The sequence below is a fragment of the Calothrix sp. CCY 0018 genome (assembly GCF_963920925.1).
Lineage (GTDB): Bacteria > Cyanobacteriota > Cyanobacteriia > Cyanobacteriales > Nostocaceae > Rivularia.
Genome location: NZ_CAWUDI010000020.1, coordinates 1 through 115,343, shown reverse-complemented (window position 1 = coordinate 115,343; position 115,343 = coordinate 1). Strand labels below are relative to the sequence as shown.

Sequence of the window (115,343 nt, the reverse complement as noted above, 5' to 3'; positions counted from 1 at the left end):
CTGCATGACAAAAAGTCCTCCAGAAGCACCAGGAAATACCGAACGCGAAGGTGAAAGACGCGGTGCTGGACAAGCTTATCCATTCCAAATTGCGCTTCGAGCAATGATTCCTCAAAAAATTGATAACTTACTAGTAGCTGGTAAGAGTATCGCTACAAGCCACATTGCTGCTGCCGCTTATCGCGTACATTCCTTTGAATGGTCCGCCGGAGCAGCTGCGGGAACTACAGCAGCTTTTGCACTGAAAAATAATGTCGCACCTTACGAATTAGTGGATGAATTACCTAGACTTGAACCCCAGCTAATTGAATTACAACGGTTATTAAAACAAAACAACAACCCGACTGCTTTCCCCGATACTTCAATTTTCAATCAAAACTGGAATGATTGGAAATAAGTAAGCAGTTATCAGTTAACAGTTAACAGTGAACAGTGAACAGTGAACAGTTATCTGTTACCAATAGACATCTCCAGAAATGAAAAAGACCTCTCTCCTAGTAGGAGAGAGGCTTAAAAAACCACTTTCCCGCTTCTGGGAAGGGGGCAAGGGGCTCGCGGTCAAAGTGTAAATTTAAAACTATATAATCTTTTCCGGAGATGTCTAATTACTATTTTCGATCAAGATTGTTCCAAATTAAGGGGTATGCAGTGACTGATATGCTTATCAGTAGTGATTATCGGGAGCATGATAATTGATAATTGGTAACTGATAACCACTGATTGCGAACAATGCATTAAACTAATTATTTGGAATGCATTTTTTGACACTCTCCGGGATAAATCCATGGAGATTCTTGGTTCAACGAGTCCGCTTAGTTTAGATCCCTTGCAGTATCTAAACCAGAGGTGGTTCTCTCCTCAAGTTTTAACTTTCCGAGTGCCCCTCGGTAGTTGAGCCACTCGACACCGGGCACAGCCGGTGTCCAAGTGGCGTTGGATTGTTCCAAAATTTGTTTTGTTAAAAATTCTGTGTCGTCTAGTTTCCATGAAGATTTTACCTATTCCTGGTAAAAAACTAGAACTATGGAATAGAACCCACCAATCTTCAATTGTCAAGGTACAGATTGCCGCTAGGCATTTGGGTTTTTATACAGGTTAATTACCGTTCCTGTTAGGGTTATTGTATCATGAAAGGTTAAAACCTTTCCACTCGTTGAACATCTCCGGGATAAATCCACGGAGTTTTAGTCTAACGACTCACTTCGTGAACAACTTCATCTTTGTATAAAAATCTGTAGCGAATTTTTTATGGTTACTAAAGTATCGGCTAATTTTTATGGGATGGCTAACGCACCAACCATAGCACCCGAACGTTCAAGTCAAGTTACGCGCAAAACATATCCTAATTTTAAAGTTATTGTCCTTAATGATGACTTTAATACTTTTGCCCACGTTGCCGAATGTTTGATGAAATATATTCCGGGAATGAGTGGCGATCGCGCTTGGGAACTGACCAATCAGATACATCATGAGGGACAAGCGATTGTTTGGGTAGGGCCTCAAGAACCTGCCGAACTATATCACCAGCAACTCCGTAGGGCTGGTTTGACAATGGCTCCCCTTGAGGCTGCGTAAAAAATGGCTAAACCCACCTCTAAATCCGGTAGACTCGTTTGGAATCACTCTACTCACATCAACGGTCTTATCTCTATTCTCGAACGTCTCTGCAACCAAGATAGTATTCAAACCATAACGCCAGGGGAAATCCGTCGTGTAAGAGGTCACTCTCCTCATATGCAATTACGAGTATCGGTTCCAATTAGAGGTGGGTTTAAAATAATCGCACGTCACGGAAAAACCGTACAAGAGGTATTTATCCTCACTACTTTAGAACAAAATGAATTAAAAAATGCAATTTCTATTGCGATGAAGAAATAGTTGTTAGTGGTTAGTGGTTAATGGTTAGTTGTTAGCTACTATCTACTTCTAATCATGAATTCGTCGCATCGCAAATTTATGCAATGGTAAGCAGAGAACACAAGAGAATGTGAGAAAATATGATAAAGCTGTAGTCATTCTTAAACTCATCAGTACAGCTTCCCCCGATGGTAAAACTGCTTTCTCAATACCAAAAGCAACACAATAAACTAACCAGTACGAAAAGCTCATTCTAAACAGAATTTTTTCAGTTTGCTGCATTTCGGTTTCAAGCTGGTCTTTATCCCACAACAATACTAAACCCGCAATGCAAGCAAAGAATGAAAGCATTACAAAAAATTCATGGCAGACAAAATTTATTTGATGCATGGCGCGTTTGTTCAAAAACTTTTCTTTAAAAAATAAGTCTAAAGGAATAATTCTTTAGAAGTAATACATAGTTACAAAGCTCAATAAAACAATCGGATTTGTGTTAAGAAATACTATGAAACAATAATTTTTAAGTCAGGGAGCAGGAAACAGGGAGCAGGAAACAGGGAGCAGGGAATAGGGAATAGGCAGCAGGGAGCAATGAAGTGCGAAGTAAGTGATGGAATAAAAGTTATTTCCTCATCCCCTTGTCCCCTCATCCCCTTGTCCCCTTGTCCCCTTGTCCCCCAATCTCCCCCTCTCCTCACTCCTCCACTTCACAAGCACCAATACTTACCCAGTTACTGGAACCATCGCGATTATGTTCTTTTTTCCAAATAGGAGCATTATGCTTGAGAGTATCAATTGCGTAACGACAAGCATCAAAAGCTTCCGAACGATGGGGACAACCAACTGCAACTAAAACACTGATTTCACCGATTTTTAAATGTCCGGTGCGGTGATGAATTACTATACGGTTTGTATCCGTCCACTTTTTACGAATATCATCTGCAATTTGATAAAACACCCGCAGTGCCATTGGTTCGTAAGCTTGATACTCCAAAGAAATTACTGGTATTCCATCGGTTTGATTGCGAACTGTTCCACTCATTAACACAATTGCACCGTTGGCTGGGTGGTCGGCTAAGCTATAAACTTCACTGAGTGAAAGAGGTGCAAAAGTAATCGCGAAATTATCTTCCGAACTAGGTTTTAGTGCAGAATTAAAGCTGGTTGAAGTAAGGGAGTTCATTTCGTTTTCTATAATACTTAAGTGTATTGTCTTCTATTTAAGACACGAGATGAAGATGGGAGTTAGGAGTTAGGAGTTAGGAGTTAGGAGTTTATTAATATGTCTTCGCTACACCTTCGGTGAATAAAAGTTCTTAATTGATAACTGGTCACTGATAACTGATTTTTATTCTATGACAAAAAATACCAAAGTACACGTAAAACAGGTTATTATTGCGTAATAATACTTATGTAAGGCAATTCTTTTTTTATTAGCGATTAGGCATATTACTATAGTTGATGTGACGGAATTGTCTGCGGGCAGTTGTAGATAACCTATATAAAAATGTTTTTAGTTAGATGCCGACTTATAAATAAAGTTTCTTTGGCGGTAATTTATCCCAGTTGAAGTTTCTGTAATCAAGTGAGGATGTATTAATGCAATGCTGCTTGCTTTTGAATTTTCTGGCAGATAGCCGGAGCTAAGCTACAATCCGAGCGTTAATTTTTTCCTATTAATGAAGTTTATATAACAGTAAGATTCTCCGAATGCAAAGGAAATTCAGTAATAGTAGGAAAGATTTTATGGATATAACAATTTCTCAAGTTGAGAAGTTAAGGTTAAAAGCTTTATATCAGTATCAGATTCTTGATACTGCACCGGAAGAGGCTTTTAACGATCTGGTTTTGTTAGCGAGCCAAGTTGCGGGAACATCGATTGCTTTGATTAATTTTGTTGATGCTAAACGTCAATGGTTTAAAGCGAAGGTGGGATTAAGTGTTTCAGAAATGTCTAGGGATGTAGGCTTTGGTTCCTTGTGCGTCAGTCTTGGTAAAACTTTAATTATTCCCGATACTCTAGCATCGGAAAAATTTGCTACCAATCATGTGGTTGTTTCGGAACCAAACGTAAGATTTTATGTGGGTATCCCGTTGATTGCACCTGGAGGTGAGGCGGTAGGAACTTTATGTGCGATCGATACGGTAGCGCGTTCGATTACTCCGCAACAGATAGAGTCACTCAAAGCGATTAGTCGTTTAATAATCAAGCAATTAGAAATACGAACTGGTTTAAATCAATTAGAGGATATTAAAACAGAATACGAACAAGCAAAGCAAGCCTTGGATGAAAGCGAAGGTGTTATAAAAAGTTTTTTTGATAGTGCCCCAATGATGATGGGGATTGTTGAGGTTCGGGAAAATGATATTTTACACATTTCTGGTAATACTCACGCGGCGAATTTCTTGGGTTTGACGACTGAAGCAATGAGAAACCGCTTTGTAAGCGATATGGGTATTTCGTCACAGCTTATAAGTCAGTGGATTGATTATTATCATCAAACAGAAACTACTCAATCTTCTATAACTTTTGAGTATCCTTTTGATACTCAAAATGGTAGCAGATGGCTCAAAGCTAAAGTTTCACGGATTCAGAATTGCTCGTCCAATCTACCTAGTCGATTTGCTTATTTGGTTGATGATATCACCCAGCGTAAAGAAGCGGAAGAAAGACTACGGTGGAAACAAACACTTTTACGTTCGATGACAAGCGTGTCACCGCTAGCTTTTTATGTGGTAGAAAACCGCACTGGGAATATTTTGTATGCAAATCAACGTTTTTATGATATTTGGGGTATTGGTCATTTAAAAGAAATTGTTGCAGAAGGAATATTGCAGCACCAAGACATCGTAGAAGAATGCGGTAAATTAACTTCTCTTGTTCCTGCATTTATTAAATCTTGTCAACCCGATAATATTGAAAGATGCATTTGCGAGGATGAAATTTTATTACCAGATGGTCGTACTATTCGCCGTTTTTCCAGAGAAATACAGAATCAAGATAATCAAGATTTTGCGCGGCTATATATGTTTGAGAATATTACAAGCCGCAAGCATACCGAACATCAACTACGCGAACAAGCAGCATTATTAGATATTGCTTCGGATGCTATTATCATGCGAGATTTATCTCACATAATTTTACTGTGGAATAAAAGCGCCGAAACAATTTACGGTTGGACGGAAGAAGAAGCTATTAATAAAAATGCTTATGAACTTTTACAACCCGAACTTTTATCTGGGAAAAAAGAGGATATTTATAATAAAGTATTGCAGGATGGTTCGTGGCAAGGTGAATTAAAAAAAGTTAGTAAATTGGGTAAAGAAATTATTATTGAAAGTCGATGGACTTTGGTCAAAGACGAGCATCAAAAACCCAAATCTATCTTGACTGTTGATACCGATATTACGCAAAAGAAAGAATTAGAAAAGCAATTTTTACGCGCTCAGCGCATGGAAAGTATTGGTACTTTAGCTTCCGGTATCGCTCACGATTTGAATAATGTGCTGTCGCCGATTTTAATGTCAGTGCAGTTGCTTAGAAATAAAAGTCGCAGCGAACAAGAAAAATCCATGCTATCCATTGTGGAAAATAACGCCAAACGCGGAGCTAATCTGGTAAAGCAGGTGTTGTCATTTGCAAAAGGAATCGAAGGCGAACGCACTGTAATTTCGGTTCCAGAATTGGTTTGGGAGATGAAGCAAATTGTCGAACAAACTTTTCCTAAATCAATTATATTCAATGAGTCAATTCCACAGAATTTGTGGCAGATATGGGGCGATAGTACTCAATTACATCAAGTATTATTAAATTTATGTTTGAATGCTCGCGATGCGATGTTAGATGGGGGCAAATTAAAAATTTCTGCCGAAAATATTGTAATTGATAACAACTACTCTGGGATGCATCTTGATGCAGAAGTGGGTTCTTATGTTGTTCTCAGTGTTTCGGATACGGGTATTGGTATTCCTCAAGAATTGTTAGACAGGATTTTTGAACCATTTTTCACTACAAAAGAATTTGGTAAAGGCACTGGATTGGGTTTATCAACCGTAATCGGGATTATTAAAGGTCATAATGGATTTATCAATGTATCGAGTACTGTAGGCAAAGGAACAGAATTTGAAATATATTTACCAGCAGCTAATACCAATGTAGAACGGCAAACTGAATATTTTAAAACACATGCTGGAAACGGCGAATTAATTTTAGTTGTTGATGACGAGCCGTCAATTAGAGATATTACTTTGGCTACCTTGGAACAGTACAATTATCAAGTCATGACTGCTAACGATGGAATTGAAGCGATCGCACTTTACGCTCAACATAAAAATAAAATTAGTGCGGCAATAATTGACATGATGATGCCGAATATGGATGGCGCAACTACCATTGATACATTACATAAAATGAATCCTTATTTACGGATGATTGCCGTCAGCGGATTAGCAACCAGCGAACAAGTACCTTTTGATAAAACTTCTAAATCTACAGCTTTTTTACCCAAACCATATACCGCATCAGATTTATTAACAGCTTTGCATTCGGTTTTGAATTAGTTGTTAGTTTTTAGTTGTTAGTTGTTAATTGCTTGCTCCCGTTATCTTCTAACTTTAAACCTGAAGCGTAAAATTCAAAGTCTTAAAAAAATGTGTCCGTTTTTAAAATCTTATAATTCCTAACAGACGTAGCACTGCTACGTCTCTACACTCCCTACTCCCTACTACAAAAACTTTAAAATGAATAACCTAATCCTGGTTGTAGATGATGATGATTTAACGCGGATGCATTTGCGCGAATTACTCAAATCGGCGGGATATAGGGTGGCTGAAGCTGGTAATGGAGAGGAAGCGTTAGTCGCGTATACTCAGTTGCAACCGGAGATGGTTCTGCTGGATGCTTTGATGCCGAAAATGGATGGTTTTAGGTGTTGCGAGCGGTTGCGTCAGCTTGCTGGTGGGGACGATATACCGATATTAATGATTACCGCTCTTTACGAGCAAAGTTCAGTAGAAAAAGCTTTTAATGCTGGTGCTACAGATTATATAACTAAGCCGATTCAGTGGTTAGTATTGCGCTCTAGAGTTTCACGTTTGCTAGAAGCTAGTAGAGCTATGAAAAAATTACGGCAGCAAACCGAACAAGCACAGTGGCAAGAAGCGCAGTTAAGAATTGCATTGGAAGCTGCCCATATGGGTATTTGGGATTGGAATATTGTTAGTAATAAACTAATTTGGTCGGATACTATCAGAGCGTTATTTGGTAAAGCTAGTTCGAGCTTTAATGAAACTTATGAAAGCTTTGTTAGTTTTGTTCATCCTCAAGACAGAGATTTGGTTCATCGAGCCGTGCAAAGTGCCCTACAAGAAGGAGGAGAATATAACATTGAATATCGCTTGATTTTACCCGATGGTACTATTCGCTGGTTGGCTTCTCAAGGTTTAGTTTTTCGTAATTCATCTGGAAAAGCGATGCGGATGTCGGGTATTGATATGGATATTACCGTTCGCAAAAAGACGCAACAAGCTTTGGAAGTTCACGCCAATCAACAAGCATTGGTAGCGGAACTTTCTCAAGCAGCACTCACGGGGATGGATTTAGATAGTTTGATGCACCAAGCCGTTACCACCATTGCACAATGTCTGGAGGTGGAATACTGCAAGATTTTGGAATTATTGCCCAATCGTAATCAATTTCTGTTACGTTCGGGTGTAGGTTGGCATTCCGGGCTTGTGGGAACGGTAACAATCAATGCTGCCGAAAACTCACAAGCAGACTATACGATTACTTCGCTTTCCCCAGTAATTGTAGAAGATTTAATCAACGAAACGCGGTTTTATGGGCCACAATTCTTGCTAGAACACAATGTGGTTAGCGGATTATCGGTAATTATTCAGGGAAAATATTGCCCTTTCGGAATTTTAGGAGCGCATTCCACTAAACGACGGACATTTAGTCAAAATGACATCTACTTTTTGCAAGGAATTGCTGATGTTTTAGCTACAGCGATTGAACGTCAACGCATGGAAGATGCTCTTAGAGAAAGCGAGCTGCGTTGGCAATTGGCAGTAAAAGGTACTAATGATGGGATTTGGGATTGGAATATAAAAAATAAGCAGGTTTTTCATTCAATTCGTTCCAAAGAAATTCTTGGTTATCAAGACTCCGAAATTGGTAACAATGTCGATGAATGGTTTGCCTTAGTGCATCCAGAAGATATCGACTTGTTAATGCAAACTATTCAAACCCATTTTGACCAAAAAATTCCTTTTTACATAAGCGAGCATCGTCTCCGGTGTAAAGACGGAAGTTACAAATGGATTTTAGAGCGAGGCCAAGCATTATGGGACGATAGTGGGAATGTATTACGGATGGCAGGCTCCCATACGGATATTACTGAACGCAAATTAGCAGAAGAACAGCTACGACAAAGCGAACAGCGTTTCCAAATACTTGCTCGTGCTACAAATGATGCGGTTTGGGATTGGAACTTGCTTACAAATAAGTTGTGGTGGAATGATTCGGTGCAGACGTTGTTTGGTTACTCAGCAGAATCTATAGAAGGTAACATTGATTGGTGGCACGAGCGCGTACATCCGGAAGATAGACGTAGAATTGTTGCCGATATTCAGTCAGTTGTAGAAAGCGCTCAACCATTTTGGGCAAACGAATACCGTTTTCTAAAAGCAGATGGAACAAGCGCTGATATTTTGGATCGCGGTTACGTTGTTCGCGACGACGCAGAAGAACCAGTGCGGATGATTGGCGCGATGATGGACATTACCGAACGCAAGCGCGTACAGGAACAACTGGTTCGGCAAAACTTGCGTAGTCAATTATTCTCCGATATCACTCTCAAGATTCGCACTTCCCTACAAATTGACGAAATTCTTCAAACTACCGTTACCGAAGTACAAAAATTACTTAATGCCGACCGTGTATTAATTATCCGAATATTTGCCGATGGTTCGACAACAGCTCTCAAAGAAGCAGTAGTACCGGGTTTACCTGTAGTTTACGGACAGAATATTAATGACGATTGCTTTAGTAGAGAATACATAGAAAAATACCGCAAAGGTAGAATTAAGGCTATTACTAATATCTACCAAGCTGATATCCAACCTTGCCATGTAGAATTACTACAAAGGTTTAACGTAAAATCCAACTTAGTAGTTCCCATTATTGTCCAAAATCAACTTTGGGGATTGCTAATTGCTCATCAATGCGCTCGTCCCCGTGAATGGAACGAGTGGGAAACCGAGCTATTACAACAATTAGCCGACCAAATGGGTATAGCAGTTTCGCAAGCCAAATTATTAGAACAAGAAACTCATCAGCGAGAAGAATTAGCCCGTTCCAACGAAGAATTACAGCAATTTGCCTTTATTGCTTCCCACGACTTACAAGAACCATTACGTAAAATTACAGCATTTGGCGATCGCCTCAAAGCAACTTGCGAAAATGCCTTAACAGATAAGGGACAAGACTATCTGCAAAGAATGCAGAATGCAGCCGAAAGAATGCAAGTGTTGATTGAAGATTTACTTAACCTTTCGCGAATAACCACTAGGGCACAACCTTTTGTAAAGGTAAATCTGGCACGGATAACAAAAGAAGTATTATCTGACTTGGAAATACGGATAGCCCAAACCGAGGCAAGTGTAGAAATTGGCGAATTACCAACTATAAAAGCCGACCCGCTGCAAATGCGTCAATTACTACAAAACTTGATTAGTAATGCTCTGAAATTTCACTTAGATAACGAGCCACCAATAGTCAAAATACATAGTAAAAAATTCACCAATCAACAGCTTAATTCCGAATACTGTCAAATCATCGTAGAAGATAACGGCATTGGATTTGACGAAAAATACTTAGACCGCATATTCAACGTATTTCAAAGACTACACGGACGCACGGAATACGAAGGTACTGGCATGGGTTTAGCCATCTGCCGAAAAATAGTCGAACGACATCAAGGAAGCATTACAGCTAAAAGCGAACCAGGAAAAGGTGCGAGTTTTATGATTACGCTGAAAATAAAAAATTAGTTATTGGGCATATTGAGGCGCGGAGTTAGGAGGCGCGGAGTTAGGAGTAGCAAGTAAGTAGGTTGGTACGGAAAATCATCGTTGAGACAAGGCAGGGGGCAGGGGGCAGAAGGGAAAAGAGTTTGAAGCTGATTTACTTTTCTTTACATAGCATTATTTTTTTGCACCTACTTACTTAGTAAGTTTCTTATAAATTACCAACAATATTTTTATTGTCATTTATACTGCTTAATCTTCCATTTGGAACGAGTTACTCGCTACTCGCTACTTTTAGAATCTCTCCTTCTCCCCATCTCCCCCTGTCTCCCTGCCTCCATTTTCCTCGCTTTATCGCCCTATCCTTAATTTATCTTGCTTGAAAAAGGTTTATCATACCGGATATAAGTTCGGGTAATTATACAAAGATAAACGCACTTTTGTTGCAATTTAATAATTTATTAATTCCAAAACCAGCGTAAAGGAGAAAATGCAGAGTGGAGGCTGGGCAAACAAGCATCACGATATTGATGGCTGATGATGATGAAGATGACTGTATGTTAGCTAGCGAGGCATTAGCAGAAAGTCCTTTACAACACCAACTATACTTTGTTAAGGATGGGGAAGAATTAATGGATTATTTGTATCAGCGTGGAGAATATGCAAATGCGAACAACGCGCCACTTCCAGGTTTAATTTTATTGGATTTGAATATGCCTAAAAAAGATGGTCGTGAAGCACTTAGAGAAATCAAAACTAATCCCACTTTTAGACGGATTCCCGTCGTAATACTCACAACCTCAAAAGCAGAAGAAGATATTCAACTCTCCTATTATTTGGGTGCGAATTCTTTTATCATTAAACCAGTAACTTTTACTTCTTTAGTTGAAGTAATGAAAACTATAGGAAAATACTGGTTTAATATTGTAGAACTACCGTACTAAGCGGTGGGAGGTAAACTATGAATGATAATCCCATTAAAGTTCTGCTAGTTGATGATGATGAAGATGATTATATTTTAATTCGCGATTGGTTAAATGAATTTCAGTTAGGTAGCTGCGAACTAGAATGGTTAGATAATTATCAAATTGCCAAAGAGGTAATAGCGTCTTGTCGGCATAACATTTATCTATTAGATTACCGTTTGGGAGCAGAAAACGGATTAGAATTATTAAAATCTTCAATTGAATACGGATGTTCTTCCCCAATTATTTTGCTTACTGGTAGGGGAGACAGAGATATTGATATTGAAGCGATGGAAGCAGGTGCGGCGGATTATTTAGAAAAAAGTCAGTTAAATGCACCTTTATTAGAGCGTTCAATTCGCTACGCTTTAGGAAGAAAACAAACCGAACAAAAAATTCGCGAACAAGCAGCATTACTTGATGTTGCTACTGATGCAATTTTTGTCCGAGATTTAGATAACAAAATTTTATATTGGAATAAAGCAGCCGAACGTCTTTATGGTTGTCATAAGAATGAAGCTATTGGTAGAGAAATAGCACAACTTTGGCAAGAAAAGAAAATATCGGAAATACAAACGGCTTTTAATACTTTATTAAAAAACGGTTCGTGGGAAGGCGAACTTCATCAAACTACAAAATTTGGCAAAAAAATTATTGTCGAAAGTCGATGGACGCTATTAAAAGAATACGAAAATAAAGCACAAGCTATTCTTGTAGTAAATACTGATATAACGCAAAAAAAACAATTAGAATCGCAATTTTTTCGCGCTCAAAGATTAGAGAGTATCGGAACTTTGTCCTCCGGGATTGCTCACGACCTCAATAACGTCCTGGCACCGATTTTAATGACAGCACAATTATTAGAATTCCAACTGGATGATGAGCGAAGCAAACGACTTTTACCAATATTAATTAACAACGCCAAACGCGGCGCAAACTTAGTTAAGCAAGTGCTATCTTTTACCCGTGGAATGGAAGGCGATATAGACAGCGTAGCTGAACGCACTTTAGTACAGCCAAAGCATTTAATAAATGAAATCAAACAAGTTGTCAGAGAAACATTTCCGAAAACCATTGAAGTTTCAGAGGAAATAGCGCCGGATCTTTGGATGATTCAAGGAGATGCAACTCAACTCGATCAAGTGATAATGAACTTATGTGTTAATGCTCGCGATGCCATGCCAAACGGTGGTAAATTAACAATTTATGCTACAAACTTTATAGTAGATGAAAACTACGCTCAAATGCATCTTGATGCATCATCCGGCTCTTATGTGATGATTTCTGTAGCCGACACTGGTATTGGTATTTCTCCAGAATTTTTAGATCGAGTTTTTGAGCCATTTTTTACAACTAAAGAACTTGGGAAAGGTACGGGTTTAGGTCTTTCTACAGTACTTGGTATTGTTAAGAGTCACGGTGGATTTATTAACGTACAAAGTGATATTAACAAAGGAAGCAATTTTCAAGTATATTTACCAGCCCAAGAAATCAATGAACGATCAGAAGAAGTAGAAGTCGATTTACCCAAAGGTGAAGGAGAATTAATTTTAGTTGTAGATGACGAAGATTCTATTCGATATATAACAAAAAAGTCATTAGAAAGCTATAATTATAAAGCAATTACAGCCAGCGATGGAATTGAAGCAATCGCTTTATATGCAGAACGTAAAGATGAAATATCAGTTGTCTTAACAGATATTCTCATGCCAGTTATGGATGGATTAACAACTATTCGCACGTTACAAAAAATTAATCCTCAAGTCAAAATTATTGCAGTCAGCGGACTGATTTCTAACGAAAAAATCAACGCAATAACCGAAATTGGCATCAAAGCTTTTTTATCAAAACCCTACACCGCACAGCAATTGTTACAAACTATTGGTAATGTCAAAACAAACAGTTAACAGTTAACAGTTAACAATTATCAACTTCCTAACTCCTAACTCCTAACTCCTAACTCCTAATTCCCTACTATGACCGAACAGCGATCTGAAATATTAGCAGCAAACGAAGCCTTTTACCGGGCTTTCGAGAAAAAAGATATTGATGCAATGAGTGAAGTATGGTCCCAAGGAACTGGTAGCCTTTGCGTTCACCCTGGATGGAATATACTTCGTGGTTGGAAGCAAGTTAATAATTCCTGGGTCAAGATTTTTCAAAATACTCCTTACATCGAAATAAATACAGATATTATTTCGACAGAAATCCGAGGAAATATTGCCTACGTTGTGCTAGTTGAAAATGTGATGCAGGTGATCAAAGGTTCGAGAATGGAAGCACAATCTTTAGCCACCAATGTATTTGAACTACTCGGTGATAAATGGTATTTAATTCATCATCACGCAAGTCCGGTGATGGGAAATAGGTAAGAGGATTTTGGATTTTGGATTTTAGATTAAAAATTGTAGAGACGCAGCAGTGCTACGTCTTTACAGGAGTTAGGAGTTATAAATTACCAATTACCCATTACCAAATGTCAATCTTTAATCAACTCCACCCCATCTTTGCCGTCAGTTTCTTCTAAATAAACTTTAACAATTTCCTCAGCTGCGGTTGGTAGCTGTTTACCAATAAAATCTGGGTGAATTGGTACTTGACGATGACCTCTATCTACTAATACAGCAAGACGGATTACTTCTGGTCTGCCGTATTCGTTTACTGCATTCAAAGCGGCACGAGCGGTTCTTCCTTTGAATATCACATCATCAACAAGTACGACAGTTTTGCCTGTCAAATCAAAGGGTATGCTAGTTTTGGCTGGGGTTCTCAAACCAATTTGATCGAGATCATCGCGATAAAATGTAATATCTAAGGCACCTACTGACACCTTCACATTTTCTAATCCTTCAATCTGACTCGCTAATAAATTGGCCAAGGGTACTCCTCTTGTATGAATACCTATAAGCACTAATTGGGATAAATCGCGAGTTCTTTCTACTATTTCAGAAGCGAGTCTTCTTAAGGTACGACGAAGTTCTTCTGATGAAAGTATGTTTACTACTTTAACGGACACACTCATAAACCGATATCACGCTCGTCATTAAGTATACTATTTTTGAAAAACAAGGTAATAGGGAACACGTAAGATCAAGGTTTAAAGCTTAACCCTTTTTTAATCTCCGATAAATTGCAGAGAATCCGTTGCCAGCCCTAACCCAATCTTCTAATTTAATCATTACCTGATTGTCGTTAATAAGAGTAGAGATGCACTTCCCCCCAACCACAGCAAAAAGGAATATCGAGTTAGTTGTAAAGCAGTTTTAATAGAATTTGAAGTAATTGGATGAATCGCATCTCCAAGTAAAGGTTTTACTTTCGCTACCCCACGATACCAATTAGTACCTCCCATCTGTACCCCTAAAATTGCAGCATAAGCGCATTCGCTCCACCCAGAATTAGGACTTGAATCTTTGGGAGCATCTCGCTGACAAATTTTTATTACATGAAGGGGTTTACGAGATAGTAAAGCTAGAGTTATAACTGTTAGCCTACATGGAAACCAAGTTAAACAATCTTCCAAACGTGCGCTAAACCATCCTAAATAAATATAGGGAACTTCTCGATAACCAATCATCGAATCAAGAGTACTGCTGGCTTTATATGCTAAAGCAAAAGTTGAAGGACCAATAATAGGTAGAAAAGCACCAACTACTGCATAAAAAAGAGGAGCCATTACGCCATCAGTCGCGTTTTCTGTTACTGTTTCTAAAACTGCTCTAAAAATTTCTTCTGAAGTCAGATTTTGTGTATCTCGACCAACAAAATTACGTAGAAGAGAACGGGCTTCGGCAATGTTTCCTACTTTTAAACGGCTGATTACTGTTTCGGCAGCTATTCTTAAACTTTTAAAGGCAAAACAACTAGCTAATAAAACACTTTCTACCAAAATTCCCACTATTGGATTTACCCGCATAGCACATTGGACTATTAGCCAACCAATGACACCGCTACCTATTACCAAAATTGCAGCGATCGCTATTCCCGCTAAACGTTGTGTTAAGGAATTATGACAATACTTAAGAGCTAATTTAGATAAACGAGAAATAAACCAGCCCATTACTTGTACCGGATGAACCCAGTTCGACGGATCGCCGATCGAGTAATCTAAACTAGCAGCAAGAATCAAGATAGCAGAAGAAAAAGTCACCCGATTTTAGATTTTTATTGATTGTTTATTTGTTTCATTCCAGCCTATTACTAAGTTGCCTATTCTGTCTTTCAAACAACGATTGATTATGAATCTAGCTGCTTTATTAACCGCGTCTTTTACCTGCAAATTGCGTTTTGAGGTTAATTCATCTAAATATTCGTCCCAATACTTATCCGATTTACCTTTCTTATATTTAGCAACTTTATCTTGATACTGAAACAAAGAAGTTTTGAGCTGTGGTGCCTCAATGATCAATGATTTACCTTTTGTGGTAATGCAACTAAGCCAGAACTTAACACCGTGGTCGATAGCGAGAAATTGGCTGTAACTAAGGTCAGGGTTTGATCGTATTTCTTTTTTACCATCGTCGATAATCCAATCAACCCAAAAGTCACCACGACTCGGACGTATTCTAACTTCACGAATTGAGTCAAAATCAATATAATCAGGTATTTCTACTTTAGGCTCAAAGTACAAGTCGTTTTTAACCGATTGAGCTACGGGTAAAACCGCATATTCACAATCATATTTAATTGCTTGAGAGGGATAAGTTATTGAATACATTCCTCCTGACTTGCGGTATTTAGGAACGGAGGGACGATCTACCTCACCCTTAAAAAACAAATCAACGAGTACATTGTATGACGAAACCGATTCAGCTACACTTTTTATCGTTTGCTGAGCAACCTGAGAATATAGCGCACTATAATTTGAATCGTTTTTAAGATCGGAACACAATTGAGCGTAAGACGCTTTTACCTTACATAGTTTTCGACCGTTTCTTAATTCGTCTCCTTTCCAGTACATTGAAAAAGAATTGCTTTTATCTAATTGATTGAAATGACTTTGCCTAAAGTGATAGACCGCAACATTAAACAACGAATTAGATATCTGACATTGCTGAGTCCAGAAAGCTTTTTCTATTTCATCAAACTTAGTTCGTATCGTAATGGTTTTAAATATTTGACTCACCCACTTTTCTTTGCTAGCCTATAATTAGCTTATCATGATAACCTAAAATATGTCAACAAGAAAAGGTATTAAAGGTCAAAAAAATACACCATATCTATACGATGAAGTAAAAATGAAGAAAAGCATTATGATAACTCCTTCAGCATGGGAAAAACTTAGAAGTAAAGCCATAGCTCAAGGAATTAGTATAAGTGAAATGGCGGAAAGACTATTTAGAAGTCTGGACGATTAAAATCATCCGTTCCATTTTCATCTCAGGTTTAAAAACTCTGAGCTTTCAATGTCTCGCTAACTTTCTTGTAAAAAAAAGGATTTAATTATTTTTAGGTTTGAATTTCCCTCACAGCCCGGTGCGGATAATTAATGACTAAACCACAAAACTAGCTTCTTCTCCTAGAGTTGCTTGCCAGCTGCGAGCATCATAATAAAGATCCGCCAAAGTAATGCTGTATAATGCTTCTTTGAGTTTTTGAGAGAGTCTATGCCAAACACTAAAAGTTACCCAATCTTCAGCTGCTTGTGGGTAAGCCTTGTGATGAGGTAAGGGTTCAATTGTTTCGCCAACTGCTTCTAAAATTTCTCCTAAAGATATTTTGACAGGTTCTCGCGCTAATTGGTATCCGCCGTCTTTACCGCGTATTGATTTTACCAATCCAGCACGACGCATTTCTATTAGTAGTTTTTCCAGATAAGGAGCAGGAATATTTTGACGGCTTGCAATAACTTTAGTTGAAGAAGGGCCATTTTTTTGCTGCAAGCTTAAATCTAGTAACGCTTTTACACTATAGTGTCCTTTAGTGGTAAGTTTCATTCGGGTTAGATAAGGATTAATGTTTGAAAAGTAAAATATTTATATTTTGTGCTTGTCAAATTACTTATACTTCGTATCAACAGAGCGGCAAGCAAGCAATATAATAGACACTCCGAACTGCTTATAATTTTAATTTCAATCTTCTATAGTCTAGCAGCATCCGTTGAAATAACAGATTGAAAGCTGGAGTTAACACTGTCTATGCAAGGAAAAAATTTATTATCTAGTTATGGCGATTGCTTTCGTTTTTGCTTAAATTTTTTTGATGCTATCAACCAGCCTCAAGCAATGTGCATAGTTAAAATAGTAAGGTCAGAAGTGCAAGTTTTAGATCGTAACCTCAAAAAAAAATTAAAAATAATCATATAGGGTGTTCTTAATACCTCAATGTCAGTTAAAATGAAATCGATTCCACCACACCCATCGTTAGTTTTTGATTTAAGTTGATGGCTAAACAGAAAAAAATTGAACCTCTAGTCGGCGAAGATTTACTCAAGAAAGTTAAAGAGCTAGAAAGCGAAAGCAAGGAAGATAAAGCCAAACGATGCGGCTACTATACCGTTACGAAAAATGGTATAGAGCGCGTTAACATGATGAAATTCTTGAATGCCCTAATTGATGCTGAGGGTATTCAGTTAGATAGTTCTTCTGGTGCTAATGGCCGTGGAGGACGCAGTGCTAGTTATAGAATTAGCGTGCAGTCTAATGGTAATTTATTGATAGGTTCGGCTTACACAAAACAGATGGGTCTTAAATCAGGAGATGAGTTTATCATTACTTTAGGTAAAAAGCATATTCGTCTCAAACAAGTAGATCCAGAAGATTTACAAGAAGAAGAAGAAGATTAAGCGAACCAATTAGTCATTTAACGATTGTGATTGATGAATGTTGATTGTAAGATGGACTTTTTGACATCGCTTACTTAAAAAAAATGCAGTCTCCTCGGTTGAGGTGACTGACAACTAATGCAAGTGTTTGATTGCTTTTATATCTCTTGATAGAGATTAATCTATCTATTGCAAGAAAGCGCTTAGGTTGGCTTGAAAACTCATACAGGTTTTATGCCTACAAAGCTATCCATAATTTCGATTAACGATAATTTGGATCGGTTTGGTTTAAATAAAAAGTAGCAGGATATCAATTCATTGTTTCGTCAATTAACAATGAAAATACTGTTGACATTACCGAACAATTATTATATGTCAACCATTGATTGGTTGTAGCTGCCTCTCCAGCCTGTAATGGTTGCAGGCAGCTTTCTTATTATTTATATTTAGATATAGATTGAATAAGTAATCCTTTAGCCTTACTTGCTGTAATTTCTATAATCCCTACTTCTATAAAAACTAGGTTATGTAGCTAGCTTCTGTAGAGAATTTATGGGTAATTTCCATTGGAAGTCCGATTACTTTACAAAGCTTTGGTAAAAAAAGCTGTAAATACTCAGAATTTTTGTGGAGGAAGTGCTTAAATAGTAAACAGTAGACACCTGCTGATTGCTAAAAGCTTTACGAAATTAAGCGCGAGCAAGCTAACAGGAGCGGGTGGATGCACGTTAAATGTATAGTAAGCGACGAACGGTCATCGACTATCTCGTCAAGCAAGGTTATAAATATAAAGGTTATAAATATAAAGGTTATAAATATGTAGTGTTTCACACATTTAAATTGACTACAATCAAATTAATCGACAATTGCTTGATTCAATATTTGCGAGTCGGTAAGGTCAGAGTTATTTGAATATAGCTATAAGGAGTGTTGCAGCCACAAAATGTTCATTACCTAACGGACATTTGTATGTATCACGCATGGCTTATTTCCAACCGTGTTTCGGTTGTATAAGCACTTTTGAGATCAGTTATACCAATTGTTATACAGCGAGTAAATAGAATAGCGGACGAGGTAGATGAACACACACACCTTTGATAATCATTACGTTACTTGCCCCATTTGCCAAAAGAATGCTACGGCAAAAGCCTTAAAAACTTGTACTGGATTATACAACTGTCCTTACTGTCAGGAAAGGTTAGTGGTATGTCGTAGCGGTAATTACGTGCGCGATCCATTTCCTTTAAAACAAATTACTCTTTCATCTGTATTACGTCGTCAAAGCCGACCTTTTGCTCGAATTTTACGAGATTTTGTCTTTTTTAAGCATCCTTTGATAGCTTTTCTTTTGGGAAGTGCGATTATATGCGGTATGTTAACCGTTACTCAAACAAAAACTATCGAATCAAATACTCAAAAGCCTGAGAATACAGAGAATATTGAGAAAAATCCCGGTATGCCAAAAAAATAAACTATATTTTTTAGTTAAAGGGAATGGGGAAAGGGGAACGGGAAACGGCGAGGATTCTTAAGCAACAGAAAAATGTACCGTTTAGTTGTAGCTAGCTAGCTGCTTGTTTATATTTATATCTAAAATTAAAAAATTACCCGCCTTTTTTATACGAATGTTTGAAAATAGCCCCCTTAACTAATTTTTTAGTTAGAGGGCGATTTTTTTGTAACTAAAGTCCAACCTTCTTGCTCGGCTATTACTCGTACTGAATCAGGTGGAAAATCTTTTAATGCATTTTCGTTTAGTAAGAAATATGGTTGTTTATCATGCTGCCAATAATATTTCAAGTCATCTGGAGGAGCTGGTTTAATAGTACCTTCGCTATAAAAATCTAATGATGGTCGATTCTCAGTTGAAGAAATGTAAACTGTCTTTACTTTTAGATTTGCTTGAGCTACCATCTGCACAACTGGCTTAACTGGATAATCTTCATTGAGTTCCCACACCCAGTAATTCGATTTTACAAATAATAATAAAGATACATAGGTTCCCCACAGAAGAACTTTGAGGAATTGTCTGTCACCTCTTTGTGCCCTTAAAGCTGATAAAGCCATTGTGACGCTAAGTGAGGCAAATATCAGCTGCAATTGGGGTTCCGGTGTTCCACCCCAGCTATAGTAAGTGCTGCCAACTGCACTAATCAAAGCTAAAAAGCTTAACATTACTACCCAAAATTTCGGTAGTGGGGTTAATAATGGTAAATTTTCGACTTGTCCGAATTTTGCTCCAATCATTAAAGCAATGGCAGGGTAAATCGGGAAGACATACCAAGGAAGCTTGGTTCCCATCACAGAAATAGCTATTAAATAAACACTGAGCCAAACTATTACTAGTTTTGCCCAACTAAGATTGCGATTTTCCCAAGTAAAACGTAAAGAAGCTGGGACAAAAATTAACCAAGGCCACGTATATTTGCAAATTTCTAGTAAATAATACCAGGGTGGCCCGGAATGATTTTCAACGGAAGTCCAGATACGGCTAAAGGATTGATTCATCATCCCTTTATTGACAAAATTATGCCCGTAGTGTAACCATTGGGCTCCGTACCAAAAAGCTACTGGAGCAGCACCGATAAACATTCCCATCCACATATACTTACTGGTAAGCAATCGCGGCGTATCCCAAAATAGATATATCATCGCCACAGCAGCCAGCAATATACCCAAAATGCTCTTGGTTAAACATATCAGCGCAAAACCAATACCTACCCCCAAGCAATAACGTAAGTCGCGACGCGATCGCAACACGCACAGCAGCATAATCGTGAAAAAGCAAACTGCTGCACCATCTAACATCGCCAGTCTTCCGTGACGCACTACTGGCAACATTGTCAGATAAACTAAAGCGCTGTAGACAGCACAAATGCGGCAAGGAAATATTTCTCTGCCAATACTATAGAGAAAAGGCACTGAAATAGCTGTTAAAATTGCACCGGGTAAACGTGTAGTCCACTCGTTTACACCTCCTAAGCTATAAGCCCAAGCAATGATCAAATGTATTAATGGCGGCTTGTTGTGGTATGGCTCACCCCCTAAAGTTGGGAAAAGCCATCGCATCTCGCCTTCTCGGGCGCGTCCTAATTCGCGTGCAACTTGTGCAACAGTGCCTTCATCCCAGTCTCGTAGGGGCAAGTCACCTAGATTAATAGTAAAAAGTATTACTGCGGCTACCAGCAATATTACTAGCCAAATTCTATCTATACGTTTGTCCATCCGACGATACTGTTTTTCAACACGATCCCAAATAAAGCTCTCTTTTTGCATAAACTAGGACAATCGTTTTAAATAGCCGTTCAAATCATGGAGAAACCGGCGTTGTTAATCTCCAATATTAACATTCAATTAAATTGCTATCTTTTCATTATCTCGTTAAATCTAATTTATTTGTCTTTAATTTTGCTAAATTTGGAAATTTTTTCTCAAAAAAATGAATCGGATAAATTTTATAAAAATTAAAATAATGTTTGCCGAAGAAAAAAGAATACCGTTGAGTCACTAAAATTAATGATTAAATACTAGGAGAGAAAAAGAATATGAGTCTACCTTTTATCTTTGATATTGCTTTAGGTTTAGTATTTACTTACTTGATTCTAAGTTTATTAGCTTCCGAAATCCAAGAATTGATTGCCACATTATTACAATGGCGTGCCACGCACCTCAGAAAATCTATTGAAATTTTAATTGCAGGTGGTGTTGGTAATTCTGAAGAAGCAAAAATAATTCAATTAGTAAATCAAATTTATGGTAATCCTTTAGTTAGAAATATAAATCAAGAAGCGAAAGGATTTTTAGCGACTTTACCAAGAAAAGTAACCTGGGCTGTAGGTTCGTTGAGTCGTCCTTTTAACGGAAAAACTCAGAACCAAACAATTTTCGGTAATAATCAACACAGCGGGCCATCTTATATTCCTGCCGATATCTATGCAACCACATTAATGGAAACCTTGAAAATTCCCGATTTTTCTCGAAAACTTTCGGAATCAAGGTTAGAAAAGTTTAAAAATGAAAGACTCGGTGAAATACAAGATATTTTATTTAATTTAGAAGGTCAAATACAAGGAGATCAAAAGTTTACCAAGTTTTTGAGCGTTATTTATCAAGAATTCGCCCAAATGCAGGCTGATTTCGAGCAAATTATTTGGAATTACAACCAAAATAAAGCCGATTTGAATACTAGTATAAGTCGGATGTCGCAAAGTATAGATAGATATACAGATACTTTTCAATTAGAAATACCAGAAAGTGAATATACAACTGCCTCTGTGCGACGACTTAAGTTTTTAAAGGAAGATATGTTTTCTTCACACGAACAAACAATTACTTTAGGAGGTTTAGAACCGAATGTAACCGAAATTGTTGAATTAATGAAAAAAGGTAGTAAAGTTTACCAAGAATTTGAAGAGTCAATTAAAGATAAAGATAGTCAAACATATCAACATTTTCAGCAGCTAACTGGTGTTTTACCGCAATCTATCACCGAAAATCTGACTGTTTTAGCTCATCGTACCCGAACAAGAATTAATAAAACAGAATCCGGTATTAATGAATTGAGACACGAAATGGAAAACTCTTTTAATAGCTCTATGGAAAGAGCGACTGGAGTTTACAAGCGTAATTCTAAAGGAGTTGCCTTACTAATTGGTTTTGCTATTGCTGTAATCGCAAACGCCGATGCATTTCATATGATAAGTAGACTTTCTACAGATTCAGCTTTAAGAAGTACGATTGTGAATAATGCCGGACAAATAGTAGTCCAGAATCAAGACAATCTCAAGTATATAGATATTGGAACCCTTAGAAGTCAAACAGAAGAAGTTTTATCAGATATATCTTTACCGATTGGTTGGACTCAAGTCAATATCAAGCAGCAAGTAGGCTCCATACCATCAACTAACGCTGGCTTGCCGTCTTTTTTCAAATTTGCCCGTGCAATTCCCGGCTGGATTATTAGCGGTGTTGCGATCGCGATGGGTGCCCCTTTCTGGTTTGATTTAATTAGTAAAGTTGCCAGCGTGCGGAATACTGGGAAAAAGCCGTAATTTAGGGATGGGGAGAGGGGGAGACAAAGGGAAAATTAAATATTCCTAACAACTAACCACTAACAACTAAAATATAAATATAATTCGTAAATCCCAATCTTTGTCTTGACGAATAATCTCGATTTGACGAATAAATTCTCTAAAATAAAATCTTCTTTCTGTTTCAGATAAGTCAAACCAAAATTGCGGAATGGAAACGGCTTGAGCAACTGAACGTAAATTGACTGGTGGCAATATTGCTAGTTGTGCTTGAAGTTTTGAGATTTCGGTGCGGAGTTTATAAGTTCTGATTTTGGCAGTTTCTTCATCTAAAATTCCAGTTTCAATTAATGCTGGTATTTGTTCTAATATTTGTTGTTGGTGGATAATAGCTTCGGTTAAATTATTTTTTACCCGATCTAATTGAGGATAATTTATCTTTTCTACCGCTAATGGTAAATCACTACAAACTTTTTTAATCGTATTTTCTAATACTTTCTGGTAAGAAATAGCACGACATTTTTTATTTTTAGCACAGTTAATCGGACGTAAATAAATATACTCTTTATTTTGTCTGTGAAAAGTAACGCGAGTGACGCTCATACGAGATTGACATTCACCACATACAACCAAACCAGCTAAGGAACGCTTAGCACTTGCTGTACGAGACGGTAAACGACTGTTGCGACGTAAAATTCTATCAACTTGGGCTGCTTCTTCACGAGAAATTATTGCACTGTGAGTGTCGCCGATAATTTCCCCATTCCGATAAGCGGTATCGCCACGATACACGGGATTAGATAACCAACGCCTTCCAGTAGTAACGGATATTTTTTTTCCGTATTTTTTCGCTAAATTACGCACGGCTCCCCGTAACGAACCATACAATAAAAAGTTATCAAAAAATTCTTTTACTACCGGGGAAGTACTGCGGTCAATAGTATATTTTGCTTTACCGCGACGGTAGCCATAAGGTGCTTTTCCTGGTGGTGGTGCTGCCTCTAAACGATTGCGTGCGTGTCCTTGACGGATGCGACGACTGCGTTTTTGTTGCTGAATTTCGTGTAATAGTTTGAGTAAATTAGCGTGGGTATTAGCCGCTTTTGTTGCAGAATTATAATTTTGTTCTACAGCAACCAGATTTATTCCCATCTCTTCAAATTGGGAAAGATTTGATGTTACTTCCTCAACAGAATCTCCTAACTCTTCCAAGCGTCGGATAAAAACGCAATCTGGAGGATTTATTTGACAGTCTTTGAATAACTGCTGTAATTCCAACCGTTTTCCCACATCTTGATAAACTCTATCTACTTCCCATCCTAAACTTACAGGTTCGGGAACTTGTTCTAATAAAGGGTTGCTGTAAGTGTATGCGAACTTCATCCAAACAGTGAACAGTTATCAGTTAACAGTGAACAGTGATTTATAATTCCTAACTCTTAACTCCTAACTCTTGACTTCGCTTAATTCAATAATATTCCCGTCTGGATCTTGGGTGAATAATGCTCTACGACCGGAAGCGCTTGGTTGAATTGGGCAGTTATAATCTAATAACCGCTCTTTGGCGGCATCTAAGTCGGAAATTGAAAAAGCAATGTGAGGGTTGCGTCCCCATTTTTCGTTTTGATAATTATTAGCAAGAGAAGATGCAACGATTAAGTGTAATTGATATTCACCGACTTGATACCAGCTACCGGGAAAATTCCGCGAACGTTCTGTTTTAGGTAGTTTTAAGATTTCACCATAAAAGTGTTCGGCACGGTTTAAGTCAGTGACGAGAATGGCTACGTGCAAACATTGAGTGATTTGCATATCAGATGATTTTGGATTTTAGATTTTGACAACGGATGCGTTTCTTTTGGATTTTAGATTAGGAGTTATAAGTTAAAACTTCTACCCCCCTCTTCCCCCTCTTCCCCCTCTCTCCCTATATTCTCCCATGCCCAATTCCCTTTCATTCATAGTTTACAGAAAATCAACATCTACCGATGTAAGATGATTTTGATTTTTGTGAAAAATAATTGAGGTGTGAGATGAATACACAATTAGCAACTGCTGAAATTCATACGATGCGAGAGGTTTTGCACGATTTTCCGCCAGGAGTACGGGCATTAGATGAGTTGCAAAGACATAAAGGAAATATCCCTACAGCTTTTGAAGATTTATGGGTAGAAAAAAATGGGGTGGTAGCTTTACCGGAGAAAAAATCTTTATGGCAAACTACTTTAAATGTTTTGCGTAACGAACTTTGCGGTGATGATGGCTTTCGCACTCAAGTTAAAGAATACAGTAAAAATCCAGCTAGCACGCCTTTACTTACTGGGTTAATTGTTTATTTGGTGGGAATATCTGGATTACCAATCGATCCAGCTATAGCTACTGTTGTTGTTTTGTATATTCTTAAAATTGGACTGAATATTTTTTGCGAATATACGGAAATTAATTAGTAATTGTTGATGATAAAATACACAACAACAAATTACTATGAATAAATTTCAATTAAAGAAGCGATGGCTGAATTTTATTTTCATTGCTGTAGTATCTGCGCTATTGCTGGGTATTACCTCTACAGCTTTTAGTATTTATGTTTACGGTAACGAAAGTAACAATATTAAAGCTGATGCTGCAATTGTTTTAGGGGCTGCTGTTTGGGGTAACGAACCATCTCCTGTTTTTCGAGAACGAATTAATCATGCAGTTAATCTTTATCAAAATGGTAATATCCGCAATATTATTTTTACAGGTGGTGTTGGTGAAAGTAACGAACCATCTGAAGCTGTTGTTGGCAAACGTTATGCTGTAGAACGAGGAGTAAAAGAAACAGATATTTTTGTTGAAACTGAATCTAAAACTACGCGACAAAATTTAATCAATGCGCGAAAAGTTGCTGTTGAAAATAAATTAATTAAAAGTAAATTTCTAATTGTTAGCGACCCTTTACACCTCAAACGCGCTGTATTAATGGCGCAAGATTTAGGAATTGATGCTTATCCTGCCGCGACACCAACCACCCGCTACCGCACTTTTAAAAGAAAATGTGAATTTCTAACCCGAGAAACTTATTTTTATTTAATTTACTCCTTATTCAAAATCTGAATTAATCGGGACTTTCGCATCTTGCATTAATTGATAATTGATAACTGTTCACTGATTAAAACCCTTCCATTTCTACTAACTCTATACATAAATCGTTAATTTGTTCTAAATCTGGTTTGTGAGGTAAGGTTGATTCTTCATAAACTGTTTCCATTTCAGCTACTAAATCTTCTGCCATTTTCATCAGTTGTTCGTAGGAATATTCGCCATTCAGAATAGCTTTCAAATCGGGAGCATCGCCTACTTTATTTCTGTCTACAATTACTTCTTGATTGCGTAATATTTCTAAGCCGCTACGTAACAACCTAACGCAGTGCATTCCATGTTTGAGGTCGTAACCGGATAATTTTTCTGTTTCCGCTCTTTGAGGGTTTCGATTTTTTTTCCACGATTGATAAGCTTGCCATTCTCTCAATGCATTATGATATCTTTGGCTTCTTTGCAGCAACCGAATAAAATCTTTACGGCTATTAGTAAATTGCTGTGTTTTTTCTATTGTTTCATCTGGTAAAGGATGCTGTTTCAACATTCCTTTAAAGTCTATATCCGCTGTCAATAATTTATAAAGTTGTTCTGCTTCTTCTAAAAATTCAATTTTACCTCTAATTAATAAATATAGATATTCTAGAAAAGCGTTTAATTCTTCTTTAATTAAAGGTGTTTCGTTTTCTATTTCAAAATCAGATGGGATTGGTTTGGATTGCGGGGGATTTAATAACCACTTGCGATGAGTTTCTATTTTTTTAATTTGAGCAAAGGCATAACCGGAATAAGTATGTTTAACTTTTTTACTTAAAAATAGTTTTCGATTATTAATTAAATGCTGTCCGACTGGGGTTAAAACCGGATATTCATTTAACCATAATAATTCTAAAACATTGGGGTTTGCTCCTGCTAATAACTGAATAATTTTTCTTAATTCATAGATTACAGTATCTTCGCTATTATCTAGAAAAGAATATATTCCCGGTTCGTTCCAACCATCATCTTTTTGTTCGATTCCTTTGTTAAATCCCAGGTAATACTGTTTGGGTGCGATAAATACACCCCTCCAGTCGTAATCGGAATCGGGGCGATTCAATCCGTAACCGTGGCTTCCGGCTAATCCGACAAAAATCGTTCTAGCTTCTACTTCTATTCTTTTCATATTGGATTGCTGAAAATAGGTTGTAATTAATCGTTTTTTAGTTATATCTCTGAAAGTCAAAGTTAGAATGAAGGCAAAATTGGGAATCCTTTGATTGTAACTGCTTTTATTTGCATACTACTAATATCAAAGGATACCGAGATATGCCAGTTAAAAATTTTGTCCATACTACAGAATCGTTACAAGATTTATTGCAGAGTGTTAAAAAAGGTAAAACTCAGCTACCTGATTTCCAACGTGCTTGGGTTTGGAGTGACGAGCAAATATGTAGTATTTTAGCTAGTATTTCGCTTTCATATCCGGTTGGTGTAGTAATGATGCTGCAAACTGGGAATGTAATGGTTCGTTTTCAGGAGCGTTTAATTGAAGGTGTGACATTAAAAGATTTTATCAAACCCGAACGACTTATTTTAGATGGACAGCAACGTATTACTTCTCTTTTCCAAGCATTACTTTTAAAACAGCCAGCAAAAACTAAAGATACACGAGGTAAAGAAATTGAACGTTGGTACTATATTGATATAGAAAAAGCATTAAATCCGAGTTTTGACCGAGAGTCAGCAGTCATTAGTTTACCAAAAGATAAAATTATTCGTAATTTTAGAAAAGAAGTTGTAGCAGATTATTCAACACCGGAAAAAGAATATCAAAACAGTTTATTTCCAGTTGCACAAATCTTTAACTATTCTGACTGGATGACGAATTACAACGAATTTTGGGATTACGATCGAGACAAAATTAAGCTTTTTAATCAATTTAATCAGAAAGTAATCAAGCCGTTTGAGCAATATCAAGTACCAGTAATATCGTTGCGTCAAGAAACTCCTAGAGAAGCTGTTTGTCAGGTTTTTGAGAAAGTTAATACGGGTGGTGTATCCCTTACGGTATTTGAATTACTTACCGCTACCTTTGCTGTAGATAAATTCCAATTACGAGAAGATTGGGAAACCCGCAAACAGCGATTGCAGCAATTACCAGTATTATCAGGTATTGCTAGCACCGATTTTTTACAAGCCGTTACCTTACTTGCTACACGCGATCGCCGCAATAAGCAAATTTTTGGTGGTTATGAAATACATAAGGCTCCGGCAATTAGCTGTACTCGTAAAGATATATTAAAACTAACGCTTACTGAATATAAAGACTGGGCAGATAAAGTTACCGAAGGATTTGAAAAGGCTGCAAAATTACTGCATACACAAAAAATATTCACTGCAATCGATTTGCCCTACCAGCCTCAACTTACCGTTTTAGCGGCCATTTTCGCGGTTTTAGAGGAAAATAGCGATCTAATGCGTGCGAAATTAGTGCGCTGGTACTGGTGCGGGGTTTTTGGCGAAATTTACAGTGGTGCAATTGAAAGCCAAATGGCTAAAGATTTACCGCAGGTGTTGCAGTGGATTCAAGCTGATGATGATTCCGAACCTGATACAATCACAGATGCTAATTTTTCACCCAATCGTTTACTGGGACTTAAAACTCGCAGAAGTGCTGCTTACAAAGGTTTATCCGCTTTACTGCTACGAGATAAAGGATGCGATTTTCTCACTGGTTATGAAATCGATACTTTAATGAGTTTTGGGGATGCAATTGATATCCATCATATATTTCCGCGAAAATGGTGCGAAGAAAACGGAATCGAAGCCAAACTTTTCGACAGTATTATTAACAAAGCACCTTTATCATCTAGAACAAATAAAATTATTGGCTCGAAGGCACCTAGTATTTACTTATCTAAACTTCAGGAAAAAGCAAAAATTACAGAGCAACGGATGGATGACATCTTGCAATCCCACGCGATAAATCCAGGTACTTTACGTTCGGATAACTTTCAATATTTCTTCTCTTTGCGTCAAGAAGCATTACTCAATCGAATTGAGACAGCTATGGGTAAAACTATTTTAAGGTCTGAATCTATGGAATTAGCTTGAGACTCATAAATAATAATCATAAATAAGATTTGATATATTATCGCTACTTAGGTAATTATCTACTATCATCCTTAAGGAATACAAAACCATAGTAATATCAACCCCAAGATAGTGGAACGACCAACTATTTTTCGCAATCATTAATGATAGTAAACAACATTCATAGATCGAGAATTACAAAGTTTTACAAATAATTAGCCGATCGCCAGGTTATTTGTTACAAAGTAGATATTTGAATGGCTTTTTTATTTTTGGAGAGATAATTATGAGTGCTTTAAATGGTTCTACTTCAAGCTGTAGGTGCTGCAAATATTTTACGCCGTTAGGTCAGCGTGGTGGTACTTGCGGGCTATTAAATAATTGTTTAGTCAAAGGTGACTGGAGAGCTTGTTCTTTTTCAAGTCCGGTATTTAATGTTTCTAGAAGAGAAAATACTTCTAGTTACGCTTTATTAAGTCGCTAAAACTTTTTTGTAATACCTGCTTTCATATTTTCTGCGATAATTATTTGCATTAATATCTTGAATTTTAATCTTCTCCAAAAATTACGCACAAATAACGAAATTACCTTGAAATTAGCTTTTTATAATAAGATTGCTTCTTTAGACTACGTTAGAGTGGCAATAAAATCTTTTGTCGCCTAAATATCACTATTTTTTAATTAAGGCAAGCAAAAACTTGCATTAGCAGCCGCCATGATAGTAATATTGTCTGTCGGCTGTCTAATTCCTGCTCGGATCAGGTAGGCACGTTGTAAAAGCTGGATATAACGATTTTAAAAGTTTTAAGCCAGCTACCTGTACGGCAATTTTAAGGATAAATAAATGAGTTACGCAATTATTGAAACTGGCGGAAAGCAACTTAAAGTTGAGCCAGGTCGCTTTTACGATATAGAATTACTGCACAACGAACCGGATGAAAAAATTACTATAGATTCAGTTTTATTCGTGCAGCACGACGGTGAAATTAGTATTGGACAGCCGTTAGTGTCGGGAGCAACGGTAGAAGGAACGGTGATGCGCCACTTCAGAGGGCGCAAAGTCTTGGTATACAAGATGCAGCCGAAAAAGAAAACCCGTAAAAAACGCGGTCATCGTCAAGAAATCACTCGTTTAATGATTGATTCAATCAGTATGAATGGTTCGGCGATCGCCACAAAACCTGAAAGTACTACTAGCGATGATACTGAAGATGCACCTGCTGAAGCTGTCACTGCTGAAGTTGTTGCAGAATAATTAATAATGGGGAATTGGGAAGCCACTGCGTTGCGGAGGTTTCCTCCGTTGTAGCAAGTGGCGGCATAGGGCATAGGGCATAAGGTAGAATAAAAATTCCTTAACTCATAACTCCTAAGTCCTAATTCTCAACTCATAATTTCTAACGTTTTGATCGCCAATTATTAAAAGGAGAAAAATATGGCTCATAAGAAAGGTACGGGTAGTACTCGGAACGGACGCGACTCAAATGCTCAACGGCTTGGCGTAAAGCGCTACGGTGGTCAAAATGTTCGCGCTGGAAATATTTTGATACGTCAGCGCGGTACTAAGTATCACCCCGGAAACAACGTTGGTATCGGTAAAGATGATACTTTGTTTGCTTTGATAGACGGCATTGTAACTTTTGAAAGAAAAGGCAAGAGCCGCAAGAAAGTTAGCGTTTACACTGGTGCTACTGAGGCTGAACCTGCTGCTGTTGCTTCTTAAGTTAAAAGTCCCATAAGATAGATTTTCAATGATTATAAGACGGGTGTATTGCTCGTCTTATTTTTTATTTAAAAAGTGTTGATTTTTATGCCCAATGCCCAATGCCCAATGCCCAATGCCCTATTCCCTATTGCCAATTCCCATTCGATCAAATCAACAGATTCAATAAAAATCCCAACATCAAGCCTGATATGGAAAATAGGGAAGTAAGGAAAAAGGCTTGTGTTTCTTTTATCCCAGCCATTTGAAAATCTAGTCTTACTAAGATAGTTGCGCTAATAATTAGCATAATATCAAGAAATATTCGGAACTCAGCAAAAATAAGAAAGAATAAGAAAGCACCTAAAACCGCGAACCCAAAAGATTTAAGCTTTGTGTTAAATAAAACGCGAACATATTTAACGGTTTTTGTATAAGGGGTAGTGATGCCTGCAACAAGAATTACCACACTAATTACAACTAGTAACCATGCAAATGTTGGTAGATTTTCTTGAGATAATATCCAGCCAAATACGCTGTATGTAAGAAATACAAGTGTAAGGGAACGATAAGGAAGTTTTTTAATGATAGATAGCATAATTGGTTGCGCCTCACCTGCAATAATAGTAAATTTATTTGATATTCAAGGTAATAGAGCAGACGTAGTTAAGTTAGTAATTGCACATAAAGCCGTACTCTTTTTTCTGCAATGCCGTAGACTATAATCCTATCTTTGATATTTTAAAGAAGGCTTGTTCAGATATTTTGGGGACTTTATGGGTAAAATAAGATTTTGTTAAAATTTATTTCAATAATACTTAAACATTTGTAAACTGAGATCGGTTAAGTTGCGGTCTATCATATCTTGTTAAGGGATTATCATGAGACAATCTGTTATTGCGGAGCGCGTCTGCCTTATAAGTCATATTTTGGCTAAGGTTTTTGGGCTTATAGGTATTATGTTGGTCATACCTAACGCCAAAATGATTTTGAATTTTGGAGACGTTGGACAAACAGCCATGCAGTTGAGTATGGCTAATGGTGGTGTGGTGGATATTATTTTCGGAATAATAGCTGTCTCTATTTATACTTGTAGGGTTTTGGGATGGAAGACTTGGCTGGGTTTTCTGGTTCCTTCTGTTTTGGTATCGGTAGGAAGTGAATTACTAGGAACTAGTACTGGGTTTCCTTTTGGCGATTACAGCTATCTTAGCGGCTTGGGTTATAAAATTGGCGGTTTAGTTCCGTTTACAATACCTTTGTCCTGGTTTTATGTCGGTTTGTCAGCTTACTTAATTGCCAGAAGTGGTTTAAAGGTAGCCGAAAAGCCAACTTTGATTCGCCATATTGGTGCGATCGCGATTGGTGCTTTACTCTTCACAAGTTGGGATTTTGCTCTCGAACCAGCTATGAGTCAAACTGCTTTTCCTTTCTGGTACTGGGAAACTCCGGGAGATTTCTTTGGAACACCTTACCGTAACTATGCTGGTTGGTTTGGTACTAGCGCTCTATTTATGAGTTTAGCGGCTTTGATATGGAGTCCGAAGCCGATTAAATTATGGCGCAGTCAACTAGTTTTACCTCTGGTTGTTTATTTAAGTAACTTTACTTTCGCTGCCGGACTAAGTTTGGGAGATGGTTATATTGTCCCAGTTTCTTTCGGTTTAATTTTAGGTGTTATTCCAGCTTTAGTTTTATGGTGGAAAAGTTCATCACCACCAACGTCTTATGCTGATGATGGTGCAGAAAATGCAGCGAATGAAGTTGCAGTTGCTTCTCTCAAAGTTGCTGTAAAGTAACGATTCAATTCAGTGGTTAATAATGCAGGAGCTTTTAAGCGGTATCTCGCTTTTTGTTTTACTTATTCAGGTACCAGCAGTTTTTGTTCTGCTGTCGCGTCTACTAAAAGGGCCATTTCGTCAACCTCCAATTCAACCCCAAATTCCAACACCGGATCTTTTAGGCAATGTTAGCGTAGTGGTTCCGACTCTCAATGAAGCCGAGCGTATTAGCCCTTTATTAACTGGTTTAAGCCGCGCAAGTTATGAAGTGCGGGAAGTCATTGTTGTAGATAGCAATTCCCAAGATGGTACTCGCGACTTAGTAAAAGCAACGGCTGAAAAAGATCCGCGTTTCCGCTTGATAACAGATGACCCTTTACCTAAAGGTTGGGTAGGTCGTCCTTGGGCTTTACACAATGGCTTTTTGCATATTTCTCCTAAGAGTGAATGGTTTTTGGGAATGGATGCAGATACTCAGCCCCACCCCGGTTTAGTTGCTGGTTTAGTAAAAGCTGCTTCTAAGGAAAATTACGATTTAGTTTCCCTTTCTCCTCAGTTTATTCTTAAATATCCCGGTGAATCTTTACTTCAACCTGCGCTGTTAATGACGCTACTTTATAGGTTTGACCCCGCCGGGGTAAACACTCACTCAGCAGAGCGCGTAATGGCGAACGGGCAGTGTTTTCTCTGCCGTCGTTCTGTTTTAGAAAGCGTAAATGGTTACACCACTGCTAAAAGTTCATTTTGCGATGATGTCACCTTAGCAAGACAGATAGCTGCATCTGGGTTTAAAGTTGGTTTCTTGGATGGAGCAAAAGTCCTGAAAGTAAGGATGTACGAAGGGGCTGCGGAAACTTGGAAAGAATGGGGAAGAAGCCTCGATCTCAAAGACGCATCCTCTCGCGCTCAAACTTGGGGAGACTTATGGTTACTAGCATCAGTACAAGGTTTACCTTTAATAATAGTGCTTGTATTATCACTTCTTTCTCCCCATCTCCTCATCCCCCCCTACCCCCATTTCCTTACCTCTCCCCCTCTCCTCCTACTGTCACTAAACCTATTTTTACTATTGATTCGTTGCTTAATGCTCTTAGCAATAGCAGCCTCTTACGATCTAACCCAAACTAAAGGGGGCTGGTTATTTTGGCTTTCACCAATAGCAGACCCCTTAGCAGTTTTAAGAATTTTCCTATCAGCCGGACGCACCCCGCGACAGTGGCGAGGAAGGGAGTATGGTTGAGGGAGATGGGGGAGAGAGGGGCAAGGGACAAGGGGGCAAGGAGATGGGGAAATGGGGAGATGGGGAGTAAATAGCTCCTAACTCCTAACTCCTAGCTCCTAACTCCTAATTCCTAACTCCTAACTCTTTTTACTCTCCTTCTTCGTCGTCAAGTTTATCGGCACGTTCGAGTTCCCAAAGTATTTGGTTGCCTTCACGACGTACTCGTGAAACTATCCAGTTTCTCCAGCGCCATTGGTCGCCGCGACTGGTAACAGCACTAGCGTGGACGTTCATTAAGTCCGCTAGTTCCGAACTAGTGATTAAGTAACCTTTTTCGGCTATTTCGTCAGCAATGCGAAGAGTTTCAACTAAACTGCGGAGTTGCGATACTCTTGTTTCGCGTGGTAAGTCTTCGTTTTGCAAAGTAGCAGAAGCGCTAGATGATTCCATAGTGTTCGTATTGTTTGTGTCCGATTCAAGACTACTATTATGTATCTTTTTGTTAATAACGGGTGGCGAAATGTGTGAGTTAGATGTAGATGATACCTCAACTTCGGGTTTTTGTGCGAAATTAGCATCACTGATATTTATATCCAGTATTCGCTTTAGTGATGGTATTTTCCCTGAAGCAAAACCACGGGCGATTGTGTCGCAACGTTCGTTACCTATATTACCAGCGTGACCGCGAACGTGTTGCCATTTAATTTGTTGATTATTAAGATTATCTAGAATTTCTAATAAATCTTGGTTAAGTACAGGTTTTCCGTCGGATTTCTTCCAACCTTTACGCTTCCATCCTTTTACCCACTTAGTGACGCAATTAATTAGATATTCGCTGTCGGTGTAAAGAGTGACGGGTTTGTTTTGTGCAGAAGATTGTAGAAAATTTAAACCGGCGATCGCGGCTTGCATTTCCATTCTGTTATTAGTGGTTTTTTTTGATGCATCACCTAGTTCGTGGACTGAGCCATCATCGAAGTAAACAACAACACCCCAACCGCCGGGACCTGGATTGCCGGTACAAGCGCCATCGGTATATATACTTTGAATTGTAGGTTGAGAAGACATAGTTAATAATTTAACTCGTGCAAATACGAGGACATAACTACGACACGGTTAATGATGTTGTAGCAAATATCCGTTGCAAAAAGAGGAAAAACCCTTAAGTTGCAACGAGTTATAAACGTTATCACGTTTGGGCGCAAGGTTGTAAAAATAAAATAATATTTAATGATTTATTAATTTTGTTGTTGGTTTATTTTTGATTTATTTTTGATTTATTTTTTGATTATTTTTGGTTTGCTTGCATCGGAAATTGTGAAATTGAGATGATGGATTGCTAAAAAAGTTTTGTTCGTAGTAAGGTTTTAGCCCTCTTTAGGATTAAAATTCTTACTACAAACTTAAAGTTTTGATTATAAAATAAAAATGCTATTAAGAATTAGACATTATCAATCCTTTCTCACATTATGAATAAATTGCTGCCAAGTTTCATTCGGAATCCAAATTTGATGTAAATCTTTTTTCGCTACCTCATCACCGATATCCTGAGAGCGGCGATAAAGATATATAAAAGCAGATACGCGCTTATTTGCTGCACAATGAACAAAGATTTTTTGATCGACGTTTGTTTTCATTACTTGAATGAATTCATGTAACTTATCTTCCGTAGGATTTTCCCAAATTACGGGTATATGAATGTATTGCATCCCCTCAGCTTCAACAATCTCTTTTTCGTTACGTAAAGCGTTAGCAGAATCTTTTAACGCAAGATTTACAACAACTTGATATCCAGCTTGTTTTATATGAGCAAATTGTTCTATAGATGGTTGTCCCGCAGTAGCAATTTTATCTGATATTTTTAAGTAGTTGTAAATATTTTCTAGACAATTATGAGACATTTGAATTTATGCTTAATCGATGAGCGACTATTTTACAATAAAGTCCAAGTTTGCAGCACGATTAACAATTTGGGGGAGAGTAATTAAACTTATCATGGCAGATTGGCAGTTTTAATTGATTATAAAATTGAATAATAATGTTCTACCACGGGAAAGGGTTCGTAGAAATGATGTAAAAGTTGTTTCCATTCTTGATATTCTTTTGATTGTCGGAATCCGACGGTATGAGCTTCTAAAGTTTCCCAACGAGCAAGCAGAATATAACGATTTGGAACTTCGATGCATTTTTGTAATTCATGAGAGATGTATCCCGGCATTGAAGAGATAATTTTTGAAGCTTGTTTGAATGCTGCTTCAAATTCATCAGACATTCCTTCTTTTACGTTTAATATTGCAACTTCGAGAATCATTTGATTAGTTTGTGTATATTTTCTTAAATCAACAATCCGCTAGGGGTTGCAAACCCCTAGCTAATAGCTGAAGTCATCTTAAGATGACTGAAAAATAGTAAGTTTATAAACCCGGTTTTTTGAAACAACCGGGTTTCTCATCATCTGAAATTATTACAAACGATATAGGGTTACTGTATAGGCTGTTGACTTTGATAGAATTTCTCGGTTTTTCATTCATACAATTTTTATGTCGGTAATAATCGCAACACAAATCCCTCACCCCGCCCTGGCGGGCACCCCTCTCCCAAGCTTGGGAGAGGGGAAGGGGGAGAGGGCGCACTTTAAGGGGCGAACACGTTTTTTGCATGATTTTTTACCCCCTCAAAATGCACAAAGTCAACACTCTAGTTACTGTATCTTAATCATCTTCTTCATCATCTTTAACTTGTTGAAGTAGTGAAATACAGTTGTTAATCATCAAGATAAAAACTTCTACTTGTGATTCTCCATCTTGAATGCCATTTTTAGCTTGAATACCCATGAGCATGATTTGCAGGGTTAGTAATAGAGCGATAAATTTGCCGGTTAAATTTTTCATTTATCTATCTCAGTTCGTTGATGGATACAGTATCCGTTTGGGGTAGTACCCCGAATCAAACTGTTAAATTACTAATCCACTAGGGAATGCAATTCCCTAGCTCATAGCTCAAGTCATCTAAAGATGACTGAAGTATGGTAAGATTTTCAGTTTATGCTGTGAATTCGCTACAATCCGGAAGAGATTAATTTGGGGTAGTAGTCAGTTTGGGGTTAACCCAAACTTTTTTGAAGTTTTTTCTGTTCTCATGCCGAATTATTCTTATGGAGAAAAAATTCAAAATCGGGTGAAGCGTCTTTTGGAAGCGCTACTTGATTATGTCAATAATAAATTTGAACAAAATTTACGTATTCAAAATTTACGTATTACATATAAGTGGGAACCAGAAGATAGCAATAATTTAAATATCACAACTACCTTACGGGAATTGCTAGCGCTGACAGGGAAGGATAAATACGATGAAACAGCAAAAACGCAAACTGGCGAAGCGCTAAATCATTATTTAAAAGAATATTTGAAAATACTTGAAGACAATCGCACTCAAACTAAAGGTTCTGATGTGTGGATTTTTACGCTGAAGTTATGGGGAAGAAATAAAGAAGAAAATCTGACAAAGTTTGATGAATTATGGGAAGAGAAAAGACAAGGTAAATCGGAGAAATTAGCGTCAAAAGAGCAGCAAGAAGAAGATTTATGGCGCGAAATTTTCCACAACAAGCTAGAAAACCAACTCGAATTCATCCGACACAAAGCCACGGAAAGAGGATTTGAAATTAATGTTCATGTTCCCTTGGGTTTATTAGAGCGCAAACAGCAGCAGCGACGTGATAAATTTGCTTCACCAGAAAATCCCTATGAATTAGAAAAGGAAGTTATTGTCAAAACTTACGAGCATGATGCTTTTCTACAGGAAGTAATTAGCGTACAGTCTGCTGAAAAGAAGCATATTGCAATTATTGGGGAAGCGGGAGCGGGTAAAACAACTTTATTGAGTAAGGTTGCTGAATATCTCAAAGATGAAACCGAATATTTACCAATTTGGATTTCTCTTGCTAGTTTGCAAGGAGAGACTTTAGAAAATTATTTGTTAGAAACATGGTTTGCTAGTGTTGAATGTTCAAAAACCATAGAGCAGTTAAAACAACGCTTTTCTCAAGGAGATATTTGGCTGCTGCTGGATGGTGCGGATGAAATGGCGGAAAACTCACCTCTTGATGCTTTAAAAATCGAAAAATTACCAGATTGGTTGAGAAAAGCGCGGTTTGTGTTGACTTGTCGGCTAAATGTTTGGGATGAAAGAATCAATAATCCCCTCACGGGTTTTGAAACATATAAAACTCAAGAGTTTAAACCCGAACAAGTTGATGAATTTATTCAAGATTGGTTTGAATATGCAGAAAGTATAGAAAAAGGTTCAGCGCTACAGACGAAGTTAAAAGAAAGTAGACACGATAAAATCCGTTCTTTGGTAACAAATCCCCTGCGCTTATCCCTGTTGTGTCAAACCTTTTATTTGGATCAGCAAGGAGAATTACCAGAAACCAAAGCGGGATTATATGAGAGATTTACAACCTATTTTTATGAGTGGAAACCAAAAAATATTCCGGAAGAGTTAAGGGATTCCGATGAGAAAAAAGATGAATTACACCAAGCATTAAGTAAATTAGCACTTGCAGGAATTGATAGTAAAGCAAGATTTCGTTTGCAGGGGAAACTTGCACGCCAGGAAATGGGTGAAGAACTATTTCAATTAGCTTGTGATGTTGGTGTTGGTTGGTTGAACTTGGTTGATAGAGATTCAAGAAGTGAGAAAGAAGTTTATGCTTTCTCTCACGCTAATTTTCAGGAGTATTTTGCAGCGTTAGCAATTGATGATTGGGATTATTTTTTACCCCGCGAGCATATTAATAAACCAGTTGCACATAGGTATCGTATTTTTGAACCGCAGTGGAAGGAAGTTATTTTGCTGTGGTTGGGGAGAGATGAAGATGATGTTTTAGATGTGGAGAAAGAAGAGTTTATTAAAGCGTTGGTGGGATTTGATGATGGTTGCTGGGATAACAACTTACCCCATATTCTTAAGTTTAAACATTTTGAAATAGATATAGTAAACAAGGGTTTTCATCGATATCCTGTTTACTTTCTAGCTGCTAAGGGTATCGCTGAATTTAAAAAGTGTAATTTAGCTGATGAAATTGTGGAACAAATAGTTGAATGGGGGTTTGGTAAATTTGATTTAGAAACGAAAGAGTGGGAGACATTTATTGACAACATTAATCAGCCAGCAAACAAAATACTGCAAGAAACGAATAGGGAAAATGCGATTAATGCTTTGGTTAAATTAATCCGCAATCAAGATATTCATAATCGTACCAAATACTATGCTGCGGAAAGCTTAGGGAAAATAGACGTTGGAAATGAAAATGCGATTAATGCTTTGGTTGATTTAATCCGTAATCAAGATGTTGATTATATTACCAAATACCAAGCTGCCCAAAGCTTAGGGAAAATAGGCATTGCAAATGAAAATGTGATTGATGCTTTGGTTGATTTAATCCGCAATCAAGATGTTGATCCTATTACCAAATTAGATGCTACACAAAGCTTAGGGGAAATAGCCGTTGGCAACGAAAATGCGATTAATGCTTTGGTTGAATTAATCCGTAATCAAGATGTTGATAATGGTACCAAATACCAAGCTGCCCAAAGCTTAGGGAAAATAGGCATTGCAAATGAAAATGCGATTAATGCTTTGGATTTAATCCGCAATCAAGATATTCATAATCGTACCAAATACTATGCTGCCCAAAGCTTAAGGAAAATAGACGTTGGAAATGAAAATGCGATTAATGCTTTGGTTGATTTAATCGGCAATCAAAATGTTGATTATATTACCAAATACCATGCTGCCCAAAGCTTAGGGAAAATAGGCATTGCAAATGAAAATGTGATTGATGCTTTGGTTGATTTAATCGGCAATCAAAATGTTAATGATGATACCAAATTATATGCTGCGAGAATCTTAGGGAAAATAGGCATTGCAAATGAAAATCTGATTAATGCTTTGGTTGATTTAATCCACAATCAAGATGTTGATTATATTACCAAATACTATGCTGCGATAAGCTTAAGGGAAATAGGCATTGGAAATGAAAATGCGATTAATGCTTTGGTTGATTTAATCGGCAATCAAGATGTTGATAATAGTACCAAATTATATGCTGCGAGAAGCTTAGGAAAAATAGGCATTGCAAATGAAAATGCGATTAATGCTTTGGTTGATTTAATCGGCAATCAAGATGTTGATAATAGTACCAAATTATATGCTGCCCAAAGCTTAAGTGAAATTTTAGAAAATAAACATATGACCAAAGTAGTCACAACTTTAACCCCTTACTTATCGGTAGAAATTTATAACAATAATCCCAGTCAATTCGAGAACTGTTATACAATCATCTGGAAATGCGCTGAAAATATGACATACCCCGAATTCTATCAAGCATGGCATCAGAAAGCATAAACTAAAAAATTCTGCTATCAATTAATACTTTATAGAACCATAATTCGGTGCGTTACGGCATTATCAAAAATCTAACCTTCAGTGATAAATTATAAAGCCGTAACAGCACCCTACAATTAATCATTTTTTACAGGAATTTTCGCTTTTTGAAACACCCCTTCAACGCTGAATTCTAAACCTACAAATAAAGAATCAGTAATTACTTCATCACCTCTATAAGTCTTCGGTGCTGCATCTGGATAGAAAACGGTAATACTTCTGTCTTTGCTATCTACTACCCAAACTCTTAATACTCCAGCATTCAAATAATCTTGCGCTTTACCTGCCATTTGTCCAAAAGTTTGCCCTGGTGAGATAATTTCAATTGCTAATTCTGGCGGTACTGGACAAGCTTCATTTTCATTCCAATTTTCTGGTAAACGTTCGTAGGAAACGTATAGTAAATCTGGAGTTGGTACCCAATCGCGTCCATGACGAGTTAATTTAATTGACCATTCTGGACATATTTCTCCTTTATCTTCGCACCATGCATCAATTAAAAAAAGAAAAGCGCGAGTAAGTGAGGAATGAAATTTTTTTGGTGACATTTTAGGAATTGCTTGTCCATCAATGAGTTCGTAGGTGATGTCTCCCTCTCCTGGAGGAAGATTGAAAAACTCTTCGAGGGTTAGCTGCTGGTTGAGTTGGAGTACCATAATTCAAAAGTTAGGAGTTGTTGTAGAGACGTAGCATTGCTACGTCTTCGCTACGTCTATGCTAAGTCTAAAAGTTAATAATAATTTTGCAATCATAAGTTGGTAGGTTTAATTAAAAGTAAAACGTCATTGCGTTCACGTTCACGAAGTATGCCCGAAGGGCTTAGTGTTCCCTCTTAGGGAATGGAACGAAGCAATCCCAGTTATTGCGATTGCCTCGTCGTTCCTCCTCGCAATGACAGAGCGTATCATAGTTATTTGTACCCACCTACTTAATTCCTATAATATTTCACTCAACGGAGTTGCTAAACCATCAATGCTAACCATATTTTTCTGTTGATGATATTCCTTAATTCCTGATTCCCCTTTTTTAACTGCCCATTTAACTAAACTTTCTCGCTGCCCTTGGAATTCATATAAAGGTACGCCTATACCACAAGATGTTTGCACTCTCTCAATATCGGCTACTATTATTTGACGAGTTCCCGGTATTTCGGAAAACTGCGAGTATAAAGATTCCCATTCTGAATTGTTAGGTAAAATAGTTTTTCCGCTACCATAAAGACGCAAAATAAACGGCGCTCCTTCAAAGGCGCAAAACATAAAAGTAATGCGTCCGTTTTCTTGTAAATGCGCTGATGTTTCGTTGCCGCTGCCGGTTAAATCTAAATAAGCAACTTTATGTGGTGAAAGTACTCGAAAACTTTCCAATCCTTTAGGAGAAAGGTTTACGTGTCCGTTGGAATCTAAAGGTGCAGTACCAACAAAGAATATATGCTGGTTTGCAATAAATTTTTGCAATTCTTCGGTGATTGATTCAAATATTTTAGCCATTTTCAGTTATCAGTTATCAGTTATCAATTATCAATTATCAAAATCACTCTAAAATCACATCTTGCAACATTGTCGTTAAGTCCGAATCCCCGCCTTAAAATCAATTTTAAGGCTGATATACAAAGTACGTTGAAACGCACTAAAAGCCTTTGCTAGTCTGATTTATCAGACTTTACTTATGAGCCTGGGAATTGATTCCAAGGCGGTGTTGATAATGGTGCAAGATGTCAGTATAAACAAAATGAACCGCTACTAAAAGTAACAGTTCATTTTGCTTAATATGGGAGAAAATAAAGAATGTAAAAGGTAAAGGGAATTTGAGCTTTAAGTTATTCCAATGCCCAATGCCCAATTACCAATTCTCTATTATTAATGATGATGATGGTGATGAGCAACTGCTTGTGAAGGATTAACTGCTGTTGCTTCTTCTGACAATAACTCTTCGATATGAGAGTCTGCCCATTCAGCAGCCATAATCATAAATTCATGATGATCGTTGACGCAATCCATCTGAATGCAGTTTAAATCCTTATGCTTTTTCTCAAGCTTATGAATAATGTGATGTACGTCTAAGAGAGTTTCGTGATTTTCTGTTGCAAAGCCGATGGGCATAAATACTATGGCTTTTGCACCTATTTGAATCAGGTTTTTAGCTGCTTGCTCGGCGTTGGGTTGAGTCCATTCAATCAAAGGAGTATCGTGGTTGAGCCAACCTACAGAAATTAAGGGATAACGATTGATTAATTCTTCGCGTGTCAAATCATAAAGTATTTGAGACTCGGTAATTCCGGAAGTGAATCCTTTGGCTTTGTGGGGACAACCGTGATTCATCAACACGATACCAATTTCCGAGGGCAGGTAAGCGTTACCTAATTCTGCTGCGATCTTTTCTTCTACAAGTTTTGCCATCAACTTGATGTATTTAGGTTCGTTGTAGAAAGTAGGAATGTAACGCTGTGATTTTAGCCAATGCTCTTCACCATCAGCCATCTGGGATAAACCCTTATTAACTTGTTCTAGAGCGATACCGCTGGTAAAGATAGAATCGACTACTAATAATGGATAAATGAGGAGTTTATCAAAGCCTTGATTATGGATTTCGGCTAAGACTTGATGGGGAAGATGGGGAGCGCAGAAGTTGAAAGCTTTGAAAACCTCAACTTTATCGCCCCATTTTTCTTGCAATTGTTGTTCAATTCCAGCGCGTTGTTTTTCAAAGATGGCGTTGTGGGGTGAAATGAAATTATCGTGTGTATGTCCCCACTCATGAAGATCGAATATCGCCAGCATTTTTGCTAGAGGTGGGTAAATCCAGGTTGGTACTGGTGCAAACTTTGCTGTAAGTAGATTCAAAGCTTGCTCGTTATAGTTGGCAAAATCTTCGTAGCTTTCTACTTCACCGTAGCCCATAAGTAGGACGGCAACTCGATTTTGCTTTGGTAGATGCTCGTGAGTAAGTTCGATTTTTTCTGGTGTAGCAACCACAATTAATTCCTCTTGTGCAACCTTGGTAGAGCCTTTTATTACTTCAGTATAGATAATTATCCTATGCTGGGGGATAGCATATCCCAAAATGATACATTTTTTTTATTACATACCTGTTTATCTTTCGATAAAAAAATTTACGATTTTGTATTTAACCTTAATATTTAACGATCGCTGTAGACTAATTATTCTCTGAATAGATTTAAAATAAAAGATAATCATAAATTATATATATCAAAAATCATTATTTTTCTAAGTAATTTTTCAAATAAAGGTTATATTTATGACTGTCTAAGCTGTCAAGCGGCCAACTTGTAAATCTGTTAGTTAAAATTGATGAACGTAATTATTTGTCCTGGAATTCACGAATCTAGCTTGACTAAAAGCTTTATCAGAAGTTTAACTGACGCAATTTCTAATAGCTCTTTAAATCAAGCGAGCGTGAATATACTGGAATTTCCGGCAAACAATCTATCTGCTTTATCGGGATTTCATATCTGGCAGTTTTTGCGCGACAGTTTAGCTCCGGAGCTAAAATCACCTGTTATATTTATAAGCTTCAGTGCTGGTGTCGTTGGAGCGATTGCTGCTGCTAGTTTATGGCAGAATACGGTCGGTAATGTTAAGGCTTTTATTGCTATAGATGGATGGATGGTACCTTTAACTGGTAATTTCCCTATCCATCGCGCTTCTCACGATTACTTCACGCATTGGAGTTCTTGCTTGCTTGGTAGCGGCGATAATAACTTTTACGCACAACCTGCTGTAGAGCATTTAGAATTATGGCGATCGCCTTCAACAGTTGACGGTTATCTAGTAGATTCACCATCAGAAGAATTACCAATATCCTTGACTGCGGCTGAATTTGTGAACATATTATTAAAACGTTATCAAGTAATTTAATCCGGAAAAGCTTGAAGATAAACAGGAGGAGAATTTATAAGTTAAGTGATAAAAGATCGGAGTTATGAGTTATGAGTTAAAAGTTAAAAGTTAAAAGTTAAAAATAGAATTTATAGCTCTTGTCTTTATAATTTATGGTTATTTCAATGAACCGTAGTGGGAGTTTTATTGCTTCCTTCAAGCGAGGGTTCGAGACGCTCCCACTACCATAAGAAGTACAAACTAAGACTCGATCAAAAATGTACAAATGTCAATATAAATCACAACTCCTAACTCCTAACTTACTCCCCCTCCCGACAACGCAGTCATTAACCCCCACCTAAGAATGTTTCCAACTGAACCTGCTGCTGTTAATAAAGGATTTGGTGCGGTACTTAGAAACCGTAATTTCATGCTGGTATGGATAGGACAAATCATATGTCAGCTAGCAGACAAAATCTTTTTCGTGTTGACAATTGCACTGCTTGAAAAGTACCCACTTGCAGTAGGTGTAGTTGAAGATGGTAGACGTGCGGATTTGTTTCTAGCGTTTACTTTACCAGCTATTCTACTTGGCTCGCTAGGCGGTATAATTGTTGACCGATTCCCCAAAAAGCCGATTATGATTGGCTCGGATTTGCTACGAGGACTTTTGACGATAGCAATTCCATTTTTACCAAGAGAATTTTTGATTTTATTCGCAATCACTTTTGCTAACTCCGTAATTGTGCAATTTTTTGCCCCAGCAGAGCAAGCCGCCATACCAATTTTGGTCAAGCGAGACAGCTTGATGGCTGCCAATGCGCTGTTTACCAGCACCATGATGGGTGCTATAATTATAGGTTTTGCTGTAGGCGAACCCCTATTAAGTCTGGGTAAAAGTTGGCTGGGGGAAAGATACGGACAAGAGTTTATTGTGGGTGGGCTATATCTGATTTCCTCACTGATCAAAATACCCGTAAAGTTAAAGAGCAATAAACCTGACTTAAAAGCTGAAAAAGTTAATCCTATAGCGGAATTTAAAGACTGCCTGCGCTATCTGAAGAAAAAGCGTTTGATTATGAACGCAATGGTGCAGTTAACTGCTTTGTATTGTGTTTTTGCTTCCTTGGTTGCATTATCGATTAGATTGGCGCAAAAATTCGGGTTACAAGAAAAACAATTCGGCTTCTTCCTAGCAGCAGCAGGGGTAGGAATGGTTTTAGGAGCCGGTATTTTAGGTCATTGGGGCGAAAAATTCCATCACAAACCTTTGCCTTTATTCGGATTTTTGAGCATGGCATTTGTGTTAGCCGTGTTCACATTCATTCATAATCTGCCCTTAGCTTTAGCGCTTAGTACTCTATTAGGTTTGGGTGCAGCATTAATCGCGGTACCGATGCAAACATTAATCCAGCAGCAAACACCCCCAGATATGCACGGTAAGATATTTGGCTTCCAAAATCATGCGGTAAACATTGCTTTAACAGCACCATTATTAATTACCGAAAGACTGACAAATTATTTCGGCTTAAGAATCGTACTTTTAGGAATCAGTTTTATAGTTGCCACTATTGGTATTTGGGCTTGGCACAATACCCGTAAAGTTTTGAAAGATGTGATTTAGAAGATGGGGAATAGTTAGGAGTTAGGAGTTAAGTCCTTTAAATCTGATATATTGCATCATTCTCAGTCAGCTTTCACAACCACCTTGGAATAAATTCCCAGGCTCACATACAAAGTCTGATAAATCAGACTAGTTAAGGTTTAGATCGGTGATTGTAGTGCGTTTTAACGTACTTCGTATATTAGCCTTGAAATTTATTTCAAGGCGGAATTCGGATTTAACGAGAATGGTGCAAGATATCAGCTAAATCCCGCTTTTAGGTACTAACTTGATAATTAAAAGAATACCGAAAAAATACGTAAGATAAAAATACGGGAACTCTCCGATTACAATCATTAGAAAGTTCCTCCATCTTGGAAAGAGTTGGTTCGTCTACCGCTCAAACCATGAAAAATTTAATTATAGTTTTATGGCTGATAGCCATGTCATTTGCTTTTTGGATATGCTACATAACTACTCAAGCGCACAACCAAACGCCACGATGGTTGCTCTCTAGAAGATATAAGCGCGGTACAAAGTATCCTAAAGGTTACAGAAAGACATATCGGAAGCAATCTTCACACATCCCCAAAAGCTCAAAGGATTGGCAAGAAATACTTATGTTGGTGCGCTATGACGAAGCAACAGCACAGCGACTTTTCCAGTATGCCCTCTTACTCTAACCCCGGTAAATCCGATAAATGGGTTTTGGAAAAAGCTTTGTGGGATTTACAGCGCGATCGCAAGTAAAACCATCCGGCTCGTACTACAAGAAGTATGGTAATTAATATATCTAAGAGGATGTTTTAAAAGTATCCGGCGGTTAAAAACGCTACTACACAGGCAAAGTCCACCTGCGTGGACTAATAGATTTTTAACCCAGGTCGCCGGGTTTTGCTTGTATAGCCGCGTTAGCGGAGCGTGCCCGTTAGGGCATATTCAATCACCAGGTGAAGTATTAAATTAGACCTTTAAAACATCCTCTAAGTAAAAACAATAATACTTAGTCTAATTAATTAAAGTTATAGGAATCAATTAAAAGTAATGTCGGAAACAACTCAAACTCCAGAAAACATCTGGATTATCACCGAAGAAACTTCCTCGATTATCGCTCAAGAAGATAACCAGGGTAGCCGCGATGCTACTCGCGATATTGGAGGAAGAATTGGGGCTTCAGTACCCACTGACGAAGATAGCCGTGGTAGCCGTAATGGAAGCCGCGATATTGGAGGAATTATTGATGGAGATACCAAAGAAATAATTATCAAGAGAGACAAAGAAGGAATCGCTATTTTCAAAAGAAAAGCCGTACAGGTAACAAAACTCAAAGAAGAAATGAAGAGTTTTATGCAGGCTATGAGAGAGATGCTGGATGAAGCAGAGGAGCCGAATTCTAAAATGCAGCTTGATGAAGTAGAGTTATCGGTAGAAATTAATGGTGAAGGGCAAATTAGCTTGTTGGGAATTGGTGGTGGTAAAGCTGGAGGTAAAGGTGCAATGACTTTTAAGTTTAAGCGGAAATAATAAACGGTAATTACAGGGAACTTGATGGGACAAAATTGGGCAATTACCATTGGCATTAACAACTACGATAATCTTTCACCGCTCAAATATGCTCGGCGAGATGCTGAGGTAATGCAGCATTGGTTTGAGCAAGCAGGATTTGACGAAGTTTTTCTATTTACCGAAAATTCTCCCAAAATTCCCGCTAATCCACCAATAGCAACTCAACCTACCCATGCTCGTTTTCTACGATTTTTAAATGTCCAGTTTGAAAATACTTTATTACAACCAGAAGATAATCTCTGGTTTTTCTTTGCTGGACATGGTACAAGATTTAAAGACCAAGATTATTTAATGTTCCTTGATAGCGACCCTCAAGCGGTGGATAGAACTGCAATCTTGGTTGATTATGTAGTGCAAAGGTTACGTCGCTGCGGTGCTGGTAATGTAGTGCTACTTTTAGATGCTTGTCGTGACGAAGGTAGTCGCGGTGGATTGGGAATCGGGGAAGAACATAAGGGTGTAATTACCTTTTATTCCTGCACTGCGAATCAAAAGTCTTGGGAAATTGATGAATTACAGCATGGTGCGTTTACCCATACGCTATTAGAAGGTTTGCGGTTAAGTGGTGAATCTAATTGCGCTACGGTTGAGCGTCTTGACCAATATTTACGTTATAACGTCCCGAAAATAAACTCTAGATATGGGAAAGAGCCACAAAATCCTTATTTAGAAGCAGATCCACCTAACAAAATTCACTGGATTTTACTAGAGCAAGCTGCCACACTCAAAGATGTAGAACCATTAAGATATCAAGCATCTTCAGCTGAGAATAAAGGCGATTTGGAGCTAGCAAAGCAGCTTTGGGTGAGGGTTTTGGCTGCTTCTCGTGCAGATTGGGATGCAATTGAAGCGATTGGAAGAATTGCTGTACGTCAAGCTCAATCTCCTATATACCCATCACCTCAGCTAGATATTGCGATTTCTGAGCCAGTAACTTCTTCAAGGGGAGATACAACTCCTGAAAACCCCTCTCCAAACCTCTCCCCTGCGAGGGGAGAGGCTTTAAATTCTCCCCATCCCCTAAATTCTCCCCCTTCCCTAGCAGGGAAGGGGGCTGGGGGGTTAGGTTCTTTTCAATTTGAGGTAATAACGGTAAACATTCAAGGTGAGGAAATCAACCGAGAAAAACGCCAAGCCGAGTACTTTTCTGAAGACTTAGGAGATGGTGTGAATTTAGATATGGTGTATATCCCTGCTGGTAAATTTATGATGGGTTCGCCAGAAGGGGAAGGGTATGACGACGAAAAACCACAACATGAAGTAACCGTTCCAGAATTCTTCATGGGTAAATACCCTGTCACTCAAGCACAATGGGAAGTAGTAGCGGCTCTACCTGGAATTAAACGCAACTTAGAAGCAAAACCATCTAATTTTAAAGGAAGTAACTTACCTGTAGAAAGCGTTTCCTGGCACGATGCAGTTGAATTTTGCGCCAGATTATCAAAATATACGGATAAACAATATCGTCTTCCCAGCGAAGCAGAATGGGAATATGCTTGTCGTGCTGGCACAACTACACCTTTTCATTTTGGCGAAACTATTACTGATAAGTTCGCAAATTACAACGCAAGAAAAAATTTTGCTAATGAACCATTAGGAAAACATCTTCAAAAAACAACCGCAGTAGGACAATTTCCGCCTAACACTTTTGGTTTATACGATATGCACGGAAATGTTTGGGAATGGTGTCTTGATAATTGGCATAATAACTATGATAAAGCGCCTACAGATGGTAGTACTTGGATAAATAATAATAATCGCGATCGCAAAGTGGTGCGTGGTGGTTCATGGGACTACAAATCTGACTTTTGCCGCTCTGCTAACCGCGACAACAACCCTCCCGGATTCAATATTAACCCTGTCGGACTGCGGGTGGTGTGTGGTGGTTCCTCCAGTATTTTTAGCCCTTGACACGTTTACCTTTTATTCTCTCCCCTCATACCAAATCAAATTTTTCCAACCAAAAAATATTAAGATTGCTAAACTTCCCTTCCTTCGCTACAAAAATCAATAACCAAAACCCAGCTTAAGATTAAAAATGCTCCCCTACAACTTCTCGTAAATTGTCATCATGTAAGCCGCAACTCTTCTAGATCGGATATTCTGACGGATGAACAGTTCGATCGCGGTTTGGGCACCCCTTGACAATAGACTTATTTATAAAATTGTGCATAGGGTATTAAAATAAAGTTTCAACTACATAAAGATTTTTACGTTTTTACGTTTTTAAGTTAAGTAGCTAATCACTGAGGTTTGCCGTGTCATCGTCTTCCCAAATCCGCGTTCAGCTTGAATCTACCTCTTCTCAAACAACTCTTACCGAATCAAATACTTTTCCACAACGTGCTAGTGGTGGTTTTGCTTTAATTGATAGCTTGAAGCGTCATGGGGTTGAACATATTTTTGGCTATCCCGGTGGTGCTATTTTACCGATTTATGACGATTTATATAGAGATGAAGCTCAAGGTGGCATCAAGCACATTTTAGTTAGACACGAGCAAGGTGCTTCCCATGCTGCCGATGGTTACGCTCGCGCTACTGGTAAAGTTGGCGTTTGTTTTGGTACTTCTGGCCCTGGTGCAACTAATTTAGTTACCGGCATTGCTACCGCTCATATGGATTCGGTACCGATGATTGTAATTACGGGACAGGTGTCGCGAGCGTCGATTGGTACTGATGCGTTTCAAGAAACCGATATTTACGGAATTACACTACCAATTGTCAAGCATTCCTACGTAGTCCGCGACCCTAAAGATATGGCGCGGATTGTGGCAGAAGCTTTTCATATTGCTCTTACTGGTCGTCCGGGGCCTGTTTTGATTGACGTTCCCAAAGATGTAGCTCTAGAAGAATTTGATTACACTCCTGTAGAACCCGGTTCAGTAAAATTACCCGGTTATCGTCCGACGGTGAAGGGAAATCCCCGACAAATCAATGCAGCTATTCAACTGATTCGCGAAAGCCGTCGTCCTCTTTTATATGTCGGAGGTGGTGCGATTACTTCCGGCGCTCATGAGGAAGTTAAACAGTTAGCAGAATTATTTTCGATTCCCGTCACCACTACATTGATGGGTATCGGTTCTTTTGACGAACATCATCCGCTTGCCTTGTCAATGTTGGGGATGCACGGTACCGCCTATGCAAACTTTGCCGTTACCGATTGCGATTTATTGATTTGCGTTGGTGCCAGATTCGATGACAGGGTAACGGGTAAGTTAGATGAATTTGCTTCCCGCGCTAAGGTAATTCACATTGATATAGATCCGGCGGAAGTTGGTAAAAACCGCATTCCGGAAGTGCCGATTGTTGGGGATGTCAAAAGAGTTTTAACAGAATTGCTGCGTCGGTGTAAAGAAAGAAATATTAAAGGGGCACCACAGCAAACTCAAGAGTGGTTGAATTTAATTAACCGCTGGAAAGAAGATTATCCTTTGGTGGTACCGCACCATGCCGATAGTATTTCTCCGCAAGAAGTAATCAGCGAAATTGCCCGTCAAGCACCCTACGCTTACTACACCACAGATGTGGGACAGCATCAAATGTGGGCAGCGCAATTCCTCAAAAATGGGCCACGTCGCTGGATTTCCAGCGCTGGTTTGGGAACGATGGGTTTTGGAGTTCCCGCTGCAATGGGTGTAAAAGTCGCGTTTCCCGATGAAGAAGTTATCTGTATTAGCGGTGATGCTAGTTTCCAAATGAATCTGCAAGAATTGGGAACCCTTGCACAATACGGCATAAATGTCAAAACCGTAATTATCAACAACGGCTGGCAAGGAATGGTGCGTCAGTGGCAGCAAGCATTTTTCGGCGAGCGTTATTCTAACTCCAACATGGAAGTAGGAATGCCAGATATCGAATTGCTGTGTAAGGCTTACGGCATCAAAGGTATGGTAATCGAGAAGCGAGAACAACTTGAAGGTGCGATCGCCGAAATCATCGCCCATGATGGCCCCGTTGTAGTCAACGCTCGCGTTACCAAAGATGAAAACTGCTACCCAATGGTAGGCCCCGGAAAAACAAACGCTCAAATGGTTGGTTTAGCTAAACAGCCACCGAAAGCAGCCCAAGAGCCAGTTTATTGCGGTAATTGCGGTGCAAAAAACCAGAGTGCGAATAATTTCTGTCCCGAATGCGGTACGAAGTTGTAATAAATAGGTTCGTAGTAAGGACTTTAGTCCTTGTTTTTGAGGACTAAAGTCCTTACTACGAACGGGAGATGTAAGTGAAAAATTGACTTTTAACCTAAATCATGCTATGAAAGTCCCGATAAACCTTCTTATTTATTAATATTTATTGATAATTAAAAGCATGAATATATCTCCACCGAAGGAAAAACTGCGTATCGGATGGCAGGGGGTTTTCTCGCTGTTTATGTATGTTTTGATGTATTTACCGATCGCAGTACTCGCTTTTTATAGTTTCAATAAGTCACCTTATAGCGGAGCTTGGGAAGGATTTACTTGGGAATGGTATGAAAAGTTATTCGGGGATGAGCGGATTTTATCGGCTTTACAAAATAGTTTGATAGTTGCTTTTAGTGCTGTCAGTATTTCTGCGGTGCTGGGAACATTGATGGCGGTGGGTTTGGCGCGTTATCGCTTTCTGGGGAAGGGTTTATATCGAGGAATATCTTATTTACCGTTGATTATCCCCGACATTGCGATCGCGGTGGCTACTTTAGTTTTTTTGGCGGCGTTTGCAATTCGTCTGAGCGTATGGACTATCATTGCGGCTCATGTAGTATTTTGTTTAGCATATATAGCTGTTGTAGTTTCTTCTCGATTAACTAATTTAGATCCTCATTTAGAAGAAGCTGCATTAGATTTAGGCGCTACACCTTTTCAAGCTTTTGTTAAAGTATTGTTGCCGCAATTAATGCCGGGAATTATTGCTGGTTGCTTGTTAGCTTTTGTGCTTAGTTTGGATGACTTTCTAATTGCAAGTTTTACAGCTGGTAGCGGTTCAAATACTTTACCAATGGAAATTTTTAGCCGCATTAGAACAGGTGTAAAACCAGATATCAATGCTTTAAGTGTAATTTTAATAATAGTATCTGCAATTGTTGCTTTCGTTGCAGAATCAATTCGTGCTTCGGCTGCGGTTGAGAATCGGAATTAGTTAGGAGTTAGAAGTTAGAAGTTAGGAGTTAGGAGTTAGGAGTTAGGAGTTGAGGTGTATATTATTAGCCCACGCAGGTGGGCTTTGTTTGTTTAGCCCCAGACTTCTAGTCTGAGGGTATTATTATGACCATTATTAATTATTAGTAAATATCAATATTTTTTTGAGTTTTTGAAAACATCCCCTATTCCCTGTTCCCTATTCCCCGTTCCCTTTTTTAAACGTAATTTTACTGTAATACTTACAATTAATCCAAAAGGCTAAGTTTATATATAAAAATTACTATCAGCAAAGGCACCGATGGCGATTAGGCAATAATACTAATAAACTGGCAATAATCTTATTCTCTCTTAATGTTAGAGAAAATGAGGGAATAAAAGCTTTTTTAACAACCTTATAATCGCCTAGCGCATTTTTTATGGCTAAGATAAATAAATCTCTTTTCAAATACTTCGTTTTGGCAATCGGTTGTGTGTTTAGTTTGTCTCTGGTTTCTGTATGGATAACTCCCGTGCAAGCAGGGATGACTTTTACACCACCAGGAAGACAAGCACCTAGAACAAATACAGTTGCAGGAGGTTCTCGTGGAGATACTTGTGCAATTGGTAAAAACAACAACAAGACTGGAGCAATAGTAAAAGTGTTGCCTAAATCGAATATCGGTTTAACAACACAACAGCATCCATCAATAATGTTTTATGTTCCTGCAAGTACTGCACAAAAAGCATTTTTTAGTATCCAGGATGAGGATTTCAACCATTATTATCAAACAACTTTACAGTTACCACAAAAAGCAGGAGTAATGGAAATTAAAATTCCAGCTTCAGTTCCAGAATTAGCTACGGGTAAAAATTATCAATATTCTTTGGCAATGATTTGTGGTGTAGATTTAGAACCGGACGATCCGCTAACTAGTGGTTGGATTCAGCGAGTTCAACCGCAAGGTAATGTATTAAACGAAAAAGCTTCTGTGGAGTTAGCATCTCGGTTTGCATCTGATGGTATATGGTTGGATGCGGTTTCTACTCTTGCAGAATTGAGAAAGTCACAGCCGTCGAACCAATCTATTGTTAATTCTTGGCAGCAACTTTTGAATTCTGCTGGCTTAAGTGAAATTGCCCAAGAACCAATAGTTAATTAACATAAATATGTGGTCAAAGTTTAAAACGTTTTTATGGCAATGGCGTTTTGTTGCAATAACAACTCCTGCTATAGCGTTAACTGTAATTGCTGCAAGTACGGCAGGATGGTTTCAGCTTCTAGAGTGGGCAACTCTAGAGCATTTTTTTGCAATGCGCCCTTATGAAAAGCCAGAAAAGCGAATTTTAATTGTCACTATTGACGAAAAAGACATCACTAAAGTTGGTAAATGGCCAATTCCCGATGCTGTTTTGGCTGATGCTTTGCAAAAAATCAACAAGCACCAGCCAACAGTCATTGGTATAGATATTTTCCGAGATTTACCAGTGGAACCCGGCCATCAGGAACTGGTTAAGGTGATGCAACAAACACCGAATTTGATTGGAATCAAGAAAATGTTAGGGGATGAAGGGGATAAAGTTGCACAACCCCTTAATTTATCTAAACTGAACCAAGTTGCTCTTGCCGATCTGCTTTCGGATACAGATGGTAAGATTCGACGAGGGTTGCTATCTGCTAATGATGAGAATGACGGCAATGTTTTTTTGGGTTTAGCGGCAAATTTAAGCTTAAAATACTTAGAAGATAAGGGTATTGAGTTAGCGAGTAACGAACGGTCAGGAAAATCTTTGCGGTTGGGTAAAGCGGTATTTTATCCTTTGACAGGAAAACAATTTGCTTATCGCGATGCAGATACGGGCATATACCAAATTTTACTTAGCTATCGTCATTTAGAAAAAGGTTTTGATACAGTAAGTTTGCGAGACGTGTTATCGGGTAATTTATCTAGAGAACAAGTGCGATCGCGCATCGTGTTGATCGGTACGACAGCCAGAAGTGTTAATGACTTTCATAATGTTGGCTACAGTCGTAATTTCAAAAATGAAAATGTTCCTATGGCTGGTGTGGTAATTCACGCTCATCTAGTTAGCCAGATTTTAAGTGCAGCATTAGATGGAAGACCGATGATAAATGTTCTATCTTATCAAGGAGAATGTCTGTGGATTTTATGTTGGACTTTTACAGGTAGTTGCGTTAGTTGGCAATTGCTGCAAATTAATGAGCGGGGGAAGCGAGGGTTTTGGGGATTAACCATATTAGGTATATCAATTGCTGTAGGAACTTTAATTGTTAGCAGCTATGGAAGCTTTCTTGCAGGTTGGTGGATTCCTGCGGTTTCACCTTTTATTGCTCTTATTAGTTCGGCAATTATAGCTAGTAACTTTCACAAACAGTGGCAATTGAAACAAGCTAATGAAAAGTTACAGGAATATTCTCGTACTTTAGAAGTAAAAGTAGAAGAAAGAACTAAAGAATTAGTTGAAGCTAAAGAAGCAGCAGATGTGGCTTCTCAAGCTAAAAGTGAGTTTTTAGCAAATATGAGTCATGAATTGCGAACTCCTTTGAATGGAATTTTAGGTTACGCACAAATATTGCAACGTTCGGATAATATCGCTAAATCTGAACAAAAAGGTGTGGAGATTATCTATCAATGTGGTTCGCATTTATTGACTTTAATTAATGATATTTTAGATTTATCCAAGATTGAAGCTCGCAAATTAGAATTGGATAATGGCGATATCAATTTCTCTTCATTTTTGATTGGAGTTGCCGAAATATGCCGCATTCGTGCCGAAAAGAAAGGTATTGAGTTTAATTATCAGCCAGATGCACAGCTTCCAGTCACAATTAAAGCTGATGAAAAACGGTTGCGTCAAGTTCTGATTAATTTATTAGGAAATGCGATTAAGTTTACAGAAGAAGGTGGGGTAATATTTTCTATTCGAGTAATAGAAAAGAATAAATTAGATGCAGTTAATAGCCAAGATAATTATAAAATTCGCTTTGAAATTATTGATAGCGGTGTAGGAATGACACCGGAACAACTAAATCAAATATTTTTACCTTTTGAACAAGTAGGAGATAAAAATAAACAAACAGAAGGTACGGGATTGGGATTAGCAATTAGCCGTAAGATTACTGATTTGATGGGAAGTAAAATTAAGGTAGAAAGTAATTTAGGCTCTGGTAGTAAATTTTGGTTCGATGCCGATTTAGAAGTTAGTAAGGAGAATATACAGCAAAGTTCGGATTTATTAAACACCCAGATTATCGGTTTTAAAGGCGATAAACCCAATATTTTGATTATAGATGATCGGTGGGAAAATCGCTCAATTATTGTCAATTTTTTGCAAACAATTGGTTTTTCCTGTTTTGAAGCAAGTAATGGCAAAGAGGGTTTAAAAAAAGTAGAAGAGATAAAACCGGACTTAATTGTAACTGATATATCTATGCCAGAAATGGATGGTTTGGAAATGATGCAAATTCTCAGAAATAATCAAGAATTTAGTCACGTACCAATTGTAGTTTCATCAGCGAGCGTTTATGAAAAAGATATTGAGCAAAGTTTAGCTGCTGGTGCGAATGAATTTTTACCAAAGCCCATACAAATAGAAGATATGTTAAAAATATTACATACCTATTTACAATTGGAGTGGATTTATGCCAAAACTGAACAAAAACCAGAAATATCTTTAAATGAAGAAATAATCCTTCCGAATGTAGCAGAAATGGATAAATTATTTGATTTAGCAATGCGAGGAAATGTTAATGGAATAGAAAATTTTTTGAATGAGTTAGAAAGTTCGGATAATAGTTTTAAACCTTTCGTAGCGGAAGTTCGACAACTTGCAGATAATTTTCAATTTAAACAAATTAGGCAATATATAAAATCTTTTCAAGTTGAAAAAATATAGTTATGCACATTCTAATTTTAGAACGAAAACAGGCTCCTATTTTTCAAGGACAGAAATTATTTTTTATAGCTAATTAAAGTTCGCACTCAGGGCTGTCTTCCCTCCAATTTAGGGCTAAAGCCCTTACTACAAACTTGATAAATCTAAAATCTAAAATCTAAAATCTAAAATCTAAAATAGAAATGACTTATTCAGAACAGCCAATAATTTTAATTATTGATGACAATCCCACAAATCTTAAAGTTTTATCCGGAGCCATAGCTGATTCTGGATGGGAAATATTAGTCGCTACCGATGGTGAAAGCGCTATCGAACAAGCCGAATATGCTAAACCAGATTTAATTTTATTAGATGTAATGATGCCGGGAATCGATGGATTTGAAACTTGCAACCAACTTAAACAAAATCCCGCAACTCATGAAATCCCGATAGTTTTTATGACAGCGCTTGCCGATACGGTAGATAAGGTGAAGGGGCTTTCTTTAGGAGCTGTAGACTATATTACCAAACCTTTTCAGACAGAAGAAGTGTTGGCGCGGGTGGAAGTACATTTAAGAATGCGCCTTTTAAACAAGCAATTAGCAGAACAAAAAGATGAATTAGAAAAACGAGTACAAGAGCGTACAAGTGAATTACAAACGGCTTTGTCGGAGTTACAAGAATCTCAATTACAGCTTGTACAAACAGAAAAAATGTCTGCTTTAGGTGAATTAGTCGCTGGAGTTGCTCACGAAATTAATAATCCCGTGAGCTTTATTGATGGGAATTTAGAATTTTTAGAAGAAAACACGTCCGATATAATTAAGCATTTACGACTTTATCAAAAATATTATCCTAATCCACAAATAGAAATTATAAAAAACGCGGAAGAGATTGAATTAGATATATTAATTGAAGATATACCTCAAATAATTTATTCTATGAAAATAGGAGTTGAGCGGATTGGAAATATCAGTACCAGTCTGCGAACTTTTTCTCGTTCTGATAGTTCATCGAAAGTAGCTTGCGATATTCACGAAGGAATTGACAGCACTTTAATGATTCTCAAGCATCGCTTGAAAGCGAACAACAAACGACCGGAAATTAAAGTACTCAAAGATTATGATGAATTACCTTTAGTGAAGTGCTATTCGGGTCAATTAAATCAAGTTTTTATGAATATTATTTCAAATTCTATAGACGCTTTAGATGATTATAATAGTCATTTTTCTTATGAAGAAAAAAATAAACATCCTCACAATATTTTAATTACAACCGAATTTTATTCTGATAGCGATAAAGTCAGTATATCTTTTAAAGATAATGGCCCCGGAATACCAGATGATATCTTAAAAAGTATATTTGAACAATTTTTCACTACTAAAAGCGTTGGCAAAGGAACTGGATTAGGATTATCTATCAGCAGACAAATAGTAGAAGAAAAGCATCAAGGTAAGTTAACTTGTAATTCCTTACCTGGAGAAGGAACTAAATTTACTATTGAACTTCCAGTGGAATGAATTAAAATATCAGATTAGTGAGGTACATTCGGACGGGCAAGGATGCCCCGCAGTCGCTACGTACTGCGGGAAAATCAAATTAGTAAGCAAATAATATAAAATTCTTCAAAATTGTAACAAATGCCCGATTATGCGGTAACGGCGGAAGCGTGACGGTTAATGCTGTAAATAAAGTTGAAGTTACCGGAAACCATTTATTACTTCCTAGCCGATTATTCTCTTGAGCAAACCCGTTTCCCGAAAACCTTCAACAGCTTTATCCTTTACCACCTATCCCCAGCGGAAATGCTGGAAACATCAATATCAATACACCAGAATTAAAAGTTGAAGGTAATTCGATAGTAGCGGCTATCAATCAAGGATTTGGAAATGCCGGAATAATTAATATTGATGCAAATTCTATACTTATTAACAATCAAGGTTCCATTGCAGCAGCTACTGAATCTGGTGAAGGTGGCGATATTTTCTTAAAAACGCGGAATTTAACGCTACGCAATAATAGTAATATCACCGCTACTGCTTCAGGTGAAGGCAAAGGTGGCAATATTACGATTGATACCGATACTCTCGTAGCATTGGAAAACAGCGATATTACTGCAAATGCCGAAAATAGTTTCGGTGGAAGCGTAACTATCAATGCTCAAGGTATTTTCGGTACGCAGCAGCGAGAGAAACTTACACCTCAAAGTGATATTACTGCAACTTCTGAGTTAGGTGCTTCTTTCAGCGGTACAGTAGAACTTAATACGACCGGAATCGATCCAAATTCTGGTGTGAATGAGTTACCTATGAATGTTATCGATCCAAGCAATCAAATCGCTTCCGGATGCACCGCTCAAACGGGTAACAAACTTATAGTAACTGGGCGTGGTGGAATACCGCAAAATCCCAGTCAAAAGTTAATTTCAAATTCTAACTGGTACCATCTTCGCGATTTATCAGCACGTCGTCAGCAACCTGATAATATTACTCAAACAACAAAAGTATCAAACCAACGAATAATTGTAGAAGCTACGGGATTTGTCAAAAATGCTCGCGGTGAAGTGGAATTAGTCGCGCAGTTACCAGAAAGCTTTGAAAATTCGCAACAAATTCCTAATTGTGGGGAAGTGTAAGCACGTAATAAGTTACTTAAATATGCACAAAAATTAGAGAAATTACTGATTTGATATTTTGATTAGTTGTTTTCAATAGTTTAAGTGTTTTTATTAGATGAATAATCGGTGAAGTGAGGTTATGCTAGTGGCGCAAACATCTACTTTTGATTTTAGATTAAGCAAAATTGAATAGCCGATAGTTATAAGTGCATCTAAATATAAGAAGCAATGAATATAAAAAAAAAGCTTTTAAAATCAATTAGTTTAAGTCTGTCATTAGCAATAATCACGGCTTTATTAATTACAATATTTTATCCCGTATCGGCACAAGAGAATATAGGGATTTTTACTCCTAAACAATACAGTGAAAAACCTCTCTCCAAACCTCTCTCCTGCAAGGAGAGAGGCTTTAATTCTTGCCCCCCTTACCTAGTAGGGAAGGGGCTGGGGGTTAGGTTTGGATCTAAAAAATCTACCCCAAACTCTTCTCAAACTTCTTTAATTTCCGAAAATAAACGGGATCTTCCTCAAATACAATTTGAACAAGGTAAAATCTTATTTGAAAAAGCAGAATTTGCTTCTTCGGCTGAAGTTTGGCAAGATGCTGCTGCTGGTTTTGAACGTCAAGGAGATAAAATCAATCAAGCTTGGAGTCTCAGTTTTGCTTCCTTAGCTTGGCAAAACCTGGGAGAATTACAACAAGCGCAAACAGCCATAGATAAAAGTTTAAATCTGCTGCAAAACCAAAAACGCAATACTGAAGCTTTAGCAGTAGCTCTCAATACTCAAGGAAGTTTAAAACTTAAAATGGGGCAAGCCAACGAAGCCCTAGAAGCTTGGAAACAAGCCGAAAGCATTTACACCAAACTCAACGATAATGGAGGTAAACTAGGTAGTCAAATTAACCAAGCCCAAGCATTACAAGCAATGGGTTTTTATCGGCGATCGCAAAAGTTGTTAGAGTCGGTAAATCAGACTTTGCTTCCCCAACCAGATTCTCAATTAAAAGTACAAGGTTTGCAAAGTTTGGGAGTAGCTTTACAACTGGTGGGAGATTTGAGTAAATCTCAGGAAGTTTTACAGCAAAGTTTGGCTATCTCTCAACGTCTTTCTCTCGATACCAGCGATATTTTATTTAGTTTGGGAAACACTGCTAGGGATTTAAAGCAAACTGAAGCAGCTTTTAATTACTATCAACAAGCAGCAGCTAACCCAAAAAATTATTTAATACAGGTTGAAGCCAGACTGAATCAACTTAGTTTACATCTCGAACAGTCGCAATGGCAGCAAGCTTTTAATTTACTACCACAAATTCAATCTCAATTAGATACCCTTCCCTACAGTCGCACTTCGATTTATGCCAGCGTCAACTTAGCTAAAAGTCTTGCCAAATTAATGCAATCGGGCAATGCTAAACCCAGTCATTTTCAAGATGCAGCGAGAATTTTAGCCCGTGCAATAAAACAAGCAGAAACTCTCAAAGACTTACGCGCTCAAGCATATGCTTTAACTCAACTAGGAAGCTTATACGAACAAACAAATCAATTCAATGAAGGCTTAAAACTTTCCCGTCAAGCTTTACAAATATCGCAAAATGCCAACGCTTCCGACATCACTTATCAAGCAGCTTGGCAAGTTGGAAGAATTCTTAAAATTCAAGGAAAAAATCAAGAAGCAATTTCTGCTTATGATTCCTCTGTGAAAATTCTTAAAACTCTACGCAGCGACTTAGTAGCAATCAACCGAGACGTACAATTCGACTTCCAAGAAAGCGTAGAACCAGTTTATCGCGAATTCGTAGACATATTATTACAGCCAGAATCTTCCCTTAATAAACAAGAAAATCTCAAACTCGCACGCAAAACCATCGAAGCACTACAGCTAGCCGAATTAGATAACTTCTTCCGCGAAGCTTGTCTTGATGCAAAACCAGAACAAATCGATCAAATCGACAAAACAGCAGCAGTAATTTACCCAATTATTTTAGATAACCGTTTGGAAGTTATTGCATCACTTCCCGGTAAACCTCTAACCAGCTACAAAACTGATTTACCAAAATCAAATATAGAAGCAATAATTAGGGAGTTACGAGTTTCCTTAAACCCTGCTTACTCGCAACAACAAAGATTAAAAGTATATCAACAAGCATACGACTGGTTAATTAAACCCATAGAAACAGACTTAGCAGCCAGTAACATTCAAACCTTAGCATTTGTATTAGATGGTTCCATGCGAAACATCCCAATGGCTGCTTTACACGATGGTAAACAATACCTTGTAGAAAAATATAGCGTTGCTTTATCACCGGGATTGCAGCTAATGCAAGCCCGACAATTGAAAGACGATAACTTAAACGTAATTGCAGCAGGATTAAGCGAAGCCCGTCAAGGATTCAAAGCCTTACCCGGCGTAAAATTAGAAGTAAAAGAAATCTCGAATCAGGTAAAATCAACTTTACTTATCAACGAAAATTTTACCGATAAAAACTTAGCAAAAAGCATTAAAACAACACCATTTTCAGTTTTACATTTAGCCACCCACGGACAATTTAGCAGCAACTCAGAAGAGACTTTTATACTTACCTGGGATGGAAAAATCAACGTCAAACAACTCAGCGAATTTCTCCGCTTCCGAGACGTGTCCGATTCCCAACCAGTAGAATTAATGGTACTCAGCGCTTGTCAAACAGCAAAAGGCGATAAACGAGCCATACTAGGATTAGCAGGAGTAGCAGTACGCTCCGGCGCACGCAGCACATTAGCTACATTGTGGGCAGTAAAAGACGAATCCACTGCTAAATTTATGGTTGAATTTTACAAACAGCTAAATAAACGGATAAGTAAAGCCGAAGCCTTACGACAAGCCCAAATAACCTTTTTAAAAGACAAAAGCTTACAGCATCCCTTTTACTGGGCACCGTTTATATTAGTTGGGAATTGGATTTGATGGATTTTAGATTTTGGATTTTGGATTTTGGATTTTGGATTTTGGATTGGGGGTTAGGAGTTACCAATTACCAATTACCAATTACCAATTATGATAGTAGGAATGTAATGCAAAGTCTATCCTTAATCCATGCAGGAAAGAAATGGAATCAGTCAACGCGAGCTTTGTGACTTGTTAGGGCTTGACTATAAAGCCGTTGCAGCTTCAGCCAAAGAGCAGGGAATAAGTACCCATGCTTATCTCCAACAAGAAACTGGCTGGATTCTTAAAGATGAACTTTATTATCCACCGGATACGGAAACCGAAACCGAAACCGCTCAAAACAAAGCAAAATCCCCATCCCGACGCAAAAAATGGGTTGAAATTTTAGGATTTGTTTGTGTGGGTATTGCTCTGGTTGCAGCCATAACCTTTGTAAATAAAGTTGGTATTGAGCAAATTCGCGCCAATGTTGATAAATTAGGAATTTGGGCACCGATTGCTTTATTATTGCTACGAACGGTAAGCGTTGTGATTCCGGCAATTCCCAGTACGGCTTATTCTGTTTTATCCGGTACTTTGTTTGGCTTTTGGAAAGGAATCATTGTAATTTTCATCGCTGATTTTGCTGCTTGCTGTTTAAATTTTTATATTGCTAAACGTTTTGGACGTAAAATTGTCCAAAGGTTTGTTGGAGAAAGGTTTATAGATAAGGTTGATAATCTTGCCTCGAAGCATCTTGAAGATAATATCTTTTTAGTTGCTGGGTTTTTGATGACAGGATTATTTGATTTTGTTTGCTATGCTGTTGGGCTTACGGAAATGCCTTGGCGTAAATTTATTCCAGCTTTGATTTTGGGTATAGTAGTTTCTACACCTCCGATTGTTGCTTTGGGCGCGGGTGTATTTACTCAAGGAAAGTGGATGCTCGTGCTTGCTATGTTGGGGATGTTTGGTTTGGCTATTGTTACGGGATGGTTGAATAAGAAACGGAGTCAGAATTAAGAATTTAATTGTTAATGCGGTATAGCTACGCTTACCGCACTAATAAAATTATTTGTTGTCGAGGAAATTATCTACACTGTTTGATTTGCTTGCAACCAATTAAGTAAATCATCAATCGTTGTAAAATCTAACAAAGCTTCACCAAGGTTTTCTATCTGCTCTAGAGAAAGAGTTTGAATTTCTTCTATAACCTCTTGTGGCAATTCTCCAACCCGTTTTTGTAGTTGTCGTAGCACGAGAGTTTGTCCTTGTTCTTCTTTCCCCCGTTCGTAACCAATACGCTCGCCCGTGGTAATATAACTCATACTCCGCTCCTCTTCAAACTCCTTAAATTCTTGCCAAAATTCTGCTTCTAAATCTTTTGGTAAAATCATCACCCAATCTATAAATCGATACAGGTTACGAATGTCTGTTTCTTGAAATCCTAATTCATATAATCTACGAATCAAGCTAAATTTCCAAGTTTTACGCTCACCTAATTTTTTATTCGTCTCCTGAGTTTTCAAATGCGCCATTATCACTGTTGCAAACGGATTATCGCTATTCTCTAATTCCGTCCACCGACTTCGATAATCCAACAGCTTGACGGTTCCAAATTCAAAAAGATGTCTGGTATCGGGATAATTATAACTGAATTGGTTTGGTCGCCAATTTGGATCTGTATCGCACAAAATTGCTAAACTAATAGCGGGTTTGGCAAATTTATCAAAAATTCGCAGATTATAGGTAAACATTCTTTGAGGAAAGATGTCTTCTGGTATAGCTTGGATTTCAATATGAATTAACAGCCACATTTCTTTCCCGTCAATGTGCCAAACTTTGACTAATTTATCTGCATATCTTCTTCCTTGTTCAGATTCGCGAGCAATTTGTTGAAATTCTTTATCAAGGAATTCGTAGGGACGTTCCCAGTCGATTAATGCTGCTGTTCGAGGAAAGAAAAATTGCATTGCTTGGGGAAAGTATGCTTCTAAAATTTCCTTCCACGGACTATCATTGTCTGCTCTTATCTTATCTTGATTCATGATTACATAAGTAGATGCTGTACCTTTTTAATCTATATTTTCAGATATCAGATACTCTAATTTTACTTGATTAATAATAATTATTATTTTGTATTTTAATCAATTACCGAGAACAAACAAAGCGCGTTTATCGGTGATTCTGCGTATAAAAAAATGAACTGTAAATGCTGGCTAATTTTGATACAAATGTCACTATTAAAAAGTAATAAATTTGATAAATAATAAAACCTAAATCTTTTAAGATTGTAGAATATTTGCCTTTAATCGCTCGTTCGGCATAGATTACAGTGCTTACTTCTACAATAAAATAATTAGTAAATATAAAAGTTACATTTCTTTTTTGATATCGACTCGAATTCTAGGGTTGCTGCACAGCTTTTTGTTGAGCTAACCTGCGCTCTTATTATATCTATAAAAAACCTATTACCTAATTACCTATTGCCCATTACCCATTACCTACTCCCCAATCATTTATCGTGTTAATTTGCCAAGTTCCTAATTGTTCAAATCCCTTCAATGTCGAAGGAAGTAAACATTGTATCGGTTGCGGAAGTAGCAATTTCGGTAAGTTTTTGAGGAACCGTTATCGGGTATTAAAGTTGTTGGGAGAAGGCGGTTTTAGTAAAACTTATGCTGCTGTTGATGCGGATAGATTGGATGCACCTTGCGTTATCAAGCAGTTTTTCCCTCAAGTGCAAGGAACGAAATCACGGGCTAAAGCGGCTCAGTTATTCCGAGAAGAAGCATTTCGTTTATACGATTTGGGCGAAAATCATTGGCAAATACCGAGATTATTGGCTTTCTTTGAACAAGGTTCGAGTTTGTATTTGGTGCAGGAGCTAATCGAAGGACAAACTCTTTTAGATGAGCTTTATGATTCTGCTTTTGATGAAGATAAAATTAGAGGAATTCTGACAGATTTATTGCCAGTTTTAGATTTTATTCATTCTAATAAAGTAATTCACCGCGATATCAAACCAGAAAACATTATTCGTCGCAAAAGTGACGGGAAACTGGTATTAATTGACTTTGGTGGAGCAAAACAAGTTACGCAAACAAGTTTAGCAAGACAAGCTACAGTAATTTACACAATTGGTTACGCACCCGCCGAACAAATGGCTGGTTTTGTGTTTCCCGCAAGCGATTTATATGCTTTGGGGGTAACTTGCGTGCGGCTTTTAACTAAATGTTTACCCTTTCCAGATGATAGCGGACAATTTGATGACCGTATTTATGATGCCATGAATGGTAAATGGTTGTGGCAAAATATTTTACAAGAAAAAGGTATTCATATTAGCGAGCAATTAGGAAATATTTTAGATAAATTGCTGCAACATCTAGTTAGAGATAGATATCAATCGGCAGCAGAAGTAATTGAAGATTTAACGGAAAACCTAACCCCCCAGCCCCCTTCCCTACCAGGGAAGGGGGAGAATCAAAAGCCTCTCTCCTTGCAGGAGAGAGGTTTGGAGAGAGGTTTTTCACCACCAACACAACCAACATCACCCAGCTTGGAAACTTTTGAATTTAATGTGGTAAAAGTAGACGAAACGGGTAGTCTAATTAAACGCTGGCGTAAAAAAGCTGACTTATTTATCCAAAATTTGAACGGTGAAATAAACTTAGAAATGGTATTAATCCCTGGCGGTAGCTTTATCATGGGTTCCCCCAGCAATGAAGGAGATACAGACGAACGTCCGCAACATATCGTCACTTTAAAACCTTTTTTTATGGGTAAATACCCGGTCACTCAAGCTCAATGGAAAGCCGTCGCATCATTACCACAAGTTAATCGTCTCATAAATCCCAACCCATCAAAATTTAAAGGTGCGATTTTACCTGTTGAAAACGTGTCTTGGTATGAAGCACAGGAATTTTGTGCCAGACTGCGAGAAAAAACTGGACGAGAATATCGTTTACCCAGCGAAGCCGAATGGGAATATGCTTGTCGCTCTGGTACTAGCACCCCCTTCAATTTCGGTAAAGGCATTAATCACCAATTGATCAACTGCAAGATCGATAAATATCATCCGATACAAGCGATCGCGAAACACTATAAACAACCAAAACCCGTAGGTAGTTCCGGTGTAGCTAACGACTTTGGATTATACGATATGCACGGACAAGTATGGGAATGGTGCGCCGATCCTTGGCATAAAAATTACAATGGGGCACCCACAGACGGAACAGTTTGGCATTCTGCTGGAGACTTGCATCGTCGAGTACTTCGCGGCGGCTCGTGGAATTTTAGCTCTTCTTGTTGTCGTAGCGCCAGTCGTAGCTGGAATGAAACCGAAGAAGGGTTGAGGGTATGTGGGTTTCGGGTAGTCAGCGAGCAGTGAGCAGTTATCAATTATCAATTATCAGCAAAATCAAAACAAAACCAGCCACTAAAAGGACTGGTTTCTTTATGAGATGGAGGATGGAAGGAGAGGGGACAAGGGGACAAGGGGAATTTTAACCTTTAACCTTTAACCTTTAACCTGACTAACTTCTAACTGTTCGCTGTTCACTGCTAAGTGTTAAACAAGTTTCAAGTCGGGATACTCGGCTAATAAATCATCGCTGGTTAAGGTATCGCCTTCTGCTTGAGGTGTCCACAATATCTCGAATGCAAGCAGTTTGTCGCTGGGAATACCGCCAAATAAACTTAGTGCTTGACGCAAATCGTCGGAACCGTTGATATTCGGAATTTCGGTTTTACCTAAAGTTGCTGCGAGTAAGGTGACAATTATATATTCTCCGGGACCTTGATTAATTAAATCGGTGGGATTGTCTAATTCTCCGGTGGATGATAAAGCTTTGTTGGCTGTAGCGGCTTTCAACTGGTTGTTGACGTTGGTTAATGTTTCTTCACTAAACTTGCTACGCTCTGCTAGGGATAAACGGTTAAATTCTGATTCTGCGGAATTCAAACGTGCTTGATTTGTACCACCACCTGCATAAACCCAGTATTCTGGATGACGCATTAACGCTAAGCTGGCTTCTTGTAATACTTGCGCTCTACCTTGTGAGGACTCGGTATCGGCAGTTTCGGCAAGGTTATTTAGCTCGGTTTGTAGTTCGCGGGCTTGAGCTAATAAGCCTACCTGCAAGCGGGTTACGGAAATTTTAGGGTTGCTGCTGTAGCCGACTTCTTCTTCTCCACCACCAGCAACGCTGCGGAAGGTTCGTACTGCAAAGTTAGCTAAAGCAAAGAAAATTAAGATGCCGAATAAGCCGCCGAATCCTCCACCTATACCTATAAAGGGGAATAAGAAAGGAAAACCAAATCCACCTCCGGGATAACCACGATATCCACCTCCGGGAGGAGCATATGTGCGAGGAGATGAGTAACCACCGCTTGAAGGCATTCTGAATGAACCGCCACCAATTCTTCCTCCGCTACCACGGGCTAAGGCTGCCGGTGCTTGGCTAAATACCAATGTAAACACCAGGAACATTACTAGAACAGGCTTGAAAAGCGGTTTGAGGGCACTTTGTAGTTTTTTACGCATGATACAGTCAGTTAAAAACAATTTTATCTTTATCTATAGTTGATGTTGATGCCAATTCGATTCATAACTAAGATATATTCTTTAATTTTGCTTGCACAATAGCTGTTAATAGCTAGCAACCAATTGGCATTTTTACTTTTACTTTCTTATTTATCTTTTGGCTACATACCCAATTTATCGCTTCTGACTATGGTTAGACAGTGACCTTTGGAGGGAAATCCGCTGTAGATAACCGTACCTTACAACTTCAGCAAAAAGAGCATCAATTCATTTTTTTTAGCCGATCGCTTGCTTTTAATCAATTCAAGAGTAGCAATAGTCACTTTTTGTGTTCTTTACGATGTGATTCAGTATTTATCTATATTGATATTTTCGATCAGAGCAGCACAATAGCAACAAGAGTATCTTTTTTGACAATACTTAATAGAACTGTCAATGTATAGAAAATGTCGAGTATATTTAAACTTTAAATGAAGTAAACTGAATTGACTTATAGTCAATTGTAAGAGGATTTACGCAGCAACAAGGGTAAATATACTATTATAGACATTAATATTTTTCCTAAACTCGCCTTTTTGAAGGGGACTTTTGCTAAGTACTGTATCAGCAATATTACCCATAGCATTAAATTGGTATAAAGTTAGCTTGTTATGCAAGTGACGAACGCTCTTTTTTTTGCGCGTGAGTATACTGATGCGGTCAATAAACATTTTTTTTTCGGCATTACGTATCTAGAGTATTTTTAAGTTAATATCAAGCAAGTATATCTTTGGGGTAAATTATGCTCATAATCATTCGTAAGTAATAATTCTTATTGATATTGATTTTACGATACTAACTGGAAGTGTAGTATTGCTTACCAGATGATAAATCTACTTTTATTTAAGGTTGGCATCCAATGGCTTTGGGCAGACAAGCCTTAGACAGGAAAAGCACTTTCCTGGATTAAAGCGCGATCGTTCGTAAATACAGTGTCTGTCAAGTATCAAAAGGGTGAAAAAAATGAAGTTAATGCTGGTATGTACTTCCGGAGGTCATTTTTCAACTATGAGGAGATTGGAATCGTTTTGGTTAAATCACGAGCGGGTATGGGTGACTGACTGGAAAAAAGATACACAATCATTGGAGAAGGAAGAAAAAGTTCACTGGTTGCCTTATCAAGCTCCTAGAGACATTTTGGCTTTCTTACGTAATATTCCTCGGGTATTTCAGACAGTTCACTTAGAACAACCGGATATAGTAATTTCAACGGGAGCTAGTATCGCTGTTGGTTTTGCTTTTGCAGCTAAATTACTTGGAAAACGGTTTGTGTATGTGGAAAGTATTTCTCGATGTGAAGAACTAAGTTTATCTGGAAGATTGGTTTATAAATTGAGCGATGAATTTTACGTACAGTGGCCGAATTTATGCCGTAAGTATCCAAAAGCAATTTTTAAAGGGTATGCTTAAAGGCTTTTATTCAGGTGCAAATATCAATTTTATTTGAAAAAAAATGATTACGGTAACATTAGGAACGATTCCCTTTTCTTTCGATCGAGCTATCAATTGGCTCGATAGTCTTTTAGATGCTGGGGTGATTTCGGAAAGTGTTTTTGTGCAGCATGGAACAACTGATGTATCTAAGCTGGCAAAATATCCTTTTGTAAAAACTACACCAATAGTTGAAACCAGCTTTTTAATGAAGACAATACAAGAGTCTCGGTTAACTATATCTCATGCTGGGCAGGGGCTAACGCAGGGATTAGCAGATAAGGGAGCAAGTTTTATTTTAGTACCGCGTTTATCTCGTTACAACGAACATATAGATGACCATCAATTATGGTTTGCTCGTGGAGTCGAGAAAATGGGGATACCTTACTGTACTAGTTTAGATAATTTAGAGCAGGCAATAAAATGTCCGCCACCCAGTTTTAAAGGACAAATATTCGAGGGGCCTAAATTAGCAGAACATTTAATGCAGATATATCCGGGATGATCTGCGATAATGCAGCGCCGTAATATTTATTGATAAACAGACTATAACTTTAACTTAAAAAAAAAATTAGAGATTTGGAGCAAGAGTTCGTATGAATAGAATTGCCAAAATAGCAATACATCACTGGAAACTTCTCTTGGCTTGGAATGTTTTGGTGCTGGGAATAACTGCGATTAATATCACGATAACGCCCAAGGTTTGGAATAGCCAAGCACAATTAATATTACCTAACATTACTAGCGATAGTGACGCAGATTTAGGTAAATTGGGTAGTGTTCGTGATGGCGGAGTCGTTTTTTCTCAACAGATAAACCCGTTAAATATCCTCTCTTCCATCGCCATGAGCGACGATGTTGTTAATGAAGTATGGCAAAACGATCCCGAAAAAGATGAATTTTCTCGATTGAGCAATTTCAAGAAACTGTTTGAAGTTTCCCCCGAAAAGGAATCTACAGTTATATCTCTTTCTGCTGAAGGTTCTAGCCCCGAATTAGCCAGAAAGCGAGCAACTGCATTAATTAGCGCCTTTCGCTCGCGCGTCCAAGAATTGCGTTTGGATGAAGCACAACAGCGATCGCTGTTTATGCAGCCAGAAGTAAAGCTTGCTGCCCAGAAGTTACTTAAAGCACAAAATATATTAAGTGAATTCAAGCAAAAAACTAATTTAGTTAGCTCCGATGAGCAGACAAAAGAGATTATTTCAGCTATCAATACTTTGAAAACGGAACAAGCTCAAGCATTAGCCCAAGCCAAAGCCGCTGAAGCTACGGTAAATACGCTATCGGCTCGGGTAAATCTGAGTCCGGGGGCAGCAGTAAATTCTGTCAGACTCAAAGAATATAAGGAGTATCAATTAGTTCGGGACGAGTTAAGTAAAGTTGAAGTTGAGTTGGTAGAAGCATTAGGAAAGTTAACCAGCAATCATCCCCAAGTGCAGAATTTACAGTATCAGCGGGCTGTTTTACGCAACCAACTCGATCGGTTTATTGGTGCCAAATCCGATCCGGCAGCGATTAACAAAATAATGGGGGAAAACACCGCTAATTTAGCTGAAAAACTGATTGTAGCAGAAAGTGAAGCTGTAGGAATGCTGGAAAAAGTGGGACAACTGCAACCCCAGATCGATCAATTGAGTGCAAGTTTAAATTCCTTACCCCAAAAACAAGCCAAATTACTCGAATTGCAACGAGAATATGATATTGCTGAAGGCGTTTACAACGGAGTAGTTGCACAAGCCGAACAAGCAAAACTCGGTGCTTTCAGCGCTTATCCCAGCACTCAAATATTAGCTAAACCTTTACTAAATACTAAATCAGTCGGCCCCAAATTAAGATTAATGATACTTGGAGCATTGCTAGCTTCCGGTTTTGGTAGTGCTGCGATCGCTTTATCTTTAGAAAATCGCAACCCTTTACTCAGCCCTAAAGATATTGTGCAAACCAACATTCCGGTACTTGCGAGCATTCCTTACATCAGAAACATCAATGTAAAATCCGAGCAAAAATTGGGAGGAGAAATCGAGTTTCAACGCTTGGCTTCCGCAGTTAGCTTGATGCAGCTAAATTCTGGAAGGTTAATGATTGCTAGCGCTACCACTTCAGAAGGTAAAACTACAACTAGTTTGGGATTAGCGAATGCGCTGCTCAATTTGGGTTTTAAAGTATTACTTGTTGATGGAGATTTCCGCAGAAGCGAACTTTCGCAATCTTTAGGTTATCAACTACAACAAACAAAATTAGACTCGCGATTTGTACACAATACAATACGTCCCAATCTAGATTTATTATCAGTTAAGATTGCCGAAGATAAAATTTCTGAATTCGTTGCTCGTGGAGAATTTGAGCAACATTTGAATTTCGTACAAACGAATAATAATTACGATTATGTATTAGTAGATAGTTCTCCAGTTACTTTGACACCGGAAGCAGCATTAATCGCCAAAATAATTACAAAAGTCCTGTTTGTAGTGCGTTCAACAAGCAGCCATCGTAACTATTTTTGCGACAGTATCGAACAATTAACCAGACATAAAGCAGAAATTGCAGGGTTAGTAGTTAACGGTGTAGAAACAAGAGCGCAAGGCTATATGTACGGACAAAATATTGTTCAAGTAGACTAGGCAAGTAGTTAATTAAATAAATTAATGAACCAGCAATTGGGGTTAAAACCTATTTCTAAAAAGACACCGGAGGATAGTGATTTATTCTCCGGAATTTGGATTCATTGGGCAAAATTAACCCTTGCAGAAAAAGTTGTTTGCGCCAACATAATTTTAATTCCTTTATGGTGGATGTGGGGTTGGAGACTTTATTTTGTCTTTTTAGTCGCGGGTATTGTTATTTATGAATGGTATAACAATAAAGAAATCCGCCTTTCTCGTCCGAGTACTGCTGCTATTGGAATTATCGGGTACGGTTTATCTGTTTTAATCGTGCGATATTTTTATGCAGAAATGGAGGGTTTACCACTAAATTTTCATACTATAATATCACCGATAAATAACGTAATTTTCTTTGGTTTATCGCTATGGTACGTTCAAGATAGAAAAATACGTATTCGTCTTTCTGCTGTATGTTGGGCTTTTACAGTTCTAATCGCCACGATGTTGTTGACATGGGTGGTAATTTATTTTGGGTTAAATCAAGCAAACTATGCAGCTCCTCATTCAATTTATGGTGTTTTAACTGGTAAATCAGGAGAGTTTACACCTGGAGATGGTAATAGTAATTATTTAATGCCTTATTTTCCTACAGATGAATCTATAGGGGGAATGGTTCGTTACGTATACTTTTTTACAGGGCCAGAAGCATTAGCTTTAGTAATGGGTTTTGTTTGCTTGTTATCGTTAGATATAAAAAATCGTTTTTGGTCAATATTTTTATTATTAGGTTCGGTTTTTTTATTACTTACAAGTGGAACTCGTTCGGTTTGGGTTAGTTTACCAATTGTTTTAGGTTTGCGGTACTTATTTACTGCGGGTAAGATTTTTGGCCCTGCATTTGTTTGTGGATTATTAGCAATTATCAGCTTGAGTATGTCGGTTCCTGTTATTACTAATGCGGTAGCAGATAATCTGATCAATACCGCTGAGAAAACAGCAAATCAGAGGGCAGATTCTACAGAAGTTCGTGGCGAAATTTATAGATTGACAATTAAAGGTATAGAAGATGCCGATAATTCAAAAATTATTTTTGGTCATGTATTTAATGGAGAAGGTGTTTTACCGGGATATAAACCAGCACAAGTAGGCACTCATAGTTTTATTTTAGGAACCTTACTTTATAGAGGAGGTTTGTTAGGAACTATCCCTTTTGTAATTTTTTGGATCTCACTACTTAGATGGTTATATAAAACGCGATATGACAGACCTTCATGTCTTTTTGTGTTTGTACTTTTTAGCTTAACATTTGTCACAATGGAATTAGAAATGCCAGTTTTACCGATTACTCTGCTCTGTATTATGCTTCGTAAAAAAGAAGGGAATGGGGAATGGGGAATAGGGAATAAAAAACCGCAGAGTACGCAGAGGGAAGAAGTAGAGAGAGATAGCTGATTTTCTCATATGAGTAAAAACTCTGCGTTCCTCCGCGCTTACCTTTGCATTCCTCTGCGTTAAAAAAGATATAATTCCGATGCCAACGGATTTAATATATATAATGCAACAAATTGAATTACAAAATAATTTAATAAATCCTGATTCAGAAAATCCTTTAGTTAGCGTAATTATTGGCAACTATAACTACGGTAACTTTATCGCTGAAGCAATAGAAAGTGTTTTGAACCAAACATATAGAAATTTTGAATTAATAGTTGTAGATGATGGTTCAACAGATAATTCGCGAGATATTATCAGAAGTTATCAAGATAAATTAACGGCAATATTTCAGGAAAATGGAGGGCAAGGTGCGGCATTTAATGCTGGATTTGCAGCTTCAAGAGGTGAGATTATTTGTTTTTTAGATTCAGATGATTATTATTACAAAAAAAAATTAGCAAAAGTTGTAGAAGTGTTTAATGAAAATCCCGATTGGGTGCAACTTTCTCACGGTAGAACTTCAGTTAAAGCAGATGGAACAATTATCGGACGCGATCCAACTTTTTGTAATCAAGGTGATGTTACTCCTCTATTATTAAAATGGGGTAGATATGCTTGGGCGGTGACTTCAGCTTTAGCATATAGACGTTCGGTGTTAGAGAAAGTTTTACCTTTTCCGAAACGTCCCCGTGGAGGAGATACTTATTTAACTGCAACGGTACCTTTTTATGGAAATATAGGATATGTCAAAGAACCTTTAATGTTTTATCGACATCACGGCAATAATATGAATGCAGGAACCAGCAATTTACAACATTTGATCGAACAGCGGGAAGATACAGCAAAATGTATTAATCAAGCTGCTCGTAAAATAGGACTAAGAGAGACTTTTGATATTGCGCTAGATGCCGATTATCGCAGTTTAAAAGTCATAGAAAAAGGTGTGATGTCTCCGAAAGAAGCTATTAAAATATTTTGGATAACCTGTCTCGAAAGTAGAGCTATAGGTCATAGTACTAAAGATACTATAGAAAGATTTGTGAGAAGGGGTATATGTAGTTTATTTCCTCAAGAGGCAGATTTATATTTACGTTTGAAATTACGGCGTTATCTACGATTTAAGGTAAAAGGGATATTTAATAGGTTCGTAGTAGCGCTTTAGCGCATCCAAATTCAGTAATATGAGGCGAAGACGGCGCTACTACAAACGTTTTTTATTCTTAAGATTATTTAAGGGCTATCTATGACTACTTCACTTTCTAAAAATAGAAGATTTGAGAAAAAGCAATCTCTAACACAGAAACTGTTAATAATACCGGGATATTGCGATGTTTTGGGAGGTACAACTGTTAGTCTTTTAATGCTGGCTAAAGGGTTTGCACTCTGCGGATTATCGGAAAATTTATGCGTTTTAATCCATAAAGATTCATTTATGGAAAAGTATTTCCGAGATGCAGGTTTGGATAATAGTGTAAAACTGATTGAAGCAGTTAATCCCAATCAATTTTTAAAGAAAGCACTGCGATGGGTAGGAAAACAACCGCAGGAATTTCCTCTACTGTTAGATAATTGTGTTTGGCGGAATTACTTACCAATACTGACATTGTTCTCACCATATCTTCGTTTGAGCGGGCGTAAACTTTATCATTTTTGTCACGATTTGGCGTTGTCTTACAATAAACTTGGATATTTAGCCAGAAAGATAACTTTTGCCAGTCTTTCTCCCGGTGCCATTTGTAATTCACAATTTACAGCAGAACATATCCGTGGTTTCATGCCGGATATTCGAGGAATTCTTTATCAACCTGTAGATTTGGAAAAGTTTAATATCCAAAGTGTAAGTAGCGCTCCTCCCGATAATTTGAAATCTATAATAAATTCTGGTGCGAGGATAATGCTTACTCCTTCCCGGATTAACAAACCTAAAATTGTCAACGATAAAAATCTTAGAGCGCTGATTCCAGTATTGGCGCATTTAAAAGCAATGGGGGAAAATTATCATGCAGTTGCGATCGGTGAAGATCAATCCCCCCAAAACATTTACAGCCAGGATTTAAGAGAAAGCGCCATCAATGCAGGAGTTGCAGACAGATTCACAATTTTACCCCCTGCTTTAAATATTGAAGATTATTATAAATGTGCAGATATAGTAGTTACCCTTGCCCCGCGAGAACCCTTTGGGCGCACGGTTGTAGAAGCAATTGCTTGTGATGTGCCGGTAGTTGGTAGTAATACGGGTGGGATTAACGAGATTTTGCAAAATTTTGCTCCTGAATGGACTGTCAACCCCGATGATTCTGTAGAAGTTGCAAAAACCATTATTGATGTCATGAAAAGTTCTCATAAACAAGAGCTGCTAATAAAAGGTCAAAATTGGGTTGAAAATCAATGCAGCTTGGAAAATTATGCTAGAGGTATGATACAAATGACGGGTTTAAATTAGTTTTCGTTGACAAAATAGAATTGAATATTAAAAATTATCCCTATGAATAAAGTTATTTTTTTTTCGGGTGCAAATCCTCCTCAAACAGGAGGAGAACTCTACAATTTTAAACTTTCACAATATCTAGAGCAACAAGGATGGCAGCAAGAGTATGTCAGCCTGCATGAAAAAAAACATTATTTGAGACTTAGCAAAATACCATTTTTTGGAGATATTTTAGCATCTTTAATATTCGCGATAATTTTGTTTAAATATAGAGGTAGAGGTATTTTAGTTGAAGACCATTATTTCAGTAAATATCTATTTTTAACAAATATTGTTCACCATGTTTTTTTTCAAAGTAAAATTGTAGTTGTAGTGCATCTGTTTTACAATTATGACAGTAGCGATACATTTTATCTGAGAAGGTTTATCAACAGAACAATAGAAAAAATTAAATTATCTTTCGCCGATTTAATTATCACTAGTAGCGAGTACTCCAAAAGCGAAATAGTTTCCGTAGGAATTAACCCCGACTTAGTTCATGTTTTATCCCCAGGATTAGATCGAGAAAAATATAATATTTTATCTTCATCTCTTAAATCGGATAGTAAAAAAATCTTATGTGTAGGTAATTACGTTTCCAGGAAAGGTATAATCTATTTGATCGAAGCTTTTTCGCAAATAGAACGTCAAAATTTCACCTTACATTTAGTCGGAAATCGTAAAAATAATTCTAGCTACTACAATAAATTAAAGAATGCCGTAGAAAAACTTAAGTTAACAGAATGCGTTGTATTTCACGATGGTTCAAATCAAGAAAATATTAAACATTTGTATGCTTCTGCCGATATTTTTGTTTTACCATCTTTAAAAGAAACCTTTGGCATTGTCTTTTTAGAAGCGATGCACTACGGATTACCAATAATTACAACTAATGTTTCTGCAATGCCAGAATTAATCGAAGAAGGTAAAAATGGTTTTTTAGTTCCACCCGGTGATTCTCAAGCTTTAGCCAAAGCTATATCAACATTAATTGAAAACCCCGATTTAATCGAAAAAATGGGAGAAACAGGACGTAAAAAGGTTGCAATTTCTTATTATTGGGAGCAGACTGGTTCTAAGTTTTTGTCGATTCTTGAAAGTTTAAAGGGAGAGGAGGGGGAAGAGGGGGAAGAGGGGGAAGAAGAATAATTACCAATTACCAATTACCAATTCGTTAAACAAAATGCAAAATCTTTCGTCATTTAAGAATACTGCAATTAAAGAAAAAACATCTTCGCCAGATATTTTGGTTGTTTCGCGTACTTTTTTTCCGAAGGAAGGTGGAATTGAAGAGTATGTATATAACCGCTGTCTGCAAAACCCGGAAAGAACGATTTTGTTAACAGCTACTTTTGCAGGTTATCAAGATTTCGATCTAAATCAAGAGTTTCCGGTGCATCGTTGGTATCTACCAAAAATACCTCGTTTGTTTGGTTTGGGAGCGATAATCAAACAAATTTGGAATATGTTTTGGTCATTTTTTTTAGCAATTAAACTTTATTTTCGCTATCGCTATAACTATATAGAATGGGGACACGGTTACGATTTTCCTGCTATTTTACTGTTAAGTTATATTTTACCGATTAAATTTTTTATCTACGTACATGGCAATGATATTCTTTGTCCTTTGCGTAATCCGATATTAAAAAAATTATTTGAATTCACTTTGCAACGCAGTACGGGTATTATTTGCAATAGTTCTTTTACGAGAGATTACCTCAGCGAAAAGTTTAATTTTAATTCTCCTACTTATGTTATTAATCCTGTAGTTAGAGCGGAAAAATTCGGCAATAATGCAAAAAATCAACAGTATCTTGAAAATGCGCGGTTAAATATCCGTAAAAAATACAATATTCCTGAAAATGCAATCGTAATTCTTTCAGTAGGAAGATTGGTAAAACGTAAAGGTTTCGGAAAAGTAATTGATAATATCAACCAACTTTTAGATTTAGGTTTGGATATCCACTATATAATTTGTGGCAGAGGAAAAATGCAGTCCGAATTAGAACAAAAAGCTTCTCAATTACAGCTTACACAGCGAGTACATTTTGCTGGATTTGTTACCGATGCAGACTTAACAGATTATTATGCAGCCTGTGACATCTTCGCCATGCTGACATTTTTCGATGCCCAAAGCGCCAGTATCGAAGGATTTGGCATAGTATACGCCGAAGCTGGTTACTTTGGCAAACCCGTAATCGCTTCTCGCATCGGTGGTGTAGAAGATGCAGTACACCATGAAGAAAACGGTTTATTAGTAAATCCAGATTCCCCCGAAGAAATTTCCCAAGCATTGATTCGCTTATGTGAAGACAAGCAACTACGCGAAAAATTAGGAAGCAAAGGAATGGAATTAGCAGTTAGGAGTTAGGAGTTGGGAGTTAGGAGTTGGGAATTATTCGACTGCGCTTATAATTGCTGAGAAATTACATTCTTGTTAAGCCTCGTAAACCGCCTTGGAATAAATTCCAAGGCTCAAATACAAAGTCTGATAAATCAGACTGGGTAAGGAATAAGAGTGCGTTTTAAGTGATATCTTGCACCAATGTCGTTAAGCCTTCACAACCGCCTAGAAATAAATTTCAAGTAATATACAAAGTACGTTAAAACTTACTAAAAGCCTTGCTCAGTCTGATTTATCAGACTATGGCTTACGCCACGCTGCTAACGTGTATTAGCCTGAGAATTTATTCTAAGGCGGTTGTTAAGAATGGTGCAAGATGTAAGTTTTAACGTACTTTGTGTATGAGCCGCATCAATTAATTTCCGTCGAATTTGGAATTAACGACAATAGTGCATTCCGATGAATTAAAATTGACTGCAATTTCTCACAATTTATACAGTAATTTTTTTAATTATTAACTCCTAACTCCTAAAAATGACGCATATCACTACAAAAAAAATAGCTTCCAGCGGCTTATGGCTGACTGCTAGTTTCGGTTTTGCTAAAGTTTCTCAATTGGTTGCTCAGATATTTCTGGCGCGTCTTTTGTCACCTGAAGATTTTGGTGTGTGGGGAATGGTGTCGATTGTGACAACTCTTTCGGCACTGTTTAAAGATGCTGCGATCGCGATGGTTTTGGTGCAGCGTGGTTTGGATGACAAAAAGCTGGTGAATGCAGTTTATAGCTTGGGTGTAAATATCTCTGTGGTGATGTTTATTGTCCAAGCTTTGGCTGGTTTCCCCTTGGCTAAATTTTTTGATCGTCCTTTAGTTTTTCCGCTGACTTTAACTGTAGCCTGTATATTTTTAATCGGCGCGGGTGCGGGTTCTCACGGTGCTGTACTGCAACGACAAATGAAGTTTCGCGAGTTAGCGATTACTGATAGCTGTGCGGGATTTGCACGTTTTGCTGGTGCGGTGGTTTGTGCGTTTTTCGGTGGTGGAGTTTGGTGTTTTGCGGTTGCCGAAGTAACTATGTCTATAGTTGATGCTTTATTGAAGCGTTATTTTAGTGGATATAGTTTTCAATATCATTTCAAACCAGATAAGCAAGCAATTCGCGAGGTGCGTGCTTATATTAGCAGCTTGATAGGCATCAATTTAGCTGTTTACGTTAATACTAATGCGGATAATTTAATTATTGGTAGATTAATTGGAGCTACGTCTTTAGGTTATTACAATCTGGCTTATCAATTGGCTATGTTACCAACATTTGCTCTGTCGCAAATTAACCGAATTAACTTGTCGGTAATGTCGCAGCGAGATGATGATGGTAGAAAAATATACCTTTGTCAGATGTTGGAAATGTATGCTGTATTGTATGCTGCGGTTTACGGTGTGGGGTTTGTTGTCGCACCGTGGATTATTCCTTTAGTATACGGCGAGCAATGGAAGGCTGCGGTAAGCATCTTTCAAATAGTGATGATATTTGCTTATGCCAGAGGTTTTATGTCAATTCTCGGCACGGCTTTGAATGCTATAGATAAACCAAATATCAATGCTGCAATTAACTGGATTTTGGTACCGCTTTCTATCCCAGCTTTCTTTGTGGGAGCTAATTTGGGAGGAGTTAGGGGAGTGGCTTGCGCCGTTGCTTTAGTAATGGGTATTGGTGCAAGCGTTTGGTTTTGGTTGGCAGTAAGTCATGCTGCAAAATGGAATATTATGGACTTGTTAAAACCAGTAATATTACCAACTTTAACTATTACAATAGCACTGTTAACTGTAATTAATCTTCCTTTATCTGCATCTTTAGATTTTCTTCAAGCACTTTTACTAATTGCAATTTATGTAGTGATATTATCAATATTTTCTATGGGTAGAATTCCTAGATTATGCGTTAATTTAGTTAAACGTTTTTTGAGTAAACAAGCAAGTGGCGAAAAATCATAATAAGTTATCGGTTAACAATTAAAAATTTTTGACAGTCATACAATAAGTTTATAAATTTAATTCATAAATAACTTTTACAAACTCAACAGTATTTATTATAGGATTACTATTTGAAGAAAAAAGACGAACGTACATTTTCTCTTCTCTGTTTCCTATTCCCCGTTCCCTAATCCCTAACAGTTAACAGAACCATAAATTCCATTTCAATGGTTCAAATTTTATATGTATTGCCAGATATAACCATTATTTTCTATTTACCTACATGAAAGAACAGCCCATAGTTCAGCTACCTTCTCAAGAAAAGGATAGACTTTTTTTCTTAGATTTTCTTAAAGCCATAAGTATTGTTGCAGTAGTATCATTTCATGCAATTTTTCTTCCTCGCTCTAGTTTTATAACAAGTGATGGAATTATAGAAACTTTGTTTGCTCCCTTAAGATTCTGCGTTCCAGTTTTTCTAACTATTTCGATGTTCCTTTTTGAAAGACAAATTGCCAATTCTCCGAAAGAACCAAAGTTACTATTTAAAACACGTTTTAATCGTCTGGGAATTCCCATTTTATTTTGGTTTAGTATTGCAGCAGGATTAAAGCTTATCAATGGAAATTCTATTATAGAAATTATCGTAGCAATTTTCCAAGGAGAAATATTTACGGGTGCTTATTATTTTTTAATCATCTTGCAGCTACTATGGAATTTTGTATTAGTTAGAGATTGGATAATTCAAGAAAAAAATATTGTCACCACATTGATTGCTCAAGCAGTATGTTTATTGTTTGTTTATGCTACAATTAGCGGTTTTTTTGTAGATGAAGTGTTAAAGGTTTTAATATTTCTGGAACGTCCTTTAATTATTTATTGGCTTGCTTACATAGCTTTAGGTGTATATATTTATCAAAATTTTGACTCGATAGAGAGGGTATCCCGTTCTTTAAGTAAAACCAATAAAATTCTGCTTTTATGCTTTACTGCTGCAACAATGATGGCTGAATATAGAGTATTAACTTTCTTTTTAGCAGATTCCTTACGTCCTTTCGATTATGCAGCATTTTCCTGTATTTTAAGCGTACCGACGATGTTTATATGTTTTGCATCAGTCAACGAAAAAAGTTTACCGTCACCAATTGTTAAACTAACAAAAATATTATCAAAATACAGCTTAGGAATATTTTGTATAAACGGTATTTTAGCGCAAATATTTTTATCTATTGGTACAAGATTATTTAGTCAAGCTAGCTTCAATCTTGTCGAAATACTTGGAATCAAAATTATCGGTTGGATCGGATTACTTTTATTATCATTACTGTTATCAATTGTCTTGAAACGATTGGGATTGAAAAGAATGGTTTGTTAGGGGAGAGGGGGAGAGGGGAGAGATGGGGAGATAGGGAGACAAGGGGATAAGATACATCACCCCATTATTACCCATTACCTACTCCCTACTCCCTACTCCCTCTTACTTTTCTGCCTCTGCAAGTTCCTCTAAATGAAAGGCAACGTTTTTGAGGGACATTTCTATTTCGTTACTGTAAGAAAGCTTTCTCCACATTCGAGTTGTAGCATTATCTAAAGCGGTTGAATCCAAATATTTTGCAACAATTACTAACCTTTGTGAATCTGTTTTTGCTTGTGCTAAACTTTCTAAAAATTCTTGAGGTGCCATCGTTTACAACTCCATTGATGTTTGCTTTTTGAGTCTTTATATTATTGCCACACCTGGATTTAATTTTCTGGTATCAGTTTAGCTAGATTAAATAATTTTGGATGCAAAAAGTAAATCCCTCACCCCGCCCTTACGGGCACCCCTCTCCAGGAGAAGGGCAGAGGGGAAGGGGGAGAGGGACTAATGTTGCGATTATTATTAGCATAAAAATTGTATGAACGTTCATATGCAAAAATTTGATCGGAATCAACACCCTAATATGTTAAAGCACTCATAAGTTAAATGCTTAACTGCAAATTAGATCGTGCCGTAACGCACCATCAATTATTAGACATCTCCGGGAATGAAAAAGATTAATTCATAAACATTGCATTCAAAAACTTACCACAAAGATAACTGAACTATTTGCGCGGCAATATTATCAAGATTTGACAGTGAAAGACCTAATAATCGAATACTGCGGTTGTTTAATTCGATAGTTTTAAATAATATTTTTGCTTCGATTAAAATCGCATTAAAATCGCTAATTGGAGTATTCAAAGTTCTGCTGCGGGTAATCTGCTGGTAGTCGGAAAATTTCACTTTCAGCGTTATTGTTCTGCCGCTAGCTTGATGTTTATCGATACGCTCTTTCAAGGTAGTTGCAATTTTTTCAAGTTCTTTTAATATTAATGCTGTATCGTTTAAATCAACTGCAAAAGAGTTTTCGGCCCCAATTGATTTACGAATGCGATTCGCTTCAACCGCTCTTTCATCCCTTGCCCTGGCAATATTGTAATAATAATAACCAGCTTTCCCAAACTGCCGTACCAGAAATTCAAGCGAACGCCCTTTTAAATCTGCCCCGGTGCGAATACCCAAATCATTCATCTTAGCCGCTGTAACTTTACCAATGCCGTGAAACTTTTCGATCGGTAAACCTTGCACAAATTCTTGCGCTTGTTCTGGTAAAATCACTGTCATTCCATTAGGCTTATTTTTACCAGATGCCATTTTCGCTAGAAACTTATTGATCGAAACCCCAGCAGATGCAGTCAAATTAGTTTCTTGGAATATTTCATTTCTAATCAACCGAGCAATAGTAGAAGCATAGGGAATATTTTGCTTGTTAATCGTCACATCGAGGTAAGCTTCATCTAAGGCAATGGGTTCAAGTAAATCGGTGTAACGTCTGAAAATATGGTGAATTTGCGATGATATGCTTCTGTATACTTCAAATCGAGCTTTCACAAATATCAAATTCGGACATCTTGCAACTGCTATTTTTGACGGCATAGCAGAATGGATACCATATTTTCTCGCTTCATAACTCGCTGCTGCAACGACACCGCGTTGATTGGGTGAGCCACCGACTACCAATGGTTTACCTATATATTTAGGATTATCCCGCTGCTCTACTGAAGCGTAGAAAGCATCCATATCAATGTGAATGATTTTTCGAGTTTGATTCGCCATTACGCGAAAATAAAAATTGAATATCTTGTGTACTAATACGGTATTTATAAGCTTGATTATATACCATTACTACAATAATTTTTATAAATTTGTAGTAGCGTTTTAAAGCCTCCGAATCCTGAATCATCAGCGGTAGGGATAGTGCGATCGCTCAGGATTGATGTTAATTATTCTGAAAATAAAGGAAAGCTATATGTAAAGATATCAATTTTTATTTTATTACTTACCATCACCGTATAAAGGAGATTTAATCAAGGAAAATGATATATTACATTAAAGAATGTCAATGATTTAGATAGCAGTGGCAATCAGGCTTTTCAATTGTAGATTGGGCAATGGCATTTAAGGCAGTTGCCGCTAATAAACCACCGCCAAAAGTTCCCGAAATAGTAATAAAAGGTACGCTAGAATCTATCAGCAGACGTTTGGCAGCAGGGGCATGACTAAAGCCAATGGGCATTCCAATTACCAAGGCAGGTTGCAACTGACTATTTTTAACTGCTTTACAAATACTTACCAATACAGAAGGAGCATATCCTACAATCGCAATGCAGCCAGGTTTTAACTGAAGTAATTTTTCTTGCCAGGGTTTACCATGCCAAAATTCTTGCTCTGCTTCGGCAACACTGGTAATGTGCGGATTATCAATTAAGGTATCAATATCACATCCGAGATGGGCAAGTCGAGGAATATCTAAAGCCGCAGCGATAGCGGGAATATCTCCAACTATCTGACAGCCAGATTTTAGTGCCGAGCGAGCAGCAGCAATGGCAGAGTGACTAATTCTGAGAAAATGTACTAAACTTACATCTCCACAAGCTAGTACCAATTGAGAAATTAAATCGACTTCAATTTCGGATTTCCCTGATAAATCGGGTAAAAGATATGTCAGGGATTCTGCAAATGTTTCTGGATGAGCTAGCGTCGAAGCGTCAAGAGCCTTCCATAAAGAATCTATTTGCTCGAAATCATCTTCTAACGATTTAACTCCTTGTGCATTCAACAGCTTTATTTGAGCGATGGTTTCTGCTCGAACAGTTTGACAAGAGCGATCGCCACCTAACAATCTTTCTAAAGAGTAAGCAGTTTGCCGCAGTCGAGTTAGCTGTTGGATTATCGAATCATAATGCTGCTGTAGTTGATTAATCAGGGTAACATCTGCCCCTGGCTCTAATTGATTTTCTAGTAATTTATGGATATGTTCTAATTGAAATCCTTGTTGTTTGAGTGCCAAAATATGCCGCAGATATTGGACGTGATTTTCGTTATAGAGACGGTAGTTACTCGGCGATCTAATTGCTTCGGGTAGTAAGCCAATTTGATGATAGTGGCGTACCATGCGCGGCGTGATTCCCCCTCCTACTGTTTCCGTAAGCTTTTTGATGGTTAAGTATTGAGTAGACATTTAAGATATCTTTACTATTTTCTTGACCTTAACATTAATGTCAAGGTTTATGTTAAGGATGTAATTAGATTTTCTAAGTTAATGGCTCAAACATATTTATCTCAATTTTCTTTCAAACGACTTGTGCAAACGCATCCAGACGCTTTAGCCGCTGCTGCCTGTGCAATTCTCCTAACCTTGGGCTGGTTATGTCTTAGTTTGGGTTGGATTGGTATTGCTTTGTTAATTTTTCCAGCTGCTTACGTCATCGGCGGTTACGAAAGCACCAAAGAAGGATTGATGACTCTATTTATAGAAAAAGAATTAGATGTCGATTTACTCATGATAGTAGCTGCTTTGGGAGCGGCTATCTTAGGTTTATGGCAACAGGATTATTATTTAATAGTCGATGGGGGAATGCTGATTCTGATTTTTGCTGTCAGCGGTGCTTTAGAAAGCATTGCCATGCAGCGCACAGAGCAAAATATTCGTTCTCTGATGGCAACTGCACCGAATACTGCTATAGTCCTTAACGAACAACAACAACAAGAAATTGATATCGCTAAATTGCAAGTAGGGGATTTAGTATTAGTTAAGCCAGGAGAACTGATTCCGGTTGATGGTGTTATTATAGAAGGCTGGAGTACTGTTAATCAAGCATCAATTACTGGTGAGTCTGTTCCTGTAGATAAAAAGGTTGGTTCGGAAGTCTTTGCTGGTACGCTCAACGGTAATGGAGCTTTGAAAGTAGAAGTAGATCGATCGCCCCTAAGTAGTCTGATTCAACGAGTAATTAGATTAGTAAAAGAAGCCCAAACTGAAGCTCCCCCTTCTCAGCAGTTTATCGAACGATTCGAGCGAAGCTATGCGCGAATTATCGTCTTAATCGGATTATTATTGGCAATTTTACCGCCATTTTTATTGGGTTGGGATTGGGAAACAACTATTTATCGAGCATTAATATTTTTAGTTGTAGCTTCTCCCTGCGCGTTAATGGCTGCAATTATGCCTACCCTACTATCGGGAATTGCTCGCGGTGCGAAGGCAGGGATCTTATTTAAGAATGGCAGGCAATTAGAGAAAATTGGCAAAATAAAGGCGATCGCTTTCGATAAAACTGGTACTCTAACTGAAGGGAAATTAGAGGTAGCAGAGATTATTCCCATAGAAGGGCATTGCGATCGGGTTTTAGAGTTAGCCGCCGCCATCGAATCTCGTTCGGAACATCCTATCGGCGAGGCAATTACCCAAGCTGCTTTACAGAAAAATCTGCAATGGCAAAATGCTAGTCAAGTACAGGCACAAACTGGTTTTGGAATTGTAGGTGAAGTCGGAGGTAAAACAGTTAAGGTAGGAAAAACTGCTTTTGTGCGTCAAGAAATTGCCCATCTAAACCCCGAATTAATTCAGATAAATAATCGTTTAGAAAAACAAGGTAAAACTGTTGTCTGGGTGCTTGAAGATGCAAAGGTTATAGGCTTGATAGCTGTTGCTGACACTATTCGTAAAGAAGCAGCAGCATTGGTTAAAGAATTGAAGCAATTAGGTATTAAACAAGTAGTTTTACTCACCGGAGACAATCAAGTTACTGCCGATAGTGTTGCTAAATCCCTTGGTATAGAAACAGTTTATGCCGAACTTCTGCCAGAAGATAAATTAACGGTTATTCGACAGCTACAGCAAAAATATAAAAATGTGGCAATGGTGGGTGATGGAATTAACGATGCTCCTGCACTGGCTATGGCAACAGTAGGTATAGCTATGGGTGCTGCGGGAAATGATGTTGCCTTAGAAACTGCCGATGTAATTTTGATGAGCAATCGTCTAGAAAAATTATCTCAGGCAATTAACCTCGCTCGTCGTGCCAATCGTATTATCAAGCAAAATATTACTTTTGCGCTTTCATTTATTTTCCTGTTATTAATAGCCAATTTTACAGGTAATATCAATATGCCTTTAGGGGTAATCGGGCATGAAGGTTCTACAGTTTTGGTAATTTTAAGCGGTCTGCGTTTATTGTTCTAAGATATTTACTACTCCTAGTTTTCTCATTATTACCTAATAGTTCAAAAATGAAAAATAAATGAATAAAAAATGAACCTAATATGATAGTTGCAAGTATTTACAATCAGTTAAACTTGAATATACAATGAGTTAGTTTATAGTTTGAATAAATTAATAAATTTATGGAAACAGTTTTCATGGGATTGGGCTTGGCTGCTGATGCTTGTGCTGTTTCTCTAAGTAGTGGAATGGTAATTAAGCATATCAAACTCAATAAAGCTTTAAAAATATCCCTATTTTTTGGTTGTTTTCAAGGCTTGATGCTTTTAATCGGCTGGTTGATTGGACTGAGTTTTAGGGATTTGCTATCAAGAGTAGACCATTGGATTGCTTTTGGGTTGTTGTGTTTCTTGGGTGGGAAACTAATTTATGAATCATTACACATAGAAAACAATGAAAAAGCCTTCAATCCGCTAGATTTTTACATTCTTTTAGGATTAGCCATTGCTACAAGTATTGATGCTTTGGCTGTAGGTATTAGCTTCTCAGTGTTAAAAATTTCGATTTTATCAGCAGCTAGTTTAGTTGGTATGATTACATTTGGCATCTGTTTCGTTGCTGTTTATATCGGTCATAGTTTTGGTGATTTATTTAAAAACAAAATTGAAGTAATTGGTGGTTTGGTATTGATTTTTATGGGAATAAAAATTTTATTCGAGCATCTGAGTCAAGAGATTGTTTGAGGATTTATGCAGTGACAAGCTTAGCGTAGCGTGTCCCGTAAGAAACATAAAATTAAGCTTTTCACACGTTTAGATCCCCCCAACCCCCCTTTTTTAAGGGGAGCTTTTCGTAAGTTTTATATATATTGCACTACGCTTTCTTACAACGGGCATTTTTCTATTCCCTATTCCCTACCCTGTAATTAAGGCGCGGTAATCACAGCTACCGGGCAGTGAGCTTTCTTCAAAATTGCGTCAACTCGATGCCCGAAGAAAACCCGTCCAGTTACCATGCGGATATTGCTACCAAGAATAATCAGGTCAAAGTTTTGATTTGCAGCAAAGTTGAGAATTTCCATTTCTGGGCTGGTTCCTTTGAGAATGCGGGTTTGGACATCAGCGCCGAAACTGCGACTAATTACAGCTTGTTGTTCGAGTAAATCGCTGGCAATATCCTTCATCGGATGTAGCGTTCGTCTTTCATAAAGGATATACTCTATCGGTGGCAAGTTAATCACGTTGACAATTGTAACTATTGCCCCCGTCTGAGCAGCAATTGTACTTGCTACCTCTACGGCATTTTTGCTGTATTCCGTTCCTACCGTGGGCACGAGAATGCTTTTTAACGGTTGTTGAGCGGTTGTAGAACTTTCTGCCTCGGCTTCACTCAAGTGCGACTTGACCACCATTGTTGCACAAGGGGCTTCTTGAATTACCCGGTCAACTATTAAATTAAATAGTGAATCTTTGGAGCGAGTTTTTTCGGATGCTCCCAGCACAATTAAGTCATACCCTTTATTAGCTTCATTTATAATTGCTTCTACTTTATTAGATCCCGACTCTATTTTTTTCTGGAGAGTGGAATCATCGGGTAGCTGCATCACTTGAGAAGCAGCAGTAAAAGCTGCAACAGCAATAGTATCTTTTTCCGCAGTTGCTGCTTGACTTGCTTCAGCTCTAGACTTGTCATCAGCATACAAAAGTGTTACTTCTGTATGATTTTGATGCGCCATATAGCCGACTAATTGGGCTGCAAGCTGGATATTTGCACCACCGCGAGTGGGTATCAAAACGCGATGTATCTGCTTGATAAAACTGCGGCTGGCGAGTTCCTCTTGTTCCAAACGTTGAGCCTCTTCTTCACCGATAGTCACCTTCGATAAAGACCAGCGCAACAGGGGTGGAGCCATCAGCGAAGTAATAATTGCCACCATTAAGATAATGGAATACATTTGGGAATTGAGAACACCCAAAGATAAACCAATTGTAGCTACGACAATTTCCATTGCTCCACGAGCATTCATCCCCGAACCCATCGCCATTCCTTCCCAGTGGCTCAAACCACCGGCGCGAGAACCGAGATAGGCTCCTGTAAACTTTCCTACACAGGCCACGGCGAGAACAAGCAAACCAAATATCAACGTTTGCGGTTCTAAAAGAGCCAGCAAATTGACTTTCAAACCTGCCGAAGCGAAGAAAATCGGCGCAAGAAACCCAGCCGTGAAAACTTCTAATATGTGTCCGGCTTCCCTGCTGAAACGGCGGGATTGACCGGCGAGAATCCCTACAACAAAAGCGCCCAATGCCGCTTCTATACCTAAATATTGAGTAAAAGCTGCCGCCAAAAAAGATAGAACCAGCAGCACCGACAAACTCGCAGTAACTCCGCCAACTTTGTCATCTACCCAGCGCAATATTTGGTCTACAATCGTCCTTCCGATGGTGAAGGCGATCGCCAAAAATAAAATAGCAGCACTTACGGAACGAAAAACAGTACCGAAGTCAAATTTACCACTGCTAGCTAGCCCGGAAACTACGGAAAGTAAAATCCAGCCGATGGTATCGTCGGTCATCCCAGCTGCTAAGGTAACTTGACCGATATCGCGGCGAATCAAATTCAAGTCCATCAGCACTTTGGCAATCACCGGCACCGCCGAAATACTCATTGCCGTAGCAATAAACAAGCTGAAAACCAGTCGTTTGTTGGGGTCAGCTAAAAAAGTCTCTGGTAAAAACCAACCGAGTCCGAATCCGGTAACAAAGGGGATCACAATTCCGCCGAGGGAAATCAGCAAAGCCGTTTTACCCTTGCGAATAATCAACTTTAGATCGGTTTCTAACCCGGTGACAATCAGCAAACACAGTACGCCCAACCAAGAAACTACTGATAACAAATCAGACTGTTGTTGGCTTTGGGGAAAAACCTCAGCGTATAAATTTGGAAACAACAAGCCAAATAACGAAGGGCCAAGCAGCACACCTGCGAGTAATTCCCCCACAACGGGTGGAAAATTAATTCGCCGCATCACCTCACCCAGTCCCCGCGACATCAGCAGCAACAGCGATAGTTCCAGCAGCACTAATAGCAACTGATGATGACCTAGCGGTTGAATTAAATGTTCGCCTGCTCCTTCAAGCGTTGTAAGTAACCGAAGCATCAAGGAATTGTTTTCCATATAGTCGAAGAGAAGTAGCAAGACGAATTTTGTCAAGCCAATGGCTTAATTAAATATGGTGAACTTTAATTAAACATCAGTCGCAGGTCTTGATTTAATATTTATAAATATAGATTTTATAGCTTAGCTTTTTAGTAGCATATGTTCCGAAGTCGCTACACGCACAAGTCCAACGAAAGCAAACAAGTATTTTGGTTGTGCAATAGTGCCTAATCGCTAGCTATTCTTTGTTTTATATCCTGCAAATCACTCATTGCGTATTCTCTGCTAATTCATGAATACTATTTCTAATTTTACTTAAATTGTATTTTCGTTTTTAGATATTTAACAAGACTTACGCAACCGCAACGATAAATTAACTATTTAAGCCGTTTAGATCCCCCCAACCCCCCGCTGTATTGGGGGGCTTTGCGTAAGCCCTTATTTCAATAAAATTGTTCTCATAAATGAAAACTTGTAGTAATTCATAAAAAAATGCTGTTGCTACTATAGAATAATTAAGATATACCACCTTAAAATTTAGAGCTAATGACACTCAACCAAATACTCGATGAATTAGAATCCCTTAAACCAGAAGAATTACAGCAGCTTCATCAAGCGATACAAGAGCGTCTTGAAGTTAAACCTACTCAAAAAACAACGCTTCACCAAGCATTGTTAACATCTGGTTTAGTCAAAGAAATTAAACAACCATTTAATAATCAACAAAACCAGCGAAAACTTATTCAAGTACAAGGTAAACCTGTTTCTGAGACTATTATTGAGGAACGTCGCTAGATAATGGCTGTTTACTTTATTGATAGCAGTGCTTTAGTCAAACGTTATATCAGCGAAACTGGTTCCACATGGATTTTAAATTTATTTAATCCCAGCTTGAATCATGAAGTATTAGTTGCAGCAATTACAGGTGTTGAAATTGTAGCTGCAATTACGAGGAGAGCAAGGGGTGGCAGTATTAACGTTACAGATGCAACTACAGCGTGCGATCAGTTTAAACATGATTTCGTATCTGAATATCAAGTTATTGAAATCGCAGAGAATATTATAAATTTAGCAATAGCATTAGCTCAATCGCGGGGATTAAGAGGTTATGATGCAGTTCAATTAGCAGCAGGAAGTACGGTAAATGACCTCTGTATAGCTAATAATCTACCTCCCATAATATTTGTATCTGCCGATAATGAGTTGAATACAGCAGCTACAAACGAAGGGTTAACAGTCGAAAATCCTAACAATTATTCGTAAAAAATTTGATTTAATTATATTCCCTAAGAACAAATAAAGACGCTGCAACAGGTTTGGGTGGGAATTGAAGGGGGACATAAAGGGCTGGTTTGGTGAAGTTTCTTACGAGATTTTGCCTCTAAGTTGTTTCGGTAGTGAGAATTAGTGACTTCGGCTTTATTTTTGGTTTTTACATTGATGAATTAGACTTTAATATCGTGCAAATCACTTATTGCTTATTATCTGCTAGTTCATGAATACCATGATATCCTTTAAATTATATTTTCGTTTCTAAGTAAAAATAAAGAGAAAGGGATAAAATCTCCTAAAATTATGATGTTAGATTTTAGCTAATATCATAAATTAAAAAACTTCTGATTCAACTAATTTCTGCCAGCAAAAGACTCCAAAACCAATAAAAACAAAACCAAGTAAAAATAAAGCTGTATCCAGATTATAGGTTTCTGTTATCCATCCAACCACTGGTGCGATTGCAATAAAACCTAAGTTGAACATAAAGCTATTTATAGAAAGTACTGTAGCTCTGATTGATGAAGGGAGATTTTGGTTAATGCAATTTAATACTAAAGGACTACGCACGCCTCTGCTAAAGTAAATTAAAGCAATAAATATAATTCCCCATACTTGATTAATCAAACCAAGACAAATATAAGATAAACCTAAGAATATAACTAAACCCAAAAATACTTTTTTTGTACCCCAAAAATTCTCAATCGATGTTGCTTTAAAAGAAGCAAAGCTCATTATCAAGTGAAATGCAGCCCAAGCAAATCCAAAGCTAGAAACTTCTAAACCGCGACTTTGCATATCTGCTTGAGATAACCAAACAGCAAGAAAAGTTGCAATTCCAAAGTTTGCTGAAAATAAAATTAACCATTTGACTTTTTTATTTACTAGCAATGAGAAACGGATTGCTTCCCATATTTCCCGGTGATTATCTGGTTGAGAGGCATTAGTTGAGGATTGATCTAAATTTGGTTCAACTAAAGTTAAAGCAATTAAGAAATATACGAATATACAAATCGTTTGTAAATAAAAAGGATAAACCAAATTGCGAGCAGCTACTAAACCCCCTACCAAACCACAAATTGCTTCTGCAACTCCGGCAATAGCTCCAAGTCTTCCTTCTACATGACGGTAATTTTGCTCTTGGTTCATTTTTACTAAACTGTCGAATCCCAAAGCTGTATTTGCACCAGATATAAGACTCATAGCCAAACCCGATAAAATTTCTGCGATCGCAAATGCACTAAAACTAGTTTGAAAGCAGTAAAATAATAATCCCAACGTCCAAACTAATCCCCCTGAAACTAAGCAAGCTTTTCTACCAAAAATATCGGCAAAGTAACCAGAAGGTATTTCAAATATAAATATTGATAGTGATAAAATTGTTTTTAAAAGCAGGGATTGCTCAAACGATAAACCATTATTTTCATAAAAAAGGATAATAACAGGAATTGGGAACCAAGCAAACTCTAATCCTTTTAATATATAAAGCTTCCATATATTAGACTTGATTGAACTAACGGTTTGGAGATTGACACCCATATTTTTCTCGATCGCTTCTCATCTCTACCAACAACGGAATAGTTACCACCTAAAAAATAAAGACGTAGCACTGCTACGTCTCTACATTAGTTATTCAATGTTACCGTACTATCGAATCATTATTTCACAGTCCCTAAAACCGGCGCAACTTCGGCTTTGGCAATTTTAGGTGTCACATTTCCTCTTGCATAAACACCGGGATTACTTTGGGCTATTTGCGTATAGGATTGCCTCACCTGAGCATTCACTGCTACTGTCTTGACATCATATATCTGCATTACAGCTTTGGGATAAAACCCAATTCCGATAATCAACACTAAGAAACAAGCTGCGATAAATACTTCACGGGCACTTGCATCTCTGTAAACCGATTCACCTGGTAAAACGCAATCGGTACCAAAACAAGCCGTACCTTCTGCTTCTAAATTCTCGAATTTGGCATTACCAATATCGCAAATAACTTTCCCTTCTCCGTAAAATACCTGTTTCAATAAATCAAGTAAATAAATCGGAGTCAGAATAATCCCTACTGAAGCTAGAAAAACCGTCACCGTACAGAAAGTTGAACTGTAAATATCGCTTGTGGAAACACCAATTAATACCGAAAGTTCGCTGATAAATCCGCTCATTCCGGGAAGCGCTAAGGAAGCCATTGCTGCCATCGTACACAATGCGAATACTTTGGGCATCACTTGTCCGATTCCACCCATATCATCCATTTTCATGGTATGAGTTCTATCGTATGTCACCCCAGCTAAGAAGAATAATACCGATGCAATCAAACCGTGAGAAATCATCTGCAACATTGCACCGTTGATTCCCAAGTCGGTAAACGAAGCAATTCCCAACAATACAAATCCCATATGAGAAACTGACGAATAAGCCAAACGTCGCTTCATATGAGTTTGAGCAAAGGAATTTAAAGCACCGTAAATAATATTAATTACCCCAAGGGTTGCTAAAACTGGTGCAAAGTAAATATGCGCTTCGGTAAGTAACTCTAAATTAAGTCTAATTAATCCATATCCGCCCATTTTCAACAACACACCAGCCAGAATCATCGATACGGGAGTGCTTGCTTCACCGTGTGCATCTGGCAACCATGTATGTAAGGGGAAGATAGCCAACTTTACGCCGAATGCAATCAATAATCCCGCGTAAAGCAACAACTCAAAACCAAGAGAATAATCCTTCGTCGCCAAAGCTGCCATATCAAAAGTTACATTCTCGCCACCATATAAAGCCATTGCGATCGCGGCGACTAAAATAAATATGGAAGCGGCTGCGGTATAGAGTATGAACTTGGTTGCTGCATAACGTCTATTCTTACCACCCCAAATGTTAATCAGTAAATATACGGGAACTAACTCGACTTCCCACATAATAAAGAACAACATTAAATCTTGAGCTACAAATACCCCAATCTGTGCCGAATACAGCACCAACATTAAAAAGTAGAATAAATGCGATCTGCGATCGACTTGCCATGCCGAAAACATCGCCAGCGTAGTTACAAAACCCGCCAACAAAACCAAAGGCACAGACAAACCATCGACGGAAACAGCCCAGTTAAAACCCAACTGAGGCACCCAAGCATAACTTTCCGCTAGTTGAAAACTTGCACTGCTTGCATCGTAATTCCGCCAAAAGGCAAAGCACATTAATATAAAGTCTGCCATCCCCACCCCGGTGGCATACCATCGCACGGCATTACCACTCTTACTCGGTATCAATGGAATGAATGCAGCAGCTACAAGTGGAAATAAGACTATCGCGGTGAGCCAAGGAAAATGTTCCGCCATGATATCAATAGGAAGAAATACTTATTTTATTATTAGTGCCATTTTACTAAACTTTGTAACATTTATTTAATAATTTTTTGTCGAGGGTAATCATAGAGAAGCACAGGAAAGAAAAGTTTTTAATAATCCGCTTCATTTTTCTTCATAATTTGTCACAATATTAATATCATTCATATACACAACTTATATAAATTAACGATAATGTCTTCCTCAACCAGCACGCTCAACAATTCCAATCAAACCCTTAACCAAGCTTGGGAAATCAAACTACTTTACGATGGTGAATGTCCCTTATGCTTGCGCGAAGTTAACTTTTTGCAAAAACGCGACGCTGGCAGAGGTAAAGTTGCATTTGTAGATATTGCAGCTGATGATTACAATCCAGAAGAAAATGCTGGGATTGACTTTGAGACAGCGATGGGAAGAATTCATGGAATATTGCCCGACGGTACCGTAATTAAAAATGTCGAAGTGTTTCGTCGAGTGTACGAAGCTTTAGGAATGGGTTGGGTTTATGCGATTACGAAGTTGCCGATACTAGGTGCGATCGCCAACTTTATTTACGGTATTTGGGCAGATTTGCGTTTGCGTTTAACTGGAAGGCCAGATTTAGAAACTGTTATTAAAGAGCGTCAGGAAAGAATTGGTTGTGATGATGAAGGGCGCTGTCGGGTGGATTGAATCAAAGGTAGCAATACAGAAACGAAGCCCACTGTAAGGTGCGGTAATAAATAATTTAGCCCTAGGCTTCGAGCCTGCGGGCGTTTTTTTTGCTAATTCATATCTTTAAACTGCATAACTCAATATAGTTCGCTTCTATATATAGATATAGCAAACGACGATTAATTTTCATTCCTTGAGTTTTTAAAAAGGTAAACAAATTTAATTAAAAATTAAGTCAAATTGCTATCAATTCAATCCCTGACTTTTCTATATAGTGTTGGATAGCTCTAAATTCTATATTGAAATTGTTGCAGGAATTTGAAATCAAGCAAGTAGCTAAAACAATCACGTTTATTAAGGATTAAAAAATGAAATTAACTTATCGCGGTGTATCTTACAATCGTAATTCTTCTGAAGTAAAAATGTCGGAAACTAATATATTTGCAATCTATCGCGGCATACCTTATTGCATTCGCCGTCCTATTTATCAAAATAACGAATCATCTAAAAATCTTAACTATCGCGGTGTCTCTTACTCTATCGACTAAACAGCATAAATAAAAATTAAATGAAAATATTGCATAAATAATTACTGTGAATTGAGTAAATGGGTACGATAAATAAAGCTATGTAAAGCTAAGTAAATTTGTCTAGAAACCTCTGTCTGAAACAATAATTTACCTAGTCTCAACGATCAAAGACTATGTAACGTTTTATTGACAGCGAGAGAAAAGTACAAATATTAACAAATGTTTCAAACCATAAAGATTGATTGATTTGAACGAATTTTGTTTTGAATTTTACGCTAACAGACCTAAATTAAGTAATTGTAAATAAGGAGCAATGAGTCATGGCTAAAAATACTTTTGTGACACTTAAAGAAGGCTCAACCGGAGATGCCGTAGTTAATTTACAAGAGTGTTTAAAGACTGTTGGTGTTTACTCTTGCAAAAGTAATGGTGTTTTTGATGAGAGAACAAAAACTGCTGTGATTAAATTTCAGAAAAATAATGCGATGACTGCTGACGGAATAGTAAGACGCGCTACCATGTCTGCCTTAGTTAGATGTTGGTGGTATTAATAGCGCGATCGAAGCTTGAACTGTATTCTCCTACCGCTAATATATTAAAAGCTCCGATGCAGCAGGGTACGGTATTCAAATGTAGCAATTCTATATGAATTTTAATAATTTTAGTTGTTGGAAACCCGGTTTGATGAACAAGCCGGGTTTTTAATTGCAAAAAGGCAGCAGCGTCAAACTTTTACAACTTTTTTCATCATCAATCCAGTGGCGATCGCAACTCAAGAGGAAGATTTCCTTTATTGATTCTCAAACGTTTACTTTAGATAATATTGTTGAAGCAGAAGGGGAAATATTGGCGCGATAGCAAAGCCATGCCGCGTGCGGCTTATCGCAAAGTAATATCTTATTAATTTAGGTTCCAAAAAACTCTGTGTTCCTCTGCGCTTCCCTTTGCGCTCCTCTGCGTTAAAAAAAAATAAATTATGATGACTAAAGCCCTTACTACAAACCTATTCAAAGCGCTAAAATAATTGTGTAATTAACCCACATTCTTAAAATGAATACTCAACCATCAAACATCAAAAAATTTTCCATAGGTTTACTAATTGGACTTTTCATCGCAGCGATATCGTGGCTGTGTTCAATTTATTTTCATGTTTCTATTCCTCTACTTCAAGGAATTCTTGGCAGTTTATTATTATCAATCTCTTTTGGTATCCTAGCTACCGTTAGCGGAATAGATAAATTATTAAATAATCTGCCGGAATTTTAAGGAACTTTCAACCCTAAATGTAAATCTTATTTAGGTGGTGCTTCCTGTGGCAGAATATGACATTTATATTAAAAACCAAAGCAATTCTAATTAGCTTACTCTTAGTTGGAATTGCTTCTCCTGTAAAATCCCAATCCCAGCCACGACAACAAGAAATAAAACCTCCAGCAGTTACCAGAGAGTTTCGTGCTGCTTGGATTGCTACCGTTGCCAATATTGATTTTCCGTCAAAACCCGGATTAACTACTGAAGAACAAAAGGCTGAATTGATTGCCCTGCTGGATAAAGCGGCGGAAATGAACTTGAACGCTGTAGTTTTTCAAATTCGTCCAATAAGTGACGCTTTATACGCATCTTCCTACGAACCTTGGTCGGAATTCCTTACCGGAGAAATGGGAAAACCACCACAACCATTTTACGATCCTTTGGCATTTGCAGTTAAAGAAGCGCACAAACGGAATTTAGAATTACACGCTTGGTTTAATCCCTATCGCGCTCATCATCCCGAAACAATATCCCCTATTTCTGCAAATCATATCAGTAAAACAAGACCGGAATTTGTCAAAAAATACGGTAAATATCTCTGGTTAGATCCTGGTGAAAAGCAAGTTCAAGATTATTCATTAAAAGTAATTTTAGATGTTGTTAATCGTTACGATATTGATGGTGTTCATATCGACGATTATTTTTATCCCTATCCGCAACGCGACGAAGCAGGTAAAAAAATAGATTTCCCCGATGAAATAAGCTGGGAAAAATATTTAGCTGCGGGAGGAAAGTTAAATCGTGCTGATTGGAGAAGAGAGAATATCAATACTTTTGTTAAGAGGATGTATGAGAGCGTTAAGAAAGAGAAACCTTGGGTAAAAGTTGGTATTAGTCCTTTTGGAGTTTGGCAACCTGGTTATCCAGCCAGAATTACTAATATAGATAGTAGTGGCAAAGGTTTCAATGCTTACGAGCAAATTTACGCTGATTCTCGTAAGTGGTTACAACAAGGTTGGTTAGATTATCTTTCACCGCAGCTTTATTGGAAAATTGAACAAACAGCACAAAGTTATCCGGTATTATTAAACTGGTGGTTGAGTCAAAATACCAAAAATAGAAGTATTTTTCCCGGAATTTATACGAGTCGGATTAGTAACGAAAAAGGTAAAGGTTGGGATGCCAGCGAAATAGCTTATCAAATCAGAACAACCCGAGGATTTACAAAAACTAGCGGTAATATTCACTTTAGTATGAAAGCTTTGATGCAAAACCGCGATGGAATTGCCGATGTTTTAAAAGATGAAGTTTACAATAAACCCGCATTAGTTCCCGCAACACCTTGGTTGAATGATACTGAACCAAATAAACCCGAATTACAGATTATTCAAGATAAAAAGTCAGGACAAATTCGACTTTATTGGCAACCTAAGAATAAACAAAAAATTAAATCTTGGGTAGTGCAATTAAAAAAGGGCGATGAATGGACGACAAAGATTTTACCTGGGAATAAAAATTCGTATTTTGTAGATGATATTGATATTGAAAATATTGCGGTTTCCGGTGTGAGTCGCTATGGAATTGAAGGGAAAACTGCGGTGGTGGGTGTTGAAGAATGAATTTAGTAATCATACTCTAGTAATTGTAGGTTGGGTTAGACGCTTTTATAATTTAAAGTTTAATTGCCAAACTGATATAGCGTCGTAACCCAACATCTTGCTACAAACTGGTTGATTTTTTTAACGCAGAGGAGCGCTAAGGTAAGCGCAGAGGGACATAGAGTAAATTTTGACAAGTTTATTTACAAGAAGCAATAAAAATAATCGAAGCAGGTTTCTGAGTAATTGGATTTATTGGTTCTCGACATTCTAATATAGAAAAACCGGCAGATTTCAATAAATTTATCCAAGTTGACAATTTACGAAAATACCAAGGTGCTGCTTGTTTAAATTCAGAATTAAAACCGTTCCATAATTCTTCTCTCCAACCATCAATATAGGGTGATTCCCCACAACCGATCGCAGGATGCAAAGTTTGAATAAATAATAATTTCTTATTTTTAAGTAAACCAGGAATCGAATTAATTAAATTATCTACAGTTTCTTTTCCCAGAAGAGAAAAATTACAAACAGCAGCATCAAAATTAATATCTATCTTATTACTATTTACAATATCTTCGTAGCTTGCAACTAAAAATTTACCACAATTCATCAACTGTGCTTTTTCAATTAATCGATCAACTCCATCAACACCCCAAGCTTCGATTCTTTTAATAGTTAATTCGCGAGTTAACCAACCTTCACCACATCCGATATCAAGAATATTTGCAGGAGAATAACTTGTAACTGCATCGAGAATCGCTTTATTAGTAACTAATTTTCGACTTGCAATTTCTTCATTTTCTATAGCAGTGATCCAAGCCGATGCATTTTGATTCCAACTATCTATAACTGATTTATCGTTGAGATTTGACATGATAGCTTGATTATTAAAAAAAACGCACCCTAATAATTCTAGCTTTGAGACAGTTAGATCCCCCCAACCCCCCGCTAATTTGGGGGGCTTTGCTTAAAAAATGTCTCTAACCTAAGCCTCTGGTAACGGAGGTGTAGGCTGATTGTTGAAAAATGCATAGGGTACAAGTTTGTCATCACCGGGTAGTCCCTTTTCCTGAAGTACTACCATCAACACGGAGCGGTAAACTGCTGCGTGCTGTGCTTCCACTGGTAAAATTGTCGCGATTACATTAACTGCGGCATTAGTTGTTAACTTGTCTTGAATGTAATCCATATAAGCGGTGCCAGCTAAAAGTTCCAATGTTAAAGCGTAGCGAATTACTTCTGCTTCTCCTCCCGTAAGCACATTCTGAGGAATCGGAAAAGTACCGACATTGGAAGTATCTGCGGGAGTACCTTTTAGTACATCTTTGGTAATCTTTTGAATGCGATCGTGATGTTGGGCGTGATCTGATGCAAACTGTAGTGCAACATCTAAAAAGGCTTTTGTGGGTAAAAGATTGTTTTCCGCAGCAGCTTTATAGGTATTAACTGCCTTTTGCTCTAAAATCGCGGCTCCGTTAAAAAGTTCGGCATCCTTTTTCTTACTTCTACGTGGGCGAGCGTCAGCTTTATTACCTGTAGCCAAAGCAAATACACTAGCAGCACCAGTCAGCGCTCCTAATTGCAGCAGCTTGCGACGCTCTGGGGAAATAATTCGAGATTGATTGTTGTTGTCGCTCATAATTCTCTTACTTAAAAGTAAAATGTTAGGTATTGTTCTTTACTTAAGTACGAACGAGCAGTTAATTTGGATTGCATAATCTCAAAGTAATTTTTATAGCCGGGTAAATAAACATCCAATTGGCATTCTCAGCCGTATTCTTTAATGAACCTGAATTAGATGTGATATTATCCGAACCATGCTATGAAACAAAGAATACATTTTAATCCGCTCTTACCTGACTCTTTTTCATGCATCCTGCAAAAGGCAAACACAACTCTGATTCGCCTAAATTAACTGATGCAGCGTTGTTTCAGGCTCTAAAAGCCGGAGATTCGTCTGCGATCGCAACTCTTTATGATTGCTATGCTGCTTTAGTTTATGGGTTAGCGCTGAAAATATTGAAAGAGCCGCAAGCCGCAGAGGACTTGACTCAGGAAATATTCTTAGAACTGTGGCATAAAAAGAACTACAATCCTAACCGTAGTTCTCTCAGTAGCTTCCTTGTCGTGCTGACTCGTTCGAGGGCGATCGACAAACTGCGTTCTCACAAAACAAAACTAAAATATTTAGATAAATTGTCTCAACAAATCCCTGCCGATCGCAACATTCCTTTTGAGCAAGCCTCAATTGCAGAACGTTCCCAGAAAATTCACAGTGCATTAGCCTTAATTCCGGACTTGCAGCGGCAAGTGTTAGAAATGGCTTACTATGAAGGATTAAGCCAATCAGAAATTGCTAAAGCCTTAGATATGCCCTTGGGAACCGTGAAAACGCGGGCTAGACAAGGTTTACTCAAGCTCAAAACAATATTAAAAGACTGGATTAACTAGCTAACATCCTTTCATGACTGATTCTAAATCATCTGAATATATAGAAGAATTAATTGCTCTTTATGTCCTTGACATTCTCAGTTCCGAAGAAGCTGAAGAATTAGAACGTTTATCATCACAAAACCCGGAAATTGTCAAGCAAATTACTCAATTACAGGAAGTTACAACACTTTTAGCTTACGAAGTTTCCCAACAACCTCCAGCGCAACTTCGCACCGCAGTTTTAGCAGCAGTCGAACAAACCGCAAGCAGCCAACAATCATTTAATTGGATTTCCTTGCCTTGGGGTAAAATAGTTGCTGCAATCGTAATTTTAGCTCTGGCAGTTGACAGCTATTTTTTACGACAACGGTTGCAACGTACCCAGCTTCAAGTCAATCGTCAGACAGAAATTATCGCCATTTTACAGCAGCCGAATTCGCGTTTAGTGGCGCTTAAAGGAGTTGAGACTAATAACGCTTCGGGAAGTATTGTATTAGATTCGAGCCAAAGAAAGATAGCGATCGCCATTACCAATCTCTCTCGTCTCCCCGACAATCAAATTTATCGACTGTGGGCTGTAGTTAATGATAAAAAGACTGCTTGCGGACAGTTTAATGCTAGTTTATCGGGAACAGTTATAGATAATTTGACCATTTCTGAAAATGATTGCAGCTTAAAAACAGCAACATTAGTTGTCACAAAAGAACCATTTCCTTCACCTCCCCAGCCCGTTGGAGATGCGGTGTTAATTGGTAAACCGAAATCATGAATATAAGCAACGTAAGCGTAATAAGGAAAGCCTAAAAGCTTAATATCTGCTCCTTGATGTTTAACTACGAATGTTAAATTATTTACGAATGTTATAAAATGCTGACAAATTTCATCTGAAGCTAAATTTATATCAACATTTTGTTTTGTAAATAGCATCAATCTATCAGCCTATTGCATTAAGTTAGCAAGAAATAAAATAACTTCTCGCCAGTTTTTCTCAAATATACTTCTAATGAATCTTTGTTCTGTCTTTTTGATTTCAAAACTAGCATAAAATACCTTAGCAGTAAAATATTCTTGAAAAGTTAAATGAGAGAATGAGTAAATTCCTCGCGCTCGTTCCACGAATAATCCATGTTGTATTTTAATTGACTTTAATACCGATTTGCTGTCACTCTGTGATTTTATTTGGTCAGTTTCAGCATTTGGTAAAGTTTGTAAATAGTCAAAAATATATTTTTCTAACTCGCTCTGCTTAAAAAAATAACTGTTTTTGTCAAAAGTTATCGCTGCTATTTGGTTAAGAAGTTCTATCTTATGCTCGAAAGACAAATTTCGGTAAACTTCATCACAATGAACTCCTCTGGATTCATCCCACTTGACTAACATAATTTCCAATGCTTGCTCATATTAATTCAACTTATCAGATGGAAAATCACTTTTTGCTTTAAAAAGTAAACAAGTCAAATTTAGTAATATTGGTGTAACTACCAATTCTCTTATACCCTCGTTTAATGCCAGGTTTGGGGTAGGAGCATCATTGGAACAGAAAACCGGGTTAAGCTTAAAAGTCTTATTATCTAAGGATTTGATTGGGAGTTGTGGTGGCTTACTCAATAAATGGCCGAGCAACCTCTTAACGACAAATCAAGGGTTTCAGCGCTTAATTACTTCTGTAGCATTAATGTATTACAGCGATTACCCGGTTTTCTGTTCCGATGCTACTAGAGAGCCTATTATGGTTCCACTGACATACGGCATCGTTACAATGCTAAAGTACTGGCTGAGTTATTAAATAGAGAACAGAGAACAGAATTGCTTATAAATTATTTAGGATTGCTACCTTCATTTGAAATGAACCACAATGCGTGAATAATAGCAGTGCCAGGAATCGGTACGATCATTAGAGCAAAGTTTATCCAGAAATTATGTGAAAAAGGATTTTTACCTTTATTAGCAAGTGTTAGGGCTACACTGGAGGGAGAAAGGATGATAGCAAGGATTAAACGGAGAGTGAGATTTGACATTGATTTTGCCTCCTTTGAGTTTATTTTCTTATTCCGGTTCTTTGTTTAGTTGCTATGGAGCGCGTCGAAACTTTTCAAGAGAGAGGGGTTGGGAAGAGGTTTTGAACATCATGTGGAAGTCAGTAAATTGTTACTAATACATGATGTTCAAATTTTTTCACTAAACCTCTTGTAAGCGATCTCGTTGTTGATAGGCTTGTTCGCAGTAACTAATCCAAAGCGCCGCAAAGACCCCATTTACGGTAGTTGTCAAAGCGCTCCCTACACCCCAAAAAACATCACTCACAACTGCTGAGGCTAAATTTGAGAAAACATAAGCTGCTCCTACAGCTGTAACTGTTACAACTCCCATATCTATGAGCATACTAAATAGCTTTTTTGACGAAAGATCTTCTTTGTGATATATTCTCCAGACTTTTAGACACATGCTGATATCAGCAGCAGTCATGACAAACTGCGTCGGAATTCCTGTTCCAGGTAGTGCGACCCCTACTGTAGTTCCAGACCCAAGAGCGTAGATACAAGCTGTCCCAATAGCTTTCGTTCTCTTCCTAATTAAATTTTGCATCGATTTCGATTTATAACCTCTGTTAGTACTTTCATCTTCCCTTATAGATAAAGCCTTGTCAGTTGGATATTGTAGGCAATTCTGAGGCGCTATGTTTGTAGGTAAATGTAGTTTAAAGTAGGTTTTGTATGGTAAAGTATGGTGAAATAATCTGTATAAGATAAGCATGTAGTCTTAATGAGGTTAGATGGAACTAGATGAAGCTTTGACGTTTATTAACAATTTGCTACATCAAAAAACCAAAAAAAAATTAGCAGATTTGGAGAAAGAAATAATTAGCGGTTGCTGGTCACGTCAAACATACGCCGAAATATCTAAAACATCTAATCGCTCACAAGAACATGTTAGAGATACAGGCGCAAAATTATTTAAGAAATTAACATCATTACTAGATACTACAATCAAGAAAGATAACTTAAAAAATGCTATTGAAGATGAATATAAAAAAAATCGCTTATCAACTACAGAGATAACAACTCAAACTTCATCACCTGTTACTACAACAAGCCAAAATGAAATAAGTAGTACCCCAAATACAAATCCCTTTATACCTCTACTTGGTAAAATTGAAGATGAAAAATTATTCTTTCCACGCCCAATAGAATTCAAGCGAATATTTGAATGTTTAAATAGTGGTGCTAACGTTGCCTTAGTTGGAGAAGAAGGAGTAGGTAAATCCTCATTATTATGGGCAATTGGTCATTATTCCCTTACCGAGCTTGTTAAGTCTCGCCGAGCTGTACTTTTAGATTTGAACGGAATCAATGATTCGGAAGATGAATTTTATGACGCATTATGTTATGCAATCGGTATTCCTCATTGTTCAGGAAATAAACTAAATCGTGAATTAAAAGATAAAAGGATATTATTGGCAATAGATAACGTAGGTAAACTTGCTAAGAAAGGATTTACAAGGGGAGTAAGAGATTGGTTACGCTCAAAAGCAGAAGGGATATCGGCACCTATACGATTAGTAGTAGTAGCAAACTCACCTCTTGAAGATTTATTTCAAGATAGCCAAAGTACATCAACTTTAGCAGGTATATTTCAAACCGAAAACATCGGTGCCTGGTCTGAAGACACTATTAGAAGCTTTATCACCGAGCGTTTACAAAACACCAACGTGAAAAATTTTAAAGAGTCAGATATTCTTAGAATAATAGAATCAAGTAACGGACATCCCAAACTATTAATGAAGTTATGTAACCAAACTTATGAACAATATTATCAAAGATTGAGATAACTGATTGTATGAACCAACAACAGCCTGTACCTCGCTTAGATTTGGCGCCGAAATTAACGCGCCCGCTGTCATTATGGAACCCACTTGATTATTTGCGTCTGTTGTACTGGTCTTTTTTCTTTCCTCAAGCCTTGCGATGGTATGTAAAGACATTTGGTGATGGTTATATCCCTCTAATAGAAATGAATTGGCGTAACGGATTGGAAAAATTACATAAAAATGTAAAACGGCGAGAATTACTTTTTCAAGGAGTGGTATTGACAGTTATAACTCCCGTTGCTGTCTGTCTACTTTTACAAAACATTGGCTTACCTATTAGTTGGGCAAGCGTGGCGTTTGGCGTGGCGGTGGGCGTGACGTTTGGCGTGACGTTTGGCGTGGCGGGGGGCGTGGCGTTTAGCGTAGCGGGGGGCGTGGCGGGGGGCGTGACGTTTGGCATAGCGGGGGGTGTGGCGTTAGGCGTGGCGTTAGGTATGGCAGATCCCGTGGCGTTAGGCGTGGCAGGGGGCGCGGCGTTAGGCGTAGCGGGGGGCGCGGCGTTAGGCGTGGCGTTAGGCGTGGCGGGGGTCGTGGCGTTAGGCGTGGCTGGGTGGTTGGCATTAGGCGTGGCTGGGGGCGTGGCTGGGGGCTTGGCGTTTGGCGTGGCGTTTGGCGTGGCTATATTACGTCCAGAAAGTTGGTTAATATTGCTATACTTCAATCTACGCTCGCTTCAAAATAGTTGCCTGCTTCCTCGCATTACTCCGTTACCGTTGCCCAATCTATCTTCTCGTTTGCAAACTTGGTTGTTAAATGATTGGGAGGGTGGTCTATATAATTCAAACGAACTGCTAGAATATACGTTGCAATTTAGCTCTGTAATAACAGCTATTAATAAAGTTATTAATAAGATTCCAGAAAACCAACTAATTTGGTATATTTCTCGTTTAGCTTCAAATCCTTACGATTGGAGAATAGTATTTTTCGCCTCTGCATCATTAACAGCCAATATTAAAAAAGAATTTATTCGAGGTATTTTTGCCGTCCCTTTATCTATTTTGTTAAATAATTTTTTGTTAAATAATTTCAGAGACAAATTATTATCATATTTAGAAATAGACCCTCGCACTGACAATCATAAACGCAGGATCGCTGCTGGTTTCTGGTATTTACATGAAAAAAACCCCAATAAAGCAACGGATGCTTTTGCGTTAGTTCGTTCGCTTCTCTACGGTGAGGAGATGTATACCCTCGCTTTCACTTTAACCCTTTTCAAAAAAACAAAAGATATAAAAACTATCGCATCTATCCAACTCCCTACTTTCCCCCAAGAAAATTTATTACGTCCTACTACTTGGGAAACTCTCACATTTCTAAGTCAAGTTGTAGAAAATACCCGTGTATTAGAAAAAAGTCGTTCTAAATACCAGCGTTCTTCAGCCCTCAACCGCGCGTTAGGGTCACTTACCAACATCCTCAACCACCCCGACATCCTACCAGAAGCGGAACGTGGCTTAATATTAGATATTGCCCAAACTTGGAAAGAAGCGCTCCTACAAATAGCAAGTGAGGTAGGAGAAATTACCATCACCGAACCAGTACGCAATCCTTATTTTGTTGGATCTCCGGTAGAGGGTCATCTTTTCGTGGGGCGAGAAGATATTATGAGAGAATTAAAGGAACTGTGGGTCAAGGGAAACCAGTTACAATCTGTAGTTATATATGGGCACAGGCGCATGGGTAAAAGTTCTATTCTCCGCAACGCTGCTAATTGTATAGGAGAAGGAGTGCGGCTTGCTTATATTAACCTACAGGAGTTAGCTGATGCTGATGGTTTAGGTGATGTGTTAATTGGTATTAGTGATGTTGTATCCCAAGAGGTAAAAATACAGGCACCATCCGATAATGAATATATTAACTTTCCGCAGCGAACTTTTAAACGTTACCTGCAACAGGTCGCAAATAACCTTGGTGACTTTGGCTTAATTATTGGTTTAGATGAGTTTGAAAAAATTGAAGACTTAATAGAAGCAGGTAAAATTCCTAAAAACTTTATGGAGTACCTGCGGGCTTTGGTACAAAAGAGTCCTAAAATAGCCTTTGCTTTGGCTGGTTTGCATACATTGGAAGAAATGACCGCAGATTACTTCAAACCTTTCTTTGCTAGCGTTGTTCCTCCAATTAAAGTATCTTTTATGACAGAAGAAGCTACAGCACAGATTCTTGAAAACCCTGGTTTTGAGGATTTTCAGTTAGGTTACGCTCCAGAAGCCTTGAGCAAAATTTATACATTAACTTACGGACAGCCTTATTTAGTTCAGTTATTAGGGTTTCAATTAGTTCGCCTTTATAACGACTCGGTATTTGAAATGAAACACAAGCGCGACCATATTTTTACAGTATCAGATGTAGAAGCAGTGGTTAACAACCCTGCTTTCTTCCAAGGTGGACGCGGTTATTTTGATGGAGTGTGGGGTCAAGCATCAGATGGCGTCGCATTTCAACAAGATATATTAAAAGTAATCGCACCCTACCCAGAAGGATTAAATTTTTCAGAGATAGCGCAACAATACAATGCAACACCGGACGCAGTAGAAACTTTAAAACAACATGATGTAATCGAAGTTAGAGAAGGGCACCTGCGAATTATTGTAGAATTATTCCGCCTGTGGGTTCGCCAAGAGTGGGGGTATTAGAATCAGTAGACCTCCTTTGGGCAGACCTCCATTAAATATTAGTAAAGATAATATAAAATAAGCCGCTTATGATGAGAGGATTCGTAGTTCTATCGAAGGAAAATTTGGACAAGCTAAAAGAAGATTTAATCTCAATCGTATGATGGCTAAACTTCCTCATACTTCTCAAAATTCAATTGCAATTACTTTTTTAGTGATGAATCTTTGTACTCATCTTTCACGTTTAGTTAGGGCTTTTTAATGTCTATTTTTCCGAAAAATACCTTTTTTGCAGCTTGATATTATCGTAAGTTATAGCTTACTAATTTTCGGTCAACAAAAACTTATGTTTCATCTTCCCAAAAATAACTAATAAATCTCCACCTCACTTTTTCATTACTTTTTCAGCAAACCCTATTTATCACGAAACTGTTGTAGAGACGTTATATATAACGTCTCCAATAATGTGAAAACATAATCAGTTACATGAAGCGATAAAAATAATTGAAGCAGGCTTTTGAGTCAGTGGATTAATTGGTTCGCGACATTCTAAAATCGAAAATCCGCAAGATTTAAGCAAGTTTATCCACGTCTCCAGCTTGCGGAAGTACCAAGGTGCTGCTTGTTTAAACTGAGAATTAAAACCATGCCAAAGTTCTTGTCTCCATCCATCAATATAAGCAGATTCCCCATAACCTATCAACGGATGCAGCGTTTGGATAAATAACAATTGATGATTCTTAAGTAAACGAGGAATCGAACGAATTAAATTATCTATAGTTTCTTTTCCTAAAAGAGAGAAATTACAAACAGCAGCATCAAATTGAATATCTATCTTATTACTGTTGACAATATCTTCATAGGATGAAAAAAAGAAATTACCACAATTCATCAATCGTGCTTTTTGAATTAATTGAGAAACTCCATCAACACCCCAAGCATTTATTCCTTTAATAGTTAATTCGCGAGTTAACCAACCTTCACCACACCCGATATCGAGAATAGATACGGGAGAATAATCTGTAATTGCATCGATAATTGCTTGATTTGTGATTTTTCTACTTGCGATTTCTTCATTTTCAATAGTAGTTATCCAGGCTGACGCATTTTGATTCCAGCTATCAAGAACTAATTTGTCACTAGGGTTTGATATCATAAATAAACGGGCAAGATGCCCGTACCACAAGAGTTTATTTTGTGACTAAATTATTTCTGCCATCTTTGAGTACAATAAGCAACCCTTTCACCATATCTTTCTGCTGTCAGAGCATCTCCTGGATCGACTTCTGGTGGTTTACCGCTCATATCGAGTGCAGATTGTCCCATTACTCCCATAAATCCACCCAAGCGGTTGACACCATCATTCTTACCTTGATAACTACTTGGTAAATCGCCAACATTTACCCAAATCATACTTTGTTGGGCTGCATGAGTTGCTAAATAAAGCAAAGTCCCCTGCTTATCACCGCTAGGGGAACTTGAATGAGTGAAACCTCCCGCAATTTTATCTTTCCACTTCTGCTCAAACCAAACCCCCGCACCATCAATAAAACATTTAAACTGCCCTGCAACACCACCCATATAAGTAGGTGAACCAAATATAATCGCATCAGCTTGATTCAGCGTTTCTATCGTGGCATCATCTTGCCAACGCCCATCAGTAATTTGCTCTCCAGTAATACGTAATAAATCCACCGTAGATGTTACCTTCTTAGCCCCAGCGGCAACAGCTTCAGCCATCAAATGCGTGTGCCCCATACCAGAAAAATAAACAATCGCAATCTTAGCCATAAATATTTTTATTTGTTATTCAATGAGTATTTCCACGCTCATGACTGTAATAAAAATGTTTACCGATGTAAAGTAGTTACCTAAAAGTAAGTATGAGGGAACAGGTAACAGTTAGGAGTTAGGGATTAGGTGTTAGGAGTAGGTTATTCTTCTCCTTGTCTCCCCATCCCCCCATCTCCCCCCTCTACCCCATCTTTACCACTTCTCCCCAAAAGGACGTAAATCCAATTCAAACGTCCAAGCCGAATCCGGTTGTTGAGTTAAAAAGAATACTGATTCGGCAATATCATCGGATTTCATAAAGTAATCTTCCGGCTTATCCGACATTGCTTTACGAGTGCGTTCGGAATTAATCACGCCATCAAGAATAATATAAGAAACGTGAATCTTTTGTGGATCTAAATATCTCGCCATCGATTGCGCTAAACTACGTTGTGCGGCTTTCGCTGAAGCAAACGGAGTGAAATTTGCGCCACCTTTAATAGATGCAGTGGCTCCAATAATAACAATATTACCTTTATTAATCTTACGCATTTGGGGAATAACTTGCTTAGCTACAGCAAATAATCCTCTACTATTAACTTCCCAAGCACGTTGAAAATCTTCGACGCTCGCATCTTCGATATTCGCAAAAGCACCAGCACCGGCATTGTAAACTAAGACGGATATTGTACCCATTTCCGATTCAATTTTATTAAATAATTCTGCTGCTTTATCAATTTTGGTAACGTCGTATTGATAAGCTTTAGCAGAAGGGATTTCTTTGGTTAATTTTTGCAGATAATCTATATTCCTAGCTAACATTGCTACTTGATAACCCGACTCTGCAAATTTACGGCAAAAAGATTCACCGTTACCCGCACCAACACCAATTACTACACAAACTGGTTTACTCATGATATTTCTTCCTTTAATTTTTCGCTAGGAGATATTATGAGCAGATTATCGTTATTCCGCAATCGGAATAGTTTATATAGACGCTCAACCTCACCCCCTCTTCAGCTTCTCCCTTCAAACTACCAAGTCCCCAAAAATAATATATTAGTTAATAGAGTATTTCCAACGCTTTTGTTTTATCCCCAGACAATATAGGCTATCAAGCATAGAGTGTAATCCTGAGTTTTATTTATATAGAAAATTCCATGCAGCAGTCTAATAGTAATTCTGGAGATACCCTACGGCAACTTATCACCTTTGCTGCTGTAGTAATTGCTTTTATCGTCAACGTCTTATCAAACATTTTCCCGCTTAACGGACTTACGATTGGTGGGATATCCAATACTTTATTCAAAGACGTTTTAATAATTCCCGCTAATTATGCTTTTGCAATCTGGGGGCTTATCTATTTGGGACTATTTGCTTTTGCAATTTATCAAGTTTTACCATCCCAACGAGAAAATCCCCATTTACGCAAAACTGGATATTTATTAACAATTGCATCAATTGCTCAAAGTATTTGGGTGTATCTATTTTTATCTCGGCTGTTCGTGCTTTCAGTTATTGCAATGCTGTTAATTTTACTCCCGTTAACAACCGTGTACTTACGTTTAGAAAGTGGTACACCTGTATCTCGCCCTGAAAAATGGTTTATTCGTTACCCAATTAGCATTTATCTTGGTTGGATAAGCGTTGCGACTATCGTTAACATAGCAAGTGCTTTATATATTAATGATTGGAACGGTTTCGGCATTTCCGCTGAAGTCTGGACTGTAACTATGGTAGTTATTGCAACTTTCGTAGCGGCGATCGCACTTCTTCAACGTCAAGACATTGCTTACAGTGGCGTTACAGTTTGGGCGTTAATTGCAATTGCAATTAAACACTGGGAAAATCCAACTTTGAAAATAGTCGCTTTGTCATGCACGTTCGTAATAATTGCGATCGGCTTATTTTCAAAGTTCAAAAGCCAAAGGTTAAAAGTTAACAATTCTTAACTATTAACTCCTAACTCCTACCTCTTAACTCTTAACTGCCGTCCCCATGACCCAATTCCTAAAGCGATTCTAAGTAACTCAATAAATCCGCCATTTCCTCAACGTTAGGCTGGAATTTCGGCATTGGGGGTGTATCTCCGCTGATTACTTGGTGAATTAGCCCATAACGAGATTTACGTTTAGATACCGTTTCTAGCGAAGGACCTATACTTCCCGTTGCTTCTAAGCCATGACAGCCAGCGCAGTTAATCTGGAAAATTGCGTGTCCTTGAGTGGGATTTCCTGTTTTAGAGAGTACATTTTTAATATAGGGGTCGGAACTTCTTACCATATTTACAGCAAAAATGCCTAATAGGATTGCTAGCAAAATCGCTAACGAGAAGAACGCGATTCGCCCTATTAGAGTGTCCGGTTTGATAATCTGGTTATCCAAAAGGTTTGCTGTCAAAGTCGGTGTCTACAAAAAATATTTCATTTCCTACACATAGCTTAAAAGTTCTTGACTGTCTCTGCAAGCACCAATCGTCTTTTCTGAACTCAAAATAAGGCTCTAATTCTTTACAGGAGCGCTGGAAGGCCAACTCTTAATGGTAAAATGATTTTAGTAAACAAATATGAAAAATTGTAATAAAGAGGCTCCAATGGTTGAACCTTTACTTGATGGAATGGTTCTAGGTTTAGTTTTCGTTACTTTAGCTGGTTTATTTTATAAAGCTTACGAACAATACAAGCGTGGTAACGAACTCGGACTTTAACAGTCAACAATTACCAGTTATCAGTAACCAGTTCCTGGTAATTGGTAAGTATAATTTCTGAAAAGGGACTGAAACAAAATCTTCATTTAGTCCTCTTCTAGAGGACTTTTGCTAAAACGGCAATTTTCAACCGTCAATGGGATAGGTACAATAGGTATTTATCAATGAAGTACATGAGCGACTGATAACTGATAACTGCTCACTGATAACTGTAAAAACTCACGGTAGTATTACCATAAACTTTTTGACGGCATATTTCCAAATCCGGAATTTGTGATGGTGTCCATAATTTGGGATTATGTTCTACTGCAATTTCTCCATTCATATCTAGAAGCTCGTAGCGAGTAATGGCTTCTAAAACAGGTTTATATAAATCGCTTGCATAAGGTGGATCAAAATAAATTCTGTCAAACTGTTGTTCGCTCAGTTTGGGCAACTGCTGTAATATATCTCCCTGCAAAAGTTTCCAAACTTGATCGGAAGCTGCGACCTGTTGCCAATTTTGTTTTATAATACCGCAAGCACTTTTAGATTTTTCTACACCAACTACAAGGCTAGCTCCTCGACACAAAGCTTCCGCACCCATAGAACCCGTTCCAGTGCATAAATCTAACCAGCGACAATCTGCAATTCTTCCCTGCCAAATATTAAATATGGCTTCTCTTACCCGTGCTAGAGTCGGTCTGGTTTGCTTCCCTGGTAATGTTTTTAACTGACGATTCCCGTAAATTCTTAGCAAAATGATTTTCGTGTCGTTAGGATTTTAGCGACAATAGTACCCTTGACTGCCAAACATTGAATATAGCAGAAAACACTAGTTTAGTTGTTGGATTAAATTTGAATTGCTTGCATTGGCAATTAAATGTAAGATACGGAGACAATTAATTAAACAGTTTAAACACTTTAAACGGTAATTTTCTCGCGCACCTGGGAGACAAAATTAGAAAGTATTTGAAGTCCAACATTCGAGGATTTCTCAGGGTGAAACTGAACTGCGGTGACATTCTCGTAAGCAACAGCAGCAGTTACAGTTTGACTACCGTGAGTTACGGTTGCTGCATTTACTTTTTTTTCTACCGGATCGACGTAGAAAGAATGAACAAAGTATACCCAAGGTTGGGGGGGTAAATGTTCCCATAAAAGACTTCTTGCTTGAGTTATTTCTAATTGATTCCAACCCATATGAGGAATCCTTATTTCTTGAGAAGGACGAAAACGTCTTACTTTTCCCGGAATGATTCCTAATCCATTTTCAACGCCTTCCTCGGACGAATCAAAAAGAATTTGCATTCCCAGACATATTCCTAAGAAAGGTTTACCTTGCGCGATGATATTTTTGATTGGTTCAATCAAACCTCGCGATCGCAAAGAAAGCATTGCTGGATCGAATGCACCAACCCCAGGTAATACAACTGCCATAGCTGTTTCCAAATCGGAAGGATCTTTTGTAACTTTAGGAGTTGCACCAGCTTTTTCTAAAGCCTTACAAACTGAGTGCAAATTTCCCATGTCATAATCAATTACTGCAATTACCGCCATAACCTACTCCCGATAAATTTATAGATGGAGGGTGTTCCTATCTTAAATAATAAATTTCCTGCCGCAACGATTGGTATTAACTTTTGAACAAATTTTGGCTTATCTGTTACAAATCAATTTGTTCTGAAGACTTACTCCTTAAAATTGCTTTACATTGCTGTCTGCATGGTTGATTTTATTTTTTGTGTTGATCTTACCTATAAATTTACAACTTGTTAGTTTAAGAGAAATTAAAGAACAGTGAACTTTTAACTCTATGCTATTCTAAGCTGCTCGATCGTGCAAAGTCATAAGGCATTAATTTCAAAAATTAACTGAAAAGAATAGCAGAACTTACATCTTCGCCTTGTTTTTTTTTTAGACTTAGGAGGATATAAACCCTCACAACATAATACTATTACCTAATTTTTAAATCAGCATCTAATAATTACTATAGTACAGATATATTCCTATTTGAGTAAATAATATAGATTTATAGAAAGTGTATTGCATAGAACTATTGACTTGAAGCAATAAAAAACTGACATCGCTTTTCTATAATTGATATCAAACACCTGTATGAAGATAAATTTGTTTGAAATGATTTTATTCCGCAAGTTTTAGATAATTGAGCCATACCGTAAATTCTTAGTTGTTGTATATGTAGCACGTTATTATTTTGACAAATAAAAATATATTATTTTATTGTCAATTTATGATTAATTAGAAGACAGCTAGGCACTTTCATCAATATAGGTGCGTCTTTAAAAGAACTAAAAACTAAGGATATATGTTATCATTCTTACTCAATTTTATTATTGCTCAAACAACTACTCCCACCGCCGCACCTGTAGAAGTAGTACAACGACAACAAGTACGTCCTTTACCAGGTAAACTTGATGATGTTCCGGTTTTTAATAGCAATAGTCCGGAATTAGTTCTCAAAGAAGGAATTCTGCTTTCGACTTTTCCTGAGAAAGGAAAAAATGTGTCCTCAGCACACCTTAATTTCCCTTTTAAAGGACGGTTTGATATATTTGCACATCATGTTGCTAAAGCATCCGCACCAGATGATTTAAAGACGTTATACCTGGGAATAATTCTACACAATCCGACTTCGCAACCCGTCACGGTTAATGTATTAAATGCGGCTAGTTATTTGAGTCAACCTGATGCACCATTTATTGATTTACCATCCCAAAAAAATAATAATTTTGGAACGGTATTTTCTGGCCCTGGAAGTCGTGTTATGAGCGATATTCTTAGAAAACGTCGTCAATCTACTTTACCTACTAAATTAATAATTCCAGCAGGGGAAAGTCGCATGATGATGAATGCACCCATTCCTGTAAAAGAACTGGAACCGCCGATAAATGGACGTTCTACCTTGATGCGATTGTCGAGCAGTGATAAGGTATATGCTGCATCTTTAGCAATGTTTGCACCTACCAACGTTGATGGAAGCGAGCGTGCCCCAACGTTACAAGAATGGCAAAATTTACTTGATAACGGCAATTTAGCAGGACCAAGAGATAAAACTCCAACTCCACCAGAAGATATCAATAAACCAATCATTTACGGTAGGGTATCGGGAGTTGCAAAAGGTTCTCAATGGAATTCTTTAGTCGTTGATAGTCCTAAAAAAACTTATCTAACAATTCCTCAATCCGGTAGAGCTTTTTCCTACGGTATAGCTACCTTACATCGCGGCACATTAGGAACCAACCAAATTCAAAGTGCCAAAATGTTAGCCCGCTATCCCGATACCGCATATTATGCTCATGGCAACTACGGAATTTGGTACAGTTTGCAATTACCTTTATTAAATAAATCTTCAGCACCGCAGACTGTCAAAGTATCATTGCAAACACCTATTAAAGAAGATCGATTAACCAAAGATGGGTTACGCTTCTTTGATAATCCAGATAAACGAGTTTTCTTTCGCGGTACGGTAAGAGTGCGTTATACGGATAATAAAGGATTACCACGCACACAGTACTTACATTTAGTGCAAAATAGAGGAGAAAAAGGCGAACCCTTAACAATATTAAATATGAAACCAGGTGGTAAAAGACTTGTAGAAGTTGACTTACTGTATCCTCCAGATGCGACACCACCGCAGGTGCTTACAATAGAAACCGAAAATAAATAAAATTTTATTGTATTTTTGTAGGGTGTGTGAATAGGGTGTTGACTTTGATAGAATCTCTACGCTTTTCGTTCATACAACTTTTATGTCGGTAAGAATCGCAATATACTTCCCTCACCCCGCCTCCGACACCCCTCTCCAGGAGAAGGGCAGAGGGGAGGGGGAGAGGGATTTGTGATGAACTTTAGACCCTAATCTTTCAGAAGTATTACTTTATCGTAGTTTTACTTCAATTCATATGGGAGATATTTTAGAAGCAATTAAAGATTTGAATCAAGCTATCTTTATAAATCCGATTGATTCTAATCTCTACTTCAATAGAGGTGATTTTCGATATAAAATCGGGAACATACAGGGTGCAATAGAGGATTTTAATCTTGGAATTAAAATAAATCCTATTAATGCTAATGGACTGTTTATGCGAGGTCAAATATTATCGAAATTAAAAGAGTATGAAGCTGCGATTGAGGATTATAGTAAGTCAATGATATTTGGAAACTTACAGAAAAGGGATAAAATCAAAAAACCCTCCTGAATATCACAGAAGGGTTTTTCTTTTGAATTATGAACCTGGCACCGAGCTATTTTCACAGGAGGCAACCCTCCAACTATCGTCGCCGCA

The 115,343-nt window shown here is 37.8% G+C and carries 100 protein-coding genes and 1 pseudogene (1 of these 101 running past the window's edge); 63 read left to right on the top strand and 38 right to left on the bottom strand.

Annotated elements, in window-relative coordinates; translation table 11 throughout:
- The 3 genes from ACM03V_RS16245 to ACM03V_RS16235 form a co-directional block, all read left to right on the top strand.
- Positions 1 to 397, top strand: the 3' portion of a protein-coding gene (locus tag ACM03V_RS16245; protein ID WP_414621827.1) for an FAD-dependent oxidoreductase. 1,619 nt of this gene lie to the left of the window's left edge; the window shows 397 of its 2,016 coding nt (coding positions 1,620-2,016); its start codon lies off the left edge, out of view; its stop codon occupies positions 395 to 397.
- 851 nt (positions 398 to 1,248) lie between these two features.
- The gene (gene clpS, locus ACM03V_RS16240) at positions 1,249 to 1,575 is read left to right on the top strand and encodes an ATP-dependent Clp protease adapter ClpS (protein WP_414621826.1); all 327 of its coding nucleotides are present in this window, start codon (positions 1,249 to 1,251) and stop codon (positions 1,573 to 1,575) included.
- A gap of 3 nt (positions 1,576 to 1,578) precedes the next feature.
- On the top strand, positions 1,579 to 1,878 hold the full coding sequence (locus ACM03V_RS16235; protein WP_414621825.1) for a DUF2103 domain-containing protein: 300 nt from the start codon (positions 1,579 to 1,581) through the stop codon (positions 1,876 to 1,878).
- A 48-nt stretch (positions 1,879 to 1,926) separates the two neighbouring features.
- Here the strand turns inward: ACM03V_RS16235 and ACM03V_RS16230 are convergent, their stop codons facing one another.
- Together ACM03V_RS16230 and ACM03V_RS16225 are read right to left on the bottom strand one after the other, a co-directional pair.
- Positions 1,927 to 2,247, bottom strand: a complete 321-nt coding sequence (locus ACM03V_RS16230; protein ID WP_414621824.1) for a hypothetical protein — start codon at positions 2,245 to 2,247, stop codon at positions 1,927 to 1,929.
- A gap of 304 nt (positions 2,248 to 2,551) precedes the next feature.
- Positions 2,552 to 3,040, bottom strand: a complete 489-nt coding sequence (locus ACM03V_RS16225; protein WP_414621823.1) for a molybdenum cofactor biosynthesis protein MoaE — start codon at positions 3,038 to 3,040, stop codon at positions 2,552 to 2,554.
- A gap of 563 nt (positions 3,041 to 3,603) precedes the next feature.
- Here ACM03V_RS16225 and ACM03V_RS16220 point away from each other — a divergent pair.
- The 5 genes from ACM03V_RS16220 (at position 3,604) to ACM03V_RS16200 (ending at position 13,222) form a co-directional block, all read left to right on the top strand.
- On the top strand, positions 3,604 to 6,417 hold the full coding sequence (locus ACM03V_RS16220; protein WP_414621822.1) for a PAS domain S-box protein: 2,814 nt from the start codon (positions 3,604 to 3,606) through the stop codon (positions 6,415 to 6,417).
- A gap of 180 nt (positions 6,418 to 6,597) precedes the next feature.
- Positions 6,598 to 9,909, top strand: coding sequence for a PAS domain-containing protein (locus ACM03V_RS16215; RefSeq protein ID WP_414621821.1), 3,312 nt, complete (start codon positions 6,598 to 6,600; stop codon positions 9,907 to 9,909).
- A 506-nt stretch (positions 9,910 to 10,415) separates the two neighbouring features.
- Entirely contained in the window at positions 10,416 to 10,829 is a 414-nt protein-coding gene (locus ACM03V_RS16210) for a response regulator (RefSeq protein WP_414621851.1), read from the top strand.
- A 17-nt stretch (positions 10,830 to 10,846) separates the two neighbouring features.
- A complete protein-coding gene (locus tag ACM03V_RS16205; RefSeq protein WP_414621820.1) occupies positions 10,847 to 12,757 on the top strand; it encodes a response regulator in 1,911 nt (636 codons plus the stop codon).
- 69 nt (positions 12,758 to 12,826) lie between these two features.
- Positions 12,827 to 13,222 carry a nuclear transport factor 2 family protein gene (locus ACM03V_RS16200; protein WP_414621819.1) on the top strand — a complete coding sequence of 132 codons (396 nt, stop codon included), beginning with the start codon at positions 12,827 to 12,829 and terminating at the stop codon, positions 13,220 to 13,222.
- A 107-nt stretch (positions 13,223 to 13,329) separates the two neighbouring features.
- On the opposite strand, the gene pyrR is transcribed toward ACM03V_RS16200, so the two are convergent.
- The 3 genes from pyrR to ACM03V_RS16185 all read right to left on the bottom strand — a co-directional run bounded on the left by pyrR (position 13,330) and on the right by ACM03V_RS16185 (position 15,975).
- A complete protein-coding gene (gene pyrR / locus ACM03V_RS16195) occupies positions 13,330 to 13,872 on the bottom strand; it encodes a bifunctional pyr operon transcriptional regulator/uracil phosphoribosyltransferase PyrR (protein ID WP_414621818.1) in 543 nt (180 codons plus the stop codon).
- Between the two features lie 156 nt (positions 13,873 to 14,028).
- Complete coding sequence (cbiB, locus tag ACM03V_RS16190; protein ID WP_414621817.1) at positions 14,029 to 15,000, bottom strand: adenosylcobinamide-phosphate synthase CbiB; 972 nt, start codon at positions 14,998 to 15,000, stop codon at positions 14,029 to 14,031.
- A 6-nt stretch (positions 15,001 to 15,006) separates the two neighbouring features.
- The gene (locus ACM03V_RS16185) at positions 15,007 to 15,975 is read right to left on the bottom strand and encodes a transposase (protein WP_414621816.1); all 969 of its coding nucleotides are present in this window, start codon (positions 15,973 to 15,975) and stop codon (positions 15,007 to 15,009) included.
- Between the two features lie 49 nt (positions 15,976 to 16,024).
- On the opposite strand from ACM03V_RS16185, the gene ACM03V_RS16180 reads away from it, so the two are divergent.
- Positions 16,025 to 16,207 carry a hypothetical protein gene (locus ACM03V_RS16180; protein ID WP_414621815.1) on the top strand — a complete coding sequence of 61 codons (183 nt, stop codon included), beginning with the start codon at positions 16,025 to 16,027 and terminating at the stop codon, positions 16,205 to 16,207.
- 135 nt (positions 16,208 to 16,342) lie between these two features.
- Here the strand turns inward: ACM03V_RS16180 and ACM03V_RS16175 are convergent, their stop codons facing one another.
- Positions 16,343 to 16,786: an Rrf2 family transcriptional regulator gene (locus ACM03V_RS16175; RefSeq protein WP_414621814.1), complete on the bottom strand. Its 444-nt coding sequence runs from the start codon at positions 16,784 to 16,786 to the stop codon at positions 16,343 to 16,345.
- A gap of 446 nt (positions 16,787 to 17,232) precedes the next feature.
- On the opposite strand from ACM03V_RS16175, the gene ACM03V_RS16170 reads away from it, so the two are divergent.
- Both ACM03V_RS16170 and ACM03V_RS16165 read left to right on the top strand, forming a co-directional pair.
- Positions 17,233 to 17,634 (top strand): AbrB family transcriptional regulator, encoded by a 402-nt coding sequence (locus ACM03V_RS16170; protein WP_414621813.1) that lies wholly within the window; start codon positions 17,233 to 17,235, stop codon positions 17,632 to 17,634.
- A gap of 1,057 nt (positions 17,635 to 18,691) precedes the next feature.
- Positions 18,692 to 19,084 (top strand): hypothetical protein, encoded by a 393-nt coding sequence (locus ACM03V_RS16165; RefSeq protein ID WP_414621812.1) that lies wholly within the window; start codon positions 18,692 to 18,694, stop codon positions 19,082 to 19,084.
- Between the two features lie 185 nt (positions 19,085 to 19,269).
- On the opposite strand, the gene ACM03V_RS16160 is transcribed toward ACM03V_RS16165, so the two are convergent.
- A complete protein-coding gene (locus ACM03V_RS16160) occupies positions 19,270 to 20,889 on the bottom strand; it encodes an ArnT family glycosyltransferase (RefSeq protein ID WP_414621811.1) in 1,620 nt (539 codons plus the stop codon).
- Positions 20,890 to 21,158: 269 nt separating this feature from the next.
- Here ACM03V_RS16160 and ACM03V_RS16155 point away from each other — a divergent pair, with 269 nt between their 5' ends.
- The gene (locus ACM03V_RS16155) at positions 21,159 to 22,664 is read left to right on the top strand and encodes a hypothetical protein (RefSeq protein ID WP_414621810.1); all 1,506 of its coding nucleotides are present in this window, start codon (positions 21,159 to 21,161) and stop codon (positions 22,662 to 22,664) included.
- Between the two features lie 66 nt (positions 22,665 to 22,730).
- Here ACM03V_RS16155 and ACM03V_RS16150 read toward each other — a convergent pair whose 3' ends face one another.
- Positions 22,731 to 24,026, bottom strand: a complete 1,296-nt coding sequence (locus ACM03V_RS16150; protein ID WP_414621809.1) for a recombinase family protein — start codon at positions 24,024 to 24,026, stop codon at positions 22,731 to 22,733.
- Between the two features lie 63 nt (positions 24,027 to 24,089).
- The gene (locus ACM03V_RS16145; RefSeq protein ID WP_414621808.1) at positions 24,090 to 24,455 is read right to left on the bottom strand and encodes a VOC family protein; all 366 of its coding nucleotides are present in this window, start codon (positions 24,453 to 24,455) and stop codon (positions 24,090 to 24,092) included.
- 221 nt (positions 24,456 to 24,676) lie between these two features.
- Between ACM03V_RS16145 and ACM03V_RS16140 the strand changes: the two genes are divergently transcribed.
- Entirely contained in the window at positions 24,677 to 25,090 is a 414-nt protein-coding gene (locus ACM03V_RS16140) for a hypothetical protein (RefSeq protein WP_414621807.1), read from the top strand.
- Positions 25,091 to 25,127: 37 nt separating this feature from the next.
- On the top strand, positions 25,128 to 25,739 hold the full coding sequence (locus ACM03V_RS16135; protein WP_414621806.1) for a YdcF family protein: 612 nt from the start codon (positions 25,128 to 25,130) through the stop codon (positions 25,737 to 25,739).
- A gap of 55 nt (positions 25,740 to 25,794) precedes the next feature.
- Here the strand turns inward: ACM03V_RS16135 and ACM03V_RS16130 are convergent, their stop codons facing one another.
- Positions 25,795 to 26,886, bottom strand: a complete 1,092-nt coding sequence (locus ACM03V_RS16130) for a DNA polymerase beta superfamily protein (protein ID WP_414621805.1) — start codon at positions 26,884 to 26,886, stop codon at positions 25,795 to 25,797.
- Between the two features lie 143 nt (positions 26,887 to 27,029).
- On the opposite strand from ACM03V_RS16130, the gene ACM03V_RS16125 reads away from it, so the two are divergent.
- From ACM03V_RS16125 to rpmA, 4 genes are all read left to right on the top strand, one after another.
- A complete protein-coding gene (locus ACM03V_RS16125) occupies positions 27,030 to 28,817 on the top strand; it encodes a GmrSD restriction endonuclease domain-containing protein (RefSeq protein ID WP_414621804.1) in 1,788 nt (595 codons plus the stop codon).
- A gap of 265 nt (positions 28,818 to 29,082) precedes the next feature.
- Positions 29,083 to 29,280 (top strand): hypothetical protein, encoded by a 198-nt coding sequence (locus ACM03V_RS16120; RefSeq protein WP_414621803.1) that lies wholly within the window; start codon positions 29,083 to 29,085, stop codon positions 29,278 to 29,280.
- A gap of 360 nt (positions 29,281 to 29,640) precedes the next feature.
- Complete coding sequence (gene rplU, locus ACM03V_RS16115) at positions 29,641 to 30,051, top strand: 50S ribosomal protein L21 (protein ID WP_414621802.1); 411 nt, start codon at positions 29,641 to 29,643, stop codon at positions 30,049 to 30,051.
- 180 nt (positions 30,052 to 30,231) lie between these two features.
- The gene (gene rpmA / locus ACM03V_RS16110) at positions 30,232 to 30,519 is read left to right on the top strand and encodes a 50S ribosomal protein L27 (RefSeq protein ID WP_414621801.1); all 288 of its coding nucleotides are present in this window, start codon (positions 30,232 to 30,234) and stop codon (positions 30,517 to 30,519) included.
- A 148-nt stretch (positions 30,520 to 30,667) separates the two neighbouring features.
- Here the strand turns inward: rpmA and ACM03V_RS16105 are convergent, their stop codons facing one another.
- Positions 30,668 to 31,096 carry a hypothetical protein gene (locus tag ACM03V_RS16105; RefSeq protein ID WP_414621800.1) on the bottom strand — a complete coding sequence of 143 codons (429 nt, stop codon included), beginning with the start codon at positions 31,094 to 31,096 and terminating at the stop codon, positions 30,668 to 30,670.
- Between the two features lie 283 nt (positions 31,097 to 31,379).
- Between ACM03V_RS16105 and cruF the strand changes: the two genes are divergently transcribed.
- Together cruF and cruG are read left to right on the top strand one after the other, a co-directional pair.
- Positions 31,380 to 32,297 carry a gamma-carotene 1'-hydroxylase CruF gene (gene cruF / locus ACM03V_RS16100; RefSeq protein WP_414621799.1) on the top strand — a complete coding sequence of 306 codons (918 nt, stop codon included), beginning with the start codon at positions 31,380 to 31,382 and terminating at the stop codon, positions 32,295 to 32,297.
- 22 nt (positions 32,298 to 32,319) lie between these two features.
- Positions 32,320 to 33,519, top strand: coding sequence for a 2'-O-glycosyltransferase CruG (cruG, locus tag ACM03V_RS16095; protein WP_414621798.1), 1,200 nt, complete (start codon positions 32,320 to 32,322; stop codon positions 33,517 to 33,519).
- 129 nt (positions 33,520 to 33,648) lie between these two features.
- Here the strand turns inward: cruG and rnhA are convergent, their stop codons facing one another.
- From rnhA to ACM03V_RS16075, 4 genes are all read right to left on the bottom strand, one after another.
- Positions 33,649 to 34,569: a ribonuclease HI gene (gene rnhA, locus ACM03V_RS16090; protein WP_414621797.1), complete on the bottom strand. Its 921-nt coding sequence runs from the start codon at positions 34,567 to 34,569 to the stop codon at positions 33,649 to 33,651.
- A gap of 383 nt (positions 34,570 to 34,952) precedes the next feature.
- Positions 34,953 to 35,402 carry a protein tyrosine phosphatase family protein gene (locus ACM03V_RS16085; protein ID WP_414621796.1) on the bottom strand — a complete coding sequence of 150 codons (450 nt, stop codon included), beginning with the start codon at positions 35,400 to 35,402 and terminating at the stop codon, positions 34,953 to 34,955.
- A gap of 119 nt (positions 35,403 to 35,521) precedes the next feature.
- Complete coding sequence (locus tag ACM03V_RS16080) at positions 35,522 to 35,812, bottom strand: antibiotic biosynthesis monooxygenase family protein (protein ID WP_414621795.1); 291 nt, start codon at positions 35,810 to 35,812, stop codon at positions 35,522 to 35,524.
- A gap of 400 nt (positions 35,813 to 36,212) precedes the next feature.
- Complete coding sequence (locus ACM03V_RS16075) at positions 36,213 to 36,335, bottom strand: hypothetical protein (RefSeq protein ID WP_414621794.1); 123 nt, start codon at positions 36,333 to 36,335, stop codon at positions 36,213 to 36,215.
- Positions 36,336 to 36,639: 304 nt separating this feature from the next.
- On the opposite strand from ACM03V_RS16075, the gene ACM03V_RS16070 reads away from it, so the two are divergent.
- Positions 36,640 to 39,912: a HEAT repeat domain-containing protein gene (locus ACM03V_RS16070; protein WP_414621793.1), complete on the top strand. Its 3,273-nt coding sequence runs from the start codon at positions 36,640 to 36,642 to the stop codon at positions 39,910 to 39,912.
- Positions 39,913 to 40,028: 116 nt separating this feature from the next.
- On the opposite strand, the gene ACM03V_RS16065 is transcribed toward ACM03V_RS16070, so the two are convergent.
- From ACM03V_RS16065 to ACM03V_RS16055, 3 genes are all read right to left on the bottom strand, one after another.
- Positions 40,029 to 40,607, bottom strand: a complete 579-nt coding sequence (locus tag ACM03V_RS16065; RefSeq protein WP_414621792.1) for a Uma2 family endonuclease — start codon at positions 40,605 to 40,607, stop codon at positions 40,029 to 40,031.
- Positions 40,608 to 40,886: 279 nt separating this feature from the next.
- Entirely contained in the window at positions 40,887 to 41,441 is a 555-nt protein-coding gene (locus tag ACM03V_RS16060; RefSeq protein WP_414621791.1) for a pyridoxamine 5'-phosphate oxidase family protein, read from the bottom strand.
- A 369-nt stretch (positions 41,442 to 41,810) separates the two neighbouring features.
- Positions 41,811 to 42,926, bottom strand: coding sequence for a ferrochelatase (locus ACM03V_RS16055; protein WP_414621850.1), 1,116 nt, complete (start codon positions 42,924 to 42,926; stop codon positions 41,811 to 41,813).
- A 336-nt stretch (positions 42,927 to 43,262) separates the two neighbouring features.
- On the opposite strand from ACM03V_RS16055, the gene ACM03V_RS16050 reads away from it, so the two are divergent.
- The 9 genes from ACM03V_RS16050 (at position 43,263) to ACM03V_RS16010 (ending at position 57,472) form a co-directional block, all read left to right on the top strand.
- Entirely contained in the window at positions 43,263 to 43,829 is a 567-nt protein-coding gene (locus tag ACM03V_RS16050) for a hypothetical protein (protein WP_414621790.1), read from the top strand.
- A 325-nt stretch (positions 43,830 to 44,154) separates the two neighbouring features.
- Positions 44,155 to 45,414 carry an MFS transporter gene (locus ACM03V_RS16045; RefSeq protein ID WP_414621789.1) on the top strand — a complete coding sequence of 420 codons (1,260 nt, stop codon included), beginning with the start codon at positions 44,155 to 44,157 and terminating at the stop codon, positions 45,412 to 45,414.
- Positions 45,415 to 46,437: 1,023 nt separating this feature from the next.
- A complete protein-coding gene (locus tag ACM03V_RS16040) occupies positions 46,438 to 46,917 on the top strand; it encodes a hypothetical protein (protein WP_414621788.1) in 480 nt (159 codons plus the stop codon).
- 24 nt (positions 46,918 to 46,941) lie between these two features.
- On the top strand, positions 46,942 to 48,870 hold the full coding sequence (locus ACM03V_RS16035) for an SUMF1/EgtB/PvdO family nonheme iron enzyme (protein ID WP_414621787.1): 1,929 nt from the start codon (positions 46,942 to 46,944) through the stop codon (positions 48,868 to 48,870).
- Positions 48,871 to 49,235: 365 nt separating this feature from the next.
- Complete coding sequence (gene ilvB, locus ACM03V_RS16030) at positions 49,236 to 51,107, top strand: biosynthetic-type acetolactate synthase large subunit (RefSeq protein ID WP_414621849.1); 1,872 nt, start codon at positions 49,236 to 49,238, stop codon at positions 51,105 to 51,107.
- 160 nt (positions 51,108 to 51,267) lie between these two features.
- Entirely contained in the window at positions 51,268 to 52,077 is an 810-nt protein-coding gene (locus ACM03V_RS16025; protein ID WP_414621786.1) for an ABC transporter permease, read from the top strand.
- A gap of 418 nt (positions 52,078 to 52,495) precedes the next feature.
- A complete protein-coding gene (locus ACM03V_RS16020; RefSeq protein WP_414621785.1) occupies positions 52,496 to 53,218 on the top strand; it encodes a DUF928 domain-containing protein in 723 nt (240 codons plus the stop codon).
- 7 nt (positions 53,219 to 53,225) lie between these two features.
- Complete coding sequence (locus ACM03V_RS16015; protein ID WP_414621784.1) at positions 53,226 to 55,973, top strand: CHASE2 domain-containing protein; 2,748 nt, start codon at positions 53,226 to 53,228, stop codon at positions 55,971 to 55,973.
- Between the two features lie 182 nt (positions 55,974 to 56,155).
- Entirely contained in the window at positions 56,156 to 57,472 is a 1,317-nt protein-coding gene (locus ACM03V_RS16010) for a response regulator (RefSeq protein WP_414621783.1), read from the top strand.
- A 415-nt stretch (positions 57,473 to 57,887) separates the two neighbouring features.
- Here the strand turns inward: ACM03V_RS16010 and ACM03V_RS16005 are convergent, their stop codons facing one another.
- Complete coding sequence (locus ACM03V_RS16005; RefSeq protein ID WP_414621782.1) at positions 57,888 to 58,016, bottom strand: hypothetical protein; 129 nt, start codon at positions 58,014 to 58,016, stop codon at positions 57,888 to 57,890.
- A gap of 31 nt (positions 58,017 to 58,047) precedes the next feature.
- On the opposite strand from ACM03V_RS16005, the gene ACM03V_RS16000 reads away from it, so the two are divergent.
- From ACM03V_RS16000 to ACM03V_RS15990, 3 genes are all read left to right on the top strand, one after another.
- Positions 58,048 to 58,587 carry a hypothetical protein gene (locus ACM03V_RS16000; protein ID WP_414621781.1) on the top strand — a complete coding sequence of 180 codons (540 nt, stop codon included), beginning with the start codon at positions 58,048 to 58,050 and terminating at the stop codon, positions 58,585 to 58,587.
- A 210-nt stretch (positions 58,588 to 58,797) separates the two neighbouring features.
- Positions 58,798 to 61,515 carry a CHAT domain-containing protein gene (locus ACM03V_RS15995; protein WP_414621780.1) on the top strand — a complete coding sequence of 906 codons (2,718 nt, stop codon included), beginning with the start codon at positions 58,798 to 58,800 and terminating at the stop codon, positions 61,513 to 61,515.
- A 129-nt stretch (positions 61,516 to 61,644) separates the two neighbouring features.
- Positions 61,645 to 62,499, top strand: coding sequence for a TVP38/TMEM64 family protein (locus ACM03V_RS15990; protein ID WP_414621779.1), 855 nt, complete (start codon positions 61,645 to 61,647; stop codon positions 62,497 to 62,499).
- Positions 62,500 to 62,570: 71 nt separating this feature from the next.
- Here the strand turns inward: ACM03V_RS15990 and ACM03V_RS15985 are convergent, their stop codons facing one another.
- Entirely contained in the window at positions 62,571 to 63,524 is a 954-nt protein-coding gene (locus ACM03V_RS15985; RefSeq protein ID WP_414621778.1) for a DUF4351 domain-containing protein, read from the bottom strand.
- 476 nt (positions 63,525 to 64,000) lie between these two features.
- Here ACM03V_RS15985 and ACM03V_RS15980 point away from each other — a divergent pair, with 476 nt between their 5' ends.
- Positions 64,001 to 65,866, top strand: a complete 1,866-nt coding sequence (locus tag ACM03V_RS15980) for an SUMF1/EgtB/PvdO family nonheme iron enzyme (RefSeq protein ID WP_414621777.1) — start codon at positions 64,001 to 64,003, stop codon at positions 65,864 to 65,866.
- 180 nt (positions 65,867 to 66,046) lie between these two features.
- Here the strand turns inward: ACM03V_RS15980 and ACM03V_RS15975 are convergent, their stop codons facing one another.
- The gene (locus ACM03V_RS15975; protein WP_414621776.1) at positions 66,047 to 67,021 is read right to left on the bottom strand and encodes a DUF1517 domain-containing protein; all 975 of its coding nucleotides are present in this window, start codon (positions 67,019 to 67,021) and stop codon (positions 66,047 to 66,049) included.
- Between the two features lie 1,002 nt (positions 67,022 to 68,023).
- On the opposite strand from ACM03V_RS15975, the gene pssD reads away from it, so the two are divergent.
- From pssD to ACM03V_RS15925, 10 genes are all read left to right on the top strand, one after another.
- A complete protein-coding gene (gene pssD, locus ACM03V_RS15970) occupies positions 68,024 to 68,470 on the top strand; it encodes a PssD/Cps14F family polysaccharide biosynthesis glycosyltransferase (protein ID WP_414621775.1) in 447 nt (148 codons plus the stop codon).
- A 43-nt stretch (positions 68,471 to 68,513) separates the two neighbouring features.
- A complete protein-coding gene (locus tag ACM03V_RS15965) occupies positions 68,514 to 68,996 on the top strand; it encodes a glycosyltransferase (RefSeq protein WP_414621774.1) in 483 nt (160 codons plus the stop codon).
- Between the two features lie 91 nt (positions 68,997 to 69,087).
- Positions 69,088 to 71,115 (top strand): GumC family protein, encoded by a 2,028-nt coding sequence (locus tag ACM03V_RS15960; protein WP_414621773.1) that lies wholly within the window; start codon positions 69,088 to 69,090, stop codon positions 71,113 to 71,115.
- A 24-nt stretch (positions 71,116 to 71,139) separates the two neighbouring features.
- The gene (locus ACM03V_RS15955; protein WP_414621772.1) at positions 71,140 to 72,549 is read left to right on the top strand and encodes an O-antigen ligase family protein; all 1,410 of its coding nucleotides are present in this window, start codon (positions 71,140 to 71,142) and stop codon (positions 72,547 to 72,549) included.
- 103 nt (positions 72,550 to 72,652) lie between these two features.
- Positions 72,653 to 73,693: a glycosyltransferase gene (locus tag ACM03V_RS15950; RefSeq protein ID WP_414621771.1), complete on the top strand. Its 1,041-nt coding sequence runs from the start codon at positions 72,653 to 72,655 to the stop codon at positions 73,691 to 73,693.
- 81 nt (positions 73,694 to 73,774) lie between these two features.
- Entirely contained in the window at positions 73,775 to 74,974 is a 1,200-nt protein-coding gene (locus ACM03V_RS15945; RefSeq protein ID WP_414621770.1) for a glycosyltransferase family 4 protein, read from the top strand.
- Positions 74,975 to 75,016: 42 nt separating this feature from the next.
- Positions 75,017 to 76,147 (top strand): glycosyltransferase family 4 protein, encoded by a 1,131-nt coding sequence (locus tag ACM03V_RS15940; RefSeq protein ID WP_414621769.1) that lies wholly within the window; start codon positions 75,017 to 75,019, stop codon positions 76,145 to 76,147.
- A gap of 34 nt (positions 76,148 to 76,181) precedes the next feature.
- Complete coding sequence (locus ACM03V_RS15935; RefSeq protein WP_414621768.1) at positions 76,182 to 77,369, top strand: glycosyltransferase family 4 protein; 1,188 nt, start codon at positions 76,182 to 76,184, stop codon at positions 77,367 to 77,369.
- A gap of 507 nt (positions 77,370 to 77,876) precedes the next feature.
- Complete coding sequence (locus ACM03V_RS15930) at positions 77,877 to 79,334, top strand: oligosaccharide flippase family protein (RefSeq protein ID WP_414621767.1); 1,458 nt, start codon at positions 77,877 to 77,879, stop codon at positions 79,332 to 79,334.
- 262 nt (positions 79,335 to 79,596) lie between these two features.
- Positions 79,597 to 80,688 carry an acyltransferase gene (locus ACM03V_RS15925; RefSeq protein ID WP_414621766.1) on the top strand — a complete coding sequence of 364 codons (1,092 nt, stop codon included), beginning with the start codon at positions 79,597 to 79,599 and terminating at the stop codon, positions 80,686 to 80,688.
- A 102-nt stretch (positions 80,689 to 80,790) separates the two neighbouring features.
- On the opposite strand, the gene ACM03V_RS15920 is transcribed toward ACM03V_RS15925, so the two are convergent.
- The 3 genes from ACM03V_RS15920 to ACM03V_RS15910 form a co-directional block, all read right to left on the bottom strand.
- Positions 80,791 to 80,997, bottom strand: a complete 207-nt coding sequence (locus ACM03V_RS15920; protein ID WP_414621765.1) for a hypothetical protein — start codon at positions 80,995 to 80,997, stop codon at positions 80,791 to 80,793.
- A 381-nt stretch (positions 80,998 to 81,378) separates the two neighbouring features.
- Positions 81,379 to 82,452, bottom strand: coding sequence for a DNA polymerase IV (gene dinB / locus ACM03V_RS15915; protein WP_414621764.1), 1,074 nt, complete (start codon positions 82,450 to 82,452; stop codon positions 81,379 to 81,381).
- Between the two features lie 283 nt (positions 82,453 to 82,735).
- Positions 82,736 to 83,857 (bottom strand): precorrin-8X methylmutase, encoded by a 1,122-nt coding sequence (locus ACM03V_RS15910; RefSeq protein WP_414621763.1) that lies wholly within the window; start codon positions 83,855 to 83,857, stop codon positions 82,736 to 82,738.
- 81 nt (positions 83,858 to 83,938) lie between these two features.
- Here ACM03V_RS15910 and ACM03V_RS15905 point away from each other — a divergent pair, with 81 nt between their 5' ends.
- Both ACM03V_RS15905 and ACM03V_RS15900 read left to right on the top strand, forming a co-directional pair.
- Complete coding sequence (locus ACM03V_RS15905) at positions 83,939 to 85,861, top strand: heavy metal translocating P-type ATPase (RefSeq protein WP_414621762.1); 1,923 nt, start codon at positions 83,939 to 83,941, stop codon at positions 85,859 to 85,861.
- Between the two features lie 161 nt (positions 85,862 to 86,022).
- A complete protein-coding gene (locus ACM03V_RS15900) occupies positions 86,023 to 86,583 on the top strand; it encodes a manganese efflux pump MntP family protein (protein ID WP_414621761.1) in 561 nt (186 codons plus the stop codon).
- Between the two features lie 182 nt (positions 86,584 to 86,765).
- On the opposite strand, the gene ACM03V_RS15895 is transcribed toward ACM03V_RS15900, so the two are convergent.
- Positions 86,766 to 89,000, bottom strand: coding sequence for a cation:proton antiporter (locus ACM03V_RS15895; RefSeq protein ID WP_414621760.1), 2,235 nt, complete (start codon positions 88,998 to 89,000; stop codon positions 86,766 to 86,768).
- 546 nt (positions 89,001 to 89,546) lie between these two features.
- Between ACM03V_RS15895 and ACM03V_RS15890 the strand changes: the two genes are divergently transcribed.
- Entirely contained in the window at positions 89,547 to 89,795 is a 249-nt protein-coding gene (locus ACM03V_RS15890; protein ID WP_414621759.1) for a hypothetical protein, read from the top strand.
- A gap of 3 nt (positions 89,796 to 89,798) precedes the next feature.
- Positions 89,799 to 90,263 carry a type II toxin-antitoxin system VapC family toxin gene (locus ACM03V_RS15885; protein WP_414621758.1) on the top strand — a complete coding sequence of 155 codons (465 nt, stop codon included), beginning with the start codon at positions 89,799 to 89,801 and terminating at the stop codon, positions 90,261 to 90,263.
- A gap of 342 nt (positions 90,264 to 90,605) precedes the next feature.
- Here the strand turns inward: ACM03V_RS15885 and ACM03V_RS15880 are convergent, their stop codons facing one another.
- Together ACM03V_RS15880 and ACM03V_RS15875 are read right to left on the bottom strand one after the other, a co-directional pair.
- Positions 90,606 to 91,811, bottom strand: coding sequence for an MFS transporter (locus ACM03V_RS15880; RefSeq protein ID WP_414621757.1), 1,206 nt, complete (start codon positions 91,809 to 91,811; stop codon positions 90,606 to 90,608).
- A 119-nt stretch (positions 91,812 to 91,930) separates the two neighbouring features.
- Positions 91,931 to 93,616, bottom strand: a complete 1,686-nt coding sequence (locus ACM03V_RS15875) for an NAD(P)H-quinone oxidoreductase subunit 4 (RefSeq protein WP_414621848.1) — start codon at positions 93,614 to 93,616, stop codon at positions 91,931 to 91,933.
- A 198-nt stretch (positions 93,617 to 93,814) separates the two neighbouring features.
- Here ACM03V_RS15875 and ACM03V_RS15870 point away from each other — a divergent pair, with 198 nt between their 5' ends.
- From ACM03V_RS15870 to ACM03V_RS15845, 6 genes are all read left to right on the top strand, one after another.
- Entirely contained in the window at positions 93,815 to 94,294 is a 480-nt protein-coding gene (locus ACM03V_RS15870) for a thiol-disulfide oxidoreductase DCC family protein (protein ID WP_414621756.1), read from the top strand.
- 350 nt (positions 94,295 to 94,644) lie between these two features.
- Positions 94,645 to 94,824 (top strand): DUF4278 domain-containing protein, encoded by a 180-nt coding sequence (locus ACM03V_RS15865; RefSeq protein WP_414621755.1) that lies wholly within the window; start codon positions 94,645 to 94,647, stop codon positions 94,822 to 94,824.
- 302 nt (positions 94,825 to 95,126) lie between these two features.
- Positions 95,127 to 95,357, top strand: coding sequence for a peptidoglycan-binding domain-containing protein (locus tag ACM03V_RS15860; protein ID WP_414621754.1), 231 nt, complete (start codon positions 95,127 to 95,129; stop codon positions 95,355 to 95,357).
- Positions 95,358 to 95,511: 154 nt separating this feature from the next.
- Complete coding sequence (locus ACM03V_RS15855) at positions 95,512 to 95,664, top strand: hypothetical protein (protein WP_414621753.1); 153 nt, start codon at positions 95,512 to 95,514, stop codon at positions 95,662 to 95,664.
- Positions 95,665 to 95,856: 192 nt separating this feature from the next.
- The gene (locus ACM03V_RS15850) at positions 95,857 to 96,072 is read left to right on the top strand and encodes a hypothetical protein (protein WP_414621752.1); all 216 of its coding nucleotides are present in this window, start codon (positions 95,857 to 95,859) and stop codon (positions 96,070 to 96,072) included.
- A gap of 56 nt (positions 96,073 to 96,128) precedes the next feature.
- On the top strand, positions 96,129 to 97,676 hold the full coding sequence (locus ACM03V_RS15845; protein WP_414621751.1) for a glycoside hydrolase family 10 protein: 1,548 nt from the start codon (positions 96,129 to 96,131) through the stop codon (positions 97,674 to 97,676).
- A 178-nt stretch (positions 97,677 to 97,854) separates the two neighbouring features.
- Here the strand turns inward: ACM03V_RS15845 and ACM03V_RS15840 are convergent, their stop codons facing one another.
- Positions 97,855 to 98,532, bottom strand: a complete 678-nt coding sequence (locus ACM03V_RS15840) for a class I SAM-dependent methyltransferase (protein ID WP_414621750.1) — start codon at positions 98,530 to 98,532, stop codon at positions 97,855 to 97,857.
- Between the two features lie 111 nt (positions 98,533 to 98,643).
- Entirely contained in the window at positions 98,644 to 99,297 is a 654-nt protein-coding gene (locus ACM03V_RS15835) for a ferritin-like domain-containing protein (RefSeq protein WP_414621749.1), read from the bottom strand.
- Positions 99,298 to 99,527: 230 nt separating this feature from the next.
- Between ACM03V_RS15835 and ACM03V_RS15830 the strand changes: the two genes are divergently transcribed.
- On the top strand, positions 99,528 to 100,109 hold the full coding sequence (locus ACM03V_RS15830; RefSeq protein ID WP_414621748.1) for a sigma-70 family RNA polymerase sigma factor: 582 nt from the start codon (positions 99,528 to 99,530) through the stop codon (positions 100,107 to 100,109).
- Positions 100,110 to 100,122: 13 nt separating this feature from the next.
- Entirely contained in the window at positions 100,123 to 100,860 is a 738-nt protein-coding gene (locus ACM03V_RS15825; RefSeq protein ID WP_414621747.1) for an anti-sigma factor, read from the top strand.
- Positions 100,861 to 101,030: 170 nt separating this feature from the next.
- Here ACM03V_RS15825 and ACM03V_RS15820 read toward each other — a convergent pair whose 3' ends face one another.
- The 3 genes from ACM03V_RS15820 to ACM03V_RS15810 all read right to left on the bottom strand — a co-directional run bounded on the left by ACM03V_RS15820 (position 101,031) and on the right by ACM03V_RS15810 (position 102,557).
- Positions 101,031 to 101,471 carry an NACHT domain-containing protein gene (locus ACM03V_RS15820; protein WP_414621746.1) on the bottom strand — a complete coding sequence of 147 codons (441 nt, stop codon included), beginning with the start codon at positions 101,469 to 101,471 and terminating at the stop codon, positions 101,031 to 101,033.
- Positions 101,472 to 101,908: 437 nt separating this feature from the next.
- The gene (locus tag ACM03V_RS15815) at positions 101,909 to 102,109 is read right to left on the bottom strand and encodes a YqaE/Pmp3 family membrane protein (RefSeq protein ID WP_414621745.1); all 201 of its coding nucleotides are present in this window, start codon (positions 102,107 to 102,109) and stop codon (positions 101,909 to 101,911) included.
- A 160-nt stretch (positions 102,110 to 102,269) separates the two neighbouring features.
- Positions 102,270 to 102,557 (bottom strand): hypothetical protein, encoded by a 288-nt coding sequence (locus ACM03V_RS15810; protein WP_414621744.1) that lies wholly within the window; start codon positions 102,555 to 102,557, stop codon positions 102,270 to 102,272.
- A gap of 307 nt (positions 102,558 to 102,864) precedes the next feature.
- Between ACM03V_RS15810 and ACM03V_RS15805 the strand changes: the two genes are divergently transcribed.
- The 3 genes and pseudogenes from ACM03V_RS15805 to ACM03V_RS15795 form a co-directional block, all read left to right on the top strand.
- Positions 102,865 to 103,920, top strand: coding sequence for a hypothetical protein (locus ACM03V_RS15805; protein ID WP_414621743.1), 1,056 nt, complete (start codon positions 102,865 to 102,867; stop codon positions 103,918 to 103,920).
- Between the two features lie 8 nt (positions 103,921 to 103,928).
- Positions 103,929 to 106,595, top strand: a complete 2,667-nt coding sequence (locus ACM03V_RS15800; RefSeq protein ID WP_414621742.1) for an ATP-binding protein — start codon at positions 103,929 to 103,931, stop codon at positions 106,593 to 106,595.
- Positions 106,573 to 106,947, top strand: a pseudogene (locus ACM03V_RS15795) (transposase); the annotation flags it as partial. The gene ACM03V_RS15800 and the pseudogene ACM03V_RS15795, both read left to right, overlap by 23 nt.
- A 105-nt stretch (positions 106,948 to 107,052) precedes the next feature.
- On the opposite strand, the gene ACM03V_RS15790 reads toward ACM03V_RS15795, so the two are convergent.
- From ACM03V_RS15790 to ACM03V_RS15780, 3 genes are all read right to left on the bottom strand, one after another.
- On the bottom strand, positions 107,053 to 107,730 hold the full coding sequence (locus ACM03V_RS15790; RefSeq protein ID WP_414621741.1) for a class I SAM-dependent methyltransferase: 678 nt from the start codon (positions 107,728 to 107,730) through the stop codon (positions 107,053 to 107,055).
- Between the two features lie 50 nt (positions 107,731 to 107,780).
- Positions 107,781 to 108,365 carry a flavodoxin family protein gene (locus tag ACM03V_RS15785; RefSeq protein ID WP_414621740.1) on the bottom strand — a complete coding sequence of 195 codons (585 nt, stop codon included), beginning with the start codon at positions 108,363 to 108,365 and terminating at the stop codon, positions 107,781 to 107,783.
- A 195-nt stretch (positions 108,366 to 108,560) separates the two neighbouring features.
- Positions 108,561 to 109,262: an SDR family NAD(P)-dependent oxidoreductase gene (locus tag ACM03V_RS15780; protein ID WP_414621739.1), complete on the bottom strand. Its 702-nt coding sequence runs from the start codon at positions 109,260 to 109,262 to the stop codon at positions 108,561 to 108,563.
- Between the two features lie 245 nt (positions 109,263 to 109,507).
- Here ACM03V_RS15780 and ACM03V_RS15775 point away from each other — a divergent pair, with 245 nt between their 5' ends.
- The gene (locus ACM03V_RS15775) at positions 109,508 to 110,299 is read left to right on the top strand and encodes a tryptophan-rich sensory protein (RefSeq protein ID WP_414621738.1); all 792 of its coding nucleotides are present in this window, start codon (positions 109,508 to 109,510) and stop codon (positions 110,297 to 110,299) included.
- 58 nt (positions 110,300 to 110,357) lie between these two features.
- Here ACM03V_RS15775 and ACM03V_RS15770 read toward each other — a convergent pair whose 3' ends face one another.
- Positions 110,358 to 110,732, bottom strand: a complete 375-nt coding sequence (locus ACM03V_RS15770; protein ID WP_414621847.1) for a c-type cytochrome — start codon at positions 110,730 to 110,732, stop codon at positions 110,358 to 110,360.
- Positions 110,733 to 110,940: 208 nt separating this feature from the next.
- On the opposite strand from ACM03V_RS15770, the gene petG reads away from it, so the two are divergent.
- Positions 110,941 to 111,054: a cytochrome b6-f complex subunit V gene (petG, locus tag ACM03V_RS15765; protein ID WP_015121198.1), complete on the top strand. Its 114-nt coding sequence runs from the start codon at positions 110,941 to 110,943 to the stop codon at positions 111,052 to 111,054.
- Between the two features lie 199 nt (positions 111,055 to 111,253).
- On the opposite strand, the gene rsmD is transcribed toward petG, so the two are convergent.
- Both rsmD and hisH read right to left on the bottom strand, forming a co-directional pair.
- The gene (gene rsmD, locus ACM03V_RS15760) at positions 111,254 to 111,796 is read right to left on the bottom strand and encodes a 16S rRNA (guanine(966)-N(2))-methyltransferase RsmD (RefSeq protein ID WP_414621846.1); all 543 of its coding nucleotides are present in this window, start codon (positions 111,794 to 111,796) and stop codon (positions 111,254 to 111,256) included.
- A gap of 161 nt (positions 111,797 to 111,957) precedes the next feature.
- A complete protein-coding gene (hisH, locus tag ACM03V_RS15755) occupies positions 111,958 to 112,593 on the bottom strand; it encodes an imidazole glycerol phosphate synthase subunit HisH (RefSeq protein WP_414621737.1) in 636 nt (211 codons plus the stop codon).
- Between the two features lie 769 nt (positions 112,594 to 113,362).
- Between hisH and ACM03V_RS15750 the strand changes: the two genes are divergently transcribed.
- Together ACM03V_RS15750 and ACM03V_RS15745 are read left to right on the top strand one after the other, a co-directional pair.
- Positions 113,363 to 114,724, top strand: a complete 1,362-nt coding sequence (locus ACM03V_RS15750) for a DUF3370 domain-containing protein (RefSeq protein ID WP_414621736.1) — start codon at positions 113,363 to 113,365, stop codon at positions 114,722 to 114,724.
- Positions 114,725 to 114,959: 235 nt separating this feature from the next.
- Positions 114,960 to 115,256, top strand: a complete 297-nt coding sequence (locus ACM03V_RS15745; protein ID WP_414621735.1) for a tetratricopeptide repeat protein — start codon at positions 114,960 to 114,962, stop codon at positions 115,254 to 115,256.
- Positions 115,257 to 115,343 lie beyond the last annotated feature (87 nt).

Coding starts and splice junctions, on each gene's coding strand:
- ACM03V_RS15835 (WP_414621749.1), bottom strand. CDS start 99,297: ATGAGCGACAACAACAATCAATCTCGAATTATTTCCCCAGAGCGTCGC.
- ACM03V_RS16155 (WP_414621810.1), top strand. CDS start 21,159: ATGAGTCTACCTTTTATCTTTGATATTGCTTTAGGTTTAGTATTTACT.
- ACM03V_RS15820 (WP_414621746.1), bottom strand. CDS start 101,471: ATGTTAGTCAAGTGGGATGAATCCAGAGGAGTTCATTGTGATGAAGTT.
- ACM03V_RS15880 (WP_414621757.1), bottom strand. CDS start 91,811: ATGGGTGTCAATCTCCAAACCGTTAGTTCAATCAAGTCTAATATATGG.
- ACM03V_RS15840 (WP_414621750.1), bottom strand. CDS start 98,532: ATGTCAAATCTCAACGATAAATCAGTTATAGATAGTTGGAATCAAAAT.
- ACM03V_RS15870 (WP_414621756.1), top strand. CDS start 93,815: ATGTCTTCCTCAACCAGCACGCTCAACAATTCCAATCAAACCCTTAAC.
- ACM03V_RS15895 (WP_414621760.1), bottom strand. CDS start 89,000: ATGCTTCGGTTACTTACAACGCTTGAAGGAGCAGGCGAACATTTAATT.
- ACM03V_RS16015 (WP_414621784.1), top strand. CDS start 53,226: ATGTGGTCAAAGTTTAAAACGTTTTTATGGCAATGGCGTTTTGTTGCA.
- ACM03V_RS16120 (WP_414621803.1), top strand. CDS start 29,083: ATGAGTGCTTTAAATGGTTCTACTTCAAGCTGTAGGTGCTGCAAATAT.
- ACM03V_RS16060 (WP_414621791.1), bottom strand. CDS start 41,441: ATGGCTAAAATATTTGAATCAATCACCGAAGAATTGCAAAAATTTATT.
- ACM03V_RS16040 (WP_414621788.1), top strand. CDS start 46,438: ATGTCGGAAACAACTCAAACTCCAGAAAACATCTGGATTATCACCGAA.
- ACM03V_RS16140 (WP_414621807.1), top strand. CDS start 24,677: ATGAATACACAATTAGCAACTGCTGAAATTCATACGATGCGAGAGGTT.
- ACM03V_RS16200 (WP_414621819.1), top strand. CDS start 12,827: ATGACCGAACAGCGATCTGAAATATTAGCAGCAAACGAAGCCTTTTAC.
- ACM03V_RS16145 (WP_414621808.1), bottom strand. CDS start 24,455: ATGCAAATCACTCAATGTTTGCACGTAGCCATTCTCGTCACTGACTTA.
- ACM03V_RS15800 (WP_414621742.1), top strand. CDS start 103,929: ATGAACCAACAACAGCCTGTACCTCGCTTAGATTTGGCGCCGAAATTA.
- cruF (WP_414621799.1), top strand. CDS start 31,380: ATGAGACAATCTGTTATTGCGGAGCGCGTCTGCCTTATAAGTCATATT.
- ACM03V_RS15990 (WP_414621779.1), top strand. CDS start 61,645: ATGCAGGAAAGAAATGGAATCAGTCAACGCGAGCTTTGTGACTTGTTA.
- ACM03V_RS16045 (WP_414621789.1), top strand. CDS start 44,155: ATGTTTCCAACTGAACCTGCTGCTGTTAATAAAGGATTTGGTGCGGTA.
- ACM03V_RS15815 (WP_414621745.1), bottom strand. CDS start 102,109: ATGTCAAATCTCACTCTCCGTTTAATCCTTGCTATCATCCTTTCTCCC.
- ACM03V_RS15785 (WP_414621740.1), bottom strand. CDS start 108,365: ATGGCTAAGATTGCGATTGTTTATTTTTCTGGTATGGGGCACACGCAT.
- ACM03V_RS16225 (WP_414621823.1), bottom strand. CDS start 3,040: ATGAACTCCCTTACTTCAACCAGCTTTAATTCTGCACTAAAACCTAGT.
- ACM03V_RS15890 (WP_414621759.1), top strand. CDS start 89,547: ATGACACTCAACCAAATACTCGATGAATTAGAATCCCTTAAACCAGAA.
- ACM03V_RS16050 (WP_414621790.1), top strand. CDS start 43,263: ATGAACGTAATTATTTGTCCTGGAATTCACGAATCTAGCTTGACTAAA.
- petG (WP_015121198.1), top strand. CDS start 110,941: ATGGTTGAACCTTTACTTGATGGAATGGTTCTAGGTTTAGTTTTCGTT.
- ACM03V_RS15920 (WP_414621765.1), bottom strand. CDS start 80,997: ATGGCACCTCAAGAATTTTTAGAAAGTTTAGCACAAGCAAAAACAGAT.
- ACM03V_RS15775 (WP_414621738.1), top strand. CDS start 109,508: ATGCAGCAGTCTAATAGTAATTCTGGAGATACCCTACGGCAACTTATC.
- ACM03V_RS15975 (WP_414621776.1), bottom strand. CDS start 67,021: ATGCGTAAAAAACTACAAAGTGCCCTCAAACCGCTTTTCAAGCCTGTT.
- ACM03V_RS15950 (WP_414621771.1), top strand. CDS start 72,653: ATGCAACAAATTGAATTACAAAATAATTTAATAAATCCTGATTCAGAA.
- ACM03V_RS16070 (WP_414621793.1), top strand. CDS start 36,640: ATGCCGAATTATTCTTATGGAGAAAAAATTCAAAATCGGGTGAAGCGT.
- ACM03V_RS15905 (WP_414621762.1), top strand. CDS start 83,939: ATGGCTCAAACATATTTATCTCAATTTTCTTTCAAACGACTTGTGCAA.
- cruG (WP_414621798.1), top strand. CDS start 32,320: ATGCAGGAGCTTTTAAGCGGTATCTCGCTTTTTGTTTTACTTATTCAG.
- rplU (WP_414621802.1), top strand. CDS start 29,641: ATGAGTTACGCAATTATTGAAACTGGCGGAAAGCAACTTAAAGTTGAG.
- ACM03V_RS15750 (WP_414621736.1), top strand. CDS start 113,363: ATGTTATCATTCTTACTCAATTTTATTATTGCTCAAACAACTACTCCC.
- ACM03V_RS15790 (WP_414621741.1), bottom strand. CDS start 107,730: ATGATATCAAACCCTAGTGACAAATTAGTTCTTGATAGCTGGAATCAA.
- ACM03V_RS16230 (WP_414621824.1), bottom strand. CDS start 2,247: ATGCATCAAATAAATTTTGTCTGCCATGAATTTTTTGTAATGCTTTCA.
- ACM03V_RS15965 (WP_414621774.1), top strand. CDS start 68,514: ATGATTACGGTAACATTAGGAACGATTCCCTTTTCTTTCGATCGAGCT.
- ACM03V_RS15885 (WP_414621758.1), top strand. CDS start 89,799: ATGGCTGTTTACTTTATTGATAGCAGTGCTTTAGTCAAACGTTATATC.
- ACM03V_RS16180 (WP_414621815.1), top strand. CDS start 16,025: ATGTCAACAAGAAAAGGTATTAAAGGTCAAAAAAATACACCATATCTA.
- ACM03V_RS15910 (WP_414621763.1), bottom strand. CDS start 83,857: ATGTCTACTCAATACTTAACCATCAAAAAGCTTACGGAAACAGTAGGA.
- ACM03V_RS15780 (WP_414621739.1), bottom strand. CDS start 109,262: ATGAGTAAACCAGTTTGTGTAGTAATTGGTGTTGGTGCGGGTAACGGT.
- ACM03V_RS15860 (WP_414621754.1), top strand. CDS start 95,127: ATGGCTAAAAATACTTTTGTGACACTTAAAGAAGGCTCAACCGGAGAT.
- ACM03V_RS16085 (WP_414621796.1), bottom strand. CDS start 35,402: ATGTCTCATAATTGTCTAGAAAATATTTACAACTACTTAAAAATATCA.
- ACM03V_RS16220 (WP_414621822.1), top strand. CDS start 3,604: ATGGATATAACAATTTCTCAAGTTGAGAAGTTAAGGTTAAAAGCTTTA.
- ACM03V_RS15925 (WP_414621766.1), top strand. CDS start 79,597: ATGAAAGAACAGCCCATAGTTCAGCTACCTTCTCAAGAAAAGGATAGA.
- ACM03V_RS15930 (WP_414621767.1), top strand. CDS start 77,877: ATGACGCATATCACTACAAAAAAAATAGCTTCCAGCGGCTTATGGCTG.
- ACM03V_RS16075 (WP_414621794.1), bottom strand. CDS start 36,335: ATGGGTATTCAAGCTAAAAATGGCATTCAAGATGGAGAATCACAAGTA.
- ACM03V_RS16130 (WP_414621805.1), bottom strand. CDS start 26,886: ATGAAAAGAATAGAAGTAGAAGCTAGAACGATTTTTGTCGGATTAGCC.
- ACM03V_RS16150 (WP_414621809.1), bottom strand. CDS start 24,026: ATGAAGTTCGCATACACTTACAGCAACCCTTTATTAGAACAAGTTCCC.
- ACM03V_RS16215 (WP_414621821.1), top strand. CDS start 6,598: ATGAATAACCTAATCCTGGTTGTAGATGATGATGATTTAACGCGGATG.
- ACM03V_RS15745 (WP_414621735.1), top strand. CDS start 114,960: ATGGGAGATATTTTAGAAGCAATTAAAGATTTGAATCAAGCTATCTTT.
- ACM03V_RS15940 (WP_414621769.1), top strand. CDS start 75,017: ATGAATAAAGTTATTTTTTTTTCGGGTGCAAATCCTCCTCAAACAGGA.
- ACM03V_RS16165 (WP_414621812.1), top strand. CDS start 18,692: ATGAACACACACACCTTTGATAATCATTACGTTACTTGCCCCATTTGC.
- ACM03V_RS16170 (WP_414621813.1), top strand. CDS start 17,233: ATGGCTAAACAGAAAAAAATTGAACCTCTAGTCGGCGAAGATTTACTC.
- ACM03V_RS15830 (WP_414621748.1), top strand. CDS start 99,528: ATGCATCCTGCAAAAGGCAAACACAACTCTGATTCGCCTAAATTAACT.
- rpmA (WP_414621801.1), top strand. CDS start 30,232: ATGGCTCATAAGAAAGGTACGGGTAGTACTCGGAACGGACGCGACTCA.
- pssD (WP_414621775.1), top strand. CDS start 68,024: ATGAAGTTAATGCTGGTATGTACTTCCGGAGGTCATTTTTCAACTATG.
- ACM03V_RS15945 (WP_414621770.1), top strand. CDS start 73,775: ATGACTACTTCACTTTCTAAAAATAGAAGATTTGAGAAAAAGCAATCT.
- pyrR (WP_414621818.1), bottom strand. CDS start 13,872: ATGAGTGTGTCCGTTAAAGTAGTAAACATACTTTCATCAGAAGAACTT.
- rnhA (WP_414621797.1), bottom strand. CDS start 34,569: ATGTCTTCTCAACCTACAATTCAAAGTATATATACCGATGGCGCTTGT.
- ACM03V_RS15850 (WP_414621752.1), top strand. CDS start 95,857: ATGAATACTCAACCATCAAACATCAAAAAATTTTCCATAGGTTTACTA.
- ACM03V_RS15825 (WP_414621747.1), top strand. CDS start 100,123: ATGACTGATTCTAAATCATCTGAATATATAGAAGAATTAATTGCTCTT.
- ACM03V_RS16125 (WP_414621804.1), top strand. CDS start 27,030: ATGCCAGTTAAAAATTTTGTCCATACTACAGAATCGTTACAAGATTTA.
- ACM03V_RS16025 (WP_414621786.1), top strand. CDS start 51,268: ATGAATATATCTCCACCGAAGGAAAAACTGCGTATCGGATGGCAGGGG.
- ACM03V_RS15995 (WP_414621780.1), top strand. CDS start 58,798: ATGAATATAAAAAAAAAGCTTTTAAAATCAATTAGTTTAAGTCTGTCA.
- ACM03V_RS15955 (WP_414621772.1), top strand. CDS start 71,140: ATGAACCAGCAATTGGGGTTAAAACCTATTTCTAAAAAGACACCGGAG.
- ACM03V_RS16175 (WP_414621814.1), bottom strand. CDS start 16,786: ATGAAACTTACCACTAAAGGACACTATAGTGTAAAAGCGTTACTAGAT.
- ACM03V_RS15960 (WP_414621773.1), top strand. CDS start 69,088: ATGAATAGAATTGCCAAAATAGCAATACATCACTGGAAACTTCTCTTG.
- ACM03V_RS16010 (WP_414621783.1), top strand. CDS start 56,156: ATGACTTATTCAGAACAGCCAATAATTTTAATTATTGATGACAATCCC.
- clpS (WP_414621826.1), top strand. CDS start 1,249: ATGGTTACTAAAGTATCGGCTAATTTTTATGGGATGGCTAACGCACCA.
- ACM03V_RS15865 (WP_414621755.1), top strand. CDS start 94,645: ATGAAATTAACTTATCGCGGTGTATCTTACAATCGTAATTCTTCTGAA.
- ACM03V_RS16235 (WP_414621825.1), top strand. CDS start 1,579: ATGGCTAAACCCACCTCTAAATCCGGTAGACTCGTTTGGAATCACTCT.
- ACM03V_RS15900 (WP_414621761.1), top strand. CDS start 86,023: ATGGAAACAGTTTTCATGGGATTGGGCTTGGCTGCTGATGCTTGTGCT.
- ACM03V_RS16105 (WP_414621800.1), bottom strand. CDS start 31,096: ATGCTATCTATCATTAAAAAACTTCCTTATCGTTCCCTTACACTTGTA.
- ACM03V_RS15805 (WP_414621743.1), top strand. CDS start 102,865: ATGGAACTAGATGAAGCTTTGACGTTTATTAACAATTTGCTACATCAA.
- ACM03V_RS16035 (WP_414621787.1), top strand. CDS start 46,942: ATGGGACAAAATTGGGCAATTACCATTGGCATTAACAACTACGATAAT.
- ACM03V_RS16080 (WP_414621795.1), bottom strand. CDS start 35,812: ATGATTCTCGAAGTTGCAATATTAAACGTAAAAGAAGGAATGTCTGAT.
- hisH (WP_414621737.1), bottom strand. CDS start 112,593: ATGGCGGTAATTGCAGTAATTGATTATGACATGGGAAATTTGCACTCA.
- ACM03V_RS16020 (WP_414621785.1), top strand. CDS start 52,496: ATGGCTAAGATAAATAAATCTCTTTTCAAATACTTCGTTTTGGCAATC.
- ACM03V_RS15845 (WP_414621751.1), top strand. CDS start 96,129: ATGACATTTATATTAAAAACCAAAGCAATTCTAATTAGCTTACTCTTA.
- ACM03V_RS16210 (WP_414621851.1), top strand. CDS start 10,416: ATGGCTGATGATGATGAAGATGACTGTATGTTAGCTAGCGAGGCATTA.
- ACM03V_RS15985 (WP_414621778.1), bottom strand. CDS start 63,524: ATGAATCAAGATAAGATAAGAGCAGACAATGATAGTCCGTGGAAGGAA.
- ACM03V_RS15935 (WP_414621768.1), top strand. CDS start 76,182: ATGCAAAATCTTTCGTCATTTAAGAATACTGCAATTAAAGAAAAAACA.
- ACM03V_RS16135 (WP_414621806.1), top strand. CDS start 25,128: ATGAATAAATTTCAATTAAAGAAGCGATGGCTGAATTTTATTTTCATT.
- ACM03V_RS15810 (WP_414621744.1), bottom strand. CDS start 102,557: ATGACTGCTGCTGATATCAGCATGTGTCTAAAAGTCTGGAGAATATAT.
- ACM03V_RS16205 (WP_414621820.1), top strand. CDS start 10,847: ATGAATGATAATCCCATTAAAGTTCTGCTAGTTGATGATGATGAAGAT.
- ACM03V_RS16160 (WP_414621811.1), bottom strand. CDS start 20,889: ATGCAAAAAGAGAGCTTTATTTGGGATCGTGTTGAAAAACAGTATCGT.
- dinB (WP_414621764.1), bottom strand. CDS start 82,452: ATGGCGAATCAAACTCGAAAAATCATTCACATTGATATGGATGCTTTC.
- ACM03V_RS16065 (WP_414621792.1), bottom strand. CDS start 40,607: ATGGTACTCCAACTCAACCAGCAGCTAACCCTCGAAGAGTTTTTCAAT.